Origin of the sequence: Vibrio owensii CAIM 1854 = LMG 25443, assembly GCF_000817815.1 — a bacterium.
Classification (GTDB): domain Bacteria; phylum Pseudomonadota; class Gammaproteobacteria; order Enterobacterales; family Vibrionaceae; genus Vibrio; species Vibrio owensii.
The window spans coordinates 1-115,343 of record NZ_JPRD01000014.1 but is presented as its reverse complement, the minus strand read 5'-3'; the positions used below and the strand labels follow the sequence as shown (position 1 = coordinate 115,343).

Annotated in this window: 91 protein-coding genes, 2 tRNA genes and 1 pseudogene (1 of these 94 running past the window's edge); 63 read left to right on the top strand and 31 right to left on the bottom strand. The window is 45.2% G+C overall.

Annotated elements, in window-relative coordinates:
• The 3 genes in view from H735_RS08260 to H735_RS08250 are tightly spaced (each overlapping or abutting the next) and all read left to right on the top strand, a layout consistent with a single transcriptional unit that may run on beyond the window.
• Positions 1–214, top strand: partial view of a FeoA family protein gene (locus H735_RS08260; protein ID WP_027726681.1) — the 3' portion only. It extends 14 nt beyond the left edge of the window; 214 of the gene's 228 nt are visible here — the last part of the coding sequence; the start codon falls outside the window, past its left edge; the stop codon is at positions 212–214.
• Complete coding sequence (gene feoB, locus H735_RS08255; protein WP_020196056.1) at positions 214–2,490, top strand: Fe(2+) transporter permease subunit FeoB; 2,277 nt, start codon at positions 214–216, stop codon at positions 2,488–2,490. The genes H735_RS08260 and feoB overlap by 1 nt, the downstream gene beginning before the upstream one ends.
• Positions 2,487–2,717 carry a FeoC-like transcriptional regulator gene (locus H735_RS08250; RefSeq protein ID WP_005382192.1) on the top strand — a complete coding sequence of 77 codons (231 nt, stop codon included), beginning with the start codon at positions 2,487–2,489 and terminating at the stop codon, positions 2,715–2,717. The genes feoB and H735_RS08250 overlap by 4 nt, the downstream gene beginning before the upstream one ends.
• Positions 2,718–2,826: 109 nt before the next feature.
• Here the strand turns inward: H735_RS08250 and H735_RS08245 are convergent, their stop codons facing one another.
• The 3 genes from H735_RS08245 to argS all read right to left on the bottom strand — a co-directional run bounded on the left by H735_RS08245 (position 2,827) and on the right by argS (position 5,765).
• Positions 2,827–3,348 (bottom strand): YqhA family protein, encoded by a 522-nt coding sequence (locus tag H735_RS08245; RefSeq protein ID WP_005426711.1) that lies wholly within the window; start codon positions 3,346–3,348, stop codon positions 2,827–2,829.
• Positions 3,349–3,498: 150 nt separating this feature from the next.
• Positions 3,499–3,927 carry an HIT family protein gene (locus tag H735_RS08240; protein ID WP_005446436.1) on the bottom strand — a complete coding sequence of 143 codons (429 nt, stop codon included), beginning with the start codon at positions 3,925–3,927 and terminating at the stop codon, positions 3,499–3,501.
• 104 nt (positions 3,928–4,031) lie between these two features.
• Complete coding sequence (argS, locus tag H735_RS08235) at positions 4,032–5,765, bottom strand: arginine--tRNA ligase (RefSeq protein ID WP_020196055.1); 1,734 nt, start codon at positions 5,763–5,765, stop codon at positions 4,032–4,034.
• A 220-nt stretch (positions 5,766–5,985) separates the two neighbouring features.
• Here argS and H735_RS08230 point away from each other — a divergent pair, with 220 nt between their 5' ends.
• Positions 5,986–6,585, top strand: coding sequence for a VOC family protein (locus H735_RS08230; RefSeq protein WP_020196054.1), 600 nt, complete (start codon positions 5,986–5,988; stop codon positions 6,583–6,585).
• Positions 6,586–6,656: 71 nt separating this feature from the next.
• Here the strand turns inward: H735_RS08230 and purU are convergent, their stop codons facing one another.
• Positions 6,657–7,490: a formyltetrahydrofolate deformylase gene (gene purU, locus H735_RS08225; RefSeq protein WP_005428723.1), complete on the bottom strand. Its 834-nt coding sequence runs from the start codon at positions 7,488–7,490 to the stop codon at positions 6,657–6,659.
• A gap of 217 nt (positions 7,491–7,707) precedes the next feature.
• Between purU and H735_RS08220 the strand changes: the two genes are divergently transcribed.
• The 7 genes from H735_RS08220 (at position 7,708) to rnd (ending at position 15,194) form a co-directional block, all read left to right on the top strand.
• Positions 7,708–9,633: a DNA repair helicase YoaA gene (locus H735_RS08220; protein WP_020196053.1), complete on the top strand. Its 1,926-nt coding sequence runs from the start codon at positions 7,708–7,710 to the stop codon at positions 9,631–9,633.
• 45 nt (positions 9,634–9,678) lie between these two features.
• A complete protein-coding gene (gene tsaB, locus H735_RS08215; RefSeq protein WP_020196052.1) occupies positions 9,679–10,380 on the top strand; it encodes a tRNA (adenosine(37)-N6)-threonylcarbamoyltransferase complex dimerization subunit type 1 TsaB in 702 nt (233 codons plus the stop codon).
• Between the two features lie 60 nt (positions 10,381–10,440).
• Positions 10,441–10,746 (top strand): hypothetical protein, encoded by a 306-nt coding sequence (locus H735_RS08210; RefSeq protein ID WP_005437006.1) that lies wholly within the window; start codon positions 10,441–10,443, stop codon positions 10,744–10,746.
• A gap of 25 nt (positions 10,747–10,771) precedes the next feature.
• Entirely contained in the window at positions 10,772–11,329 is a 558-nt protein-coding gene (locus tag H735_RS08205) for a Slp family lipoprotein (RefSeq protein WP_020196051.1), read from the top strand.
• Between the two features lie 6 nt (positions 11,330–11,335).
• The gene (locus tag H735_RS08200; RefSeq protein ID WP_020196050.1) at positions 11,336–12,190 is read left to right on the top strand and encodes an alpha/beta fold hydrolase; all 855 of its coding nucleotides are present in this window, start codon (positions 11,336–11,338) and stop codon (positions 12,188–12,190) included.
• 106 nt (positions 12,191–12,296) lie between these two features.
• Positions 12,297–13,988 (top strand): long-chain-fatty-acid--CoA ligase FadD, encoded by a 1,692-nt coding sequence (gene fadD, locus H735_RS08195; protein ID WP_005437015.1) that lies wholly within the window; start codon positions 12,297–12,299, stop codon positions 13,986–13,988.
• An 87-nt stretch (positions 13,989–14,075) separates the two neighbouring features.
• The gene (rnd, locus tag H735_RS08190) at positions 14,076–15,194 is read left to right on the top strand and encodes a ribonuclease D (RefSeq protein ID WP_020196049.1); all 1,119 of its coding nucleotides are present in this window, start codon (positions 14,076–14,078) and stop codon (positions 15,192–15,194) included.
• A 110-nt stretch (positions 15,195–15,304) separates the two neighbouring features.
• On the opposite strand, the gene minE is transcribed toward rnd, so the two are convergent.
• Genes minE through minC form a run of 3 tightly spaced genes read right to left on the bottom strand, consistent with a single transcriptional unit; the run spans position 15,305 to position 17,063 of the window.
• Entirely contained in the window at positions 15,305–15,568 is a 264-nt protein-coding gene (minE, locus tag H735_RS08185) for a cell division topological specificity factor MinE (protein ID WP_005437690.1), read from the bottom strand.
• A gap of 2 nt (positions 15,569–15,570) precedes the next feature.
• Entirely contained in the window at positions 15,571–16,383 is an 813-nt protein-coding gene (minD, locus tag H735_RS08180) for a septum site-determining protein MinD (RefSeq protein ID WP_005437688.1), read from the bottom strand.
• 17 nt (positions 16,384–16,400) lie between these two features.
• A complete protein-coding gene (gene minC, locus H735_RS08175) occupies positions 16,401–17,063 on the bottom strand; it encodes a septum site-determining protein MinC (RefSeq protein WP_005437686.1) in 663 nt (220 codons plus the stop codon).
• 197 nt (positions 17,064–17,260) lie between these two features.
• Here minC and H735_RS08170 point away from each other — a divergent pair, with 197 nt between their 5' ends.
• The 4 genes from H735_RS08170 to H735_RS08155 all read left to right on the top strand — a co-directional run bounded on the left by H735_RS08170 (position 17,261) and on the right by H735_RS08155 (position 21,014).
• A complete protein-coding gene (locus H735_RS08170; protein ID WP_012127285.1) occupies positions 17,261–17,542 on the top strand; it encodes a YcgL domain-containing protein in 282 nt (93 codons plus the stop codon).
• Positions 17,543–17,590: 48 nt separating this feature from the next.
• Positions 17,591–18,562, top strand: a complete 972-nt coding sequence (locus H735_RS08165; protein ID WP_005430863.1) for a lytic murein transglycosylase — start codon at positions 17,591–17,593, stop codon at positions 18,560–18,562.
• A 71-nt stretch (positions 18,563–18,633) separates the two neighbouring features.
• Positions 18,634–19,578: a LysR family transcriptional regulator gene (locus tag H735_RS08160; protein WP_005430870.1), complete on the top strand. Its 945-nt coding sequence runs from the start codon at positions 18,634–18,636 to the stop codon at positions 19,576–19,578.
• A gap of 236 nt (positions 19,579–19,814) precedes the next feature.
• The gene (locus tag H735_RS08155) at positions 19,815–21,014 is read left to right on the top strand and encodes a NupC/NupG family nucleoside CNT transporter (RefSeq protein ID WP_005446458.1); all 1,200 of its coding nucleotides are present in this window, start codon (positions 19,815–19,817) and stop codon (positions 21,012–21,014) included.
• A gap of 166 nt (positions 21,015–21,180) precedes the next feature.
• On the opposite strand, the gene folD is transcribed toward H735_RS08155, so the two are convergent.
• Entirely contained in the window at positions 21,181–22,041 is an 861-nt protein-coding gene (gene folD / locus H735_RS08150) for a bifunctional methylenetetrahydrofolate dehydrogenase/methenyltetrahydrofolate cyclohydrolase FolD (protein WP_020196048.1), read from the bottom strand.
• A gap of 312 nt (positions 22,042–22,353) precedes the next feature.
• On the opposite strand from folD, the gene H735_RS08145 reads away from it, so the two are divergent.
• From H735_RS08145 to H735_RS08120, 6 genes are all read left to right on the top strand, one after another.
• Positions 22,354–22,430 (top strand) — tRNA-Arg (locus H735_RS08145).
• Between the two features lie 147 nt (positions 22,431–22,577).
• Positions 22,578–24,002 carry a tyrosine-type recombinase/integrase gene (locus tag H735_RS08140; protein ID WP_020196047.1) on the top strand — a complete coding sequence of 475 codons (1,425 nt, stop codon included), beginning with the start codon at positions 22,578–22,580 and terminating at the stop codon, positions 24,000–24,002.
• A 224-nt stretch (positions 24,003–24,226) separates the two neighbouring features.
• Positions 24,227–27,394, top strand: coding sequence for a hypothetical protein (locus tag H735_RS08135; RefSeq protein WP_227741541.1), 3,168 nt, complete (start codon positions 24,227–24,229; stop codon positions 27,392–27,394).
• Positions 27,387–28,016, top strand: a complete 630-nt coding sequence (locus H735_RS08130; protein WP_020196045.1) for a hypothetical protein — start codon at positions 27,387–27,389, stop codon at positions 28,014–28,016. Before H735_RS08135 ends, H735_RS08130 begins: the two co-directional genes overlap by 8 nt.
• 346 nt (positions 28,017–28,362) lie before the next feature.
• On the top strand, positions 28,363–32,577 hold the full coding sequence (tssI, locus tag H735_RS32070) for a type VI secretion system tip protein TssI/VgrG (RefSeq protein ID WP_020196044.1): 4,215 nt from the start codon (positions 28,363–28,365) through the stop codon (positions 32,575–32,577).
• On the top strand, positions 32,570–33,283 hold the full coding sequence (locus H735_RS08120) for a hypothetical protein (protein ID WP_020196043.1): 714 nt from the start codon (positions 32,570–32,572) through the stop codon (positions 33,281–33,283). Before tssI ends, H735_RS08120 begins: the two co-directional genes overlap by 8 nt.
• Before the next feature lie 120 nt (positions 33,284–33,403).
• On the opposite strand, the gene H735_RS08115 is transcribed toward H735_RS08120, so the two are convergent.
• From H735_RS08115 to H735_RS08090, 6 genes are all read right to left on the bottom strand, one after another.
• Complete coding sequence (locus H735_RS08115; RefSeq protein ID WP_020196042.1) at positions 33,404–33,850, bottom strand: hypothetical protein; 447 nt, start codon at positions 33,848–33,850, stop codon at positions 33,404–33,406.
• A gap of 71 nt (positions 33,851–33,921) precedes the next feature.
• Positions 33,922–34,524, bottom strand: coding sequence for a hypothetical protein (locus H735_RS08110; protein ID WP_020196041.1), 603 nt, complete (start codon positions 34,522–34,524; stop codon positions 33,922–33,924).
• 308 nt (positions 34,525–34,832) lie between these two features.
• A complete protein-coding gene (locus H735_RS08105; protein WP_020196040.1) occupies positions 34,833–36,020 on the bottom strand; it encodes a restriction endonuclease in 1,188 nt (395 codons plus the stop codon).
• A gap of 63 nt (positions 36,021–36,083) precedes the next feature.
• Positions 36,084–39,053 carry a type I restriction endonuclease subunit R gene (locus H735_RS08100; protein WP_020196039.1) on the bottom strand — a complete coding sequence of 990 codons (2,970 nt, stop codon included), beginning with the start codon at positions 39,051–39,053 and terminating at the stop codon, positions 36,084–36,086.
• A gap of 38 nt (positions 39,054–39,091) precedes the next feature.
• The gene (locus H735_RS08095) at positions 39,092–40,345 is read right to left on the bottom strand and encodes a restriction endonuclease subunit S (RefSeq protein ID WP_020196038.1); all 1,254 of its coding nucleotides are present in this window, start codon (positions 40,343–40,345) and stop codon (positions 39,092–39,094) included.
• Positions 40,346–40,357: 12 nt separating this feature from the next.
• A complete protein-coding gene (locus tag H735_RS08090; RefSeq protein ID WP_020196037.1) occupies positions 40,358–41,926 on the bottom strand; it encodes a type I restriction-modification system subunit M in 1,569 nt (522 codons plus the stop codon).
• 352 nt (positions 41,927–42,278) lie between these two features.
• Between H735_RS08090 and H735_RS08085 the strand changes: the two genes are divergently transcribed.
• The 6 genes from H735_RS08085 to H735_RS08060 all read left to right on the top strand — a co-directional run bounded on the left by H735_RS08085 (position 42,279) and on the right by H735_RS08060 (position 48,555).
• Positions 42,279–43,184: a hypothetical protein gene (locus H735_RS08085; RefSeq protein ID WP_020196036.1), complete on the top strand. Its 906-nt coding sequence runs from the start codon at positions 42,279–42,281 to the stop codon at positions 43,182–43,184.
• A 90-nt stretch (positions 43,185–43,274) separates the two neighbouring features.
• Positions 43,275–43,643 carry a hypothetical protein gene (locus H735_RS08080; RefSeq protein ID WP_020196035.1) on the top strand — a complete coding sequence of 123 codons (369 nt, stop codon included), beginning with the start codon at positions 43,275–43,277 and terminating at the stop codon, positions 43,641–43,643.
• A 764-nt stretch (positions 43,644–44,407) separates the two neighbouring features.
• A complete protein-coding gene (locus tag H735_RS08075) occupies positions 44,408–45,775 on the top strand; it encodes a P-loop NTPase family protein (protein ID WP_020196033.1) in 1,368 nt (455 codons plus the stop codon).
• 138 nt (positions 45,776–45,913) lie between these two features.
• On the top strand, positions 45,914–46,678 hold the full coding sequence (locus H735_RS30760) for a hypothetical protein (RefSeq protein WP_146068427.1): 765 nt from the start codon (positions 45,914–45,916) through the stop codon (positions 46,676–46,678).
• Between the two features lie 106 nt (positions 46,679–46,784).
• Positions 46,785–47,384 (top strand): DUF6988 family protein, encoded by a 600-nt coding sequence (locus H735_RS08065; protein WP_020196031.1) that lies wholly within the window; start codon positions 46,785–46,787, stop codon positions 47,382–47,384.
• A gap of 202 nt (positions 47,385–47,586) precedes the next feature.
• A complete protein-coding gene (locus H735_RS08060; protein ID WP_020196030.1) occupies positions 47,587–48,555 on the top strand; it encodes a coiled-coil domain-containing protein in 969 nt (322 codons plus the stop codon).
• A 95-nt stretch (positions 48,556–48,650) separates the two neighbouring features.
• Here H735_RS08060 and H735_RS08055 read toward each other — a convergent pair whose 3' ends face one another.
• On the bottom strand, positions 48,651–49,238 hold the full coding sequence (locus H735_RS08055; RefSeq protein ID WP_020196029.1) for a hypothetical protein: 588 nt from the start codon (positions 49,236–49,238) through the stop codon (positions 48,651–48,653).
• Positions 49,239–49,788: 550 nt separating this feature from the next.
• Between H735_RS08055 and H735_RS08050 the strand changes: the two are divergent.
• The 3 genes and pseudogenes from H735_RS08050 to H735_RS08040 all read left to right on the top strand — a co-directional run.
• A pseudogene (locus tag H735_RS08050) lies at positions 49,789–50,373 on the top strand (class I SAM-dependent methyltransferase); the annotation flags it as partial.
• A gap of 20 nt (positions 50,374–50,393) precedes the next feature.
• Positions 50,394–51,521 carry an HNH endonuclease gene (locus tag H735_RS08045; RefSeq protein WP_009707192.1) on the top strand — a complete coding sequence of 376 codons (1,128 nt, stop codon included), beginning with the start codon at positions 50,394–50,396 and terminating at the stop codon, positions 51,519–51,521.
• 210 nt (positions 51,522–51,731) lie between these two features.
• Positions 51,732–52,454: a transglycosylase SLT domain-containing protein gene (locus H735_RS08040; protein ID WP_020196027.1), complete on the top strand. Its 723-nt coding sequence runs from the start codon at positions 51,732–51,734 to the stop codon at positions 52,452–52,454.
• 23 nt (positions 52,455–52,477) lie between these two features.
• Here the strand turns inward: H735_RS08040 and H735_RS08035 are convergent, their stop codons facing one another.
• Positions 52,478–53,269, bottom strand: a complete 792-nt coding sequence (locus H735_RS08035) for a 2,3-dihydro-2,3-dihydroxybenzoate dehydrogenase (protein ID WP_020196026.1) — start codon at positions 53,267–53,269, stop codon at positions 52,478–52,480.
• A 92-nt stretch (positions 53,270–53,361) separates the two neighbouring features.
• On the opposite strand from H735_RS08035, the gene H735_RS08030 reads away from it, so the two are divergent.
• The 6 genes from H735_RS08030 (at position 53,362) to H735_RS08005 (ending at position 63,477) form a co-directional block, all read left to right on the top strand.
• Positions 53,362–54,468 carry a hypothetical protein gene (locus tag H735_RS08030; protein ID WP_020196025.1) on the top strand — a complete coding sequence of 369 codons (1,107 nt, stop codon included), beginning with the start codon at positions 53,362–53,364 and terminating at the stop codon, positions 54,466–54,468.
• A 289-nt stretch (positions 54,469–54,757) separates the two neighbouring features.
• A complete protein-coding gene (locus H735_RS08025; protein WP_020196024.1) occupies positions 54,758–55,978 on the top strand; it encodes an isochorismate synthase in 1,221 nt (406 codons plus the stop codon).
• Complete coding sequence (locus tag H735_RS08020) at positions 55,975–57,594, top strand: (2,3-dihydroxybenzoyl)adenylate synthase (protein ID WP_020196023.1); 1,620 nt, start codon at positions 55,975–55,977, stop codon at positions 57,592–57,594. Before H735_RS08025 ends, H735_RS08020 begins: the two co-directional genes overlap by 4 nt.
• Positions 57,595–57,662: 68 nt before the next feature.
• Complete coding sequence (locus H735_RS08015; RefSeq protein WP_020196022.1) at positions 57,663–58,553, top strand: isochorismatase; 891 nt, start codon at positions 57,663–57,665, stop codon at positions 58,551–58,553.
• Between the two features lie 33 nt (positions 58,554–58,586).
• The gene (locus H735_RS08010; RefSeq protein WP_020196021.1) at positions 58,587–62,534 is read left to right on the top strand and encodes an enterobactin synthase subunit F; all 3,948 of its coding nucleotides are present in this window, start codon (positions 58,587–58,589) and stop codon (positions 62,532–62,534) included.
• Positions 62,527–63,477, top strand: a complete 951-nt coding sequence (locus H735_RS08005; RefSeq protein ID WP_020196020.1) for a hypothetical protein — start codon at positions 62,527–62,529, stop codon at positions 63,475–63,477. The genes H735_RS08010 and H735_RS08005 overlap by 8 nt, the downstream gene beginning before the upstream one ends.
• A 9-nt stretch (positions 63,478–63,486) precedes the next feature.
• Here the strand turns inward: H735_RS08005 and H735_RS08000 are convergent, their stop codons facing one another.
• On the bottom strand, positions 63,487–64,119 hold the full coding sequence (locus tag H735_RS08000) for a 4'-phosphopantetheinyl transferase family protein (RefSeq protein ID WP_020196019.1): 633 nt from the start codon (positions 64,117–64,119) through the stop codon (positions 63,487–63,489).
• Between the two features lie 227 nt (positions 64,120–64,346).
• Between H735_RS08000 and H735_RS07995 the strand changes: the two genes are divergently transcribed.
• Positions 64,347–66,308 carry a TonB-dependent receptor domain-containing protein gene (locus H735_RS07995; RefSeq protein WP_020196018.1) on the top strand — a complete coding sequence of 654 codons (1,962 nt, stop codon included), beginning with the start codon at positions 64,347–64,349 and terminating at the stop codon, positions 66,306–66,308.
• A 74-nt stretch (positions 66,309–66,382) separates the two neighbouring features.
• On the opposite strand, the gene H735_RS07990 is transcribed toward H735_RS07995, so the two are convergent.
• The gene (locus H735_RS07990) at positions 66,383–67,708 is read right to left on the bottom strand and encodes a hemolysin family protein (RefSeq protein WP_027726678.1); all 1,326 of its coding nucleotides are present in this window, start codon (positions 67,706–67,708) and stop codon (positions 66,383–66,385) included.
• A 183-nt stretch (positions 67,709–67,891) separates the two neighbouring features.
• Between H735_RS07990 and H735_RS07985 the strand changes: the two genes are divergently transcribed.
• Complete coding sequence (locus tag H735_RS07985) at positions 67,892–69,127, top strand: DEAD/DEAH box helicase (RefSeq protein ID WP_020196016.1); 1,236 nt, start codon at positions 67,892–67,894, stop codon at positions 69,125–69,127.
• A 97-nt stretch (positions 69,128–69,224) separates the two neighbouring features.
• On the opposite strand, the gene H735_RS07980 is transcribed toward H735_RS07985, so the two are convergent.
• Positions 69,225–70,832 (bottom strand): BCCT family transporter, encoded by a 1,608-nt coding sequence (locus H735_RS07980; RefSeq protein ID WP_009707179.1) that lies wholly within the window; start codon positions 70,830–70,832, stop codon positions 69,225–69,227.
• Positions 70,833–71,244: 412 nt separating this feature from the next.
• On the opposite strand from H735_RS07980, the gene H735_RS07975 reads away from it, so the two are divergent.
• The 8 genes from H735_RS07975 (at position 71,245) to H735_RS07940 (ending at position 82,508) form a co-directional block, all read left to right on the top strand.
• Positions 71,245–71,907 carry a potassium channel family protein gene (locus H735_RS07975; RefSeq protein ID WP_005437626.1) on the top strand — a complete coding sequence of 221 codons (663 nt, stop codon included), beginning with the start codon at positions 71,245–71,247 and terminating at the stop codon, positions 71,905–71,907.
• A complete protein-coding gene (locus H735_RS07970; protein ID WP_020196015.1) occupies positions 71,904–73,271 on the top strand; it encodes a TrkH family potassium uptake protein in 1,368 nt (455 codons plus the stop codon). The genes H735_RS07975 and H735_RS07970 overlap by 4 nt, the downstream gene beginning before the upstream one ends.
• A 228-nt stretch (positions 73,272–73,499) precedes the next feature.
• Complete coding sequence (locus tag H735_RS07965) at positions 73,500–76,490, top strand: M6 family metalloprotease domain-containing protein (RefSeq protein WP_027726677.1); 2,991 nt, start codon at positions 73,500–73,502, stop codon at positions 76,488–76,490.
• A gap of 184 nt (positions 76,491–76,674) precedes the next feature.
• On the top strand, positions 76,675–77,490 hold the full coding sequence (locus H735_RS07960) for a hypothetical protein (protein WP_020196012.1): 816 nt from the start codon (positions 76,675–76,677) through the stop codon (positions 77,488–77,490).
• Positions 77,491–77,673: 183 nt separating this feature from the next.
• Positions 77,674–79,143, top strand: coding sequence for a protein adenylyltransferase SelO (locus H735_RS07955; RefSeq protein WP_020196011.1), 1,470 nt, complete (start codon positions 77,674–77,676; stop codon positions 79,141–79,143).
• Positions 79,144–79,357: 214 nt separating this feature from the next.
• Positions 79,358–80,353: a TRAP transporter substrate-binding protein gene (locus tag H735_RS07950; protein ID WP_020196010.1), complete on the top strand. Its 996-nt coding sequence runs from the start codon at positions 79,358–79,360 to the stop codon at positions 80,351–80,353.
• Positions 80,354–80,471: 118 nt separating this feature from the next.
• Positions 80,472–81,143: a TRAP transporter small permease gene (locus H735_RS07945; RefSeq protein ID WP_020196009.1), complete on the top strand. Its 672-nt coding sequence runs from the start codon at positions 80,472–80,474 to the stop codon at positions 81,141–81,143.
• Between the two features lie 3 nt (positions 81,144–81,146).
• A complete protein-coding gene (locus tag H735_RS07940; RefSeq protein WP_005437607.1) occupies positions 81,147–82,508 on the top strand; it encodes a TRAP transporter large permease in 1,362 nt (453 codons plus the stop codon).
• Positions 82,509–82,565: 57 nt separating this feature from the next.
• Here the strand turns inward: H735_RS07940 and H735_RS31615 are convergent, their stop codons facing one another.
• From H735_RS31615 to H735_RS07925, 3 genes are all read right to left on the bottom strand, one after another.
• Complete coding sequence (locus H735_RS31615; RefSeq protein ID WP_020196008.1) at positions 82,566–82,748, bottom strand: hypothetical protein; 183 nt, start codon at positions 82,746–82,748, stop codon at positions 82,566–82,568.
• A gap of 77 nt (positions 82,749–82,825) precedes the next feature.
• Positions 82,826–84,163: a sigma-54-dependent transcriptional regulator gene (locus H735_RS07930; protein ID WP_020196007.1), complete on the bottom strand. Its 1,338-nt coding sequence runs from the start codon at positions 84,161–84,163 to the stop codon at positions 82,826–82,828.
• 4 nt (positions 84,164–84,167) lie between these two features.
• On the bottom strand, positions 84,168–85,973 hold the full coding sequence (locus tag H735_RS07925; RefSeq protein ID WP_020196006.1) for a sensor histidine kinase: 1,806 nt from the start codon (positions 85,971–85,973) through the stop codon (positions 84,168–84,170).
• Between the two features lie 528 nt (positions 85,974–86,501).
• On the opposite strand from H735_RS07925, the gene tig reads away from it, so the two are divergent.
• The 7 genes from tig to H735_RS07890 all read left to right on the top strand — a co-directional run bounded on the left by tig (position 86,502) and on the right by H735_RS07890 (position 95,356).
• The gene (gene tig / locus H735_RS07920; RefSeq protein ID WP_005437602.1) at positions 86,502–87,806 is read left to right on the top strand and encodes a trigger factor; all 1,305 of its coding nucleotides are present in this window, start codon (positions 86,502–86,504) and stop codon (positions 87,804–87,806) included.
• Positions 87,807–87,911: 105 nt separating this feature from the next.
• Complete coding sequence (gene clpP / locus H735_RS07915) at positions 87,912–88,538, top strand: ATP-dependent Clp endopeptidase proteolytic subunit ClpP (protein ID WP_005430931.1); 627 nt, start codon at positions 87,912–87,914, stop codon at positions 88,536–88,538.
• A 71-nt stretch (positions 88,539–88,609) separates the two neighbouring features.
• Positions 88,610–89,890 carry an ATP-dependent protease ATP-binding subunit ClpX gene (gene clpX, locus H735_RS07910; protein WP_005430932.1) on the top strand — a complete coding sequence of 427 codons (1,281 nt, stop codon included), beginning with the start codon at positions 88,610–88,612 and terminating at the stop codon, positions 89,888–89,890.
• 130 nt (positions 89,891–90,020) lie between these two features.
• Positions 90,021–92,372, top strand: coding sequence for an endopeptidase La (lon, locus tag H735_RS07905; protein WP_005437599.1), 2,352 nt, complete (start codon positions 90,021–90,023; stop codon positions 92,370–92,372).
• Positions 92,373–92,563: 191 nt separating this feature from the next.
• Positions 92,564–92,836 (top strand): HU family DNA-binding protein, encoded by a 273-nt coding sequence (locus tag H735_RS07900; RefSeq protein ID WP_005430934.1) that lies wholly within the window; start codon positions 92,564–92,566, stop codon positions 92,834–92,836.
• Between the two features lie 214 nt (positions 92,837–93,050).
• Positions 93,051–94,910 carry a peptidylprolyl isomerase gene (gene ppiD, locus H735_RS07895; RefSeq protein WP_020196005.1) on the top strand — a complete coding sequence of 620 codons (1,860 nt, stop codon included), beginning with the start codon at positions 93,051–93,053 and terminating at the stop codon, positions 94,908–94,910.
• Positions 94,911–95,056: 146 nt separating this feature from the next.
• The gene (locus H735_RS07890) at positions 95,057–95,356 is read left to right on the top strand and encodes a ComEA family DNA-binding protein (protein WP_020196004.1); all 300 of its coding nucleotides are present in this window, start codon (positions 95,057–95,059) and stop codon (positions 95,354–95,356) included.
• A 122-nt stretch (positions 95,357–95,478) separates the two neighbouring features.
• On the opposite strand, the gene rrtA is transcribed toward H735_RS07890, so the two are convergent.
• Positions 95,479–96,030: a rhombosortase gene (gene rrtA / locus H735_RS07885; RefSeq protein WP_020196003.1), complete on the bottom strand. Its 552-nt coding sequence runs from the start codon at positions 96,028–96,030 to the stop codon at positions 95,479–95,481.
• 3 nt (positions 96,031–96,033) lie between these two features.
• Between rrtA and H735_RS07880 the strand changes: the two genes are divergently transcribed.
• Positions 96,034–96,651 (top strand): tRNA-uridine aminocarboxypropyltransferase, encoded by a 618-nt coding sequence (locus tag H735_RS07880; protein WP_020196002.1) that lies wholly within the window; start codon positions 96,034–96,036, stop codon positions 96,649–96,651.
• Positions 96,652–96,671: 20 nt separating this feature from the next.
• On the opposite strand, the gene H735_RS07875 is transcribed toward H735_RS07880, so the two are convergent.
• The 3 genes from H735_RS07875 to H735_RS07865 all read right to left on the bottom strand — a co-directional run bounded on the left by H735_RS07875 (position 96,672) and on the right by H735_RS07865 (position 99,892).
• The gene (locus H735_RS07875) at positions 96,672–98,006 is read right to left on the bottom strand and encodes an anti-phage deoxyguanosine triphosphatase (RefSeq protein ID WP_171371688.1); all 1,335 of its coding nucleotides are present in this window, start codon (positions 98,004–98,006) and stop codon (positions 96,672–96,674) included.
• Positions 98,007–98,009: 3 nt separating this feature from the next.
• The gene (gene yfbR / locus H735_RS07870) at positions 98,010–98,594 is read right to left on the bottom strand and encodes a 5'-deoxynucleotidase (RefSeq protein ID WP_009707166.1); all 585 of its coding nucleotides are present in this window, start codon (positions 98,592–98,594) and stop codon (positions 98,010–98,012) included.
• 83 nt (positions 98,595–98,677) lie between these two features.
• Entirely contained in the window at positions 98,678–99,892 is a 1,215-nt protein-coding gene (locus H735_RS07865) for a pyridoxal phosphate-dependent aminotransferase (RefSeq protein WP_005437583.1), read from the bottom strand.
• A 217-nt stretch (positions 99,893–100,109) separates the two neighbouring features.
• Here H735_RS07865 and H735_RS07860 point away from each other — a divergent pair, with 217 nt between their 5' ends.
• The 6 genes from H735_RS07860 to menE all read left to right on the top strand — a co-directional run bounded on the left by H735_RS07860 (position 100,110) and on the right by menE (position 107,343).
• A complete protein-coding gene (locus H735_RS07860; RefSeq protein ID WP_020196000.1) occupies positions 100,110–101,417 on the top strand; it encodes an isochorismate synthase in 1,308 nt (435 codons plus the stop codon).
• The gene (gene menD / locus H735_RS07855; protein WP_020195999.1) at positions 101,414–103,132 is read left to right on the top strand and encodes a 2-succinyl-5-enolpyruvyl-6-hydroxy-3-cyclohexene-1-carboxylic-acid synthase; all 1,719 of its coding nucleotides are present in this window, start codon (positions 101,414–101,416) and stop codon (positions 103,130–103,132) included. The genes H735_RS07860 and menD overlap by 4 nt, the downstream gene beginning before the upstream one ends.
• Positions 103,119–103,913: a 2-succinyl-6-hydroxy-2,4-cyclohexadiene-1-carboxylate synthase gene (gene menH / locus H735_RS07850; protein ID WP_020195998.1), complete on the top strand. Its 795-nt coding sequence runs from the start codon at positions 103,119–103,121 to the stop codon at positions 103,911–103,913. The genes menD and menH overlap by 14 nt, the downstream gene beginning before the upstream one ends.
• A 26-nt stretch (positions 103,914–103,939) precedes the next feature.
• Positions 103,940–104,806 (top strand): 1,4-dihydroxy-2-naphthoyl-CoA synthase, encoded by an 867-nt coding sequence (menB, locus tag H735_RS07845; RefSeq protein ID WP_009707163.1) that lies wholly within the window; start codon positions 103,940–103,942, stop codon positions 104,804–104,806.
• 129 nt (positions 104,807–104,935) lie between these two features.
• Positions 104,936–105,925: an o-succinylbenzoate synthase gene (gene menC / locus H735_RS07840; protein ID WP_020195997.1), complete on the top strand. Its 990-nt coding sequence runs from the start codon at positions 104,936–104,938 to the stop codon at positions 105,923–105,925.
• On the top strand, positions 105,910–107,343 hold the full coding sequence (menE, locus tag H735_RS07835) for an o-succinylbenzoate--CoA ligase (RefSeq protein ID WP_020195996.1): 1,434 nt from the start codon (positions 105,910–105,912) through the stop codon (positions 107,341–107,343). The genes menC and menE overlap by 16 nt, the downstream gene beginning before the upstream one ends.
• A gap of 50 nt (positions 107,344–107,393) precedes the next feature.
• On the opposite strand, the gene nagE is transcribed toward menE, so the two are convergent.
• A complete protein-coding gene (gene nagE / locus H735_RS07830) occupies positions 107,394–108,848 on the bottom strand; it encodes an N-acetylglucosamine-specific PTS transporter subunit IIBC (protein WP_020195995.1) in 1,455 nt (484 codons plus the stop codon).
• 156 nt (positions 108,849–109,004) lie between these two features.
• Between nagE and H735_RS07825 the strand changes: the two genes are divergently transcribed.
• Both H735_RS07825 and H735_RS07820 read left to right on the top strand, forming a co-directional pair.
• A complete protein-coding gene (locus tag H735_RS07825) occupies positions 109,005–109,886 on the top strand; it encodes a LysR substrate-binding domain-containing protein (protein WP_020195994.1) in 882 nt (293 codons plus the stop codon).
• 96 nt (positions 109,887–109,982) lie between these two features.
• Positions 109,983–110,183, top strand: coding sequence for a hypothetical protein (locus H735_RS07820; RefSeq protein WP_020195993.1), 201 nt, complete (start codon positions 109,983–109,985; stop codon positions 110,181–110,183).
• Here the strand turns inward: H735_RS07820 and H735_RS07815 are convergent.
• From H735_RS07815 to H735_RS07805, 3 genes are all read right to left on the bottom strand, one after another.
• Positions 110,169–111,074, bottom strand: coding sequence for a YeiH family protein (locus tag H735_RS07815; RefSeq protein ID WP_020195992.1), 906 nt, complete (start codon positions 111,072–111,074; stop codon positions 110,169–110,171). The genes H735_RS07820 and H735_RS07815 overlap by 15 nt on opposite strands.
• Positions 111,075–111,235: 161 nt before the next feature.
• Entirely contained in the window at positions 111,236–113,110 is a 1,875-nt protein-coding gene (locus H735_RS07810) for an MFS transporter (protein ID WP_020195991.1), read from the bottom strand.
• Positions 113,111–113,123: 13 nt separating this feature from the next.
• Positions 113,124–113,714 (bottom strand): TetR/AcrR family transcriptional regulator, encoded by a 591-nt coding sequence (locus H735_RS07805; RefSeq protein ID WP_005437561.1) that lies wholly within the window; start codon positions 113,712–113,714, stop codon positions 113,124–113,126.
• Positions 113,715–113,970: 256 nt separating this feature from the next.
• Here H735_RS07805 and H735_RS07800 point away from each other — a divergent pair, with 256 nt between their 5' ends.
• Positions 113,971–114,846 carry a Tim44 domain-containing protein gene (locus H735_RS07800; RefSeq protein WP_020195990.1) on the top strand — a complete coding sequence of 292 codons (876 nt, stop codon included), beginning with the start codon at positions 113,971–113,973 and terminating at the stop codon, positions 114,844–114,846.
• Positions 114,847–115,253: 407 nt separating this feature from the next.
• Here H735_RS07800 and H735_RS07795 read toward each other — a convergent pair.
• Positions 115,254–115,338: transfer RNA gene (locus H735_RS07795), tRNA-Tyr, on the bottom strand.
• Positions 115,339–115,343 lie beyond the last annotated feature (5 nt).

Genomic DNA, 115,343 nt, shown 5'->3' with positions numbered 1-115,343 from the left:
AATTAAACCTGGCGAAACAGTGACAATTCGGTTGTTAGAAGGACTTACGTCGGACGTCAGAAAAAAGCTAATGGTAATGGGATTACTTCCAAATACTGAGGTTAAAGTTATTCGACGTGCTCCAATGGGCGACCCACTGCAAGTTGAAGTTCGTGGTGTTTCTGTTGCGTTGCGAGAGGCCGTTGCGCAGAACATTGAAGTGGAGCGAGCATAATGCAATACCAAATTCTTACGGTCGGTAACCCAAACAGCGGTAAAACGACACTTTTTAATGGCCTTACTGGTGCAAAACAACAAGTCGGCAACTGGGCTGGTGTAACGGTTGAAAAGAAAACTGGCCAGTTCAAACACGCTGGCGATGAATTTCTACTGACAGACCTTCCGGGTATCTACTCTCTAGATAGTGGTAATGACAGTAATAGTATCGATGAGTCTATCGCGTCTCGTGCGGTTCTGACGCACCCTGCTGATCTGATCATCAACGTAGTCGATGCAACAAGTCTTGAACGTAGCTTATATATGACACTACAGCTGCGCGAGCTTGGTCGTCCTATGATTGTTGTATTAAACAAAATGGACGCACTTAAGCGTGAACGCCAAATCATCAATGTTGCAGAACTCGAAAAAACGTTGGGTTGCCCGGTAGTTAGCCTGTCAGCGACAAACAAAGCGCAAGTAGCAGAATTTAAAGAAAAGCTGCACAAGTCTGTGGTTCAAGGTGTCGCGTTAAAAGAAGTCGCTTTGAATTACGGCGAACAAATGGAAGCGGCGATCGGCAAAGTTTCGGCTCTTTTCAATGATCAAACCGTTTCTCACCGAGCATTGGCGATTCGCGCACTAGAAAAAGATGCGCTGGTTCTTAACAGCATGTCGGATGCACACCGCAATAGTGTTGAAAATACGATTGCCGAGCTAGATCTTGATGTTGACCTGCATGTGGCTGACACCAAATACACACATCTTCATGAAGAGTGTAAGAAAGTACGCCGTAGCGAAGGTAAGCTAAGCCGCAGCGTGACTGAAAAGCTAGACCAATTCATTTTGAACAAATGGGTGGGCATCCCATTCTTCTTCGTTGTGATGTACCTAATGTTCATGTTCTCTATCAACATTGGTAGTGCGTTCATCGACTTCTTCGATATCGGTGTTGGTGCTCTGTTGGTTGATGGTGGTCACCACTTGTTAGACGGTCATTTACCTGTTTGGTTAGTGACGGTGCTTGCTGATGGTATTGGTGGTGGTATCCAAACGGTTGCAACCTTTATTCCAGTTATCGCGTGTTTGTACTTGTTCTTAGCGGTACTAGAAAGCTCAGGCTACATGGCTCGTGCCGCATTCGTACTAGATAAAGTGATGCAGAAGATTGGTTTACCAGGCAAAGCATTCGTACCGCTTGTTCTTGGTTTTGGCTGTAACGTACCGTCAATCATGGCAACCCGTACTCTAGATCAAGAGCGTGAGCGTAAACTAGCTGCATCTATGGCGCCATTTATGTCATGTGGTGCTCGTCTACCAGTATACGCACTATTCGCTGCGGCATTCTTCCCAGGTTCTGGTCAGAACATTGTATTCGCACTTTACCTACTTGGTATTGTGGCAGCGATCTTCACGGGGCTTTTCCTTAAGCACACGCTTTACCCAGGTAGCAGTGACAGCCTAGTAATGGAAATGCCTGACTATGAGCTTCCAACGTTACAAAACGTGGTGATCAAAACTTGGCAAAAGCTAAAGCGCTTCGTTCTTGGTGCAGGTAAAACCATCGTTATCGTTGTTGCTATTCTGAGTTTCTTCAACTCATTGGGTACTGATGGCAGCTTTGGTAACGAAGACAGCGAAAACTCTGTGCTTTCTAAAGCAGCGCAAGTTGTGACTCCAGTATTCGCGCCAATCGGTGTTCAAGAAGACAACTGGCCGGCGACGGTAGGTATCATTACCGGTATCTTCGCAAAAGAGGCGGTAGTTGGTACGCTTAACAGCCTATACACTACACCAAGCGATGGTGAAGACGCAGAATTTGACCTAATGGGCAGCCTAGAAGAGGCAGTAATGAGTATCCCTGAAAACCTAGCCGGTTTGAGCTACTCAGATCCACTAGGCATTGAAGTGGGTGACTTAACTGACTCAAATGCAGTTGCAGAAGAACAAGAAGTCGATGCTTCTATCTTCGGTAACATCAAATCGCAGTTTGCTTCTGGCAATGCCGCATTTGCTTACCTAATCTTTATCCTACTGTACACACCTTGTGTGGCGGCGATGGGTGCTTACGTACGTGAGTTTGGTCATAAGTTCGCACGCTTTATCGCGGTTTGGACAATGGGCTTAGCTTACCTATGTGCGACGTTCTACAACCAATTGACGCATTTCGCAGATAGCCCAGTAACAAGTGGTATTTGGATGGCTGTGATCGTTGCTATCTTCTTTGGTACCTACCGCGTGTTCAAACAAGTTGGTAAGAAACAAAACGGTGCATTAGAGGCGCAAGTGGCATGATTTTAAAAGAGCTTTATCAATACATTGCAGACAAAGGAACCGTCTCCCAGTCAGATCTGGCTAAACAGTTTGGGATGAGTGAAGATGGCGCCGACGCGATGTTAAACGTGTGGATTAAGAAGGGCAAAATTAGCCGCCTAGTCGACACTAATAAAGCTCATGACGTGACTCGTGTTCGCTACTCAGTGACTAAACAAGATGGTTTGTCTTTGACAGTCACCATGTAGCGATTGTCAAAATTAGTCACCTAAAAAGTTATCATGTAAAAACGACAAGGCCGCATCAGCAATGATGCGGCTTTTCTTTTGCTGGTTATTGTTTGTGAATACAGAGAAATTAATGTTCTTCAGAGTGTTTAGTCGCGCCTAACCCTAGGAACTTCAAACCAAGACTTAAAACTAAAATCGAAATAGGTAATGTTAAGATCGTCCAATCTAAGCTGTCGAAGTTAATCAGCACGAGCTCTAAGAACTTCACAAACAAGATCACGATGATGACTTCAGCCAAAATGTTTTTTAGGTGACCGATGTTTGGGGTTCTGATCCAATGCAAAACCGACTGTTCTTGTGTTTTCGCTTTAGCTTTGTTGGAAATAAACAGTGTGTAGATGCCGTGAGCAAAGATGAACAAAACTAGTGCGACAAGAAACGTATCCAGTGATTTGATCAAATACGCGATCGCGATGTCTGCTTTATCTAAATGTGCGAGTGCTTCTGGAGGTGTTTGATTGAGAATGAAGACCGCAAATGCCGAATAGGTTTTTGCTGCGCCCATAACAAAAAGCAAGAATGAAGCAGCCATAGAACAGATGATGGCGATCCAGCTGACGTATCGGAATGTGTTGAAGACTTGTTTCATGATGACCCTCTCTAACTGAGTTGGCAGTCTAAACAAGTTTTATTTTAGTGATAATCCTAGAAAAATGAGAAAGATTGTTACAAATGCGTATTAATCTTTCTCTGTCTGTTTCAGCCGTATTCAAAGGCGAATTATTTTCGCTGACAGCGGCTATGCTTTTTGGAAAATAGAGCTCAGTGATAGCACGTTTTTAATACGGCCAAGCAATTCGTTTTGCTCTTCTTCTGTACGGAATTCACCTTTGGTGTTGCCCCAAACTGGTCCCGGCCATGCTACGTCATCTTTGAAGCGAGCAATATGGTGAATGTGTAGCTGAGGTACCATGTTACCTAGTGCGCCTAGGTTTAACTTGTCTGGACGGAATGTTGCTTCTAGTGCTTGGCTTACTGCCTGAGACTCTAGCAAAAACTGTTGCTGTTCTTTCATTGGCAAGTGGTGAAGCTCTTTTAGGTTTGCACGTTTTGGTACCAAGATAACCCATGGCACGGCATTGTCTTTATGCAGAAGTGCCACACACAGTGGGAAGTGACCGATAACGGTAGTGTCTTTTGCCAATTGAGGGTGCAGTTCAAAACTCATTATATTATCCGATTTGAATTGAATGACATCAGTATACGCCAGATAAAACAAAAGGTTGACGCTTTCACGCCAACCTTTCTAAATCGTCTCGATTCTAGAATCGCTTACATACGCTCTAGAGTATCAATACCTAGTAGAGATAGACCTTGCTTGATGGTCTTCGCTGTTAGGGCTGCTAGTTTCAGACGGCTTTGTTTCACTGCTTCGTCTTCAGCAACTAGGATAGGGCATGCTTCGTAGAAGCTAGAGAACTGACCTGCTAGTTCGAATAGGTAGCTACACATGATGTGTGGTTGACCTTCGCGAGCAACAGATTGAACCGCTTCTTCGAACTGCATAAGTTTTGCGATAAGCGCTTTTTCTTTCTCGTCAGTGATCTTAATTTCACCTTGTAGATCATCCATAGAAACGCCAGCTTTAGCGAATACAGATGCTACGCGAGTGTATGCGTATTGCATGTACGGTGCAGTGTTACCTTCGAACGCTAGCATGTTGTCCCAATCGAACACGTAGTCCGTAGTACGGTGCTTAGAAAGGTCTGCGTATTTAACCGCTGCCATTGCAACTGTGTTCGCGATCGCTTTCTTCTCGTCTTCTGCTAGTTCTGAGTTCTTAGATTCGATCAGCTGTGCTGCACGAACTTCTGCTTCATCAAGAAGATCAGCAAGACGAACCGTACCGCCTGCACGAGTCTTGAATGGCTTACCATCTTTACCTAGCATCATACCGAACGCGTGGTGCTCAAGAGATACTGAATCTGGTACGTAGCCCGCTTTACGAACGATAGTCCAAGCTTGCATTAGGTGTTGGTGCTGACGAGAGTCGATGAAGTAAAGTACGCGGTCTGCGCCTAGTTCTTCGTAACGGTATTTCGCACATGCGATGTCCGTTGTTGTGTATAGGAAGCCGCCGTCGCGTTTCTGAACGATAACGCCCATCGCTTCGCCGTCTTTGTTCTTGAATTCTTCAAGGAACACAACTTGCGCGCCGTCATCTTCAACCGCAAGACCTTGTGCTTTAAGGTCCGCTACGATCTTAGGTAGCATGTCGTTGTACATGCTCTCGCCCATTACGTCATCACGAGATAGAGATACGTTTAGACGGTCGTAGTTACGCTGGTTTTGGATCATAGTTACGTCAACCAGCTTCTTCCACATTTCTGCGCAGAACTCGTCGCCGCTTTGCAGTTTCACAACGTAGTTACGTGCTTTCACTGCGAATTCTTCGTCTTCGTCGTATAGTTTCTTAGACTCACGGTAGAAGCCTTCAAGGTCAGCCAGTTCCATAGAAACTTCGCCAGACTCTTGTTGTACACGCTCAAGGTTTGCGATAAGCATACCGAACTGAGTACCCCAGTCGCCGATGTGGTTCGCACGGATCACTTTGTGACCTAGGAACTCAAGAGTACGTACTACCGCATCACCGATGATGGTTGAACGTAGGTGACCAACGTGCATTTCTTTCGCAACGTTTGGTGCAGAGTAGTCAGCAACGATAGTTTGAGCTTCGTCTGCTGCAACGCCAAGACGTGAGTCAGCCAATGCTGCTTCCGCTTGCTTCGCTAGGAACTCTTCGCTTAGGAAAATGTTGATGAAACCAGGACCTGCGATTTCTGTCTTGCTCGCAATACCGTCTAGGTCTAGAACATCCAGTACTTTCTGTGCAAATTCTCGTGGGTTAGTACCCAGTTTTTTAGCAACGCCCATTACGCCGTTTGCTTGGTAGTCACCAAATTGTGGCTTTGCTGATTGGCGTACCGCCGCAGGACTGCCTGCAGGTGCGCCAGCGGCTTCTAGAGCCTGAGATACTTTGTCATTAATAAGTGCTTGGATATTCACACGCGTTTCCTTCAATTCAAGGACGAAGAACTCGGCGAAGTAAGTGCCAAGTTCTGCTGGAGTTCACAAAAATGGGGCTAATGATAACAACTTTATTGCTTTTCATACAGAGAGGAATTGGGGAAATTTATACTTTTTCGATTGAATGGAAATGAGGCTTGGTTTGCGTTTACTATTGCGCTCAGAGTAATGAGATAAATAGCCCCAAAAGAGAGCCACAATGACGACTCAACTAGTTGAAAAACGCCTAGCGCCTGAATTGATGATCCAAGATCTGGATGCATTTATGGCGAAGATTGAAGAGTTTGCATCCCTGTTAAAACTGGATGTGAGCTTTGCTCAAGCTGACCATATTGCGTTGCGTATTAACGATACTGATACCGCAAAAGCTGCGCATGAGGCTTGGAGTCAATACGGAAAGGTGATTTCACAAGCGAAAATCAACGGTCGCCCAATTATTGTTATTGAGTTCGATAAAGCGTTGGAAAGCCGTGGCTGGAAGATTGAGTGTCTGGAGCTGCCATACCCTGCGGAAGGCAAAATCTACCCAACTGAAAGCTGGGAACATGTGGAGTTCGTGATTCCATCTCACGCCGATACCGCAGATGAGTTTCTTGCTGATTTGAAACACACTTACCCAGCGTTTGGTGCGCGTTTTGACGAGTTGGAAGAGCTGGGTGTGAAGATCAAACTGTCGAGTCCTAAAGGGGAAGGCGAACGCTTGAACAACCCAACGGTGGCGTTTAAGTATCAAGGCATTTGCATCAAGCTGCACCCACATTCACTCAAGCGTATTGTGGAGTCTGAGCAGGCTGAATAAGTTGGCCCTGAACAACTATAAAAAAGAAAGGGTTGCCAAATGAGCAACCCTTTTTTTTAAATGCGGTGAACTTAAAGAATAACCGTCTTATTGCCGTAGACAAAAACGTGGTCATTGATCACTTTATTCAGAGCCTTGCTCAATACGTTCTTCTCTACATCGCGACCTGCTTGCGCCATATCTTGTGCGCTGAACGTGTGATCCACTGGAATAACGTCCTGCTTGATGATTGGACCTTCATCCAAGTCATTTGTTACGAAGTGCGCTGTTGCACCGATGATCTTCACACCGCGGTCGTAAGCTTGTTGGTACGGTTTTGCACCGATGAAAGCGGGTAAGAAACTGTGGTGGATGTTGATGATTTTGTGACGGTATTTCTCTACGAAAGTCGGAGTGAGAACACGCATGTACTTCGCCAGTACAAGGTAATCGGCATCGTATTGATCGATCACTTCAAGCATCTTCTGCTCGTGTTCTTCACGGCTAAGATCTTCGTGAGTAACGTGATGGTAAGGGATATCAAAACGCTCAGTGAGTGTTTGAAGTTTGTCGTAGTTACCAACAACTGCAGCAATTTCAACATCTAAGCTGCCATCGTAAGTCTTCATCAGAATATCACCCAGACAGTGCGCTTCTTTGGTCACTAGGATAACGATGCGTTTGCGGCGAGAGCTGATAAGTTTGCGTTTTGCACCTTGTGGCAGTGCTTGGTCTAAATCGGCGAGTAGCGTTTGATCGTTGAAGTAACCCTCCAACTCGGTTCTCATGAAAAAGTGCCCACTGGTGTTATCAACAAACTCGTTATTATGAACGATATTCAGCTGATGTTTATAACAGATATTGGTGATTTTTGAGATCAAACCCGGTGCGTCAGAACAATGGGTTAACAGTGTTTTCTTTTCCATAAATCAGATACTTCCATGCATTATTTTTCTAGCGTACGAATAAAAGGGTCACGTCAGAAGCGTGAATCGTACTGCAATCTGACTTCATAAATAATCTATTCTCGGCGCGGTTTCAACAAATTATCCGCGCGATGCTAAAACCTGGTGCTTTTGTTGGCTGATGTTTACGCTCAACTCCTGATATACTCTCGACAATTTTTCCAACCAGATGTCAGGCATGATCGCAAAAACATTCTCCTCTGAGGGCGCGTTAGGCAAAGCCATTCCGGGCTTTCAAGCTCGCCAGCCACAAATCGATATGGCAGAAGCTGTCAGCAGTGCGATCAAAGACCAAACTCAGCTGGTGGTTGAAGCAGGGACGGGAACGGGGAAGACCTTCGCTTACCTTGTGCCTGCGCTCTTGAGCGGCAAAAAAGTCATCATCAGTACGGGGTCGAAGAACTTGCAAGAGCAGTTGTATCACCGCGACCTGCCGTTGATGGTCAGAGCTTTAGGCTTTTATGGACAAGTCGCGCTACTAAAAGGTCGCTCCAACTACCTATGTTTGGATCGTCTAAGCCGACAAATGGTCGAGAGCCATACTAATGAAGCCGATCCAACACTGTTGACTCAATTGGTTAAAGTCCGCACTTGGTCGTCTGAAACCAAAACGGGCGATTTAGGTGATTGTGAGGATCTGCCAGAAGACAGCATGATCATCCCGACCATAACCTCCACTAACGATAACTGTTTGGGTAAAGAGTGTCCGAGCTACACCGATTGTTTCGTCTTAAAAGCACGCAAACGCGCAATGGATTCAGACATTGTTGTCGTTAACCACCACTTGTTCCTTGCAGACCTTGCGATCAAAGAAACCGGTTTCGGTGAATTGATCCCAGAAGCTGACGTATTCATTTTCGATGAAGCCCACCAGCTTCCAGACATTGCCAGCGAATACTTCGGACAATCGATTTCTAGCCGTCAGATCCAAGAGCTCGCCAAAGACATTGAGATTGCCTACCGCACAGAAGCAAAAGACATGCGCCAACTGCAAAAAGTCGGCGATAAGCTGATGCAAAGTGCGATGGATATGCGCATTGTGCTGGGTGAACCGGGCTTTCGTGGTAACTGGCGGGAAGCGTTGCAATCGGAATCGATCAAACGTGAATTGGTGCGCTTAACCGATAGCTTAGACTTGGCGATTGACGTATTGAAACTGGCATTAGGTCGAAGCCAATTGCTAGATACTGCCTTTGAGCGTGCCAACCTGATCAAAGGACGAATTGATCGCGTTTGTGATGTTGATATTACCGGTTACTCATACTGGTACGACACATCTCCACGTCACTTTGCTTTGCACATTACGCCGCTATCGGTGGCGGATAAATTCCATGAGCAAATCGAAATCAAACAAGGTGCGTGGATTTTTACTTCTGCAACCCTAGCGGTTTCGGGTGACTTTAAACACTTTACCGACCGTCTTGGATTGAAGCCGAAGCAGCAGTTTTCGTTGCCATCTCCGTTCGATTACGAGAAGCAAGCTCGCTTGTGTGTCCCTCGTTATTTACCAGAGCCAAACAACCCTGGCTTAGCCGACAAACTGGTGCGAATGCTTGCGCCTGTGATTGAAGAGAACGACGGGCGTTGTTTCTTTCTGTGTACTTCGCACAGCATGATGCGTGAGCTTGGTGAACGCTTCCGTGAAGTGCTGGATCTGCCTGTGCTAATGCAAGGTGAGATGAGCAAACAAAAGACCCTTGCCGAGTTTATGGAGCTAGGTAATGCATTGCTGGTGGCGACGGGTGCATTCTGGGAAGGGATCGATGTTAGAGGTGATGCGCTGAGCTGTGTTATCATCGACAAATTACCGTTTACTGCCCCTGATGATCCGCTACTCAAAGCCCGAATCGAAGATTGTCGATTACGTGGTGGTGAGCCGTTTGCAGAAGTGCAAATCCCAGATGCGGTTATCACGTTAAAGCAGGGCGTAGGACGTTTGATTCGAGACCAAAAAGACCATGGTGCCTTAATCATTTGCGACAACCGTTTGGTAACGCGTGATTATGGTGGCATCTTCCTCGGCAGTTTACCGCCAATCCCAAGAACACGGGATTTAGAACGAATCAAAACATTCCTAAAAACAGAACAACCTGCCGCAGACTAATGCGCTGTGGCATCAATAAATTAAAGAAGAATTGTAGAGAGTTACATGAGCGCAAAAATTCTTGCTATCGATACGGCAACTGAGAACTGTTCAGTTGCGCTACTGGTTAATGACCGAGTGATTTCACGCAGTGAAGTGGCTCCTCGTGACCACACTAAGAAAGTACTGCCTATGGTAGACGAAGTACTGAAAGAAGCAGGTCTGACTCTACAAGATCTAGACGCATTGGCGTTTGGTCGTGGTCCGGGCAGCTTTACTGGCGTTCGTATCGGTATTGGTATCGCGCAAGGTTTGGCGTTCGGTGCTGACTTACCAATGATCGGCGTTTCAACGCTGGCTGCGATGGCACAAGCAAGCTACCGCCTGCACGGCGCAACGGATGCCGCTGTTGCGATTGATGCGCGCATGGGTGAAGTTTACTGGGCACGTTATACTCGCCAAGAAAACGGTGAATGGGCAGGTATGGATGCAGAATGTGTTATCCCACCAGCGCGTCTAGCGGAAGAAGCACAAGCAGACGACAAAACGTGGACTAAAGCGGGTACTGGTTGGGATGCTTACCAAGAAGAGCTTGGCAAACTGCCATTCAACGTCACCAGTGGCGATGTTCTTTACCCTGATTCACAAGACATTGTGATTCTTGCTGAGCAGGAACTTAAGAAAGGCAACACAGTCCCAGTAGAAGAATCGAGCCCGGTTTATCTGCGCGATAATGTGACGTGGAAGAAACTTCCGGGTCGCGAATAATCGGACTTTCAATGATATGACAAAGTGCAGGGCGTTTGCCCTGTATTTTTATGGAGCGTTATGGCGTCTATCAATGGTTTACCTCCTGCGTTAATACCGGGTGCAAATCGCACCAATAAAGTCGGTAAAAAAGGGCAGGTAAAGAAAGCTCAAGATAAGCAGCCCGTTGGTCAACCTTCTAAGGTGGCGAACGCTGTCGCGCATTCCATTAAGCAAGTGGATGAGTCTCAGATTCATCGCGCTCAAGTGCAATATGATTTGCCCGAGGGTCATGCTCGCAAAGCAATGGAACAGTATATGGACGTCATGAATCGAGCGAAGAAAGAGGAACTTGCTCAGTTACTTGGTGTCGATATCTATGTGTAAAACAACGAATTTATAGTGGGGGTTTATGAAACTTTCTGGACATATTTTTCTGGTTATTATCGCAGCATTCGGGCTTTCTGCCTGTAGCTCTCTTCCTGAAGAGCTGAATGCAAGCACCGAGCAGGTTTTGACGGATTACAAAGCTTTTGCTGAAGACCAAGGACAGGCTGCTAACGATGTCCGTCTTGGTGGTGTTATCGCGAAAGTGGATAACTTGAAAGACCAAACGCGTCTGGAGATCGTAAACCTACCAATCAGCAAATCAGGCAAACCGGACATCGACCAAGAACCAACGGGTCGCTTCGCGGTTTATTTTGATGGTTACCTAGAGCCAGTAGCTTTCAGTAAAGGTCGAATCATTACTGTGGTGGGTAAAGGTGCGGGCGAAGAAGAAGGCAAAATTGGCGAGCACCAATACATCTTCCCTGTCATCAAAGGCGATGGCTACCGTTTATGGAAGATTGAAGAGCGTGTACGTATGTATGACACGCCAACCTATTACTACCCTTGTTACTCCATCAACTGCCGCATGTGGCGAAATGATTTCCCGCAAGACGGCAAGGTGATCAAGAAGGTTAAATAATCTGTGATGAATGAGCGCCGTTTCGAACTCCCAAATGGGAGCATGGCAGCCTTAGAAATCGGAAACGAAAAAACGACTGCTTGTTCAGTCGTTTTTCTTCATGGGTGGATGGATAACGCGGGCAGCTTCAAAACCTTGATGAAAGCTATCCATCACTGCAACCCTGAGCTTCATTTACTAGCAATTGACCTATTTGGTCATGGCTTATCCAGTCATAAATCCTCAGACAATTACTACCCCTTCCACGACTACATTGCTGATTTACACCAATTATTGGATGAATTATCGCCAAACAGACAGGTGTTAGTAGGGCATTCACTAGGCGCTTTAATCGCAAGTTGCTATAGTGCTGCCTTTCCTGAACAGGTCGAAGCGTTAGTGCAAATTGAAGGAGCGGGTCCACTCGCAGAACAGCCTTCCAATTGCGTAAAACGACTGCGTGATGGCGTCCTTAACCGACAACGTCAACGCAGCAAACCGGAGCGAGCTATCGCTTCTTTCGATCTGGCGTTAAAGCTACGCATGCAAGCGAATCACCTGACCGCCGAGCAGTTGATGCCAATCGTAGAGCGCGGAACTGAATGTCGTGAGAACCATTGGTTTTGGCGACATGATGCCAAATTAAAGTGCGATTCTCTTTATCGCATGGCACAGGATCACGCGAACTCGATCACCAGCCAAATACGCTGTCCGCACCTAATCATATTGGGTGATAAAGGATTTCAGCATTTACAGTCTAACCAAGTCGATTGGGGCGAAAATCCACCGAAAGTGGTTTCTGTCGCGGGTGGGCATCATTGCCATTTAGAGCAAACACTCGAGGTCGCAAAGCGAATTCTTGGTGTAGTTAACAAAATTTAAACAAGTGTTTGAGAGTTACGTGCTCAAGCACGTTTGCTGTGCTGTAATAGTGCTCAAAATAAAAAGGACGCTATTTTTTAGCCAGTTATAAACGAGGAGTAACATCGTGGATAAACCATGGCTTTCACGTTATCCAAGTGACGTACCTGAAACCATTAATCCAGAGCAATATGAGTCTTTGGTAGAAATGTTCGAGCAGTCTGTTCAAAAGTACGCAGACCAACCGGCATTCATGAACATGGGCTCGGTCATGACCTTCCGCAAATTGGAAGAGCGTAGCCGCGCATTCGCCGCATACCTACAAAACGAACTTAAGCTGAAGAAGGGCGACCGCGTTGCTCTTATGATGCCAAACCTGCTTCAATACCCTGTCGCGCTATTTGGTATTTTGCGTGCAGGCTGTATCGCTGTGAACGTGAACCCACTTTACACTCCTCGTGAGCTTGAGCACCAGTTAAACGATGCTGGCGCAACGGCGATCGTTATCGTTTCTAATTTCGCGAACACACTAGAGCAAATCGTAGAAAACACGCCAGTGAAACACGTGGTTCTGACCAGCCTAGGTCAAATGCTGCCACGTGCGAAAGGTACACTTGTCGACTTCGTGGTTAAGTACGTGAAAGGCATGGTGCCTAAGTACGATCTACCGGGTGCAATCTCAATGCGTAAAGCGCTGCACAAAGGTCGTCGTCTTCAGTACGTGAAACCATTTATGTCTGGCGATGATATTGCATTCCTACAGTACACTGGTGGTACAACGGGCGTAGCGAAAGGCGCAATCCTGACGCACCGCAACATGATCGCTAACGTAATGCAGGCGAAAGGCGCTTATGGTCCTGTATTGTCTCCGGGTCGCGAGCTTGTTGTTACGGCACTGCCTCTTTACCACGTATTTGCACTGACGGTGAACTGTCTACTGTTCGTCGAAATGGGTGGCAACAACCTGCTTATCACTAACCCGCGTGATATTCCGGGCTTTGTGAAAGAGCTGCAAAAATACCAGTTCACTGCTATTACTGGCGTTAACACCCTGTTTAACGCGCTAGTGAACAACGAAGATTTCCATGAGCTAGATTTCAGCAACCTTCGCCTAGCAGTAGGTGGTGGTATGGCAGTACAACGTGCCGTCGCTGAAAAATGGCAAAAGACCACGGGCTGTTACCTACTAGAAGGTTACGGTCTAACAGAATGTTCTCCATTGGTGGCGGCTTACCCGCATGACCTAGTGGAATACAACGGTTCTATCGGTCTGCCTGTGCCATCAACTGAAGTACGTATTGTTGATGAAGAAGGTAACCCACTAGCAAATACTGAGACAGGTGAGCTTCAAGTGCGCGGTCCTCAAGTGATGCAAGGTTACTGGCAGCGCCCTGAAGCGACTAAAGAAGTGATCAACGAAGACGGTTGGCTATCGACGGGTGACATCGTTAAATTTGACGATGAAGGCTTCCTACACATCGTTGACCGTAAGAAAGACATGATTCTTGTGTCTGGCTTCAACGTTTACCCGAACGAAATCGAAGACGTGGTTGCTCTGCACGGTAAAGTGCTAGAAGTCGCGGCAATCGGTCAGCCTCACGAAGTGTCTGGCGAGCTGGTGAAAATCTACGTTGTAAAACGCGATCCGAGCCTAACCAAAGACGAAGTGATTGCACACTGTCGCCAACACCTAACTGGCTACAAAGTGCCGAAGTTGGTTGAGTTCCGTGAAGATCTACCTAAGACCAACGTAGGTAAGATTCTTCGTCGCGTACTGCGTGAAGAGAACGACGCAGAGCTAGCGAAGAAGAGCGCATAAGCGGATTTCTTTGTGCAACAATCATTTATTGCCAAATAGTGTTAGAATGCCAGCGTTTTGCTGGCATTTTTTTATAGCGAGAAGCATGTGAACTATCAGATCATTACGAAAAACAAAGACCTAGAAGAAGTCTGCGCTCTAGCAAGAGAAGCCGACGTAGTTATGCTGGATACCGAATTCGTGCGAATCAGGACTTATTATCCGCAACTAGGTTTGATTCAGCTTTTCGATGGCAAACAACTTTCCCTTATCGACCCGACCGAACTGACTGACATGACGTCGTTCGTCGAGTTGTTAAAAGACACCTCAGTACTCAAAGTGCTGCATGCGTGTGGTGAAGATTTAGAAGTCTTCCAAAATGCCTTTGGCTGCACACCATTCCCGATGGTGGATACGCAGTTGATGGCGGCATTTCTAGGTCACGGTCTATCGACGGGCTTTGCTACGCTGGTGGAAGAATACCTAGGCGTAGAGCTAGACAAGAGCGAGTCTCGCACTGACTGGATGGCGCGTCCACTGACTCAAAAGCAGCTTGATTACGCCGCGGCTGACGTACACTACCTAATGCCTCTTTACGAGAAGCTACTAGATAAAGTGAACGAAGCAGGCTGGTGGGAAGCGGTTCAGCAAGAGAGCGACCTACTGGTATCAAAGCGTATTCGTAACTTAAATGAAGAAACCGTCTACCTAGACATCAAAGGTGCATGGCAACTAAGACCGGCTGAACTTGCGATTCTTAAGCCTTTAGCGACTTGGCGTTACCGCGAAGCGATCAAGCGCGATCTTGCGTTGAACTTCATTTTTAAAGAAGGCGACTTGCTGACGGTGGCTCGCCTTGGGCTGATAAACTTTAAGAAGATGGAAGCAGAAGGCATCGACATTCGTGCGATTAACCGCCACGGCGCACGAATTGCGGCCATTGTGAAAAGTGCAAAGCAAACTCCTGTCGATGATTACCCAGCGAAAATCGAACGTTTGATGGACTACCCAGGCTACAAGCAAATCTTCAAGAACATGAAGGATGTAGTGAAGGTAGCATCTCAAAAATCAGGCTTGGCGACCGAGTTCTTGGCGTCTAAAAAGCAGATCAACCAAATCATCAGTTGGGTATGGAAGAAAGACCGCGATCCAGCGCGTCTACCGGATGTGATGCAAGGCTGGCGTCTTGAATTACTCGGCGAGAAGATGAATAAAGTGCTCAAGTAAGTACCAAATAAAAAAGGTTGGCATTATCGCCAACCTTTTTTGTAACACGCATTTGTCTTTTGTTTTGAGTGCTCAATTGCTTAGAGCGCTCAAGCAAAGTCGAAAAGTAATTACTTCTCGTCTTCTGGCAACTTCACGTTGAGCTCAAGAACCGAAATATCATCGTCCTTATGTTCAAACGTCAAATCCACCATGTTTGGATCAATCGCAACGTACTTGCTGATCACCTTCAAGATGTCCTCTTTCAATTGAGGCAAGTAAGAAGGCGCAGGATCGTTCTGGCTACGACGCTCAGCAACGATGATCTGCAAACGCTCTTTGGCTAGATTCGCAGAAGTTTTCTTTTGTGGGCGGAAAAATTCTAATAGTGACATGTCTAGCCTCCGAATAGTCGTTTAAAGAGTCCTTTCTTCTCCTCAGTAAGGAAACGAAATTCAACCTGGTTGCCCAGTAGACGGTCTACCGTATCAGAGTAAGCCATGCCTGCGTCTGTGTTCTCGTCAAAGATCACTGGCACGCCTTTGTTTGATGCATTCAATACCGCTTGGCTTTCTGGAATCACGCCCAGTAGAGAAATGTGTAGGATCTCTTCGACGTCTTCAACGCTTAGCATCTCACCTTGTGTAACGCGAGAAGGGTTGTAACGGGTCAGTAGTAGGTGCTGCTTAACTGGCTCAAGACCTTGCTCAGCACGTAGCGACTTAGAATCCAAAATACCTAGGATACGGTCAGAGTCACGTACCGAAGAGACTTCTGGGTTCGTCGTTACAATCGCTTCATCTGCGTAGTACAGCGCCATCAGAGCACCTTGCTCGATACCTGCTGGAGAATCACAGATGATGAAGTCGAAGCCCATTTCATCCAACTCTGTGAACACACGTTGCACGCCATCTTTGGTTAGCGCGTCTTTATCACGTGTTTGAGAAGCTGGAAGAATGAATAGGTTATCTGTGCGCTTGTCTTTGATCATCGCTTGGTTAAGCGTTGCCTCACCGTTGATGACGTTAACAAAGTCATACACCACGCGGCGCTCACAGCCCATGATAAGATCGAGGTTACGCAAGCCGATATCAAAATCGATCACCGCAGTCTTTTTACCCTTAAGAGCCAGACCAGAGGCGATGGCTGCGCTTGAAGTGGTTTTACCAACGCCACCTTTACCAGACGTTACTACAATAATGCGTGCCATTTTATTTCCTTTTTAGACTAAATCGTGAGTGTTTCTAGATGTAATGATTCTTCGGCTTTACTGATCATTACTTTCTTTTGCCAATACTCACTCTCAATTTGATCGCTCAACCAGTAATCTCCTGCAATGGAAACCAGTTCAGCTTGTAAATCGTGACAAATAATTCGTGCTTCTTGTTGACCACTCGCCCCAGCAATGGCGCGTCCGCGTAGGGTGCCATGAATGTGGATAGAGCCATCAGCAATCACTTCTGCACCAGCGCTTACGTGCGCTAGTACAACCAAGTCACCGTCTTTGGCGTAAATCTGCTGACCAGAACGCACAGGCGTACGAACGATTTTGGTCGGCGCCATTTTCGCTGGTGCTTGAGTTGGAGATTTGCTCGCAGACATGATGGCGAAGCCCGCTTCTGAGGCAAGGTTTTGAACGCGCTTATCTTTACAGCCAGTCACACCAACCGGAATAAACCCTGCATCGGCGATGCCTTGTTTAAGTGCGGTGAAATCAATATCGCCTTCTACTTTTGCTATATTGATAACCAGAGGTGCGGATGCGAAGAAAGAGGGTGCTTGAGAAACCTTTTCTTGCAAAAATTCGACAGTCTTAGCGATCTCGTTGTCAGAAAGGTGTAAAACTGACAATGTAAAACTGCTACCTTTAAGGTCAGGTGAATGGGTCATCGTGGACTTCTTGCCTTTATTGAAAGAGCGTTGCCTTAAACTAGGTCTGTCATGTTATATTTCATCCTTTAGCGCAGCAAGTTCTCAAGCGGGCAAATAAGTGAATTAATCTAAAATTTGCTATCAAGTTTGCGAGAATTTTACGTTTTCAACAAAATCCGCATTCAAAGCGGGTAAATCAGCACAAAAGGCTCGTCATGCTTTGTTCTATTTATAAAAGTTCCAGAAAAGAAGGCACTTATCTCTATATTCCGAAAAAGGATGATTTCTCACAGGTTCCTGACACGCTAATGCAGATGTTCGGTAAGCCTATGCCGGTAATGACAATCAAACTTGATGGTCGTACTTTGGCACAAGTTGATGTCGAGAAAGTGAAAGCGTCATTAATTAATGATGGTTTCTTCCTACAGGTTCCGCCTCCGCCGGAAAACCTACTCGAAAAATACAAAGAACAAAAAGCCCAGCAGAAAGGCGAATAACGTCACCGCTTTTCATCTGGGAATTCTGCCTCGCTCAAGGAGGGCGATATGAAAAAGATACTGGCAGCAATGCTCAGCGTTGGTATGTGCACTTCAGCCTTTGCAAGTAGCGATGGCTTTGATGAATACCTAAACAAATTGCGTGCAGAAGCGCGTGATAAAGGCATTTCCGAACAGGTGATTAGTGCCGCTTTTGCTGATGTGGAATACAAACCACGCGCCGTAAAAGCTGACCGTAACCAACCTGAGAAGAAACTGACGTTAGATGAATACATTCCGCGCGCGGTACCTGAGTGGAAGGTTAAGCAAGCGAAGCAACTGTATAAAGAGCACTACGCTGAGCTAAAACGCATTGGCGATGAGTTTGGCGTGCAGCCGCGCTTTATCGTTGCACTTTGGGGCGTAGAAAGTAACTTCGGTAAGTTCACTGGTAATTTCCGTGTGATCGACGCGTTATCGACCATGGCGTTTGAAGGTCGTCGTGAAGAGTTCTTTCGTAAAGAAACCATGGCGGCACTACAAATCCTAGATGAAGGTCATATCGAGCTAGAGAACTTCAAAGGTTCTTGGGCTGGTGCGATGGGCCAATGTCAGTTTATGCCAAGTTCATTCTTACGTTTTGCCGCGGATGGTAACGGCGACGGCAAGAAAGACATCTGGCAATCAGAAGCGGACGTGTTTGCTTCTACTGCGAACTACCTAAGCAAATCTGGCTGGGATGATAAGTTCACTTGGGGTCGTCAGGTTAAAGTGCCACACGGCATTGACCACAACCTGCAAGGTCGCGAAGCGGAAAAAGGTAAGTACCTGCAAGAGTGGAGCAAGCTTGGCATCACCAAATACGATGGCAGCCCACTTCCTAAGCTGGACGAAGACATCAAAGCTTGGCTGATCATGCCAGACGATGAGAACGGCCGTACTTACTTGGTGTACAACAACTACAATGTGTTGATGAAGTGGAACCGCTCTTACTACTTCGCACTGGCGGTAAGTCACTTAGCTGACCGCATCACATTCTAGATTGAATGTATAAACGAATAAAAAGGGGCTCTTCGGAGCCCTTTGTTTTCTCTATTTGAAACGAGGTTTGCGTGTTATCTGAACGTGCTGCACAAATGGTGATCTTCTCAGCGTTGATCAAACATAAGAACTTTACCGCCGCGGCAAAGAGCCTAGGTGTGTCTGTTTCTCACGTCAGTAAACAACTCAGCCAGTTGGAAGCTTCACTTGGTATCAAGCTTGTGCAACGCACCACGCGCAGCTTCACGCCAACCGAAGCCGGACAAACCTTCTATCACCATTGTGAGCAAGTGGTGCAAGCCGTTAGCAGTGCCACGTTAGAGATGGAAAGCCAGCGCGATGAAGTCGCCGGTTTAGTTCGCCTTGGTTTGTCGCAGTCTTTTGGTACGCTGCACATCATTCCTGCCATTCAAGAACTTCGTGAGAAATACCCGCAACTGCAAGTCGAAGTGCATTTGTTCGATTACAAAGTCGATATGCTCGAAGAAGGTTTGGATTTGTGGATCACCAACAATGAACACCTACCAGAGGGCTACATTGCTCAACGCTTAGCAGATTGCCAATTTGTGGTTGCTGCATCGCCGGATTACTTACTTAAGCACGATACGCCAACCGAACCGAATGACTTGTCACAGCATAATTGCCTTATCTACCGCAGTTGGGAGCGTGACTACACCAGTTGGGCGTTTACCAATCGCGAGCAAGAGCTCAACGTGAAAGTCTCTGGCAACTACTCGGTCGATTTGGCAGAAGCGGTGCGTGATGCTGCAATCGCAGGGTGGGGGATTGCTTACTTAGCCACTTATTTACTGGGGGATGAGTTCCGCTCAGGGAAACTGATTCAGCTTCTACCAGATTGGAAAGCCAGCCAATCCATGCCGTTTTATGCGGTGTACCCAAGTCGTCAACATATGCCGAAAAAGATCTCAGCAGTGATCGAGTTCATCAAACAAAAGATCGGATCGCCTTGCCATTGGGATCAGCGATTAGCACCGTATATTTCGATTCCTAAGTAGGGAATACATAAGGTGATTTGAATCACAAAATTTTTCCAAATTCAGAAACATCTTTTCCATTTGGAAATAATAACTTTAGGCAAACGTTTATCTTTATTTAATTCAACGAGTTATTTTGCTGCTCAAATAGTGAGCAAGCGAGATTCTCAGCCTGTTAACATCCCCAACTTGCAGCATTTCTTTCACTCTATACAATCCGACGCCTTTCCTGTTCCCCCTTTTGTCGGATTCATTTTATGAACTCAATTCTTGGTATCGTAGCCATCCTATTCGTAGCATGGCTGCTTTCGACTAACCGTAAGAACATTCGTCTACGAACGGTGTCCTTGGCTTTTGCTCTGCAAGTAATCTTCGCGCTATTGGTACTTTACGTACCTGCGGGTAAAGAAGCGCTTAACGCAGTAACTGGCGCGGTTTCTAACCTAATCAACTACGGTCAAGAGGGCATCGCGTTCCTATTCGGCGGTCTTGCGACCAACGGCTTTACCTTCGCGATTAACGTACTTGGTATCATCATCTTCTTCTCGGCACTGATTTCTGGTTTGTACCACATCGGTCTAATGCCAAAAGTGATCAACCTAATCGGTGGTGGTCTTCAACGTTTGCTTGGTACAGGTCGTGCAGAATCGCTATCTGCAACAGCGAACATCTTCGTTGGTATGATTGAAGCGCCGTTAGTAGTAAAGCCATACCTGAAGCACATGAGTGATTCGCAGTTCTTCGCAGTAATGACTGGTGGTTTGGCATCGGTTGCTGGTGGCACGCTGGTAGGTTACGCATCACTGGGTGTGGATCTTAACTTCCTAATCGCAGCGGCATTCATGTCTGCGCCTGCGGGTCTTCTGATGGCAAAAATCATGATGCCAGAGACAGACACCACAACACCAGATATCGACCTAGACCAAGTAGAAATGCCACGTGCAACCAATGTGGTTGAAGCAATGGCAGACGGCGCAATGTCTGGTCTACGCATCGCAGTGGCGGTAGGTGCAACCCTATTGGCATTCGTGAGTGTTATCGCCATGCTAAACGGCATTCTAGGCTGGTTCGGTGGTCTGTTCGGCATGGAACTGAGCTTCGAGCTAGTACTTGGCTACCTATTCGCACCAATCGCATGGTTGCTAGGTATTCCTTGGAATGAAGCTATCGTGGCTGGCTCACTGATCGGTAACAAGATTGTGGTAAACGAGTTCGTAGCCTTCATCCAACTGATGGAAGTGAAGTCTCAGCTAAGCGCACACTCACAAGCTATCGTAACCTTCGCACTGTGTGGTTTCGCGAACATCTCAACCATGGCAATGCTAATTGGCGGCCTAGGCTCACTCGTACCAGAGAAGCGTTCATTCATTTCGAAATACGGTTTCCGTGCAATCGCAGCAGGCGTAATGGCGAACCTGATGAGCGCATCAATCGCTGGCGTGATTTTGAGTTTGTAACCTATTAGAGCGCTGCGCTTCTGGAATCGGGAACGCGTCGCTTCGAGAGATTAGAGGAGAGGGCTTTGGCTCAAGCACTTCTTCTTACTCCCTCAAAAAGCAAAAGGGTTGACGTTTATCGTCAACCCTTTTCATTTCTTCGAATCTCGAATCTCGAATCTCGAATCTACTTCTTCGTATGGAACTGCTCGCAAGCCAGCATTGTGTTCTCAATCAAGCTTGCTACCGTCATTGGGCCAACGCCGCCCGGTACTGGCGTAATGAAGCTCGCATTTTCACGTGCTTTATCGTATTCAACGTCACCCACTAGTTTACCAGATTCAAGACGGTTGATACCCACATCGACCACTACAGCGCCTTTCTTAATCCACTCACCAGGAATGAAGTTTGGTTTACCAACCGCAACCACAACAAGGTCTGCTTGGCGAACGTGACCTTCTAGCTCTTTAGTAAAGCGGTGACAAGTTGTTGTCGTACAACCAGCAAGAAGCAGCTCAAGTGTCATTGGGCGACCAACAATGTTTGATGCGCCAACCACTACCGCATGCTTACCGCGTAGTTCGATGTTGTAACGGTCAAGAAGCGTAATGATGCCTTTTGGCGTACAAGAACGAAGCTTAGGAATGCGCTGCGCTAGACGACCAACGTTGTAAGGGTGGAAGCCATCCACGTCTTTCTCTGGGTGAATACGCTCAAGAACGTGCGTTGCATCGATGCCAGCAGGAAGTGGCAACTGAACAAGAATGCCGTCGATTTCTTCGTCGTTGTTCAACTCATCGATAAGTGCCAACAACTCTTCTTCCGACGTTGTCGCAGGAAGGTCAAAAGACTTAGAGACAAAGCCAACTTCTTCACACGCACGGCGTTTGCTGCCAACGTAAACTTGAGAAGCTGGATCTTCACCAACTAAAACAACTGCAAGACCAGGAGCACGAAGGCCAGCCTCAACGCGAGCTTTCACACGTGCTGCAACTTCGGATCGAACAGTTTGGGAAATGAGAGTTCCATCTATATTTTGAGCAGTCATGACTTTCCTTTTTAAATTGAGAAGGCAAATTATTTGCGGCGCATTGTCGCAGAAAATCTATTTAACATCCATACGCAAACGTTTGCTTTGTGGTGTTTTTGAACATTTATCGTTTTGGTGCCCTTTTTTTAGGCATTCAGATCAGAATGTTATGAAAACCCGTTGATTTAAGCGCTTGAACTCGTATAATCCTGTCCCTGTAGCGCGCCCTTAGCTCAGCTGGATAGAGCACGTCCCTTCTAAGGATGTGGTCATAGGTTCTTATAAAGTATAAGAGTTGAGTGCATGCGTAAGCTACAATAGTACACCTACCGGGGTGTAGCTCAGTTGGATAGAGCACGGACCTTCTAAGTCTGTGGTCGGGGGTTCGAGCCCCTCCACCCTGGCCATATTTTTCCTTGAGTTCAGTTACTTAAGGTAAAGAAACCATCGATGTGAAGTCGATGGTTTTTTTTTATCTATCAATATCTACGCACTAGACTTGCACTTGGATATATACTAAAAAGTATAAAAAGGCAGTGCGTACGTAGGAAGTAATGGAAACTATCACTTTTAAATTAACAACAGGTCAAAAGTCATACGCTTTATATATTGATGGAGCTCCCGTTGAAGCGTTCAATTCCTACATGAATAATATAGCTAGAATTGAACCCGCCAACACAGTGAAAAGTAAGGCATCAGATCTTCGAGTGTTCTTCGCTTACCTTAATGTTCTGGACGATCCAGATGAAATCGGGAAGTTGAATGTGGGGATGAAAACAGGAACTCCTTTATTAACGGAAATTATCTTACAGTTTCCAAATTACCTGTCTCTGGGAAGTAACACTTCGAGTGAAACTCTTTCCTATTTGGCTGCTAAAAAAACTAAGCGAAAGCCTTCATCCCATGCGACTAATCAAAGAATTATTTCTTCTGTTAGAGGTTTTTTAAGGGAATCTGCGCAATTTCAAGCTGAGATGTTATCTGCCTCTGAGCTTGGCTTAATAGATTTGTCTATTTCCCCTGAAATTATGTTTGAGGGGAGCCTCTTCCGCAAAGAGATTCCAGTTCAAGAACGAAAGAGCCTACTCAAGCGCTCAGTCATTGCTGGAATAATTAGTAATGGCCCCAAATTGGGTAAAAGTTCAATTCTTAAAGCGAGAAAGTCATTTTATAGTCCTCCCCCAGAAGGCTCATCTATAGCAAAAGCATTACCCCATGAAGATGCATTGCCAGTATTGAATGAAACCAAGACATTACGTGATCGTTTGTTTCTATCACTGATCATGGGGACGGGGCTACGGGAGAATGAAGCAGCCAATATTTTACTGCAAGATATTGATATAAAAGCCAAGAAAGTTAAGTGTATTCATCCTAAAACAAGACCGCATGCTTATGGAAATGAGTTTGAGGCTATTAGCGGTGAAACAGCGCTAGGAATGTCCTACAAAGGTCGAACAACACCAGAAACATTTTTTATAGAGCCTTTTAGAACGATCTTTTTTGATACGTTGCAAGATTATCTCGTTAAAGAAAGGCACCCGTTGCAAGTGGGGCACAGTTTTCTTTTTGTTGTGTTGAGGCGGGGGGAGTATCAAGGTCGTCCATTAGCTCTTTCATCTGATGCAACAAGACAATATGCATTCAAACAGGCTCTCAAGCGTGTATACAAGCAGAGAGGAGTACCAATGCCCCGAGGGTGGGCTCTACACTCCCTTCGCCATATGTACGGAGTACATTGTTTGAACTATTTAGTCATTGGTTACAAAAAAGATGGAACGCCCATTCAAGGACTTGATAAGCATATTGTCCAGCGCTTAATGGCACATTCAGATTTGCCCTCTACTGAGGTGTACGCTATACCCGCAATGGAACTAATTCAAAATAAGATTGACAGAGCTTTGCAAGGCATGCAGAGCGAATTGATACTTAGTGATCAAAAACTACAACTCAACAGTTACTTCGGAGCAAAATTGAAATAATGACTCAAGCGGTACCCAGTTATACACCTGAAAATCTAGCTGCGATAGCTGAATCTTTGAAGGCTGACATAGAATATTTTAGCCCTTCAAATGTCCCTCAACGAAATAAGCAACAAAGGCTATGGTGCGTTTGGTGGTTACATACTAATGTCTTTGAGTGGACTAACGAAAAGGTTGAAATATTGTTGAACAATGTCTGTGAAGCAACAACATGGACAGAGGTAATGGATAAGCTGTTACCCGATAACAATATCGATGAAACCCAGAAGCGCTTCTTTCGTTCAACATTGTGCGCACTGTTGGCGAATGCTGCTCGAAAAAAGGTTGCAGTCTTACCAGCACACTTCAGGTTTAGTGGAGGTGTCAAGGATGAAATATTTGCGACTAACTCAATAAGTTCATGCTACCCGAGACTTGCTTTGGAAATAATGGTGGATGTTCCTAATACCCATAGAAAAAAATATGAAGGAATGTTTACATCTAGGCTTGATGACCTGCATATCAGCTACAAATCTTTGACCTCTCAAGTTTCTACAATATCTCGTTACATGATTTGTCGAGGAGTTGAATCATTTGATGAGATGACAGTTGAATCATTTACTGATTTTCGTATTGAACATTACCTTTTTACTCCGAATGTAGATCTAAGTTGGAAACAAGTGTGTCAGCACCTTGAGAGGAAAGGCGTACTAAGCGATGGTTGGGTTGAGCAGGCTGTAAAGCGTTACTCTACTCTCAAACCGAAAAGTGTAGCCTCTAAAGCGACACAGACTGGAGAGCTTGTTACCAGTCGAACAGGGTACTTATCAAATGTCTTTGGTGATTTTCAATCATTAAAGCAAGGCACTCAGAATATGGAGCTTGGTGAGGTATACAAGAAAGGTGTCAAATTACTGTACGGACAGAATATAAAGTCTGATGTTGTATCGTTTGGTGAATTCAATATTTCGCGAAAGCTAGTCGATTACTCACCAAGTAATATCAGTGTCTCTAGTGATTCGCTTTGGAAAACAACACAGTTAGCTTGGACTGACCTTAGCGATATTGAGCGAAATACTGCTAAAGCCCGTACAAATCACCTTCAATACTTGAACGCATATCTTTTTGGCTACCTGCCATGGTTTTACAAAAGAAATCCTAACTGTTTTTTTGAGTACCCAGATACCCCAAGCAAATTTCTAAGATCTGTTTTCGTAAAAACAGATCCTGTTTTGGATAGACTCTATCTGAAGGAAGCAAAGGTACGAGGGAAAGATGTTATTTACCCTATGTCCCTCCTATCTTTTATTGAAGGAATGACTTCAGGCTCTCTTTCAAAGGATAAATCGAGTGCAAACCAACTAAGAGATACATGCGCGGCCTTGCGCAGATACTTTGAGGAAACGATTGATAGATACGGAGATCTTGAAGGGATAGATTTGAAACAGAATCCTATCCCACAATTGAGAGCTGTGGGTTACAAGCCTTTGGGTAAAACTAAGAAAGCGACTTTTAACGTAGGCTATTGGATTGTATTCCGCATGTGGCTGAAAGAGCTCGCTAAAGCGGCAGTGTTTACTTCTTCAGTCAAAATTGCTGAATCAGTATCAAGCGAGAGGAAAAAAGCGTTATTCGAAGCGATGGAGTCTTTGTCAAAGCTTAAAGGCTTTGAGCACATTAATAATATCACACATTCTAAGGATTTTACTTGCTACAACATACCGAGCTCAATTGACATTGGTGGTAAAGAGCTTCCTATTGGGGACATCAAATTACCTAGTTGGATGACTCCACGCTCTAGAAAAATGGTCGTAGGTAAATACTCGAAAAGGGTTGATATCGGAAACTACCACAGCCTTTTAAGCCTGTGTGTATCAGCCTATGCGGGTCAGCGTTCGTCTAACTCTGCTTATTTGTGTGCGGATACATTTGATGCCGATTATGCTCCGACGCAAACTTCTGATCCTTCAAGTACTCATGTTCCGTTAAGGGTTAGAACCGATAAGGTTAAGCCTCAGGGTTTAGAAAGTTGTATTCAAGAAGACGTGATGTTGCTTTTACTTCATGCGAAAGAGATGCGGAGCAACTTTACAGAGGATAGTTTTGCTGAGCCCATGCACTATCAAAGTAATGAGCATTCTGCGAAAGGATCATTTCGTCCGCTTCTTCAAGGTACCGCTAAGCATACAGGTATCCACCCAAACATGGATGGTTATATCTTTATGTTTGAAGAGTGGCTCGGCAAGCACGGAATTAATTTTGATAGCAAGATTACATTGACTCCTAGTAACCTTACCGTAGAGCAATTTGAGCGTCTAAAAGAGCATAATTTAACTGAACTGACTAAAGTAATGTTATGCCAATATGTGGATATACCTGAGCCAGTAGCCTACTCTCCTTTGATACCCAAAACATCGATTACTCCTCATAGTTTAAGGGTGCAGCTAGCTACGGTAATTAATATTACTACGGGTGATACAGATGCAGTGAAGGCGTATACAGGGCAATCAAAAGGAACCATCGGCTTTTATACTAAGGCGACGCCAGAGGATACGATTGCTCTGACCACGATAAAAGATAAAGTTCAGAGCAGTAGCAGTGTTGTTACTGCGGAAGAATCACTAGTTACTGAAGAAATGTTACGTCAAGTATTTGATGATTCTACTGGTATAGACTCAGAAATAGGTTTACCGTTTTTTGCTGGTTCAGGGGATGCACTTAAAGTGCTTAACGAGTCAGGTGGGCGAGGTATAGCTATCAACTATACTCACATTTGTCCTTACGACAATAAATGCCCTGAAGAGGTCATTATTGAGCACGGTCGTATGAATTGCCATGAGTGTTCTCATGCCTGCATTACTAGTCATAACAAAGTTGCGATTGGTGCAGCGGCTCGAAAGGCTCTTGAAGAAGCAAAAGAGTATACAGTAATGCTCATGTCATCTACCAATGGTGCCGAAAGGTCTCAACTAGAGATGAAATGCAATGAACAGATTCGGATTGCTTCTCACTGGTTAACAAAGCACAGTTTTATTCGTCAAAACCCAGATAAGTACGTGATCTCGGGAGTCGATGCCCTCTCAAATTACAAATATGTATCAGATGAAGAGCTTTCTTGCGACCTAATGGCGCAGTTGAATGAGGTAAAAGGAATTCCTTCGCTTCAAAGCTCTCATCTAAGAAGAGTTGCAACAATGGTGGGAACAAAACTAAGAACTAAACTTCAAATGCAAAAAATTCCGGAGCTTTCCACGAATAGCCAAGCAACATTGAATTTTGATCCTGTAATGTTTGTCGTTCAAAATTTAAATATGCTTGCGCAATTTAAAGGAACAGATCCTGAGACTCTTCTTGTCGAAACAATGAAAAGAGAAACAGACGTTCCATTGTTAGAGGAGCTTGAGCTTGCCTGATTCCAAGAAATGTTATGATGAAATGCGGAAACGCCAAAATAATGGAGTTGTAAGCCGTAAGGCTATAATCGAGGAAGTTCTGTCTAATTTAGACTGCGGCTCGTTTGATAGTTTTACAGCGCTGACGGATACTATTGCCGAGAAAATTACCGAGCTCGAAGGTAGACCTATGAGTGGATCAACTATTCGGCGTAAGGGAAGTAAATATAGAAGTCTTGTTGAAAGCTATTATCTTACCGAAGAGCGTGAGCGAAGAAAGATTCAAAGTAATGAGTCTCGATTACAGGAAGAGTTGATGCTAGCACAACTGGAGTTGAGTAAGCTCCAGTCTAATTTGAAATCAGCTCGTCTAGCTCTTCAACACGCCAACTCTGAGATGGATAGGTTAAGGTTACAAGGTATTGAATCTCGGACAGATTTAAGCTCAGAGAAAGAGTATTCAGATAAAGAAGTCGCAGCGTATCGAACCATAACGGAGTTGGTTAAAGCGTGTGAGGACTCAGGACTTGTTAATGATGGATATCAAATAACAAGCTTAGGTTTTCAGGGGGCTAAAGTTTTGATTGGTAAAGATAAATGTCCTGCATTTTTTAAATGGTATAGAGAACAATTGATAGGTTAGTTGGCATCAACTAAATAGCATTTGTTAATTTTTCATAAGGGGGCTTGACCCCCTTATTACTATTCAAGACTTCATCAGTGCAACAATATATGCAAAGTGCTTCACGAATTTACACTTTTGATATTTTCTGCGTAATTTCTATATAACTAATCAAACCGATATTATTTTATTTTAAATAATCTATTTCCACATTGCTTTTGATTAAATGACTGGTTTTTTAGTGATTGGGTTTATTTGATCCTAACAATGACTACCTAAAGGGAGCTTGATACAGTCGCGATCATTTTAGGTGTGCATGGTTTGAACATTTGTTGTTCGCCATCTATCTCTCATGAGGTTGAGCTGTATGGTAGGTGATGTAGATTTTGTTTTTAAGGTCATCGGTGTATCTAAGACTTTTAAAGTCGAGAGCTTTCGGATCACGGAAGGAATATCTTCTCCTTTTGAAATGAACCTGACGGTGTTGTCCGATGACGGTTCCATCACGTTTGATGCCTTTAGCCGAAAAATGGGTGTTCTGAACCTGTTTGGTCAAGGCGTGGGAACGGCTCGTCAGTTTAACGGCAGCATTTCTGAGCTCCGCTATTTAGGCTCTGGCCGTCGCTTCTCGCGCTATCACATTACCTTGGTTCCACACCTTTGGTTTCTCACTCAGCGCCAAGATTGTCGTATCTTCCAGATGCAAACCGCTCCTAACATCCTTCGTCAGGTATTTGATGATGCAGGTATGAGCGATTACCGCTTTGAGTTGTCAGCGCAATACGAAGCGCAAGAGTACGTTCTCCAATATCGTGAGAATGACCAGCACTTTGTGCAGCGATTAATGGCAGAGCATGGACTTTGGTACTATTTCGAACACAGCGACGCTGGGCATACCATGGTCATTGTCGATAGCAACGATGCGATACCAGAGCTTATCAGCTCGCCTATCAACGCTTCGTATTTAGGACCTGTGATTTATCATTCTCAAGGTGGGGGCACGCCAGACCGAGAGCATATTTTCGACCTTGAGCAAATCCATCGAACTCGTACTGGGTTAGTGAACTACGGCGATTACAACTATCTCACGCCAAAAATTCCGCAAGGTACAAGTGCGGATGAAGGACCAAACTTTGATTTGAAGCGCTACGACTATCTTGGTCGCTATACAACGCCAGAATTAGGGCAGCAACGTGTAACGGAGTGGATGTCCGAGTACACGGTGGATAGCCATCAGATTGAAGCTGCGAGCGATATCATGCGTCTCGCCGCTGGCTACAGCTTTGATATCAGCCAGCACCCTCGTTCAAACATCAACCGAGATTACCTCATGTTGACGGTGATGCATACGGGCTTTAACCCTCGTGTGCACGAAGAAGAATCGAGCGATGAGCCTACGACTTATCATAATCAGTTTGTCTGCTTACCACGAGACGTAATATTTCGTGCGCCTAAAATGGCTTCTCCTGTGATTGATGGTCCTCAAACTGCGGTTGTGGTGGGACCTGCGGGCGAAGAAATCTACACCGATGAATATGGTCGCATCAAAGTTCAGTTTCATTGGGACCGTTATGCACAAAGCGATGAGCATAGCTCATGTTGGCTACGAGTTAGTCAATCAATGGCAGCGCCAAACTGGGGGGCGGTCTATTTGCCGCGAATTGGTCATGAAGTGATTGTGACCTTCCTAGAAGGCGACCCAGACCGTCCGTTAGTAACTGGCGCGGTGTACAACGGTTTACACACGCCGCCATACCCACTGCCAGAGAACAAAACACGCACCGTGTTCAGAACCCAAAGCCACAAGGCTGATGGTTACAACGAAATGTACTTTGAGGATGAGAATGACCAAGAAGAGGTTCATTTCCGCGCTCAAAAAGACATGAAGACTAAAGTGCTCAATAACCGTTATCGAGATATAGGCAACGACGAAGATCTTAAAGTTGCTCGAAATCAAGAAAACGAAATAAAAGGCGATCGTAAAGAAGAGATTGATGGGCACAAAACCTCATTGACGAAGCAGACTTTCATTGAACAAGTCGAGCAAGATGTTTCTTCAACCTACAACCAGAACGAGTCAAAGAAGGTGGCGGGAGCACAATCACTCACCATTTATGACAATCGTAAAACTCTTATCGGTGGAAGTGAGACGCGAGAAGTATTTAATAACTCATCGGAAATCGTTAAAGCCTCGCGCTCTATTGATGTAGGCTCTGATGATAGTCAACGGATAGGGAATCACTTAAGTGTAGAAGTCAGTGGTAACACTTCTATTCGTTCTGACGGACAGACAGCGGTAGTGTCTGCTGATGAAATTGCAGTCAAAGTTGGGTTTTCTGGGTTGGTTCTAAAAAGTAGTGGCAATATTTTGCTTTATGGTTCAGACATCACGATAGATGGTGCTAGTACGACCAAAGTGTTGGGTTCAAAAGTGAAAATGAACCCTAATAAAGGGGCTGTGAGATTTACTGATGTAACAACCCGCGCTCCAAAATCTGTATCTGCTTTGTCTACTCCATCGACAAGCAGCTCCGTGTTTTCTACTTCTCCGGTTGCTTATGTTCAAGAGCCAACACAATCGAAACATTGGTTGGCCCTTGAGCTACGCAGTGAGCTAGATGTTTCTCTAGATGGGTTAGAAGTCACTGTAACGCATAGTGTCACAGGTCAAAAATTAACTCAGGTTATTCAAAATGGAGGGGCATTTTTTGATGATGTCGTTGAGGGTAGCTGGCGTGTTACCGCAATCAGAGATGATCTACTTAGTGAGGTTGAGCAACATGCGAGTCGCGAAGGGGCTGTTCTCTCGCCAGTAAGCCAACGAGCACAAAGTGAACTAGATGCTTCGGGAGAGAAAGCTAAACAGTACAAGTATGTTACTGTCGGCGATTTGTGGGATGAAGAACCTGAAGATGAATTCTTACGCAAGTACCACAGCGCACTTGATAGTCAGAAAGATAAAACAAGTGCAGGCTTAAGCGTCACTTCAAATGAGACAACGGTTATCGAGGTCAAAGCGCTTCGAAGTTATCTACCTTTGATCATCGATACTGACCAATACAGCCTTGTGAACAGCTATACGTTTGCACTGCTGGCAACACAAGCCTATGCGAGTGACGAGTATGGTATTCCTGATAGTAAATCACCTGCTCTCCCAGAAGGTGGGTTAGCAGCCCTTATTGAGCTACTACAACAAAAGATAAAACCTAAATACTGCGCTTCGTTTGAAGAGAATTGGCTTTTAGAAGAGGTCCCATATTCAAAACACTTGAATTATAAATTTTATAGAGATGAAGCTATTGGTTGTGAAGGCTATTTATTGAGTAATGATGAGATCGTCATTATTGGTGTTCGAGGTACTCAAACCTACTTCGGTAATACTGATATCTATAGAGTCGGTGACACGAGCTGGGCTCAAGCAACAAAACAAATTAATGGCGTAGCTTTCAAAGCTATTGAAGTCCAAGATGGTGTGAGAGCTTTTTTCCAGTCTGACGGCTATCAAGATGTAATGACTGATTTGGATGCATCTCAAATCTCTGTTGCTGAACTAAATGATAGCTACGTGCATCAAGGATTTTACCAATATGCTTCCGCATTTTGGAAGCTAATAGAAAGAGATGTTCAACAGAACAAAAATAAGAGCTTTTATGTGTGTGGGCATAGTTTAGGTGGTGCTGGAGCATTACTTATTTCCGCTTTAATTGAAGAAATGGTTGAGCCTAAATCATTGCGCTTATTTACTTTCGGTATGCCTCGAACTGGGACTCATTCGTTTGTAGATACTTACAATGACATTATTCATTATCGCCACGTGAACAATCATGACTTAGTCCCACAAGTTCCTTTTAAGTGGGCTAATACAAACCCGGAAGATGTTCCAGTAATTGAGAACCCAGATCTTTGGGATGCTGAAACAATGAAACAACTAACTTCGTTGCGCTCATTGATAGTAAATCGTTTTGTAGACAATGATGCTGACAATTATCACCACCATGGCAACCTAGTTCAGTTGTTGACTTATAGCCCTGAAAAGCACCAACCAGATGAAGTTAAACAGGTTCTTCTAACACCACAACAGACTCACATTACCAGCCTTACGTTTGCACGTAGCAAACAAGATGATACGTTTGTGCTAGCAAATACATTGAGTAAAGAACATATTGATTTAAACGGATATGCCGCAACTGTGCTGGATTCAGGGTTGGACCATATGATGTCAGAGTATATTCCTAATTTAAAATCGCAACTAGAGATGCTGCTTGAAGGAACATTGTTCCAGAGCTATGAGAATGCCAATCGAGAGTTAAATACGACGATAGAAAGTTTGAATAAAGGTCACCAAGCTCTGCAAAAAGAGTATGAGCAGAGCCTAAGTATTCCTTACCATGTTGGTGAGGCTAAACGTATTAGTTTGACGATGGAACAGGAAACCATTGAAGAGCTAGTTGCTAACCTCAAGCGTATTCAACGAGAGTTAGGGGTGCTCGTTAACTCACCTACATTGCTGCCACCTGCCACGTTACTCTACGGTGATAAGAGACCTCAAGATATTGATTTGAAAGGACAAGTAGATGGTTAAATTTTGGAAAGTCTTAATGGTATTACTTGTAATAGGCTTAGCGTTTTATTATGTAGTTGCTCCTGCTTTCGAAGCATATGAAGGAAAAGCTCCATTTGGCTCGTCATCTAGTGATCATTATATTTCGGTTAAAGGAGAAAAACCGCAAGATGCAAAGGTTAAAGCATATGCTACTTTTTACGGTGGTGGGGATGGATGTAAGGCATTTTCTCTGAGCGCAGTGGATGGCAAAAAGCGACTTGGTGGTAAATCAACCTTTTTGGTAGAACATAACTTTGCAGAGAAAAAAGGCCGTTATGAGCTTCGGATTCCCTATAAGAGTTATGATTCAAATGAATGCGATATGAAGCTACACCGTATTGTTATTGATGCAGAAAATGACTTTGACCCTGTAGGTTTTGCGGAGTTACGTATATCTCAACCGTTATTCGATAAAGATGAAGTTGTTGCATTCGATTTGGTTATTGATGCTAAAAACTGTAATGCAGAGGTGTGGCAATGGGCTAACAAAAAAGGTTGGTCAGGAGCAACAGTGTGCTCGTTTTTTGTCGATGGGGAGCTGAAAACAAAAGAACCTGAGTCTAATGCCTACAGCATACATCAAGAATTTAAATCATTTTCTGATGATACTGTAATCCAATATAACATTTTTGCGGGTGAGAACTATCGTACGGAACCTCTAAAACCAAAAGCAATAAATGATTAGATCCATCACCCAAGTTTGGTTTACCGCAAGTGATCATGATGAGAATCACATAGAGCCCGATTGATTATCCATTTTAATCGGGCTCTATGTTTTATTATTTATAATAAAAAGTGTTTCTGGCTAAAAACCATAATCTTCCAGATGTAAATCGAAGAATGGAATGAGGATTTCTTCTTCAAACATTGAGAGTTCGCTTTCAGGAACCTTGATAAAAGTCGAACGATGGTTAGGAGACCACCATTTTTGAGGGCCGTTATAATAGTCTTGAGTTTTTGAACGAGAGATTATACGAAAAGGACGGTCTGACCAACCCTCTCCCCAGCTAGAGAAGTAGTTTATTGGTCCAATGAACTGCCCGAGTAGATATATACCGTTGTTCCCATGTGTTAGGTAAAAGTAATCACCGATATTCGCTTCAATAAAGGTTTGCCCTTGAGTTTTTGAGGATTGCCCTTGTGCTGGCGTGTTCTTATGAACATAAACTAAGCGATCTTCGACGGATTGAAGCATATCCTCATAGGTGAAGAATTCTGTCCCTTGGGATAATTTCCAAAATGTTGGTTTCATTGCAACTCCGATTCTATGTGTATGAAGTAACAGGTAATGAGGAGATAATGGCTCCTCTTGATAAGCATGAGTTAGCTGTTCTTTAAATGATTTTTTAGGAGTCTTTCTAGCTCTTTAACTGTACGGTTTATATCTTGTGAAAATGCATCTTTGTTATTTGGATGAGCAACAACAGTATCTCGTAACTGTTGAAGTACTTCTGGATTTTTGGCGTAAAACTCAATCAGGTCCGCTGTGGGGTTGGTATGGTACTCTATTGTTGAGAGCATCCCTTGTTTTAGATGCAAACCGATAAGCTTTATCTGTTCAAGCAGATCCTTCACTTCGGAACCAAATAGTACTTCAGCCTCTATGGACTGCGCAGAAAACTCCTGTAGCGCAGTTGCAACAGGTTGCCACCTTCTATCAAATAAGGCTATCCACTCTTTTTCTGTATCGCTAGGTTGCATATCTTTTAAGTTGGAGTAATCAATGATTATTCTTCTGGCATCAGCAACAGAGTCTCGGAAGCGATAGGTTGAGATCATGAGTGTTTTAGCGGCTTCGAAGTTGGTTTTTCCTTTCATTTCACGTAACCAGTTATTCACCCCATAAATAGCCAGCCCTAGACTCCCTAAAGCACAAATAGAGACAATAATATCTTTTGTTATAGCCACAATATCGAGAGTATTCATGGAGTATCTCCTGACAACAATCAATGCTCGATTAGGTAAAGTTCTAATATAACGACACTTAGTCGATGTGAGTAAATCTAATGCCAAAAATGCCACTTGTGTTGAATCATTTACTTCCAAGTTTTTCAATATTATGTTTTTTGATTAGCCCATCCTAACGTACTGCATTTGCAATTTACTGATACTCGATCCCAAGAGGTCTGCTCTGCTCCCCCTATGTTTAGAACCAAGTGGAAGCTATACATAAATTCAAGGCTATAAGTTTTTGATGTATAAATTATAATTGCTTATTCAATGTATCTGGCATTTCAACTGGAGCTGAGGATAGTTGTGTCTAGATCGAAGTCTTCTTCAAAAATCGACAGGTCTACTTCAAGCGCTTCGACTTTTCGTTTCTTCACTCCGACCTCAAAGTCGATCAAAAGATCTAGCAACTTATCGCCATCGATTAAGGTAATAGGTGCAGCGTTTGGAAACAGAGCTCCTTCTTTTGCCCCGTCAGAAAACTTACCAAGAGTGATCAATGTACCTCTTATTGCCTCGTGGTACGGCAGTGCTCCACGTAGTTGATCAATTAGTTGCCGGGTAATTGTCGTATTTGGAGTTCGCTTTACTTGAACAACTTCCCTAACACTAGAAATACCAATTTGGACATTACCAACGACGTCAACACCTTTATCACCGCTCTGTTTTGTTACCTGAACATCTTCATATCCCATTGCTTGTAAGAGGAGTGCAACGAGTTTTTCAAATTGATAAGGGTTCATGGAAGATAAATGTTCAAACAACATATTGCGTTGTGCTTTGTTGTGCTGTCCGATGTCTGCTAACAGATCAAATTTGTCTACTTCTGATAATGAAGCATCTGGTGCATTTGTTAGCCACGCCAACCCTTCAGGACTAACTGAATATTTGAGCCCTTCTTTTTCCAATAAACCACGATATAGAAGGTTTCTTACTCGGCGTTGCAGTGTATCTCGGATTGTTGAATCAGTACCAAAGTTCGAGTAGTCAGATAGATACTCAGCCCATTGTGGCTTTATGTCCGATGTTTTTGCTTGTCCCGCAGCTTTGAAGAGCTTCAGCAATTGAAGTAATCCTTCATTTTCATCAATCCCCTGAAGTACTTTTGCGTCGTTTTTAAGAAAGAGTTGGCCTTTAGCTGTGAGTTGGTAAATCCCCTGTTTGGTGTCAACCAAGTCATGGTTATTCATAAAAAGGTAAGAGCCGTAAATATGCCTTGGGTTAAGTTGATGTTTACTTGTATTCCATATGTCTAACGCAATCCCTTGCAGCTCGGTAGGTAATCTTTCTGGAATCCAGATATCAGGAGCTTGCCAGTTCACAGTATTCTGTGGAGTGCCTCTCAACTCCGTGAAGGCACGGTTTAACTGTGTTATCAAATATTGTGGTTTCTTTTCAATAACAGATATAAATGCCTGAACCCACTCATAGTGTGGGTAGAGGGGCGTTCTTACTTTCGTTTGATAGGACATTAGTCTCTCGTGCTTTTGCCATCAGGTTTTGGATACAGCGGGAATAAATTGCCTCCAACTGGTTTAATGAAAACCATCAATGAAGGTTTCGGCGAAACGTTTCAGCTTGTCAGCAATTCGCGGAAGAATGGTTCTACGACTTCTAAAAGTCATTTTTTCGGTCGTCAGTTTCGCGATATCATCCGACTTCAATTCATCAACCTTTAAAGCCCCATGTTGAAGATTAACGATGATGTCTTGCACTTTATCAACATTCAGTTTCTCTTCATGCGTCAGTTGAGTGAGTGCTTGGCGTTTTTGTTGAGTAACAAACTCATCAAAGTCAGAGCCTTGCTCTAAACCCTGCATGTTCTTTTCAATGAAGTCTTGAACCAACTTACGTTTACTATGAAGAGTTGGTTCGGTGGCGATTAGGTTGGCAATAACTTGGCGTTTTTTGTCTTTTGCTTCGTCACAAGACTCATCAAGCATCGTCATCAGCAAATGACGAATGTAACCCACATTGACTTCATCTCGTTGGAGCAGTTCAAGCTCAAAGTCGATGTCCGCGAGAATAGATTCTTTCTCCGTAGGGGCTTTCTTGAGTTCACGGGCTAAATCACTGTATTTAGAGGCGTAATCAACGAATTCTTGTTCAGAAATACCCAGCGCTTCAATGTCGAAGTCGCTAAAAGTCTCTAACTGGTTCTTTAAACGCATTAAGATACGGAACTGCTTAATGAACCCTGCTTGCATGTCTTCGTCAGGCAAGTTATCGACACTTTGCACATCAGGCGCAATCGCCTTCAACGCTTCAAGTGCTTTAGCAAAGTCTTCCGTTAGCCCTTTAAGATCTGGTACTTCAATAAACTCGATTGGCTGCTTGTTTGAGAACAGCGTAAATGCCTCATCCGCTTGCGGTTTGAGGTTGCGGTAACACATCACATTACCATGCGACTTCACTGTGCCATTCAAGCGGTTAGTACGGGAGAATGCTTGTACCAAACCGTGGTACTTAAGATTCTTATCAACGTAGATAGTGTTCAAGCCAGGGGCATCGAACCCTGTTAGGAACATATTCACCACTAGCAAGATATCCACTTCACCGTTTTTAGTACGGTTGGAGAGATCCTTGTAATAGTTATAGAAGCTGTCGGTATCTTGGGTCGAATAGCTTGTACCAAACTGTTGGTTGTAGTCTTCAATGTAAGCATCTAGCTTGTCTCGGCTGTGCACTTTGGCGTTCGCTTCTGCCAATCCTTTAACATTAACCTCGCCTTCGAATTCTTCTTCCTCATTCACGCCGTAGCTGAAGATGGTGCCGATGTTGAGCTTGTGCTTACCCTCTTGCTTGAGCGCTTTGAAAGTATCGTAGTAGGTGATGAGATCAGGCACGCTTGCCACACACAGCATGGCGTTAAACTTGCGCTTGGTCTTATGACCGTGAATGCCAATAATGTGCTCACACACGTGTTTAATACGCTCGGGAGAGCTAAAAAACTCGGCGACATCGATGCTGCTGACATCAACATCCATGCCATTATTTTTATGTTTCAGCTTGCCATAATACTCAATAGCAAATGGCAGCACGTTGTCGTCTTTAATCGCATCTACAATCACATAGCTGTGGAGGCGTTCACCAAACAGGTCTTTTGTCGTTCTCTTCTGCGTCCCTTTACCTTCCACTTTCTTAGCGGTGGCATTTTCGGCAAAGATCGGCGTTCCGGTAAAACCAAACAGTTGCGCTTTCTCAAAGAAATCCACGATGTTTTGGTGCGTTTCACCAAACTGGCTGCGATGGCATTCATCAAAGATAAAAACCACACGTTCTTGGCGTAAGTGTTCCACCTGTCCTTTAAAGCGAGGCTTAGTAATAAGGTTATTCAGCTTCTGAATTGTGGTGATCGTCAGTTTGTTAATGCGATTAACTTTATTGCTGTAGATAGGCGCATACTCAGCCACTTGTGGCAATGCTTCACCACCATTGCCGCTATTACCTGTTGTTGTAGCATTCGCCGTAGTCGCCACTTTCTTCGGCACTGGTCGAGAGCCGAGGAACTGGTTAAGCAGGCTTTTGGTGTCACCTGTGCTGTCGACACTGCCTCTTAAAAATGCATCAAACTCTTTGGCGGTCTGATAGTCGAGGTCTTTGCGGTCAACCACGAATACCACTCTGTCGACCTCTTCCAATGTAGAGAGGATCTGAGCCGTTTTAAAACTCGTCAGCGTCTTGCCACTGCCCGTGGTGTGCCAAATGTAACCGTGCTTATCGTTGGTCTTAACCTGATTGACAATCGCCTCTACCGCATAGAACTGATAAGGGCGCAGCACCATCAAAAACTTACCCGACTCGTTCTGCACGATGTAACGGCTCATCATTGTCGTCAAGTGTGATGGCGTTAAGAACGCATCCGCAAACACTGGCAGCAGGTTAATCTTGTTATTGTCTACGTCCGTCCAGTGGAATGTCTGCTTAAATGACAACTCGCGGTTGTTGGAAAAGTATTTGGTGTTAACCCCATTAGAAATCACGAATAGCTGAACGTAGTTAAACAAACCACCTTCAGCACCGAAGGTGTGCTTGTCATAGCGTCGTATCTGATTAAACGCCTCAGCCATCTCGATGCCACGGCGTTTTAACTCGATTTGCACCAATGGCAAACCGTTGAACAACAGAGTGACGTCATAGCGGTTCTCGTACTTGCCATGAATCGTCACTTGGCTCGTCACTTGAATGATGTTCTTGCTTGGATCATCAAAGAGCAGTGTTAGATAACTGACGCTGCCGTCCTCATGAGTAACATCAACTTTGCCTGTCAGTCGCTTAGATTTATCAAAGATGCTGCCTTTTTCTAGGCTAATCAGCACACTCTCAAACTCGCGTTCCGTCAGCGTGATACCATTGGCTCGCTCCAACTGTGTTTTGAGGTTGCGTTTAAGGGCGTCAGCATCGCCAATCGTGACCGATGCAAAACCAAGTCCATTTAGTTGCGTGATGAGATCACGCTCAAGTTGCGCTTCTGATTGCGTTTTTTGTTGCTTTTCTTGCTGCATAGTCACGTTGGCTCTCTGTTCTCTTTTTTTCGTCGGACTTACACAAACATCTGCTGTAACAAGCCTTTCTTCCACTCTTTGGCTTTTTCTAGTTCTGAGTTCGCTAGCTCGATTTTCCTGTCGATTGCTGACAAAAACTCAACTATCTTTTTTTGTTCTTTAAGTGATGGGTTATCAAACGCCGCACTCAGAATAATGTTGTTATAAAGCCTTTGGATTGTTCCGCCTTCAGACTGATATTTAACTATCTGATATACGTAAAAAAGGAATTCGTTAGTAGTATAGCTACCATCATTCTCTATCCAGACAATATTAGAGTCCTGAAAGTATGCTGGGCTACCATCATAAACAACCGTTCTACCGAGAGTGCCAGATGCCGACATCAAAATATCGCCAACGTTCGGATATGAGAATTTATGACGATATTCGTTATACAGCTCATGCGATATGAATGCATCGGGCTCTTTGCCAAACGTGCCTATTTTAAAAAATGGAATATCCCCACTCTCTGATGTTTGGTTTGCCATAATGCGTTTACACATTTTAACTTTACCGATGTCTCCCAATGTACTTTTCTTCCAATCAGGAAACTTGCTACCATCATCGGCTTTAAAGCGCAGTGTTGGTGGCACAAACACAAGTTGGCCATCTTGCTCTTGCCACTTGCCATCAAACAATTGCTGCATCACACCTTTTTTGTACTCGGTGAGCTTGGTTTTCTTCTCGGTAAGGAGTGTGATCTTCTCATCGACCTTTGATAAGAACGAAGCGATTTTTTGTTGTTCTGGGAGGGGTGGGAAACAAAACATAAAGTTACGTAGTTTTGTTAGTGTAATTCTTGTTATTGCTTGACCGGAGATAGCACCTCGAATTAGCTTTTGTCCTGTTTGAGAAGCTATTGACTGATATATAAAGTTATTATGATTATTTTCATCCGCTCGAATAAGTGCAACGCTGGACAGCAAACTAAATTCACTATCCAATGTGTTAATACAACAATTACCTGTACTTGCACCATCTTTCGTCAGTAAGACGTCACCTTTTTTAACGTCACAACGCTTATAGATTTTTTTATGCTCCAATTCTGATATATACGCGATATCTTCCAATAGCATAAAGCCATTTCTAATATTCTTTGACGTAAGATATAAGCGAGTACCAGCCTCATCCAATGGCGGAGAGAAATGAGTTCCGTCTTGAATTTTCTCTGTCACCTCTTTAAGAGTTTTTCTTACTAGAGCTTCGTTAAACTCACCAAACCTCAGCTTCGGTACATTCACTTGTTCAGTCATAACATGCCTACCTTACGCTTTAACTGAAAGAAAGGGCACTTTGATATTGAGCTGAGCACAAAAATCAGCAATATCAGCATCAACCGAACTCATCTTGGTTTCAATTTCGCTGATCTCGGTGGCGATGGTATCCAAGTTCACCAATTCTTCTTCTTCAAAGGTATCCACATAACGAGGAATGTTGAGGTTATAGTCGTTTTCTGCGATCTCAGACAGCGGTGCTACATGCGCAAACTTATCAACCGATTCACGTTTGTTGTAAGCATCAACAATTGCAGTGACATCGGTGTCACGCAAATGGTTTTGCGCTTTGCCTTTTTCGAAATGGTTCGAGGCATCAATAAACAGCACATTATCCGAATGTTTACGGTTCTTCTTAAACACCAAAATACAGGTTGGAATGCTTGTGCCAAAGAAAATCCCCGCAGGTAAGCCGATCACGGCATCAAGGTAGTTTTTCTTCTCAATAAGGTGCTTACGAATATGACCTTCTGCTGCGCCACGGAACAGGATACCATGAGGCACCACTACGGCGAGCGTGCCTGTCTCATTGAGTTGGTGGATCATGTGTAGCACAAACGCAAAATCCGCTTTGGTTTTTGGTGCTAGCTTGCCGTAATCCGCAAAGCGGTCATCATTGAGGTGAAGCTCGTTGGCACTCCAGTTTGCAGAAAACGGAGGGTTCGCTACTACCGCATCAAAACGTTGCTCTAGATGCATTGGGTGCTCTAGCGTGTCATCGTTTTTGATATCAAACTTGTCGTAGCGCACACCATGCATCAGCATGTTCATACGAGCAAGGTTGTAGGTGCTTGGGTTTTGTTCCTGACCACAAAACTCTAGGTTATGGCTACCCACTTCACGAGCAACACGTAATAGCAGTGAGCCTGAGCCACAGGTCGGGTCATATACTGATTTAACCGCTCTTGTATTACCGTTGTCATCAAGGCTAACAAGCTTAGCAAGGATCTTACTGACCTGTTGCGGCGTATAAAATTCCCCTGCTTTCTTACCTGCACCAGAGGCAAACTGACCGATAAGGTACTCATAGGCGTCACCTAGAATGTCGATCTCAGTATTTTCTAAGTGAAAATCGATGTTGCCAAGGTGGGTCAACACTTGGGCAATTTTGGCGTTGCGAGCGTCTGGGTTTTTACCCAACTTGCTTGAGTTCAGATCAAGCTCTTCGAACAAGCCATTGAAATCATCAGCAGATTCCGCAGAGGTCGCCGAGTGTTCAATATCAACCAGTACGCGCTCTAGATCGTGAATGATAAATTCTTTCTTTTCACCGCGCTTAGCCAGAGTTGCGAACAACTGAGTTGGCGCAATGAAATAACCAAGGTTTTCAACACACTCTTCACGCAGTTCGCCAATCAACTCGTCATCCACATCAACAAACTGAATACCGTCTTCGATAAGCAGTTCATCACAGTAGCGATTGAGCTTGTCTGAAAGATATTTGTAGAAGATAAGCCCCAGAATGTAGTCACGAAAATCGTCTGCCGACATATTGCCGCGAAGGGTGTTGGCAATGTTCCAGAGCTGGGTTTTTAATGCGCGTTGGTGTTGTTCAACCATTGTTTTGCTAAGCCTTGATAAAAAGTGTGGCGATTCTAGCAAAAGACATAAAAAAAATAGAGACTAATCGTCTGGATAGTTGTCAATACGTCACGATTTACAGACCATTTTTTTGAATGACGTAGTGAACTTGAAAGCGTGGGTTATTGACAGCTTATGCGATTCAAGGTACACAGACGATAGGAAGTTTACATTTGTGAATCGAAGGCTAGCAGCCTTGGCATTACGACTAGCCAGTACGTCACTTTTACAAACTAATCAACTCTTAAATTGCTAATATCAATTGATGTATCAAACCTTTACTTGCAGCCCTTAATAGTCGTGAATTGGGTAAAGGTTTCTGGAGTTATACATGAGAGATATGACAGCACTATCCCAAATTTCAGCTAGAAAGTTTCACGCTGAATTGTCAAACGTCGTAGAAATCAAACCATCTTTTTCAGATTGTCTTAATATATTTTCGCAGCTAGTTAGTGCGAGAAACTATAGCGATATGATCTTCAACCTTGGAAGAGAAAAGTTGACTTTTTTGGAGGTTCCTGTGTTGACTGAAGTTGTTGATGCATTGAATCGAAAAGGAGCGCAAACGACGCAATATAGATTGGCTCAAGCACTTGTCGAATCAGTCGGTAAAACTGGAGCCAGTGTATTCTTTCCATTCATCGCTTCAGCTACTAAGCACGTAGAAAATTGTGATAAGCAAACACTACTCACTAACTTTAACGATATAGGTTTATTCTCGACATTTAAGCATGGGTATAAGCCGATAGCTCGCCATAGCTTTCGTGATGTTCAACTTGAAGATGCTAATTTTTTTATTCATGCGTTCCTGAGCCAAGATGCAGAGAAAGTTCAGGGAATTCTGGATGAGAACAGCCGGGTCACGACAAGATTTCAAAACCGAATTACCTTAGATCAAATCAGATTGCTTCACTTCTCTGAGTTTTTAGCGGAATTGTTAGTGTTGAATGCTATGTCGGACTTAGGAGATCAGTTTTCTATTAATAATGTTATTCATCAGTTTGATGAAAGAGTAGAAGTTGAAGGTTTTGTTACTGGTGCGCTAGAACTAGGATTTAGACATCAACGTCATGTTTCATGGGATGAGGGGGCTGGGCGTATGTTTGTAATCGCGCTGTCGGAATCGATACATAGCGAGTTAATGTACCACTTGAGTGAGTTTCGTTGGGATAGGGAGAATTTAGAAACCATCATTGAGTACACGAAGCATTTCTTTATGGAGTCATTGTGTGTGTAGTGATTGGAAAATAATCACGTGTTAGTGGCATCTCGGCGATGCTCTTTGGTTTATTTAACGCTCTGTAATGAAAAAATAAAGGAATTAATCATGGCAATTCATAGGCCTGATGGCTGGGTTTGTATCAAACTTTCTCTAGCGAATAAGTCAAATGTTTATCGAATTTTCGGGAGTTGGGCGGGCGGTTTTGAATCACCTGATCTTTGGCGTCTTTCATCTGGGTTTATCGACGGAAATGAACTGGAGTTGGACAACGGAATCTTAACGATCCCTCAATTGAGTGGCTCTTCTTATCAAGTAAATATAGCAATGCAAAACGTCTTGACTGCTTACAATCGTTCAATTTTAAGTCAGATTTTACAAAATGCAGAAAAAGCTTGTGACGAAGGGCAAGAGGTTAGTGTTGATGTGATAGAGCTAAAATGTGACTCATTGAGTCAACTTCGAAAGCAGTTGTGATTCTAATAATGGGATTAATGTGTACTCATATCACACGTAATTGATCTAGTGACCATTTTTCAAGAGCTCCCAAAGCATGTCCTTGCTCTCCTGAAATAGTCAGAGGCTTGTTTGGCATCTTTATTAAGGTGTTGATAAATAATAGGTAGTGGTTTAGATTTCATTAGCTACAATAACCTTGTCGTAATCTAAAAGAGAGCCACACTTCTCTTTTTCTGAGCTGGGAGTTTGCCGACTCCCAGCTTCACCTCGAATCAGTTTATGCTTCTCAATATTGCATCTGTTCATCTCGCCTCTTTTTTCGTGTTGAGAGACCACGCTAAATTGTGGTTTTTGTCGGATCGAATTGATTTAAAGCCGATACGGAACTTGAAACTTATGGATTAAAGTTAAGTTTCGAATCGAAAGATAAAAACTTAGGGAAATCACTCGTTTTGGTTCATTTTAATGTCTACTTTTGAGCTGGTTGTGGTTGAGATGTAGTGAACATGCGCTTAAAAACGACTAAACACCTCTATTTAACATATAGTGCATAATATGCCCCAAAAACTGTAAGCCCTTAAAAAAACGTCCTCCTATATCTATCTTTGACCTTCATATTCCTAAAAGTACATCAAGTAGTATGTCGTAGCGGTGTTATAGATAAACAATAAAGTTCGCAATTGTACTTATAAAACTATATCGCTTTGTTGCATATCTGTTTGTTGTTTTTTATGTTTTAGCATTGATCGTGAGTATACTCACAGAGTTGAGTGTGCAACAGAGTGAATCTTTTTTGGTATGATATTTTGTTTGCTCTTATTGATGGAAGGGCTAGAAAAATAGTGAACGTTGAAGATGTATTCGGAGTTAGCGGCAAGCAAGTCGCTAGCTATGTTGAGAGACCTCAAGTAGATGATAAGTTCATTGACGCATTGAGAACTGATAAGCAAATTATTGTTTATGGAGCGTCTAAGCAAGGCAAAACAGCTCTTGTGAAAAAGTATATTCCTTATGAGGACAATATCCTTATTAGTCTATCTCCCAAAACGACGTTGAAAGATGTATATCAGTCGATATTAAGAAAATCTGGGGTCGTTCTTAAAACATCATATACGGAAGGTACAGGTAATACATCCAAAGTGCATTCAAAAGCCTCGATTCAGAGTGCTGTCGCTATGGTGGTCAAAGGCAAAGTTGAAGTCGGTGTTGAGGGCAATAAAAGTGTCAAAGCTGAAGAGCAGTATGATGAGATAGAGTTTAATCTAGAATTGCCAGATGATGTTGCTGACCTAATTCAACGAGTTGGGCATAAAAAAGTTATTATTCTAGAAAATTTTCATTATCTACCTGAGAGCTTACAAAGAACGTTTGCTTATGATTTACGTACGTTTCAAGATTTAAAGATTCGATTTATCATTCTTGGTGTTTGGAAGGAAGCTAACCGCCTTGCTCAGTTTAATGGTGAGCTTCAAGACCGAGTTTACGAAATTCCCGTAGAACCTTGGTCAGACGATGATTTCCGTACTATCGCAAGAAAAGGCGAGCCTTTATTAAATATTAAATTTTCGACCGTATTACTCGAAAATTGTATCTCGAATGCTTTTTCGAGTGTAGGTGTGTTCCAAGAGCTTTTGAAAAACACTTGTATTGAAAGTGGAATAAACAATAAACAACAAACTTCAATTTATTTAGATGATATTGATGCTTTGGAGCGCGCAATCGAATCTAAAACGATTGAATATTCTGGAAGGCATTTACGCAACTTAGAAGCAATAGCCTGTGGTAATGGCGTTTCAATCTCCAAAGATAAGCCGCTACCTTATTTTTTACCTTACTATATTGTCATGCATATGCTTGAGCTTGGATATCATGGTTTTAATGGTGGGGTTAGCAAAGAAGCTCTTCTACATGGAATCAAGCAAGTCCATCACCGAAAAGAAAGTTTAAAGGGTTCTCAGTTAACTTCGGTACTCAAAGGTCTTCCGGAGCTTCAAGCGAATAAGGGCATAAGCCCACCAGTAATAGCTTACGACTCGAACTCTCGTCAATTGAAAGTTGTAGATTCTACGTTTTACTTCTTTCTAAAAAACGCAGATCTTGAGCAAGTTAAAGATGAAATTATTTGTCCTCTCGACGGTCTGGAAGTTTAGTTAGCTCTTATAGAGCTTTTTTACACGGTACGCAACGGGGAGCAGGCTATATTCAGCGTTGTATTTGTGCTCGTGGTTATGTTGTTAGGGGGGCCTCCCTAACAACATAACCACTAATTTCAATTGTGAGAGTCTAGTTTGGAAGTTGTTTCCACATATAAGAAAAAAATTTCAACCTTAAACAACGAACAAGCAGCATATGTGCTCGGGTTTGTATGTTTAGTTCTATTGGGTATTTTTAACTCATTAATCCCATTCCCATTTTACTGGATTGGTTTAGGCTTTTTTGTTTACGGATTAGCTGTTTGGGTTCACCAAACGGCGTATATACTCAGTTCAGTAATATACGTTAGAGCTCTTGGAGCTTTACTTCTCTTAGCGGTTACAACCTTCAACTTAGCATTTGCATCATCAACAGTGCATAGTATCTTGGAAGTTCCCAGCAGTGCATTTAGGTATACGATAACGCTTGTTTCTGTGATGTTAATGCCCTTATCTATATGCATTTTACTAGCTTTTGTTACCTTCCCTCTGATGCCAATCGCAATGCTAAATTCTGTTTTTTCACTTAAAAACCTCTCTGCGAAGAGTGTCATAACACTAAAAGTATTTAGTGGGGTCGTGAAAGAGTTATCTGTGACATTAGTTATGGGGAGAATGATGGCGTGCATAACACTTTTCTATATTTCCAGTTCTTTTTTAAGCGAGAATGGTGAGTATAGTGAGAAGATTGCAAGTATCACGAAGAGCTTTGCGTATACTTTTGAAATGGAACAACATAGCTATTGTAAGCTCCTTAAAGATGAAAAGGTTGCCTATCTTGGTGGGGATTTGATTGTCACCGGAACATATAGTAATGGTTCCTACACATTTTCAGTTACTCGCTGTGAAAACGATTTGTAGTAGGTGTTAATGAACTAATCTTGAGGCTTAATATTTTGACAGGAGTCATACTGTTGCCGTTCTATAGAGTTACAGTATCTTCACACTTATATACAGTGATATTACGATGAATAATAAGCGTTTAAGAGAGTGGTGTTTAAGTTGTCAGGTAGTTTTAAATACAGTGAGGTTCGATCAGAGTGATGAAGTGAAAGTGGTGGCAGTATCTCTTTTACATTTAGCATTTGAGCATCATGTAAGTATCTGTAATTTGGTCAATGCTGGGCATCATGGCTCAGCTTTTGCTCTCTTTCGTCCACAAAAAGAGGCTTTTCTTAGAGGAGTCTGGCTTCTGTATTGTGCCGACGCAAAACAAATTAATGAGTTTAAAAGGTTGAGTAAATTACCTCCGATGAAACGTATTATCTGTGACTTAAAAACAACCGAGCACTTTAATAAAGGTCACTTGTTCGAACTATTATCTTCTCTAAAAAAAGATATGGATGATTTCACTCATGGCGGAGGTGCGCAAGCCGCAATGAGGGTTCAGGGACAGGTTATTTCCAGTAAATACCCAGAAGAAACTGTCCAAAATTTATTGAGTGATTCTATGTTGCTGTCTTGCTTCACTGTGATCCACATCAGCAAAGTAGGTAGTGATGCGAATATGGAAATGCAAACGTTAGAGGCGTACAGGCGTCTGGTAGTAAAAAGAAAGCATACATAGGTTTATACATATAATTCTTCGAAATTAGTTCATTAGGAATTTGTTTTTCAGTTTTTTACGTAATGTACCCTTGCAACTCGTCCCGATATAAGGTTATGTTTTATAAGGTTTTTTCTCGCTTGTCGCTTTACGGTTTACATTTTACACCTTACACTGACCAATCTTGTAAACTGTAAAACTCACGAGAGAGAGATAGTTAAGCATGCCAGAAAAGGCGATGACAGATAAGCAAACCATCATTTGGGCAATGTGTAGCGAAATGGTGAGCGAAGGGATTAAAGTGTCCGCGGTTACTGGGCGTAAAGTAGCTGCCCGTTTGGGGCGGTGGTCACATACGACTGTTACCCCGTATGTAACTTCGTGGCACACAAAACGCATAGAAAAAGAGCAAGAAATGATCGCTCAAACTCAGATGTCTGAGAGCTTTGTTAAAGCACTTCTGCATGAAGTCGATAGCAAAGTTTCTAAGATTAGAGCAAGCGATGAAGAGAAAATGTCGCTGCTAAGTAGAGAACTTGACGAAGCTGTTGCCACTGCCAGTGGAATGGAGAAGCAAATAGAGCACCTTTGTGGGCAACTTGAGAATTCAAGATGCTTATTAACCAAAGCTAACAATGAGTTAGATGCTGCCAATCTCTCTATTGAAAATAAGCAAGAGCAGCAGGCGCAGCAATTAACGATGCACAATGAAACTGTACATAAACTCACTGTCGAACATTCAAAAGCAATTTTAGAATTGAAAGGCGAGCATGAAAGCAAAATTCATGAGCTTAATGTACAACAGGAAAAATACAGAGAAGAGAATGAAGAGAACCTAAAACAAAGGTCTATTGAACATACTTATGCTGTAGAAAAAATGAATACGCGCCTTGAAGAAAAAAACATCGACCTCACGGAGATGACTAGCCGTTGTATCAAGGCTGAACTGAAAGCGGAAGAGTTTGACAAGGTATCTGAACAGCTTTCAGCTTATGTGTTGAAGAATCACGATCTCATGAGTTTAAACTTGAGGTTGACTGCGGAGCTAGATGCAATGCGGGAAACTGTAAGCGAACTCAAATCATCTTTGGAAGATGCAAGAAACCAACGAGATCGAGCTCAACAATTTGTATTTTCAAAAGCTGAATTATCATCAGATAAGGAAGCTCTTACTTTACCTGTTTCTGCATAGACATTTTAGAGTTTGGTGGAGGAGGCTAGTTTTGACCTCATATCACCAAACTCTGATTGCCTCGGGTCGGAATTGTTAGATCTTTAAACTATAAATTATGGAATTAGTCCTTTAATAAAGGTATAGAGTTTGAGGCAATTTTTGATTTTATTTATTCTTACTCGATGGTCGTTTTGTAAAGAAAACGAGGCATAAAGACCTTCAGGGTTGTTTAAGTTCTCAGGTAAGATGCCTGCGATCACTTTTGAGCAAAACTCTAAACTGTCTTTGATTGAGTTGTAAGCAGAGTCTACGCTTTGTTCAGTTATGCTTATTTCTATTTTTAGGACGTCATCTTTAACGCGAGTGAAGATAAGTAGCAGTGGCAACTGTGATGTATCTTTATCCTGTAACTCAAAAGCATCAACTAACTTGTAGTTATCTCTTGGCTCTTTCCAAATGGGAACCATATGCCCCAAACTGCCCGGGGGGAAAGATGGTGTGTTTAACCTTCCGGCTTTCGGTTTAACAGACAGGACCGTGAATTTTTCACCAGTTATTTCGTTAAAGGCATTCCAGTAGTCCTCATCCCTCATAACTTTCTTTATATATGGATGTGAGTCTGTATACAAAATGACACCAAAGATGCTCGCGATAGATTTATCATGTTCTAAAGCAGTTACTATTCTTTCAAAATCTTCCATTTTCTTCCTTTTTCAATAGGCTTGCTTGGAACAACTTTCCAGCATTGCTTTTAATCATTACAGTAAGAGGTCGATGAAAGGAAGTATATGATACCTAATGAGCATTGAATTGAGATGGACGTTAGCACTCTTGAGAACTAACTTGAAGATGGGACGTCAGATGTCCGGTTCGAAATGACTTTTTAATGTACTACTTCATACAGCTATGAATGCACTATCGGTGCGCGCGTGGTTTTTCTTAAGGTAATTTAAGGTGATGCTTCTACTTTCTATATAAATAGTTGTTATTGTTGAATTATTTTTTGTGTTTTAGAATGTGTTTTGCCAAATAAATAAAGGGTGATAAGTTCGTTATGCTATATAAAGGTTCGAATCCTATAGGGCGTGCCATTTATTTAAAAACCCCGATAGCTCCCCGAGTTATCGGGGTTTTGTCGTTTTAGGCGACAGCATTTCTAACGTAACGTTTCCTACAACTTTTGCACTACCTTCTAGTCTTTGCAATCAATAGCACTTACTATGTGTTCAGTTCAATTGCAGCCTTACCTTTATGTCCTCAACCACCAATTTCTATAACCAAAATGCGAGCTCATTAGCGGAGCAATATAACTCGACGACGTTTGAGAACGTTCACGCGAGCTGGCAGGCTTTTTGGCCTCATGCTGGCGATCGGGTATTGGATGTGGGAGCGGGGTCTGGGAGAGATGCAAAATGGATGTCAGAACAAGGCTGTGAGGTGATTGCTCTTGAGCCTGCTGCATCTCTACTAGAGCTTGGGAAAGTTAAGACAGGTGATTCGGTTACTTGGCTTGACGATTCCTTGCCTGTGCTTGAGAAAACCACCAACCTAGGGCTTCGCTTTGATCTTATTTTAGTGAGTGCGGTATGGATGCACCTTGCGACGTCTCATCGTGAGCGTGCCTTCCGCAAGCTCTCTAATCTGCTGGCACCAAATGGTCGATTGGTTATAAGCCTTCGCCATGGTGAGTTCACCGATGGACGCAAAGCTTATCCTGTCTCTGTTCAAGAGTTAGAACAGCTGGCAAAGAACAGTGCGCTTATGGTTAGGCATGTTTCTGACAGTGACGATCAACTCAAGCGTGATGACGTTCATTGGCAGACTGTGGTTGTGTCAAAGTAAGAGAAGGATTAGTTGTGTCTCTTCAACATTATGTAGATAAATTCAGTAATTTGAACGTGAATAGTTCAAACGGAAAGAAGAGTCCTCACAAAGTATGTATGCTTCTTACCGTTATGGATTTGATGCAGGCTGGACATATCGTTTCAAACAAGATTGAACTTAATTCTGTTCTTAAAGAGCGATTCACACATCACTTCGAAAACTTAGCAATAGGAAATGATCGAAACACACCTGAGAACCCTTTTTTCTTTTTGAGAAGTGAGGGGTTCTGGCATCACTCTTATAATGAAGGCTATTCCATAGAAAATACAAAAAGATACTCATCAAAGGCCATTTCATACGCTTACGTTGATGATGAGCTATTCGAATATATGAATAGCTACATAGTCTCGAATGAATTGAAAGAAGCGCTTGTTTCCAACTTATCAGACTTATCTTCATTGTTTTATCGATGGTTACTTGATTTGGGCAAATCAGAGAAAACGGCAAAGAACTATTTAGGAGCAGTCCGTGGTTCAATTTCTAACTGGTTGATGGATGCCGGAAAAATAGAAGCATCTATCACAGAAATAAAGTCTTATTCAGACTTTAAGAGTTATAAGAAACAAGCGGTGCAGTTACCAGAGTTTCAAGTGCGCGATATAAAAGGCAAGGGTATGTATAGTGCAGCATTGTCTCACTACGACACCTTTCTCGCTGACTTAGCCCAAATTGATATGAATGCAGATATCCGGCATGTAATGAATGACAAGCAACTAAGCACAACTGAAAAGACAATTTTGGTAAACACCAGAATGGGACAAGGTCATTTTAGAAACAAGCTCATTGATATGTGGGGAGGTTGCGCTGTTACCGGGTTTAAGAATACCCAATTACTGTTAGCGTCGCATATTAAACCGTGGCGAGATTCCAACAACGAAGAACGATTAGATAAGTTCAACGGACTATTGCTACTTCCTAATCTAGATAAAGCATTCGATCTCGGTTTCATATCATTTGATGATAAAGGAAAAGTTTTAATATCACGCTACCTAGAAAAACCAGAAGTTCTTGGTCTACGCGAAGACATGTCTTTTCACGTCCATAATAGCCATAAATATTACCTTGGCCATCATAGAGGGGTGCTGTTTAAGGGGCGCTAGACTCGGAATGAACACTACTCATTTTAGCTTGAACTCATAAACAAATCTCTCATTGTTTTCAACGTACAGAAAAACGCTGAGTATACTTTTCCAACAACTCCATTTATTGATGTGATGTTTTCTATAAAGCTCATAGATCTACCTCACACTTTTATGCTTCACAATTGATACTGATATTAAAAAAGTAAGAAATGGATTACAGTTTGGGAAATGTTTTCCAAATGTGGTTGTATCGTGAAAACGGTTTCTAAGCGCTTGTATAAGCTACTAAAAATAACAAAGCTTAAGCACAAAAAAGATAAGGTTTTTTCCTTTCCTAACAGCCTGATACGTAAGAATCAGAAATTCCTGAAAATTTTCTCACCTTCGTCTTTATCCCTTAAGAAAAGTGATGTTTCTCATGCATCTTTTTCGCCCTCTTCTGTCGATGCTCTCGCTTGGGGAAATCGCGTTTCGTCTGAGTTCAAAAGCAAAGTGAACGACATTTCTCAAGAACTCAATATTGATCCAAACCACTTGATGGCTTGCATGGCGTTTGAAACGGCAGAGACATTTAGTCCGAGCATCAAAAATGGTTCTGGGAGTGGGGCAACAGGGCTTATTCAGTTTATGCCATCGACGGCAGAAGCTCTGGGAACCAGCACTAAGAAACTGGCCAAAATGAGTGCTATTGAACAGCTCGATTATGTCAAAGCGTACTTTATGCCTTACCGAAATCGTATGGCTTGTTTAGAAGATGTTTATATGGCGATCCTCTATCCGGCGGCAATTGGAAAGCCATCTTCGCATGTATTGTTCAAACAAGGGTCGATCGCCTATCGCCAGAACGCCGGGATCGACCGTAAGAAGACAGGCAAGATTACCTTGGGTGATGTTTCTTACAAGGTGCGACGCAAACTAGAGAAAGGCATGCACCCTAACTTCCACGGTTAATCCTTTCATTTTATGGCGGAGGATCAGAACGTTGCTCCGCCATCCACTCTCAAATCATGCATGGTGATATGGCCTGATTTGTCACTGAGCAAAAATTCAATCGCGTTAGTGATGTCTTTGGTTTCGGCAATCTTGTTTAACGGAATACCCATGCGATGGGATGCTAAGTTGCCTTGAATCGTTTCTCGCTCGCCATAAGATTCATTCCACATCTGCTCTTGCATTGGCGTTCTGGTCGAGCCGGGGCTAACGATGTTGCAGCGAACGCCATGCTCTGCCAGTTCTAACCCTAAACATTGCATCCACATATGCAAGCCTGCTTTGGATGTGCAGTAGGCAGACATCTTCACGCGAGGTGTATCGGCCGCATTGGAACCGACGGCCACTATTGCGCCTTGCTTGCCGTGTTTTACCAGCATTTTTGCTAGTTGCTGGGTGAGCAGCATCGTGCCTTTTAAATTGACGTCCAAGGTTTTGTTTAGAGCCTCTAAAGGCAGATCTAAAACGGATTCAAGGTGCAAAGTTCCGGCACAAGTGACGATGTAATCGGGGAGCAGTTGGTCTTGTTCTAGCTTTCGGCAGGCATTTTGAATAGCAGTGGAATCCGCCAAATCGAAAGGGAGCAATGTGGTTCGCTGTTGTTGATCGCTTGGCAAAGATTGTTGCAGGGCATCGAGTGCCTTTTGGGTCACATCGCAAGCGATAACACGTGCGTTTTGAGCTAATAAGCTTTTGGCACATGCTAGGCCAATCCCTTGTCCAGCACCCGTGACGAGACACAATTTGCTGTCGAATTCTGAGCGGTTTTCACTCATCTCCATCTCCTTTCGCGATACAAATATCAAATCAAAGTTGGCTAGATGATAATGATTTTTGTTATCGTTGTCATGATGTTAACAAGGAGGTCATGAAATTGATGAATAAATTAGGCTGGAAAATCAAGCCATTGCTTCTCGCTGTGGGGCTCGTTGGAATGGCAGGGTGTGAATATTTACCACACTTTGCCGAGGTGGATTTGCCAGAGCAAAAAATCGAACAAGTGGTTGCGCAAGCTAAGCCTGCTGATACGGCCATTCTTGACGCATTTAAGCAACACAATTTTGTTGGGATAGGTGATTATCACTGGAATGATGCTTTTCTGCGTTACGCCACGGAATTGGTTTCTAGCGAGGCGTTCTCTGACCAAGTGACACACATCGTAGTGGAATTTGGCAACGCAAAATATCAGTCTGTCTTAGATGAATATCTCGCGGGAGGCGATGTCAGTGAGGCGCAGTTGAATCAAGTGTTGCGCGGTTCGATCTATTTTATGGCTTGGATGCCAGACGCGTACATTAATTTCTTCAAAACGATCAGAGTGCGTAACGAAGCGTTACCAGAAGGGAAGAAGATTCAGGTGCATTTAGCGGAAGCAGCATTTGATTGGCAAGGTGTCCAAGACGAGAAAGTGTGGAAGCAGGCAGCAAAAAATAAGACGGATCATTTCTATCAAATTGCGGCAGAGCGGATGGCGAAAAAAGAAAAAGCGTTGTTGATTTTTGGCGCTTTTCATCTGGTGAATGCACCGAAGGACTATGTTGCTAAAACGCAGGACAGTGCTTGGCCACTGGCGACGCGTTTGGAGCAAGCGTATCCAGATAGCACGTATTTAATTTGGCCAATGACAGAACCGGAAGTCGTGGAAACTTTTCACAGTGTGCAGGCTCCAGCTTTGCTTGAAGTCGCGCAGAGTCCGCTCGCTGAGTTAAGGTTTATCGATCTTTTACCAAAAGCGCGCTACAAGCTTGCGGCGATGGACAAGATGGACGCTCAGGTAGGGGAGTTATTTGATGCGTTTCTTTACCTTGGAGATAACCAACGCACAACGGTATTTCCTCGTGACGTGATGGCAGACCGAGATTGGGTGAATGAGATGCAAAGACGCGTCGATTTGATTGGTGGCAAGATGCAAGATCGTTTTAACGAAATCCGATCTCAGAGTGACGAAAAGTACGGCTTCAGCGACAACAGCTAAACTCTGCTTTGTTGTGCTGTTAGATGGATGAAAAGAATGAATGACGGCTGATCCTACAAGGGTTGGCCGTTTTTTGTTCACCAGTTTTTACAATGAATTTAACGCTAACTATAAGTAATTATTTGCTTTTTACCGTATTAATACTAAGGAGTTAATTTATAAAATTATAAATAATACGAATGATAATTATTATCAAAAGTGTTTGATAAATTAAATCTGTATGTGTAGTCTCACTCCTCAAATGAGAAGGAATCTCATTTGGAACGCTATGTTTAATACAGTTTGAGAGATGATTATGCTTCGTAACTCAATGGGAAGCGGCGCTATGCTCACAGAGTTTCTTAACGCTCATACGGATGATGCTTCGTTCTTCTTTAGCTCACCCACTGTGACGTTGCTTACTCAAGGCATTGCTGCAGAATTTACCCAACAAGTCAGATTCTCAGAGTTAGATACTCACATCAGCCAATTACTTGAATCGGCGAAGGAAGAGGGGAATGAGAACCCGATTGCCGTTGGTGTGATTCCATTTTCTGAACACAATCCGGTGCACTTTATTGTCCCAGAACGTCTTATCACGACGTCACCGATCAGGCCGGATAAAATCTCTGATGTCGATGGCTTTGCCGATTGTCCTCCATCATCCATTCAACCGATTCCAGACCCAAGCGAGTACAAACGTAGTGTCGAACTGGCAGCAAAGCAATGCCAACGAGAAGATGTTGAACTCGACAAAGTGGTGTTGTCACGCACCATGCAAGTGGATACGGAAGAAGAGATTGACCGCGCGCGCTTTTTGAAAACTTTACTGAAGCAGAATCCCGGTGGTTACACATTTTCAACCCGCGTTGGTGGCAGTCAGTCTGACGCTTACCTGATGGGATCGAGCCCTGAGCTTCTTGTCTCTCGTAAGGGGCCACATGTTTGTTCTAATCCTTTGGCAGGGTCTCGTCGACGCAGCGAAAATGCTTCAATGAATCAACAGCAAGGCGAGTTGATGATGGAGAGTGCAAAAGATCTTCATGAGCACGCAGTGGTGGTGGATGCCGTCGAAAAAGCGCTACAACCTTGGTGTCATAACTTGTACGTGCCAATGGTGCCGTCAGTGATTGAAACCAAAGCCATGTTGCACTTATCAACCCGAATCGAAGGCACAGTGTCTGATGCCAACACGAGTGTGCTGAAGTTGGCAAGTGCACTGCATCCAACCCCCGCCGTGTGTGGCTATCCTACTGCTCAAGCTTACGATTTCATCAGCAATGTTGAGCCCTTTGACCGAGGTTACTTCACCGGACTTGTCGGTTGGGTTGATGCTCGTGGCAATGGCGAATGGGTGGTGGTTATCCGCTGCGCCGAGGTAGAGAAAAAACGTCTCAGAGTTTATGCCGGAGCAGGCATTGTTGCCGGGTCTGAGCCGCAAAGTGAGCTTGAAGAAACGGGTAACAAGATGCGCACTGTACTCAATGCGTTAGGTATTGAGATCCGCGAAAATATGGAGGTGGTGCAATGAGCCGGCAAGCCATGAAAGCGTCAGGGTTTACGCCTTGGCCAGAAGCGCGAGCAGAGCAATATCGTCAAGCCGGCTTTTGGACAGATCAAACTATCCCGCAAATGTTGCAAGCGAGTGCAAACCAATTTCCAGATCAGACAGCGTTAGTCGAAGGCGAACGTCAGTGGACGTATCAATCCCTAGTGGAACAAGTTGATCAGCTTGCTGCAGGATTCCAAGCCAATCTAAACCTTAAGTCGGGTGATAAAGCGGTATTGCATTTACCCAATATCGGCGAATTCTATCTGAGTTTCTTCGCGTTACTCAAAATTGGTGTTCAGCCGATTCTGGCACTGCCCGCGCACCGTTACTCGGAGATTCGATACTTTTGTCATTTTACTGAGGCAAAAGCGCTGATTACCGCTCCTCAAATGGGAGTCAATACCGCAGAGATTGCCCTGCAAGTTGCGGCTGAGCTACCGAGCTTAAAGCATATCGTTTGGGCGGGTGATACGAGCTTAATGCCTATCGGTGGTCAAGAGCTAAAAAGCTTGTTTTTAACGGATGCAGAGCTTAGTGAGAAGCAGGTAGAAGACTTCGCGTTTTTCCAACTATCAGGTGGAACGACGGGAACGCCAAAACTGATCCCTCGCACTCACACCGATTACCTCTACAGCGTTCGCGCCAGTAACGAGGTTTGTCAGTTCTCTGATCAAACTCGGTATCTTTGTATCTTGCCAGCCGCGCACAACTTCCCGCTTAGTTCGCCAGGTGCGTTAGGTTGCTTAATGGCTGGTGGCACAGTAGTTCTCGCACCGGATGCCACACCTCAAACCGCGTTTGCCTTGATTAAGAAACATCAAATCACTGTTGCGGCTTTAGTCCCACCATTAGCTTTATTGTGGCTTGATGAAGCGGGTCGCACTCAGCATGACATTCGTTCGCTGGAAGTTTTGCAAGTGGGCGGGGCGCGCTTTAGTGAAGAGGCCGCAAAACGCGTCAAACCGGAACTTGGTTGTACGTTGCAGCAAGTGTTTGGCATGGCAGAAGGGCTAGTGAACTACACCCGTTTAGATGATCCAGAGTCTGAAATCATTTCTACTCAAGGCCGTCCGATGTCTTCTGCGGACGAGTTGTTAATCCTTGATGAAATGGGTAATGCGGTTCCACAAGGAACAGAAGGCATTTTGTTTGTTCGAGGGCCTTACACCATTCAAGGTTATTACCAAGCACCAGAACACAATCAGCGTTCTTTCAACGAGCAAGGTTACTACCGCACTGGCGATATTGTTGTGCTGACAGAACTGGGCAACTTACAGGTGGTTGGGCGCGACAAAGACCAGATCAATCGTGGTGGAGAAAAGATTGCTGCTGAAGAGGTAGAGAACCACTTACTCGCACACGATTCGGTGCACGATGCCGCGGTGATTGCGATTCCCGATGATTACCTTGGTGAGCGAAGCTGTGCAGCCTTGGTTTGCCCAGAACAAAACCCAAAGCCGATTGAAATCAAACGCTTTCTAAGAGGCCGCGGACTTGCCGATTTCAAGATTCCCGATCGGGTGATTTTTGTTGATGTGTTGCCTAAAACGCCGGTTGGCAAAATCAATAAAAACAAACTTCTAGAACTCGTTTAACTGACTCTGCGTCGCCAACAACGTTTTGGCGTGCTGAGCTAATTTTGAATATTTTGGAGAGAAGCCCAATGGCCATTCCATCTATCTCTGGTTATCCGTTATCCAAAGCGATTCCAGAAAACCGCGTTAACTGGTCCGTAGACCCACAACGCGCTGTGTTGTTGATTCATGACATGCAGCAATACTTCCTTAACTTCTACGATGTGGAAAGCGAGCTGATCCAAACGCTGACTCGCAACATTCAAACCATCAAACAGACGTGTATTGATGCCGGTATCCCCGTGGTTTACACCGCGCAGCCCGGTGACCAAAAACAAGAAGATCGCGCGTTGTTGACCGACTTCTGGGGACCTGGTTTAAAAGCGGATGACAGCATTACACGCATCTTTCCTGCACTTGCACCAACCGAGCAAGACATTGTTTACACCAAGTGGCGCTACAGTGCATTCCAGCGCACACCACTCAAAGCCATGATGGATGAAACAGGCCGTGATCAACTGATCATCGTTGGTATTTACGCGCACATTGGCTGCTTGCAAACCGCTGCAGAAGCTTTCATGACCGATATCCAAGCCTTCATGGTGTCTGATGCCGTGGCGGATTTCTCTGAAAGTGACCACGAAATGGCACTCAACTACGTTGCAGGCCGATGTGGTTATGTTCTGGATAAGCAGCAATTGCTTTCTCAAGTCGAGAGCGCCGACGAGTTAGCCGCTGGTGATTACAGCATTCCTCAATCTCAACAGCACCTTACCCAGCAATTGGCCGCGCTACTGGAAGTTCCGGTTGATGAAATGACACCTGATGACAGCTTGCTCGATTTTGGTTTGGATTCGGTGCGCATGATGTCGCTGGTGGGCGATTGGCAACAAGCGGGATTGGATGTGAGTTTTATGGAACTTGCCGCCAAACCCAGTTTGCAAGATTGGTGGCAACTGATCGAGAAGAAGCTGACTTGACAGCCCAAGAGGAAGAGTGACAAAGGAATGAACATGTACGATTTACCTTATACAGCGGAACAATTGCTGCCGTTGACGGATGCCCAAGCAGGGATTTGGTTTGCCCAACTGCGTGACCCAGAAAACCCAATTTACAAGACAGGCGAATACCTAGTGATTGATGGCAAGGTAGACGAACCTTGCTTTGTTGAAGCCGTAAAAACCGCCATTGATGAAGTTGACTCATTACACGCTAAGTTTGTTACCACCACCGAAGGTCCTCGCATGGTGATTGATAGACAAAACTGGCAAGTAGAACGAGTCGATTTTTCGAATCACGATGCACCGCTAGATGCAGCTGTAGAATGGATGAAAGCAGAGCTAAAACAACCGGTTGATTTAGAGCAAGGCCCGTTGTTCATCATGGCCTTACTTAAGCTTTCAGAAGACCAGTTTGTCTGGTTCTTATCACTCCATCACATCGCTATTGATGGCTACAGCATGTCGCTAGTCGCGGGACGTGTGGCACATATCTACGGCCAACTGGCTAAGGGCGAGCACTTCGACAAGATCGAATTTGTCGACCAACAAGCCTTACTGAAAGAAGACGACGACTACAAAGCGTCGGAAAAATACCAAAAAGACCGTGCGTTCTATCTACAACGTTACGCCGATCACTCAGATACGGTGAATTTGGCAGGCAAACCAACCGTCACGTCTGATCATTTCTTGCGCTTAAAAGGTGCGATGGAAGTGAGTGATTTCCAACGCATGGAATCACTGGCAAAACAGTGTCGCACCCACTGGTACAGCGTGCTTATCGCATCCATTGCCGCTTATGTTCACCGTATGACTCGTTATAATGAAGTGGTACTTGGTGTGCCGTTGATGGGGCGTTTAGGTTCTGTAGCGATTCAAACCCCAGCAATGCGCGTAAACATTTTGCCTGTACGCGTGAGCTTTGAACGAGGGTTGGATATCAAGACGCTGGTGAAACAGGTTAACCAAGAGTTTTCCTCAGTACGTCGTCATCAGAGCTACCGTTATGAAGAGCTGCACCGAGAGCTCAACTTGGTAAAAGACAACCGTAACCTTTTCGGTCCGCTGGTCAACATTATGCCGTTTGAGTATGAGCATAAATTTGGTGAGCTAACGTCAAAGGCGCACAACTTGTCAGCAGGTCCGGTAGATGACATTTCGTTCTACTGTTATGAACTCGGCGGCCAGCTTCATATCGATATGGATGCTAACCCGGAGCTGTATTCCGAGAAAGACATTCACGAGCACCAACAGCGCTTGTTCCACTTTATGAGCGACTTCTTTGCAAGCGCGCAAGCTCAAGATCCATCGTTATGTCAAATCAGTGACGTGAGTATTCTTCTCTCTGGGGAGGAAAAAAAGGTCATCGAGACTTGGAATGATACAGCGCACGACGTCCCTGAAACGACGCTAGCGGCACTGATGGCGAGACAGCGAATTCTTACCCCTCATTCACCTGCGTTGATTTTTGAAGGTCAAACGCTGAGCTATGAGCAGTTAGCAAAGAAAGTCTACTCGTTGACCAACTGGCTGACAGCACAGGGCGTTGAATTGGGTGATCGCATTGCGGTCTGTGTACCAAGAAGTGAAGAGCTGATCGTCGTGCAACAGGCCATTTTGGCTGCAGGTGCGGTTTATGTGCCAGTCGATCCAGATTATCCAGAAGGCCGTATCCACTACATGTTGGCGTCTTCTTCACCTAAGTTCGTCTTTTCTACCACGGCACTGCAAGACAAGTTGCCAGAAGACGTTGAGGTGAAGATCGTTGATGACGAAACGCTGCCTACCATCTACAAAGTAGTGGAGCCGTTACCACCCCAAGTTCAGCCAGAGCCTCACTCTCCGGCTTATATGATTTACACCTCTGGCTCCACAGGCAAACCAAAAGGGGTTGTGGTTACCCATGACGCTATCATAAACCGACTGCTGTGGATGCATGACCAATACCCAATTGATGGAAAAGACCGCGTCTTGCAGAAAACGCCAGCAGGCTTTGATGTGTCTGTGTGGGAGTTCTTCTGGCCGATGATCGTTGGTTCTTGCTTGGTGGTCGCCAAACCTGATGGGCATAAAGATCCGATTTATCTACAAGATCTTATCCAACGCGAGAAGATCACTACGCTGCACTTTGTTCCGTCTATGCTGCAAATCTTTGTTCAGCAAGCAGACGCCAATTTGTGCCAAAGTTTGCGCCAAGTATTCTGTAGTGGTGAAGCATTGCCTATTGAGTTAGTGAACCACTATTACCAAGAATTCAACGCTCCGCTACATAACCTGTATGGCCCAACAGAAGCTGCCGTGGATGTGACTTACTGGCCGAGTGAAGCCAATACCGAAGGTAACTCGATACCTATCGGTCGTCCGGTGTGGAACACACAAATCTATCTTCTTGATGATGCGCTTAACCCAGTACCACCGGGTGTGGTAGGGCACCTATACATTGCGGGTCGACAGTTAGCGCAAGGCTACCACGGGCAAGAAGCGCTAACGGCAGAGCGCTTTATCGACAATCCATTTGGTCCGCAAGGCAGTCGTATGTATCTATCGGGTGATTTGGCTCGTTGGCGCGAAGATGGGGCGATTGAATACTGCGGTCGAAGTGATTTTCAGGTCAAGATCCGAGGCTTCCGTATTGAGTTGGAAGAGATCGAGAACGCCTTAGCCAACCATCCAAGTGTTGCTCAAGTGGCCGTACTGGCTCAGGAATACAGTGAGGGCGACAAGCGTCTGGTCGCTTACGTTACCGCAGAGGATGCAGAGCAGGGTATTGATAGTAACGCTCTACAAAAATACCTTGCGGAACCGCTGCCAGAGTACATGGTGCCGAGTTACTTTGTTGAGCTTGAAACCTTCCCGCTAACGCCGAACGGCAAGTTGGATCGTAATGCGCTGCCTAAGCCTGATTTATCTGGCCAAGTCGGTACGAAAGGGCCAAGCAACTTGGTGGAAGAGCGCTTATGTAAGCTGTTCTGCCAGTTGCTGGAACTGCCTGCCGTTGGTGTAGAAGACAACTTCTTTGAACTCGGTGGCCACTCATTGTTAGCCGCTCAGTTGATTGCGCATGTGAAAGAGATCATGGGTGTTGAACTGTCACTGGCCGCAGTGTTTGAGTCGCCAACCGTTTCTGGCATTGCTGCCAAGTTAAACGGCAGTGAAAGTGATGATGCGCTGAGCATTCTGTTACCGCTGCGCAAGCGTGAAGGTAAAGCGGCGATCTTCTGTGTTCACCCTGCTGGTGGTCTAAGTTGGTGTTATGCGGCGCTGACGCCAATCATCCCATCCAATGTTCCGCTCTATGGCGTGCAGGCTCGTAATCTTGGTGACCCTTCTGCACCACTGCCGAAGAGCATGAAAGAAATGGCAGAAGACTACGTGGCTGCCATTCGTGAAGAGCAACCTTTCGGTCCTTACCATCTTCTGGGTTGGTCGATTGGCGGCATGATTGTTCACTTGATGGCGGGTATCTTACAAGAACAAGGCCAAGAAGTAGGGCTAGTAACGCTGCTGGATTCTTACCCAGCTGAGCAGTGGCAAACCATCCATCCACCAGGAGAAGAGCAAGCGCTCGGCGCACTGATCCGTATGGCCGGTGTTGAGTTTGATGAAGCGGCGCATTCAAGCATCACCAAGCCAGAGGTGATCGATATCTTGCAAGATGCAGGTTCGTCCATGGCGCACCTGAGTACCGAAACCATCACGGCCATGATTGAGGTGGTGATCAACAACAACCAGCGTGTACGCGATGCGGTGGATTACCAATATCAAGGTGACGTGCTGTTCTTCAATGCAGAGAAGCCGCCGGAAGAGGCCTTCCTTGACCGCAATGGTTGGTTCAAATACATGGATGGCGATCTCAAAGTAGTGGATGTGGCCTGTATTCACCGCGACATGATGCGCCCGGATATGCTCCGACTGATTGGTACTCACATGGTTGAAGAGTTAAGAGAGAGATTCGATGTTTGATTCATCCACTCAAGCTAAATCGAACGCTCAGTTGGAGGGGATGATTTCCCCTCTGACTTTCCTTAAAACCAAACTGGCCTCTGGTTGTGTAGTGGCGATTGGTGAGGCGCATTGGTATGCCGAACTGTTCGAACAAATGACCAGCACTCTGCTCAATCCAAAGTTGGACGGAGTCTTCTCCCACTTATTCATCGAGTTTGGCAATGCGAAGCATCAGGCATTACTCAACAATTATTTGATGGGGGAAGCAGTGACCGACGCTGAGTTGGCCGCTGTCTGGCTGGATTCTGTTGCGTTCCCAGCTTGGATGCATCCTTGTTACGGTGATTTCTTCAAACGGTTAAGAGCGGCGAACGCACAACGTAAAGTCCCGATCAAAGTTGTGTTGACGGAGCCTTCTTTCCACTGGCAAGACATTACCCATGTCGGAGAGTTGGTCAAGCTCAATGCTCAGCGCGATCAAGCGCTAGTCGAAGGGGTCGAAAAGCAGTTTGCTAAGAACGAGCAGGGAGTCGTCGTTTTAGTTGGTGCGAGACACATCCTAAAGCGTTCTCCTACGTTAGGTTTTATGTCCAAACACAAGACATTTGGCGATCTGGCGAAACAGAAGTTCGCTGATCGCTACGTGTCCGTGTGGCCACACATTTTACCGACTGACCTCAATGAGACGCAGCATGGTATCTATGCCACCACTCAACCGCAACTGAATAAAAAATCGTTCCTTGATTTGATTCCTAAGAAGCCACCAGTCAATCCTTACGCGTTTATCTCACTGGATAAACTGGTGGATGCTTATTGGTATCTAGGACCACAAAGCCGTCAGCTCGATGCACAAGGTGTGAGTGTGCCGCAAATGTGGAAATCACGTTTGGAGCAACGACTGCCGCTGGTCAACGAGCGGCAGCAGATGGTGATCAAAAAGGTCATCGAACAAAAAACATAAACAGATTCATCAGGAAAAGTAGCACAGCGAGAAAACGTACTGCTGGTCAAAGCTGTAGTAACCATGAAACCCGAGATTCGGTAATTTTTCGCGTAATGCGGCTTGGTTGCTGCCAATCAGCTCAAAACGAAATTGCCCCGAATATTCGGTCTCTGGCGCTAACGTAATTTGTGCATCAAGAAAGTCGAAGTACATCTGAACAAAAGGAAAGCAGCACTTAAAAAGGCTTTCTTTGATGCTGAAGATAAGCGTATCGGGAATGTTGTTCGTGCATGCAAGCAATTGCTGCTCATCACGGGTATAGACCGTTGCAAAGAGGTGAGAGGCAAGCGGCTTGTTGGTTTCAATATCGATGCCCAAGCTCGCGATGTGGTTTTTTAGCGCGCAAGCCGCAAGGCAAATGTTATCCGTGTGGCTGATGCTACCACTGATGGTCGCGGGAAATAGAGGCTCTCTGGTATTGCCAGACAAAATCGGCACATTCGCATCATTGCTGGTTGATGGTATGAGTTTCTTGATCGCGGAGCGGGCAGCATGTCGACCTGCTCTGAATTCTTGTTGGCGTTTCGTTACCGCCTTTTGGATGAGTTTTTCTTCCTCGGGAAAGCCGTTTTGGCAATACATGTCCGCAGTGGCTTTCACGATGTAAACCTTTGGACTTAGACTTTCTAAGTGAAGACAGACAGGGGAAAGGGAATTACCTAGCTCTTTGTTTTTCAATGGCGTCACTTTGCAATGAGTTGCAGTTCAAAAATATAACTTAGCTCAAAATTGAATGTTAATACGAATAATAATAATTGTTATTTATACATTCGTTCTTTACAGTTTGCGAGCTCAAATTATTTATAAAATAGATATAAGGAAATGCAGTGAAAAGTTTAGTTAACAAGCCCACGTTTATGCCCTCTGTGCTGACAGGTGCACTTTTGACAGCGCTTAGCGGTCAGGTAATTGCAGACGACAAAGAAGAAGTCGTAGCAATGGAGCGCATGGTAGTAACCGCGTCTCTTACTCAACACTCTGAGTTGACTGCACCCGCATCGGTGTCGGTTATTACCGCAGAAGATATTGCGAAGATGCCGGTAAAAGACATCTCAGAAGCGGTACGTAGTGCGACGGGTGTCAGTGTATTGAGCAGCACCGCTTATGGCCGTAACACCATTCGTATTCGTGGTCTGGATTCTAAGCACACCTTGGTTCTCATTAATGGTCGCCGTATCAACTCTCAAGATGCGCTGATCCGAGGTAACGATTTCGATCTATCGAGTATTCCTCTTACCGCGATTCAACGTATTGAAGTCGTGCGTGGCCCGGTATCGTCTCTGTATGGTTCAGAAGCGATGGGTGGCGTGGTGAACGTGATCCTGAAGTCACCAACCGAAGAGCTATCTGGCTCTGTTGGTCTTGAATACGAAAGCATTCTTGAAGGTGATGGCGGTGATGGTTTGAAAGGTCATGCCTACGCAAGTGGTACGCTGACGGAAAATGTCGAAGGCAGCATCATTGTTGAAAGCTCTGCGCGTGACCCTTGGCGTACTGACACTAACCCAGATTTCGATGCATTAGAGCAGAAAGACACCACCAATGTTTTTGGTGAGCTTGCTTGGCAACTGACAGAAGAACAACGCCTGATCGCGGATGTGATTTACACCAACGATGAGCGTGAAGCGGATTGGGTTCATCCTCGTTCAGGTCCACAAACGAACACTCAAGATTCAACCCGTTGGAATTACGGCCTGACCCATGAAGGTGCTTGGGATACGGTTGATTCACAAGTGCGTTTGTACGGCGAAAACATGCAGCTGGATGACGCAAGTACGGCATATACCAATGGCGCAGCAGACGTTGAGCTACAAAACAACACACTTGATTTTAAACTTTCTGGTTTGTGGCGTGACTCGCACGAGTGGGTATTCGGTGGTGAATACCGTACTTCCGAGCTGAAAAACAGTCGTGATGTGCCTTCTGGCGACATCGATAACTACCAAGGTGCGGTGTTCGTTCAAGGGGAGTTTGACCTAGATAAGTTGGCGTTGACACTGGGTGGTCGTCAAGACTTCCATGAAGTGTATGGTAGCCACTTCAGCCCACGTGCTTACGCGGTTTACAGCTTTACCGATGAGTTTGTCTTGAAAGGCGGTGCTGGTGGCGGTTTCCGTGCTCCGGGCATGATGGAAAGTAGTGATCAAGTTCGCGTGATCAGCTGTGGTAACCGTTGTTGGCTCACTGGTAACGAAGATTTGAAACCGGAAGAGTCAGAAAGCTACGAAGCTGGCCTAGCGTACGAATCGACGTCTATGGGTTTGGGTTTGATGTACTACTACACAGACCTGAAAAACAAGATCGAACGTGACCTAACTCAGGTTGTTGGTATGGATGGCCCAATGCCTATCTTCACTTACCAAAACATCGGTAAAGCAGAAATCAAAGGTATTGAGCTAGAAGGTTGGTACGACATTACCGATAGCATCAATCTTAAAGGTAACTACACCTACACGGATGCAACAGACAAGAGCACGGGCGATACGCTAACGCAAACTCCAGAGCATTTGGCGAATCTTGATGTTAACTGGGAAGTGCTTGATTCATTCACCACCTTCGCTCGCGTCAACTACATTGGCGAACAGGTGATCACGAACCAAAGCCGTGAAAACGTAACAGTCGATGGCTACACGCTGGTCGGTCTGGGTGTGGCTTATGACTTCCAACAGCTAAACCTGAAAGCGGGTTTGAACAATATCTTTGATGTTGAGTTGGATGACGAAGACGATTACTACGGATATTCAGAGAAAGGTCGCAGCGCTTACGTAAGTGCAACGTACCTGTTCTAACAGAGCTCTAAAATGTAATGAGTTAAAAATAGCCTCCGTATAGAGGCTATTTTTTCATTTCTAGCAAATGTTCTTTAGTATTCAGCTTCGAGTGCCGTGGCCATTTCGGTTACTTTGACCTGAACGATACGATTGCTCTTCACATGCAATATTTCAAATCGCCAATGCTGATATTCAACGGTTTCGCCTTGAGTTGGCACCCGTCCAATTAACCATGTCAAAAAGCCGTTTAAGGTTTGAAAACCTTCGCTCTCTTCACCTTCAATGGTGTTGAGTTCAAGTTTGTATTTCAGCTCGTTAAGCGGGATAAGCGCATCCATCAACCAACTGTCATCTTTTTGCTTTTTCGCCCAGACATGCTGAGGAGCCATACCTAATTCACCAGCGATGGATTTGAGTAAATCGTGGTGTGTCACCAAGCCTTGTACATCACCATATTCATCGACAATGAAGACCATCTCAGTGCTGGTTTGCTGCATGTAATTGAGCAGCGGTAAGCCTTTCATCGACTCTGGGACAAAGCGTGAACGTTTGAGCAACTTGGCCAAGCGAGAAATCGACAGCTCGTCATATTCATCCAACAAGACCTTGGAAGAAATCGTACCGATGATGTTATCCAGCCCGCCTTTACACACTGGCCAAACGGAATGCTGCGTTTGGCGCAAGTTTCTGAGCGTTTCTTCAAGGGGTAAATCGAGGTCGAGGTAATGCATATCGCAGCGAGGCGTCATCAGCGAAAGCGCAAGGCGATCATTAAGGTGCAGTAAATTACGAATCATCAGCTGTTCTTGCGGTTCGATAGCACCGCATTCAGACCCTTCGCTCATCACGGCAAAAATGTCTTCCTCTGTGACGACTTCCCCTGTGTTGTTCTGACGCAATAGCTTGAGTAAAGCATCGGTCGATAAGGTCAGCAGTAGAACAAACGGCGTGGTCAGTTTGGCTAACCAATGAATAGGGTAGGCAACGATAACGGCAATGCGCTCGGCATTATTTTGAGCAAAGCGTTTTGGAACCAATTCGCCTATCACAATGGCGAAGTAGGTGATGACGACAACGACAATCGCGGTGGCGAGTACGGTGGCAACTTCGCGCTCAATACCTTGAGTCACGAGCCAGTGTTCAAACGGAACCGAAAGCGTAGCTTCACCAAAGATACCGCTAAGGATACCGATCACTGTGATGCCGATTTGAATAGTTGAGAGGAATTGCGTGGGATTGTTTTTCAGTTGTAGAGCGAGGCGGGCAGAAGCGCTGTGTTCGGCAAACTTTTTCAGTCGGCCGCTTTTGGCGGTGACTAACGCAATCTCAGACATGGCAAACACGCCATTGAGAGCGATTAATCCAACCAGTAATAAAATGTCCATGAAGTTTTCCAGTGATGCACACGTTAGCAGCATAACGAGCTTTGCAGGAGAGAAACGTGAAGTGGCGAATAATTCATCACGCTGTAACAATGAAATGCGTAATGAAAAGGATAGAATTTGATTATCGAACCTGCTTTTGCCTACGCGATGATTGATTCTGTTACTTAGGGCGGATTCTGATACACTACGCGCCCATTTCTTCGTTGAGACGTTTCTATGCCATTTTCTAAGCTTGGTTTAAGCGCTCCTATCACAGATGCTGTGAAGGCGCTGGGTTATGAAAAACCGACTTCTATCCAACAAAAAGCCATTCCAATTGTTCTGCGTGGTAGCAACCTGATTGCCGCAGCACAAACCGGTACGGGTAAAACTGCCAGCTTTGTATTGCCAATCTTAGAAAAACTGAGCCAAGGTGAAACGCAACGTAAAAAGCGTGCACGTGCGATCATCCTAACGCCAACGCGTGAGCTTGCACTTCAAGTACACCAAAGCATTGAAGCTTACGGTAAGAACTTGCCTTTGCGTTCAATGGCGATGTTTGGTGGTGTGGATTACGCACCGCAAAAACAAGCGCTAATCGAAGGTGTCGATATCGTTGTGAGCACACCAGGACGTTTGATGGACCTATACGGTCAACGCGCGATCCATTTTGATGAAGTAGAAATGCTGGTTCTGGATGAAGCCGACAAGATGTTGGATATGGGCTTCATCGATTCAATCGATAAGATCGTCGATTGCATGCCAGAAGACATTCAAAGCTTGTTGTTCTCTGCAACGCTATCTAACCCAGTGCGTGATTTGGCGAAGAACGCGATTGTCGATCCTGAAGAAATTTCGATCGCGAAACACAGTGCATCGAAATCAAACATCAAGCAGTGGATCACTACAGTCGATAAAGACATGAAGTCTTCACTATTAAGCCACATGCTGAACGAGAACGACTGGTCACAAGTGTTGGTATTCATCGAAACCAAGCACGGCGCAGCGAAGCTGGTTACTCAGTTAGAGAAGCGCGGCATTGTGGCAGAAGCGTTCCACAGTGGTCGTAACCAACGCGTTCGCCAAGAGCTGATTGAACAGTTTAAAGCGGGTGAAATTCAATACTTGGTTGCAACGGGTGTTGCGGCACGCGGTATCGATATCGACAACTTGCCAGTAGTTATCAACTACGATTTGCCGTTCCCAGCAGATGAATATGTACACCGCATTGGCCGTACTGGCCGTGCTGGCGCGCAGGGTGAAGCGATCTCATTGGTATCGAAAGATGACTTCAAAAACCTGTGCATGATTGAAAGCCGTCTTGGGCATTTGCTAGAGCGTGTAGAAATTGAAGGTTTTGCACCAAGAAAACCAGTGCCGATTTCTATTTTGAACTACGTACCGAAGAACAAGCGTAAACCGCAAGATCAGCGTCCTCGTCGTGACAACGGTGATAAGCGCAACGCGAAGTAATTACGCTTGAACCCTAGCGTATAAACTTGAATAAAAAAGAAGCCGCATTTGAATGCGGCTTCTTTGTTTTTCGCTTTAGTATTTAGTGCAGTTCAGTTTAGCTCGCCTTAGCTTTGGCTAAACGTTGCTGAACATATTGAGGCTCAGTGCGCATGCCCATCACCAAGCTCACGCACATCACTAATAGAATGATGGTAAAAGGTAAGCCAGTTGAAATCGTACCTGCTTGCAGGGCTTGAATCGCTTCTGTCCCGCCAATCCAGAGTAGAACCGCTGCAATTGCGCCTTCTACACTCGCCCAGAAAATACGTTGTGGAACGGGCGCATCTACTTTACCGCCAGCGGTAATGCTATCAACAACCAGTGATGCAGAGTCTGAAGACGTGATAAAGAACACCATGATCAAAACGATAGAGATAACCGATAGCACAGTGCTCATTGGCATCGCTTCGTATGCGTAGAACAGAGACAGCGTAATGTCCGTTAGGCCGTTTGTGCCAAGCTCACCGACTTTATTCATGACTTGCTCAATCGCGATGCCGCCAAATGCTGACATCCAAATCAAAGTAATAGTGGTTGGAATCAAGATAACCGCGGTAATGAACTCGCGAACGGTACGACCTTTAGAGACGCGCGCAATAAACATACCGACACATGGTGACCATGAAATCCACCACGCCCAGTAGAATACCGTCCAGCCGTGCATCCAAGCTTCATCTTCACGACCGTAAGGGTTGCTCAGTGGAAGAATGTTTTCTACGTATCCCATCAGTGTGGTTGGGATCGTGCTCAACGCTGCGGCAAGCCCAGCCAGAATTACGAACACTAGTAGAGCAAATGCGACGGTTAGGTTGATGTTACTCAACACTTTCACGCCGCCATCAATACCGCGTACAACAGAGAAAATTGCCAGAGTCGTTACGAAGGCGATGACCGCCAACTGCATACCCAAGCCACTTTCGATACCAAATACATGGCCCAAACCACTTGCCGCTTGCTGTGCACCCAGACCAAGAGAAGTCGCGAGACCAAACAAGGTTGCCAGTACGGCCAACACATCGATCACGTGACCAAACCAACCCCAAGTGCGGTCGCCTAAAATAGGGTAGAACACGGAGCGAATAGACAGCGGCAAACCTTTGTTAAAGGCGAAGAAGGCCATAGAAAGTGCAACTACTGCGTAAATTGCCCAAGGGTGTAGACCCCAATGGAACATGGTTGCGCCTAACGCGACTTGTTTGGCTTCTTCGGTAAATGGCGTTACGCCAAGTGGTGTTTCATACCAACCAGTGAAGTAGGCTACTGGCTCTGCGACGCCCCAGAACATCAAACCGATACCCATGCCCGCGGCAAACAACATCGCAATCCACGAGATGTTCGAGTGCTCAGGTTTGGCATCTTCACCGCCAATACGGATCTTACCAAAAGGAGAAAAAACAAGGCCGATACAGAAGATCAGAAAGATATTGCCAGCCCACATGAAGAGATCATCAAAAGAACCGATGATCTGCCATTTGACGCCATCAAGAGCGGCTTTTGCCGTGGCAGGATCGACTAAAAGAAGTGCGATTAAAAAAACGATGATCAGACCCGCGCTAGTACCAAAAACAGGGTTGTGAACGTCAAATCCCCATTTTTGTACGTTGTCTTGGCCGACCGTATAGTCAGTATTCTCGATACTGTACTTATCCTTAGTTGTAGACATCATCCCTCTCAAACTACTTAGAGTACAAACTAATTTGTCGGCGCGCACTATAACAAAACTCAGATTAAATGGCTAATTTGCTGATTAATAGATCAGTAATGTCAGTTTTTATGCATATAAAAAGCAAAGAACACGAAATAATTTTTGGTGTGGATAAGCAAGTGATGCAAATCATTTGTCAAAAAAATGCATCGATAAATTTGTCGATAAGTGAAGTGTGAAGTCCGTGGCTATTCTTTTGATTTAATTGCCAATAATCAGGAAAACTTGAGAGATGTGTCTTACGCTTTACACAGATCGTACGCGAAGGTTTGAGTTAGGGTTTTGTCAATTTTTTGTCGTCTTGTTTGCAGATGATGAGGAATAGGCGCAGACTTTCGCGCCTGCTATTCAACGCATAAATGAGGCACGAATGAAAACTGGTGATAAGCAATTTGCTGTAATTGGCTTGGGTCGTTTTGGCTTAGCCGTTTGTAAAGAACTGCAGGATTCCGGTTCACAAGTTTTAGCGGTAGACGTTAATGAAGACCGTGTGAAAGAAGCGGCAGGATTTGTTAGCCAAGCCATCGTGGCGAACTGTACTCAAGAAGATACGGTAGCTGAATTAAAACTCGACGATTATGACATGGTCATGATCGCCATTGGTGCCGATGTGAATGCCAGCATCCTCGCAACGCTGATCGCAAAAGAGGCGGGTGTGAAATCGGTTTGGGTAAAAGCGAACGATCGCTTCCAAGCCCGAGTGCTGCAAAAAATCGGTGCAGACCACATCATCATGCCTGAGCGTGATATGGGTATTCGTGTTGCACGTAAGATGCTCGATAAACGTGTTCTTGAGTTTCACCCACTAGGCAGCGGCTTAGCGATGACAGAGTTTGTTATCGGCTCTCGTTGGATGGGAAAAACCTTGGGCGATTTGGCTTTGTGCAAAGTCGAAGGCGTACAGGTGCTTGGCTTTAAGCGCGGCCCAGAAATCACTAAAGCACCTGATCTCAATTCAACGCTAGAAATCGGCGACCTCATCATTGTCGTTGGTCCTCAAGACAAACTTGCGAGCAAGTTGAAATCACTATGAAGCAATTTCATCAGAGAGGCGTTTTTTACGTCCCAGATGGCAAACGAGATAAAGCGAAAGGCGGTGAGCCGCGCATTATATTGCTGAGCTTTCTCGGTGTGTTATTGCCTTCTGCTGTACTGCTTACTTTGCCTGTATTTTCTGTTACTGGCTTATCACTGACGGATGCGTTGTTTACTGCAACGTCTGCCATCAGTGTGACGGGGCTTGGCGTGGTAGACACGGGCCAACACTTCACATTGGCGGGTAAAATCCTGTTGATGTTTTTGATGCAAGTCGGTGGGTTAGGGCAAATGACCCTTTCAGCCGTTTTGCTGTACATGTTTGGTGTGCGGTTAAGTCTGCGTCAACAAGCACTCGCGAAGGATGCATTAGGCCAAGATCGCCAAGTGAACTTGCGTAAGTTAGTGAAGAAAATAGTCATCTTCGCCCTGATTGCAGAGGCCATTGGCTTTATCTTCCTATCGTTCCGTTGGGTTCCTGAAATGGGTTGGCAAACAGGCATGTTCTATGCGCTGTTCCACTCTATCTCGGCCTTCAACAACGCGGGCTTTGCGCTCTTCTCCGATAGCATGATGAGCTTTGTTAATGACCCAGTGGTTATCTTTACACTAGCGGGCTTGTTCATCTTCGGCGGTTTGGGTTTTACGGTCATCGGTGATTTGTGGCTGCATTGGCGCAGAGGTTTCCACTTCTTGCATCTGCACACCAAAATCATGTTGATTGCCACACCGGCATTGCTCGCTGTGGGCACAATCATGTTCTGGCTATTGGAAAGACACAATCCGAATACGATGGAGTCTCTACCAGTTGCAGGGCAGTGGCTCGCCGCCTTCTTCCAATCAGCCAGTGCGCGTACTGCGGGTTTCAACAGTGTCGATTTGGCGCAGTTCACTCAACCAGCGTTACTGGTAATGATTGTATTGATGCTTATCGGTGCGGGTTCTACTTCAACCGGTGGTGGTATTAAGGTATCGACCTTTGCTGTGGCATTCATGGCAACATGGGCATTCTTGCGTCAGAAGAAACATGTGGTGATCTTCAAACGCACTGTGAACTGGCAGACGGTGACTAAATCATTGGCGATCATTGTGGTCAGTGGCGCTATCTTAACGACCGCGATGTTCCTACTGATGCTCACTGAGAAAGCGGCCTTTGATAAGGTGATGTTTGAAACCATCTCAGCTTTTGCAACCGTAGGTTTGACTGCGGGCCTAACGGCAGAACTGTCTGAGCCGGGTAAATACATCATGATTGTGGTGATGATCATCGGACGTATTGGACCTTTGACGTTGGCGTATATGCTAGCGCGTCCTGAACCAACGTTGATCAAGTACCCAGAAGACAATGTCTTAACTGGCTAATAATAGATCTATTACCAGCAAACGATTACGCGAGTATGACGGTTAAACCGCTGCTCGCGTTTTTTATAAATACATCAGCAAAATGAGAATAATTTCGATTTATTTGCGATCGCAGTATTTCAATCTTTAACGATTTCTGTACTATCCCATAGTTCTTTCATATACAACTTGTTGTTTTTATTTGCGTATGGAATGCGTAATCGCGCATCGAACTCATGGAGCCGTAGTTTGAAGTTCAAGACTCTAGCACTCACCATGCTGGCCACTGTCATCTCTGGTCAAAGCATGGCAACCACCCCCCCTTCTCCTGTTTGGCAACCCGTTACCCTCAGCGATGGAACATCCAGTGATATTATTTTACGCGGAACCGCTGCGTTTCACTGGCATGAAGACAAGCAAGGCAATGCCCTGATCAAAAAAGATGGACATTGGTTCTTTGCCGAGATTAAACGTGAATCCGATTCTCCAATTTTGGTTTCAACGGGTGTAGAGAAAACACAATCAACGTCAGCACCAGAAGCTTCACAGCTTCGTCCGAGTGTGTTGGTTAAGCCTGCTTTGTCTTCGTTAAGAACGATTGAGCCAAGAGCGCGTGCAAACCTGATGCGTCAGCAAGCCCAAGGTTACCGAGAAATGAGCTCGTCAGGTGTGACAGAGCAACCTTTGCTGGTGGTGGAAGTGTCTTTCAATGACCAGAAAATGGTGCATGATTTCCAACAGCTAGTGTTTGGTGAAAACCGTCAAAGTGTCGTGGATTTCTACGATAAAAACTCAAAAGGTCAGTACCGAGTTGTACCAGCAAACGAGAACTATGGTACGACAAATGATGGTGTGATTAGCGTTACTGTGAATCAAAACCATCCGGACTGTAACAGTAATAGTCGTGGTGACGAGTGTGACGTAAAAACCAACGCAGTTTTTGCCGAGGCATATCAAAAGCTCGATCAATACATCAACTTGGCGCAATACGACACGAACAACAGCGGCAGTGTTGATCCGACTGAGCTGTCAGTGATGTTTATTTTTGCAGGCGGTGATTTAGCCGCTAACCAAGTCGATCGTCCTTCTATCTGGCCGCATAAGTTTTCTCATGATGATGTGACGATTGATGGCACTGTCATCAGAGACTACTGCGTATTTGCTGATTTTCAGCTAACGCACCAATCGACCCTCGGTGTGATAGTGCACGAGCTTGGGCACCTAATGCTGGGACTACCTGACTTGTACTCATACAGTGGCTCAGGCTCTATTGGCGAATGGGGTGTCATGGGCGGCGGTTCATGGGCAATGAAGCCTGGTGATAGCTACGCGGGTGATACACCTGTAAACATGAGTGCTTGGAGCAAACATGCGGCTGGCTTTGTTGTCCCTCAGGTGGCTCACGGTAATGAACCTTTTTCATCGATCAAAAATGGCGAAGTGAAGCTGGTTTATCTCGACCCATATTTAAAAGAGCACGGTCCTCGAGTTTATCTGGAGAACCGAACTTATTCTGGTTACGACCGAGCGCTTGCTGGCGAAGGTATGTTGGTTACATCTGTCAACATCATGAACCGCTTCAATGACACGGGCGAGATGCAGGTTCAAATCATGCAGGCAGATGGCTATGGTGAGCTAGAAAGCCGTTGGGGAACCAGTGAGAGTGGTGACTTGTATCCGAACGGAGGCATGTTCATTACAGACAGTACTAATCCGGGTTTTTATGACATTGCTGGTTTCAATACTGATGTAGCCATTTTGAACTTTGTCAGTAATGCCACCGATGCGGCTTTCTCTTTAGAGATGCCAAGCGAGCCAAATAAATCGGCATGGAAGAACTCATTTTACCGTGGTTTTATCTACCCGGGCTCTGATGATGCATTAGCGATTACCGTTGACCTTGGCGTTGACTCAGAACTGGATGGTTTACAACTGTTTGCTTCAACTAATATTTGGAGCAACACGATGAGCTACAAAGTATGGCGTTTCCCCGCTCCTGCATTTGAAAATTACAGTTTGTCGTTACAAGAAAGCGACGCTCAATTGCTGCAAGAGGGGACGTTCGATTCGTCTTCACGTATTATCTTTGATCAGCCAAGTCAGTTAAGTGCGGGTAAACACCTTCTTCTCGTTGAAATTGAAGGCGGTATCTTCGAGACCAACTTCAACTTTGACAGTGAGTTAGCGACAGAGATTTCACCTTTGCCAACCATGTGGGCTGGCAGCAGCAGTGATATTTACTCTTCAGGCTTATCACGACAAGGGTTCTCTTTTGTTCCTTTCGCGGCACTGTTTGATGTCGATGCCAGTAGCATTGTTGAAGCAAAATCGGATGCGATTGAAACCGACAAGAACGTGACTGCCGATCTTAACCTGATGTCCAACGATTTTATCGCACCAGGCTATCAGTTTAGCGTTGAGTACACGCAACAACCGACACATGGCACCATCAATGATGATCAATATGTGCCTAAAACTAACTTCGTAGGCAGTGATAGCTTCCAGTATCGTTTGGTGTCTTCGGATGGCTCTCTCTCGTCTCAACCTGTTACAGTTCAAGTTACGGTGAATGGACAAAACGACGCACCAACGGCAAGTGTGGAAGCTGATACGAGCAGCATGAATACCAATGGCCAAGGAAGCCTGTCTGCGGCATCCAGCACTGACCCTGATGGTGATGCGCTTGAATACGCTTGGCAGCAAACCGCTGGTACGGATGCGACGCTTTCTGACGCAAACACCGCAGAGGCGAGCTTTACGGTTGCACAGGGCACCAAAGCTGGTGAGGTTCTGACATTCCAAGTCACGGTCAAAGACCCAAGCGGTTTGTCTTCAACCGCCAATGTGGATGTCGAAGTGGTCAACACTGCTCCAATCACCACTCAAGATGTGACAAGTGTGGAGGAAGGTAAGAGCATCACCATTGATGTGTTATCGAATGATTATGACTTCAACAACGACTCTCTAACACTTCAGTCGGTGAACAATCCATCTGGTGTGGGTACTGCCAGTGTGGTTAACGGCAAGGTTCTTTACCAAGCACCTGACGAGGGTGTGGCAAATGTACAACTGCAGTACACCGTGTCTGACGGTAATGGTGGCACTGCGACAGGGTCAGTGAATGTTTCTGTTGTTGCTTCAGTTAACAGTGTGAGCTTCGAAAGCTCTGATAGCGGCGGTAGTGTCTCTTACTGGTCGCTCGTGTTGTTGGCATTGTTAGGTTGGCGTCGTCGCGCTTAAGCTTTAATTTCCAATACTGTTAAGCCACTCATTTGAGTGGCTTTTTCTTTGGTTTATTCAAGCCTCAATAATTCACCCATTAATCTTTTTGTTATGAGATGAGTTTCACTTTTATTTTTGTACGCTTTGCGCGTTTGAGGCGTAGTCTATGGCTAAATCATTTATAAAAAGTAAGGATATTTTTATGTCTGATAATTCGTTTTCTGTTGCTGCTATTTGCCAAGAGGCTGTGGGCATGGTCAGGGTTAACTTACTCGCGATTGTAATAGCGTGTATTCCTTTGATCGTGGTTCACACGATATTTATTACTCAATATCAAGGAGCCTTGGTTCAAGGATCGCAAGAACCTGACTTTTCCAACGTTGGTGCCGGCTTCTTTGTGACGACGTTCCTGCTGTATCCACTGGTCGCGGCAATGGCGGTAGTACGTATCCATCGTATCTACCTTGCACATGAGTACATGCATTCTGCTCTAGATGTGATGCGATTATCGATGCGCGAGCTGCGCTTTATTGGTTGGTGGATTTTGTTTGGTTTGTCGATGATGTTTACATTGGCGCTTCCTATATTCATCGTCACCTTTTTGTATGCGGCAGAAGGTGGAGAAGCGAGTGAGTTAACTTTCACTATCATTACCTTACTTGCCAGTATCCCGGGTCATTGGATCCTTTCGCGTTGGTCGTTAGTTTTGCCAGCGACGGCGCTAGATCGTAAACCTAGAAGCCTTGGCGACGCATGGAGACAGAGTAAGCCTTATAACAAACAGATATTTGTCTTGATGGGGCTCATTCCTCTGCTCGTTGGCGCTGTTAACCAGTTCATTTTTGCCGAGTTTAATCACATATTGGCATTTGTTGTGTCTGGTGTGATCTTCGGTATTTTTGGTGCTTATCAAATCGCACTTTTGTCTTTAAGCTACCGAACGATTCTGAACATTGAGCGCGCCAAATTCAAAGGTGTGCCTGACTCTCAAAGCGATGCTTATGAGTTTCGTGGTTAATTGAAACTCATACTTGCCCCATGATTACTGATGGTTCGTGGGGCATGCTTCCAACTTCTTTTTCTCTCCTAATAACCCAAACCTCTTCGTGAATCGTAAATACCCATGAATAATTCGTGGCTGAAGGTGACCTTACACACAGCTTATACTGTTGGTTAGGAAGTCGTTTATTAAGGAACCGCTATGTCCGTTTGGGAAGGTGTGAATTTTACCCATCGATTCAGTGAACTGCCGTCGGCATTTTTTACCTATGTTACGCCGCAGCTTTTAGATAACACTCGCTGGGTGGTGTGGAATGGTGAGTTTGCGCAGCAATTTGGTTTACCAGCAACCGAAAACGAAGAGTTGCTGAATGTGTTTGCGGGACAAAAAGAATTTGCGCCATTTGCTCCTCTGGCAATGAAGTACGCGGGCCATCAATTTGGTGTGTACAACCCGGATTTGGGTGATGGTCGTGGCTTGCTGCTCGCTGAAATGCAGCACCAAGATGGCACTTGGTTCGACATTCACCTCAAAGGGGCCGGTCTTACACCTTATTCTCGAATGGGCGATGGTCGAGCGGTATTGCGTTCTACGATACGCGAATATCTGTGCAGTGAAGCCATGGCAGGGCTTGGCATTCCTACGACCAGAGCGTTGGGTATGATGGACAGCGATACACCCGTTTATCGCGAGAAGATGGAATACGGCGCACTACTGATTCGTGTTGCAGAAACTCACATCCGTTTTGGTCACTTCGAGCACTTCTTCTACACCAATCAACTTGCTGAGCAAAAGCTGCTCGCTGACAAAGTGATTGAGTGGCATTTCCCTGAGTGCTCCCAAGCGGAAAAGCCATATGCAGTCATGTTTGAGTCTGTTGTGGAGAAAACCGCAGAGATGATCGCGTACTGGCAAGCTTATGGTTTTGCCCATGGCGTAATGAATACTGACAACATGTCGATTCTGGGGCAAACCTTTGATTACGGGCCGTTTGGCTTCCTCGATGACTATGATCCTAATTACATCTGCAACCACTCGGATTACCAAGGTCGTTACGCCTTTGAACAGCAACCGCGTATTGCACTGTGGAATCTCTCTGCTTTGGCGCACTCCTTGTCGCCTCTTGTACAGAGAGACGATCTTGAGGCCGCTTTAGGGAAGTTTGAAGTGCGTCTGAGTCAAAAATTCAGTGAACTAATGCGCGCCAAACTCGGTCTTCATACCAAAGTGGACGAAGATGGCCGCCTGTTCGAAACCATGTTTGAACTGTTGAACCAAAACAAAGCTGACTACACTCGCTTCTTCCGTGAGTTATCTAACCTCGACATGAAGTCGCCTCAAGCTGTGATTGATTTGTTTATTGATCGAGAAGCGGCAAGTGCATGGGTAGACTTATATCTCGCTCGCTGTGAGCTAGAAGTGGACGAGAATGGTGAGCAGGTATCAGCACAAACTCGCTGTGAAAAGATGCGTCGAACGAATCCGAAATACATCCTACGTAACTACCTAGCTCAACTTGCCATCGATAAGGCAGAGGAAGGAGACTTCAGTGAAGTAAAGCGACTGGCTGAGCTATTACAGCGCCCTTATGATGAACAACCCGAGTTTGATGATTATGCCAAGTTGCCTCCTGAGTGGGGCAAGAAGATGGAAATCAGCTGCTCGTCTTAATGTGTCATTTTCCACCCATCTCGTTGGTTCGTGTGGGTGGATTTGACCCCTTATCTTCACCCATGATTTCTCATTGTTATTTAAGTGTCTGACTAATAAAGAATAATTAACTTGGTCTGCAACTTGCTCTTTGTTGAACATCCGTACCCATTACCCTCCACCGATTTAGGTACTCATGGAAAGGATGGGATGTGATTCAACAAGGAGAATAATAATGTTTAAGCCTCTAACCCTATTGTCTGTTTCTGCTCTGGCGATCACTAGCTTTAACGCTGCCGCAAACTGTGACCCTGGTGAAACCGTGATCAAGTTCAGTCACGTAACCAATACAGATAAGCATCCAAAAGGCATTGCTGCTTCGTTACTGGAAAAGCGCGTGAACGAAGAGATGAATGGCAAAGTCTGCATGCAGGTTTTCCCTAACTCGACACTGTACGATGATAACAAGGTGCTTGAAGCGCTACTTAATGGTGATGTTCAACTCGCTGCCCCCTCTCTTTCAAAGTTTGAGAAATTCACCAAGAAGTACCGAATCTTTGACCTTCCTTTCCTATTCGAGGATGTGGCGGCTGTTGACCGTTTCCAAAACTCGGAATCAGGTGAAAAGCTGAAGAATGCAATGAAACGACGTGGTCTACAGGGCTTAGCTTTCTGGCATAACGGTATGAAGCAAATGTCTGCCAACAAGCCATTGATGGTGCCGAGCGATGCAGAAGGCTTGAAGTTCCGTGTACAAGCTTCAGACGTATTGGTGGCTCAGTTCGAACAGCTTGGTGCAAACCCACAAAAGATGTCTTTCAAAGAAGTGTACGGTGGCCTTCAAACTAAGGTTATCGATGGCCAAGAAAATACGTGGTCGAACATTTACGGTAAGAAGTTCTTCGAAGTACAAGATGGCATTACCGAAACCAACCACGGCATTTTGGACTATCTAGTGGTGACATCGAACGACTTCTGGAAAAACCTGCCAGACGATCAGCGTGAACAGCTTAATACCATCATTCAAGAAGTAACGGCTCAACGTAACGCTGAGTCAACCAAAGTGAACCTAGCAAACAAGAACAACATCATCGAAGCAGGTGGTGTGGTACGTACCCTAACGCCAGAACAGCGCCAAGAGTGGGTAACTGCACTGCAACCTGTGTGGAAGAAGTTCGAGAAAGACATAGGTTCAGACCTTATCGATGCAGCACTCGCATCCAACCAATAATCCGCTCGCCCAAGCTCTTTGGGTGAACAAATAAAAATACAAAGCACTACGATTGGCCCTCATGTACTCATTCATGGGGAAGAGGGCTCTTTTCTCCCAATAATGACGTGATGTAATTATGGAACAGACTTTTTTTGCCAAGGCAGGGCGAATCACCGACGCCATTGAAGAAACGTTGATTGCGTTCTTTCTTGGCGCGATGACATTGCTGACATTTGCCAATGTGATTTTTCGCTATGTCTTCAACGACAATATTCTTTGGGCGCTGGAACTGACGGTGTTCATGTTTGCATGGATGGTATTGGTCGGCGCATCTTATGGTGTGAAGAAGCATTTTCACATCGGTGTCGATGTCATCATCAATATGGTGTCTGAGCCGAAACGAAAAATCCTCGCACTGCTCGCAGCCGCTGGTTGTTTAGCGTTTTCAATTCTGCTTCTGGTCGGCTCTTGGAACTACTGGTATCCGTTTGTTACCGAGCGAGCGTGGTATGAGACAGACGATATTCCGATGCCAGAGATGTTTCAGTTTCTCGCCGATTGGCTCAATGAAGGTGAGCGCTATGAGAAGCTGCCTCGCTTTATTCCTTACTTTGCTTTGCCCCTTGGTATGGCGCTACTCACTTTCCGTTTTGTGCAAATCACTTGGCAGATCGCAACAGGCAAACTGGATCGCTTGATTGCAGGTCATGAAGCAGAGGAAGAGTTAGAAGCGCTAAAAGAAGAACTCAGTGATGCCGCAGATGCGATTCCAAATGGTTCTTCATCATCAGATCGCAAGGAGCAATAAATCATGGATATTCTGTTTTTATTCTTGATGGTGATTGGCTTCATGCTGATCGGTGTGCCAATTGCTGTCTCGCTGGGTCTTTCCAGTATTCTTTTCTTACTAATGCACTCGGATGCGTCTTTGGCTTCCGTTGCCCAAACTTTGTTTAACGCGTTTGCTGGCCACTACACTTTATTAGCAATTCCTTTCTTTATTTTGGCCTCAAGCTTTATGTCTACCGGTGGCGTGGCGAAACGAATTATCCGCTTTGCGATTGCTATTGTTGGCTGGTTTCGCGGCGGTTTAGCGATGGCATCTGTCGTGGCATGTATGATGTTTGCTGCGCTATCGGGTTCGTCTCCTGCAACGGTAGTAGCGATTGGTAGTATCGTTATCGCTGGTATGATCAAGAACGGCTACTCGAAAGAGTTTGCTGCGGGTGTTATCTGTAATGCAGGTACGCTGGGCATTTTGATCCCACCTTCGATCGTGATGGTGGTGTATGCCGCCGCAACGGACGTGTCGGTTGGGCGCATGTTCCTTGGTGGCGTCATTCCGGGCCTGCTTGCGGGTGTGATGTTGATGATCGCGATTTACATTGCCGCGAGAATCAAGAACCTGCCAAAACAGCCTTTTGTCGGCTGGAAAGAAACCTTCGATGCCGCCAAAGACGCAAGCTGGGGTTTATTGCTGGTGGTTATCATCCTTGGTGGTATCTACGGTGGTATCTTTACACCGACAGAAGCTGCTGCGGTCGCTGCAGTGTATTCATTCTTCATTGCTAACTTTGTCTACAAAGACATGGGGCCATTTGCTGACAAGCAGAACACCAAACCTGCATTGGTCAAAATCTTCCAAACCTTTGTTCATAAAGATACCAAGCATACGCTGTATGAAGCAGGCAAACTGACCATCATGCTGTTGTTCATCATTGCTAATGCCTTGATTCTTAAGCACGTGCTTACCGAAGAACGCATCCCGCAAATGATCACCGAATCTATGCTGTCAGCGGGTCTTGGGCCGATTACCTTCTTAATAGTGGTTAACGTGTTGCTGCTGATTGGCGGTCAGTTCATGGAACCGTCTGGCTTGCTCATTATCGTCGCGCCGTTGGTGTTCCCAATCGCGATTGCACTGGGTATTGACCCGATCCACCTTGGCATCATGATGGTGGTGAACATGGAGATAGGCATGATAACGCCACCTGTAGGGCTCAACTTGTTTGTGACCGCTGGGGTAGCGAAGATGTCGATGATGAATGTGGTGAAAGCGGCACTGCCATGGGTGGCGGTGATGTTCCTCTTCCTCATTATCGTAACGTACGTGCCTTGGGTATCCACTTGGCTACCAACGACGCTGATGGGACCAGAAATCATCACCAAGTAGCGACATAGCAAGTAAACCTAATTCGCTGTTGATGAAAACCAAAAGAGGTGTGACTATTCACACCTCTTCGTCTATTGATTTGTAGGTAGGTCTGCGCGGGTCAGGCTTCACTCTACGCTCGTAACCATGCCACTTCTTTTTGTTTTTACGCCGGTCTTCTCCCGAACGCCTCTCTTCTTGATAATGCCCATCGATCATCACGGTATCGGTGATAACGGGGATTCTAATTTTCTCTGTCATATCCGTATGAACCATCAATCTGTTGTTACAAAAAGTATGATTCAAGTTGGATATAACGACAAACCGTAAACGGCGTTTTATTTATATAGATCCTTATCTATCTGATAGCGTTGCATTTTGTCGTACAGGGTTTTTCGAGGCACGTTCAATTGTTCCATGGTTTGTTTGATACTGCCGCTGTTCTCCAGTAATGCACTTTCTATCGCGGCCTTTTCAAATTCTGCCACTTGTTCAGCAAGGCTAGATGAAGATGGAGAGGTCGAGGCGGTATCTCCCAATTGGATTAATTTACCCAGTAGGACAAACCGTTCAGCCGCATTTCGTAGTTCGCGTACATTACCCGGCCAATCATGCGCCATTAATTGAGCCAAATCTTGTGAGGAGAGGCTAGGAGAGGTTTTGCCGTAACGAGATGCGGCAACCAATAAAAAGTGATGGAACAGCGCAGGAATGTCCTCTTTGCGCTGGCGCATTGGTGGTAGATCGAGCGTAACCACATTAAGGCGATAATAGAGATCCTGACGAAATGCACCTTCCTCTGCGGCTTGTTTTAAGTCGACCTTGGTTGCGGCAATGACGCGAATATCCAACGGCAGCAATTCGTTAGAGCCGACACGCTCAATCACTCTTTCTTGAAGCACCCGCAGCAAACGGATTTGTGCCTGAATCGGCATCGATTCGATTTCATCCAAAAACAGTGTGCCGCCCTGAGCAAATTCAAACTTACCAATTCGACGACTTTCCGCTCCAGTAAACGCGCCTTTCTCGTGCCCGTACAATTCGCTCTCAATCAGGTTTTCCGGCACGGCGCCGCAGTTTACAGCGACAAAGTTATGGTTGCGACGAGCGCTTTGCTCATGCAATGAACGGGCAATGAGCTCTTTACCTGTGCCAGTTTCTCCAAACAGTAATATATCCGCATCGGTATCGGCAATATGAGTGATAGTTTCACGCAGAATTTGGATACTCGCGGTTTCGCCAATGATACGCGGACCAAGGGTTTTACTGGCTTTGAGCGACTGGCGCAGTTTTTCATTTTCATTGGTGAGTTTACGTTTCTCGATTGCCCGTTTGACGGTTTCTACCAAATGTTCTGGCGCAAAAGGTTTCTCAATAAAGTCGTAAGCGCCTTGATGGAGGGCTTGCACTGCCATAGAAATATCACCATGTCCGGTGATCATGATGACGGGTAGGTTGGAGTCGCGCTGAGTGAGTGTGGTCAGCAAATCCATACCAGAAATGCCCGGCAAACAGATATCGGTGACCACGACGCCAACTTCTTCGCCTTGCTGCATGGCAATTAAAGCTGATTCTGCATCTGGGAAAAACTTGGCATCGATGTCCGCCAGTTCAAAGGTTTGCTCGATGGCGAGTCTGAGATCGGCTTCGTCGTCAATAAAAAACACCTGACACATGGTCTCATCCTTCTGGTTGTGCGGCGATTGGTGAAACAATAGGTAAGCAGAGTGAGAATCGAGCACCGCTTTGTTCTCGATTTTGAGCGCTTAATTTGCCGTTCATTCCGGCTAAGATTTGTTGTGAGATAGAAAGCCCCAACCCCAAGCCATTTTGTTTGTTGGTGAGGAAAGGTTCACACAGCTCTGAAAGGGTAAAATCGCCAAGCCCTGTGCCGTTGTCATCCACATGAATCCATACGAGTTTGGCTTCGCTGTCTAGCTCTACAGAGAGCACAACTTGTTTGTCGTCATGCTCCTTAAGCGCCTCTATCGCATTGGTAAGCAAGTTTACTAACACTTGTTCTAACTGGATCGTATTGATCTGCACATCTACATCCTGCTCTAGCAAATTCGTTTCCAAGGTCACACGAGCTGATTTCAGTGCTGGCTTCATCAACTCTTTTACTGAAGCGATAACCGGTAAAAGGTGAGTGTGTACTAATTCATTGCCACTGGTTTTCTTCGCGAATGAACGTAACTGCTGACTGATGTTTGCCATCCGGTCGGTAAGGGCAGAGATGCGAGTGAGGTTGTCTTCGACACGTTCGAACTTTTCTTTTTCTAGGAACAATTTGCCGTTCTCAGCAAAACTGCGAATAGCTGCTAACGGGTTGTTGAGCTCATGGCTGATGCTGGCTGACATTTGCCCCAACACCGCCAGCTTCGCTGCTTGCACCAATTCATCTTGAGTTAGGCGAAGGGTTTGTTCGGTTTCAATCCGTTGAGCAATCTCTGCCTGTAACTCGGCCGTTCGTGCCATCACTTGATATTCCAGCTTTTGATTGGCTTCTTGTTGAATCCGTTCAAGTTGAAGGTGACGCTGCTGGCGGTGATAGACAAGTTGACCAACCAAAAACAACACAGTGAAGACAAGCGTCAAGACGAGCAAATAGCCCATCGTTATCCAAACCACGGACTGCTTTGGAGACAATACTCGAATCGTGAGTTTGAGATCTTTCAAAGGTAGAGAAGAGATCACCAACGTACCTTTGTTGTATGGGTAGCCTTGCTTCGCCTCTGTGTGGGTTAATTCCATGTCGCCGACAAAACCTAGAGACTCAATCGTGGTATCTAAATATTGGCGACTTGCCCAAACTTCAGCAGCTTTTGGTTCGTCGAGTGGCTGTAAGCTTTTGAAAAGCCAATCACTACGACTGCTCATAAAAATAATGCCGTTTGGGTCACTCGCAACAAAGATGCTTTTCGGCTGCTGCCAATTGTCTTCTATCTTGCTTAAATCCATTTTGACTACAACGACGCCTAAAACGCCTCCTGCATACACAAGAGGGTAGGAGTAGTAATAACCACGCTTTCCTGAGGTAGAACCCAGTGCATAGTATTCCGCTCGCTGACCAATAATCGCCTGTTTGAAGTAAGGACGGAAAGCGAAGTTGCGGCCAATAAAAGAATGCTCTTTACGCCAGTTACTGGCTGCGATCGTTGTGCCCCATTTGTCGATCAAATAAGTGTCCGCCGCAGCAATAACATCATTGACGGACTCTAAGTACCGATTAGTGATTTCTAGCTGTGCACTGTTGTTCGGATTGAGCAGCGCTTCAACCAAAGGTTCGTCTTTTGAAAGCAGGTGAGGGATGTGGGCGTACTTGTCTAACTTGTTTTGAATGTGGCTAGAAAAGCGTTCCAATTGGGATTGGTGTTTATCGAGCAAGGACTGGTAGCTGGCATTCCAAACCCAATGTCCGCCGGCGAACGCGCAAAGGAAATAGAAGGCGAAAAAAATCAGTAGAATACGGTTTCTTTGCGACATCCTTACGCTCCTTGCTACCTTCCCTTTTACCACTTAAGAAAATGTTAATGGTTTGTAGGAATGAATAGGGATTTAGTTTCCAACTCTGTGGAGTAAAACAAGAGCAAGATCTCTTTTTAGGCTTTTCAATAAAAAAAGCTGTCGATTCTCTTGAAAAAGTCGCTATTGTCCCCATTCTAGATATGCTGGCAGCGTTGAAGCGGTATTCAAATCGCATTTTTCGCTATTTTTTGAGTCGGTATTCGAGAATTTAGCGCAGACAATGTCCACATAGTGGCTATTGGCTCGACAGGGTTGCGACAGATCGCTAGAATGTCGCGTCTAAAAATTCTGTCCTGAGGCTAATAGGAGATACCTTTGGTGGTGACGCCGAAGATATCACTGATTAGTCCGGTGTTGAGATTCAGCATCGATACTCGATTTTAAATTAGGTGTTCGGACAGGACACTACACAAGGATGAAGCGTGAACTCACAGAGTCTCGCTCATACGCTCGGGAAGACCGGGCCACTTTAGAGGTTTATATATAATGCAAGTTACTGTTGAAACGCTAGAAGGCCTAGAGCGCCGTCTAAACATTACTGTTCCAGCTGCAAACATCGAAGACGCTGTAACAGCTGAACTACGCAACATCGCTAAAAACCGTCGTTTCGATGGTTTCCGTAAGGGTAAAGTGCCTCTAAAAATGGTTGCTAAGATGTACGGCAAAGCAGTACGTCAAGACGTTCTTGGTGAAGTTATGCAACGTCACTTCATCGAAGCGATCGTAAAAGAGAAAATCAACCCAGCTGGCGCACCAACTTTCGCTCCAGTTGAAAACAACGAAGGCGCAGATCTAGTATTCACTGCAACTTTCGAAGTTTACCCAGAAGTTGAACTAAAAGGCCTAGAAAGCATCACTGTTGAAAAGCCAACAACAGAAGTTAACGATGCAGACGTAGAAGAGATGATCGAAACTCTACGTAAGCAACAAGCTACTTGGGCAGAAGTTGAAGAAGCTGCAGAAGCTGGTAAGCGCGTAAGCATCGACTTCGTTGGTTCTATCGACGGTGAAGAGTTCGAAGGCGGTAAAGCTGAGAACTTCCCACTAGAAATGGGCGCTGGTCGCATGATCCCTGGTTTCGAAGACGGTATCGAAGGTAAAACCAAAGGTATGGAATTCGAAATCGACGTAAACTTCCCAGAAGATTACCACGCTGAGAACCTAAAAGGTAAAGCAGCTAAGTTCGCAATCAAAGTGAACAAAGTTGAAGCTCGTGAACTACCAGAACTAAACGACGAGTTCGTTTCTAAGTTTGGTGTTGCTGAAGGTGGCGTTGAAGCACTTAAAGCTGAAGTTCGTAAGAACATGGAGCGCGAACTTAAGCAAGCTGTTAAGAACCGCATCAAAGAGCAAGCTATCGACGGTCTAGTTGAGCAAAACGAAATCGACGTACCAGCTGCACTTATCGACCAAGAAATCCAAGTTCTTCGTCAACAAGCTTCTCAACGCTTCGGTGGCAACCCAGAAGCAGCTGCACAGCTTCCACGTGAACTGTTCGAAGAGCAAGCTAAACGTCGCGTTGTAGTTGGTCTTCTTCTAGGTGAAGTAATCAAGTCTGAAGAACTAAAAGCTGACGACGAGAAAGTAAAAGCGCTAATCGAAGAGATGGCAACAGCTTACGAAGATCCATCAGAAGTTATTGCTTACTACGAGCAAAACGAGCAAATGATGAACAACATGCGTAACGTTGCTCTAGAAGAGCAAGCAATCGACGCGATCATCGCTAAAGCACAGGTTACTGAGAAAGAAGTAAGCTTCAACGAGCTACTTAACCAACAACCTGCTGCTTAATAAGCAATATCTTGCGTAGAAGGTTGACTTAACGTCGACTATTCTGCTAACAATGGTCCGTATGATACACATCATCCGGGCCATTTATTTTAGGGACATAAGAATATGAGCTACCAAGAAAAAAATGCAATGTCGCCAATTATTGACGCGCTAGTGCCAATGGTGGTTGAACAAACTTCCCGCGGCGAACGCTCTTACGACATTTACTCACGCTTGCTTAAAGAGCGCGTGATCTTTTTAACCGGTCAAGTGGAAGACCACATGGCAAACCTTGTCGTGGCTCAGCTACTTTTCCTAGAATCTGAAAATCCAGATAAAGATATTTTCCTATACATCAACTCGCCAGGCGGCAGCGTAACAGCAGGTATGTCTATTTACGACACCATGCAGTTCATCAAGCCAAATGTGAGCACAGTATGTATGGGGCAAGCTTGCTCAATGGGTGCGTTCCTGCTTGCAGGTGGTGCGCCGGGTAAGCGTTACGTTCTGCCTAACTCACGTGTGATGATCCACCAACCACTAGGTGGCTTCCAAGGTCAGGCTTCTGATATCCAAATCCATGCTCAGGAAATCCTGACCATCAAGCAGAAGCTAAACAACCTATTGGCAGAGCATACAGGCCAGCCTCTTGAAGTGATTGAACGCGATACTGATCGTGATAACTTCATGTCGGCAGATCAGGCTGTAGAATACGGTATTGTGGATGCAGTGTTGAGCCACCGCGGCGAGTAATTTAGCCAGCGCATTTTGGCTAAATTTGATATACACTCATTCATAAAGAGTAAAGGCTAAGAGGTTAGCGAATGACAGATAAAAGCAAAGAAAGCGGCAGCGGCAAATTGCTGTACTGCTCTTTCTGTGGCAAAAGTCAGCACGAAGTTCGCAAGCTAATCGCAGGTCCGTCAGTTTACATTTGCGACGAGTGTGTCGACTTATGTAACGATATCATTCGCGAAGAAATCAAGGATGTTCTCCCTAAGAAAGAATCTGAAGCGTTACCAACGCCAAAACAGATCCGTGAACACCTTGATGACTATGTGATCGGACAAGATTACGCGAAAAAAGTGCTCGCAGTTGCGGTATATAACCACTACAAGCGTTTACGCAATGGTGATACAACGAGCGAAGGTGTGGAGCTTGGTAAGAGTAACATCCTTCTAATTGGTCCAACGGGTAGTGGTAAAACTCTGCTTGCTGAGACGCTAGCTCGATTCTTGGATGTGCCATTTACAATGGCAGACGCTACCACACTAACCGAAGCTGGTTACGTAGGTGAAGACGTTGAAAACATCATCCAGAAGCTTCTGCAAAAATGTGATTACGATGTAGCGAAGGCTGAACGCGGCATTGTATACATTGACGAAATTGACAAGATTTCTCGTAAAGCTGAAAACCCATCAATTACGCGTGACGTATCTGGTGAAGGTGTTCAGCAGGCGCTACTAAAACTTATCGAAGGTACGGTTGCATCGGTTCCACCACAAGGTGGTCGTAAGCATCCACAGCAAGAATTCCTACAAGTGGACACGTCTAAGATCTTGTTCATCTGTGGTGGTGCATTTGCTGGCCTAGATAAAGTGATTGAACAGCGTGTAGCGACAGGCACAGGTATTGGTTTTGGCGCAGAAGTGCGCTCTAAGAACGAAACCAAAACAGTCGGTGAACTATTTACTCAGGTAGAACCTGAAGATCTAGTGAAATACGGCCTGATTCCTGAGTTTATCGGTCGTCTACCAGTAACAACAACACTGACAGAGCTTGACGAAGAAGCGCTAATTCAGATCCTATGTGAACCGAAGAACGCACTGACCAAGCAATACGCAGCATTGTTCGAACTAGAAGACGCTGAACTTGAGTTCCGTGAAGACGCGCTACGTGCTATCGCTAAGAAAGCAATGGAGCGTAAAACGGGTGCTCGTGGTCTACGCTCAATCTTAGAAAGCGTTCTGCTAGAAACCATGTATGAACTGCCATCAGCGACAGACGTAAGTAAAGTCGTGATTGATGAATCAGTGATTAACGGTGAATCAGAACCATTGCTCATTTACAGCAACGCCGACAATCAGGCCGCTGGAGCAGAATAAATTCAGCCATGAATAGAAAGGAGGTAAGTAATTACCTCCTTTTTTTATTTCTCTTATTGAATCCAAATAATTAGACCCCATATACTGCCTTAAGTAATACGTTAAACGTGAAAGCGGAAGAGAGAATTATATGAACTTGGAACGTTCCGAGCGTATCGAGATCCCGGTATTACCTCTACGTGACGTAGTGGTCTACCCACACATGGTTATTCCATTGTTTGTTGGTCGTGAAAAATCGATTAGCTGTCTAGAAACAGCGATGGAAACAAACAAACAAGTTCTGCTTGTGGCACAAAAGCAAGCGGACACTGATGAGCCGACGGTTGACGACCTATTTGAAGTAGGTACGGTTGCAACCATCCTCCAACTTCTTAAGCTACCTGACGGCACGGTTAAAGTGCTGGTTGAAGGTCAGCAACGCGCGAAGATCAACCACTTTAAAGAAAGCGAATTCTTCCTTGCTGAGGCAGAGTTTGTGGTAACGCCTGAACTTGAAGAGCGTGAGCAAGAAGTGATTGTTCGCAGCGCTATCAACCAATTTGAAGGCTTCATCAAGCTAAACAAAAAGATCCCGCCAGAAGTGCTAACTTCGCTAAGCGGTATTGACGAAGCGGCGCGCCTAGCAGATACCATTGCAGCGCACATGCCTCTTAAGCTTGTAGACAAACAACAAGTGCTTGAAATCATCGATGTAACTGAGCGTCTAGAGTTCCTGATGGGCCAGATGGAATCAGAGATCGATCTTCTTCAGGTTGAGAAACGCATCCGCGGTCGTGTTAAGAAGCAGATGGAAAAATCTCAGCGCGAGTACTACCTGAATGAGCAAATGAAAGCGATTCAGAAAGAACTTGGCGAGATGGAAGACGCTCCTGACGAATTCGAGACACTGAAGCAAAAGATTGAAGAATCTAAAATGCCTCAGGACGCGCGTGAAAAGACAGAACAAGAGCTGCAAAAGCTTAAGATGATGTCTCCAATGTCTGCAGAAGCGACAGTGGTACGCAGCTACATCGATTGGATGGTAAGCGTGCCTTGGAACAAGCGTTCTAAAGTTAAGAAGAATCTTGCGAAAGCAGAAGAGATTCTGAACGAAGATCACTACGGCCTAGAGCGCGTTAAAGAACGTATTCTTGAGTACTTAGCGGTACAAAACCGTATCAACAAACTGAAAGGTCCGATCCTTTGTCTTGTTGGTCCTCCTGGTGTTGGTAAAACATCGCTAGGACGCTCTATTGCAGCGGCAACGGGTCGTAAGTACACGCGTATGGCACTAGGTGGTGTACGTGATGAAGCTGAAATCCGTGGTCACCGTCGTACATACATTGGTTCGCTACCAGGCAAACTTATTCAGAAGATGTCAAAAGTAGGCGTGAAAAACCCACTGTTCCTTCTGGATGAAATCGACAAGATGTCTTCAGACATGCGTGGCGATCCATCTTCAGCACTGTTGGAAGTTCTAGACCCAGAACAAAACAACGCGTTTAACGACCATTACCTAGAGGTAGATTACGATCTATCTGACGTTATGTTCGTTGCGACGTCTAACTCGATGGATATTCCTGGTCCTCTACTAGACCGTATGGAAGTGATTCGTCTGTCTGGTTACACAGAAGATGAGAAACTAAACATTGCAAAACGTCACCTTGTTGATAAACAAGTTAAGCGTAATGGTCTGAAACCAAACGAAATTACCATCGAAGATTCTGCAATCATCGGCATTATTCGTTACTACACGCGTGAAGCGGGTGTACGTAGCCTAGAGCGCGAGATTTCTAAGATCTGTCGTAAAGCAGTGAAAAACATCCTGCTGGATACGAGCTTGAAGTCAGTGACAGTTACGATGGAAAACCTAAAAGAATACTTAGGTGTTCAACGTCATGATTTCGGTAAAGCGGATGACAGCAACCGTATCGGTCAAGTAACTGGTCTAGCTTGGACACAAGTGGGCGGTGACCTTCTTACGATCGAAACGGAAGCTATGCCGGGTAAAGGTAAGCTAACGCAAACCGGTTCTCTTGGCGATGTTATGAAAGAGTCTATCCAAGCAGCAATGACGGTTGTTCGTTCACGTGCCGAGAAACTGGGTATCAACTCAGACTTCTACGAGAAACGTGATATCCACGTACACGTACCGGAAGGTGCTACACCAAAAGACGGCCCAAGTGCGGGTATCGCAATGTGTACAGCACTGGTTTCTAGCTTGACAGGTAACCCTGTAAAAGCAGAAGTGGGTATGACAGGTGAGATTACGCTACGTGGTGAAGTTCTACCTATCGGTGGTCTAAAAGAGAAGTTACTTGCGGCACACCGTGGTGGCATCAAAACTGTACTGATTCCGAAGGACAATGAGCGCGATTTGGAAGAGATTCCAGAAAATGTTATCGCGGATCTGCAGGTTATCCCAGTACAGTGGATCGACGAAGTTCTTAAAGTTGCACTAGAGCGAGACCCGACAGGCGTTGAGTTTGAGTCTCAAAAATAGTGATGTGCAGCAAAAATAAGTAAAACTTTACGCTGATAGGCCTAAAAAGGCTTGTCAGCGTTTTTTTTGGACGCTAAGTTAAGTTCGATAGCTTCCAGCCCTTGAAGAATAAGGGGTGGAGCATATTTTCTTAATTATGGAACGAACGTCATCACAAAAATAATCACAGATGACACAAAGGGGAAATCACAGTGAATAAAACTCAACTAGTAGAACAAATCGCAGAAAACGCAGACATCTCTAAAGCATCAGCTGGTCGCGCTCTAGACGCATTCATCGAAGCAGTAAGTGGTACGCTTCAGTCTGGTGACCAAGTTGCTCTTGTTGGCTTCGGTACGTTCAGCGTACGTACTCGTGCTGCACGCACAGGTCGTAACCCAAAAACTGGTGAAGAAATCCAAATCGCAGAAGCTAAAGTACCTTCTTTCAAAGCTGGTAAAGCTCTAAAAGACGCTTGTAACTAATTCTTTGTGTCACTGACACAAAGCTAGTTCTGCTGACGGCCATTGCATAACTTTTGCTCAAATAGTCAAATTTGAACAAAAATTTACAAACTAAGAGCCGAACTTTTTTAAATTATGCGCATCCTACTGATGCGCATTTCTTTTTCTGATATTATCGCGACATTACATTTTCTATTAGAAGCAGTCGGCTTCAATTGTGGAGAGCAGTTAAATTATGATGGATCGACTACGCGAAGGCGTGAACAGCATCGCGGTCAAAATTATCCTTGGACTTATCATCCTATCTTTCGTATTTGCAGGTGTAGGTAGCTACATCGTTGGTGGCAACAACAACTCAGCAGCGAAAGTAGGTAACACCGAGATTGCTCGTGGTGAGTTCGAGATGGCATACCAAAATGAGCGCAACCGCATGCAAGCTCAATTGGGTGATTACTTCTCTCAAATGCTGGCTGACCCTGCATACGTTGAATCTTTCCGCAAATCTGTTCTAGATCGCATGATCAACGACGTGCTGCTTGACCAACAAGCAGAAGCGCTTGGTCTACGCATTAGCGATGCACAAGTACGTAGCATGATTCTAGACATGCCTCAGTTCCAATCTAACGGTCAATTTGATCAAGACATTTACCAAGCGTCTCTGCGTCGTGCTGGTTTCTCTCCAGACTCATTTGCAGAGTACATGCGCCGTGAATTGGTTCGTGAGCAACTACTGAACGCACTTCAAACAAGTGAATTCACACTACCTGGCGAAGTTCAGGCAGAAGGTAAACTGTTCACTCAAACTCGTGACGTTCGCACAATCACTATCGATTTGAATGAGTTTGCTAAGAAAGTAGATTTGACTGATGAAGAAATTCAAGACTACTACAAAGCAAACCCAGACATGTTCACTCGTCCTGAGCAAGTTAAAGTTGCTTACATTGAGCTTTCAGCTGAAGAGCTTAAGAAGCAAGTTCAAGTTTCTGACGAAGACGTTAAGAAATACTACGACGAGCACCTAGACAAGTACTCTACAGAAGAGCAACGTCGCGTAGCGCACATCCTAGTTGAGGGTGATGACGAAGCGAAAGCACAAGCGATTCTTGACGAGCTAAACGCAGGCGCTGACTTCGCAACAGTAGCGAAAGAAAAATCAGACGACTTTGGTAGCGCAGAAAACGGCGGCGACCTAGGTTGGATTGAGCGCGATGTAATGGACCCAGCATTTGAAGAAGCGGCATTTGCTCTTAAGAATCCAGGCGATATGACTGGTCTAGTGAAGTCTGACTTCGGTTACCACATCATCAAGCTTGAAGAGCTAAAAGGTGCGGTTGCTAAGCCTTACTCAGAAGTTGCGGCTGAAATCAAACAAGAGATGATTGACCAGAAAGCGGTTGATCAATTCTACGAACTACAAAACGAACTTGAAAAAGTGGCGTTTGAATTCCCTGATTCTCTAGATGACGCATCTAAAGCTGTTGGCCAAAAAGTGAAGACAACAGACTTCATCTCTCAAGCTGATGCTCCAGAAGTGCTTAAGAACCAAGCGGTAATGCAAGCGATTCTAAGCCCTGAAGTGAAAGAAGATGGCCTAAACTCTGAAGCAATCGAAGTTGCACCAGAGCACATCATCGTTGTTCGCGTTGAAGATGCTCGTGATGAGACTGTACTTCCTCTAGACGAAGTGAAAGACCAAGTGGTTGCTGAGCTATCTCGCGTTAAAGGTGAGCAAGGCGCAATCGAACTAGGTACTAAAGTCGTTGCGGCTCTGAAAGAAGGTAACAAAGACATTCTTGCTGAAAACAACCTAGCGTTTGGTGAGCAAGAGTCTGTAGACCGTCGTTCTCCGCTAGCATCAACAGTATTTGCGATGGCGAAACCAGTCGATGGTAAGCCTGTTTACGGTCAATCTAAAGACCTAGAAGGTAACATCGTGGTTGTTGAGCTAGACGCGGTTCACGCAGAGCTAGACAGCGCTCTAGAAGAGCAAGTGGCGACACAAATGCAACGTGCGTCTTCTCAGCTAGACCTTTCTTCAGTAATCGCGGTACTGCGCGCAAACACTGACATTGAATACTTTGTTGTGAGCAACTAAGCATTACTGATGTAATTTGCATGTTAACTAAAACGGGTCGCATTAGCGGCCCGTTTTATTTTTGTCTGAACCAACTTCTATGACAGCAACACTTTTCCTAGAGTGATCCTCGTTTTTGATAATTCGATTTAGGGGAGGACACTCAAATGAAATGGATGTTAACACTGTGCTTGCTGCTATTGGCGCCAATGAGTTGGGCGGAAGAAGGCAAGTCGGTAACGACAAAAGCGGCCAAGTATGAAGGCATTGAAATCACCGTTAATGTGAATACGGCTTCCGCGGAAGAAATTGCGACACTACTGAATGGTATTGGGACGAAAAAAGCGCAAGACATTGTTGAGTACCGAAATGAACATGGCCCATTTAAAACCGCAGCGGACTTAAGCAAAGTGAAAGGCATTGGTGAAGCGACGGTGAAAAAGAACCAAGATCGTATCTTACTTTGATTCACGCTTTGATTTGAAAAGCGAAGTTCTGTTTCCTATTACTGCTTTCCCGAACCAAAGCGTTTTTCTGGTTCGGGATTTTTTGTTTTATCGAGGTTTGTGCTCACTCAGATTGAAGCGTATTAACCGAATATACGACGATGCGTTAGTTTTTCTAGCCAAGCCATGCCCATACCCCCGATAGCACCAAATAGGTGAGCATCAACAGCGACGCGAGCACCAATCATTGCCGCCGTGCTTGTTGAAGGGCCGTAGAACTGCTCCCAAGCGACTTTTGCAATTAAACCGCCTACCAGTACTAAACTGCTTCTTCTACCGTCGAAAACCTCTGCCAGAGCCCAGAAACCAAACAATCCGTGTAGTACTCCAGACAGTCCAACGTAAACCGACATATTGGTGAATAAGTTCATTGCACCAACGAAGGTACATAGAACAAGAAAGACGATAGAGAAGTTACGCACCGAAGGGCGAAAGATGAATCCTATTACCCATAAGCCCGCTAAATTCATCCCTAGGTGAGCAAAGTTGGTATGCGTCAGATTTCCTGTTACGATTCGCCACCATTCGCCATGGCGTATATTGTAAGCGTGCCATTCGGTTAGGCTTGCCATTGGTTCGAATTGCAGTATTAAACAGATAACGCTGATGATGCTCAGCAATGTATAAAGGTTCACTCTATGTCTCGTTATTGTTCTCAGTGTGGAAAGTCGCGCAAAGCTTGTATTTGCCAATGGATTGTACCGCTAGCAAACGAGGTTGAACTTATCATCCTTCAGCATACGAGTGAAGAACATCGTCCTCTTGGTACGGCACGGATTCTCAATTTGAGCCTAAATCATTGTACTTGTCTGATTGGAGAAGACTTTTCTAACAATGAAGCGTTGAATACGTTGCTCGAGGACAGCGCTTACCAGCATTTCATTCTTTACCCTTCAGAACAATCGTTGTGCCTTTCAGAGTTGGCGACGGTAGGTGGGACGGCAAATAAGAAAATACGTTTGATTTTACTAGATGGTACTTGGAAGAAAGCCTACAAAATGTGGCAACTTTCGACCAACTTGCATGCTATCCCAACGGTTAAACTGCCAGAGGATCTGCAAGGGCATTACACCATTCGTAAGGCACCATCGAACAACAGCTTATCAACAGTGGAAGCCGGCTTTCATGCACTGAGCCTTATGGAGACTGGGAAAGATTTCACGCCTTTGCTAACGGCGTTTGAGAAGATGATCGAATTTCAAATCGCCCAGATGCCTCCGGGCGTATTTGAAAAGAACTATCTGAAAGACGAGTAACGAACCGGTAGAGTACTTCTCTAAAGGACAATTGAAGAGAACAACTGTCGATGCAGCTTTTGTGCGTGGCCATCGGTCATTGCTGAGATGTAATCTGCAATCACGCGCATCTTTGCACTTTCGCAGCTTGCTTCTTGCCATAGTGAGCGAGTGTGCGGTGGCAGCAGACGCTCAGGGTCCGCACTTAGAGCTTCAAACAAATCCATGATGATCTGCTGGCCTTTGTACTCTACGATCTGTACTTGATGCACTTGAATCACATATTGGCTCACGAAGTGTTTGAGCACTTCTAATGCTTTAGCCATGTGTGGCTCTAAACAGGCATTCCAAGCTAAGAGCGGGTTATTAAACGGTTCATCCACCACTTTGATTGAAATACTGGTCAACAGCGCATTCACCATGCCACCAATCGCATCTTTGCGTTGATGGTGTTTACCGCTAAAGAGCATTTGGCCGATAGAACCAATATGCTCCTCAAACCACGGGTCACCACAATCCGCTAATTGACTGGCTGCGCCTTCTTGCCATTGCTGACGTGTGACCATGCCAAGCACTATCGCATCTTCCAAATCATGCACGCCGTAAGCGATATCGTCCGCAAGTTCCATGATCGAGCAGTCGAGCGATTTAAAGCGGGTTTTACAGTGTTCTAGGTCTGACTCTGGACGACAGCGCATTTGACTCAACAGGGCTTTGTCATTGTCCGTCAGTGGGGCAATGACCCAATCAAACAAGTCTTTATCACAGTCATAAAGGCCTTTTGCCGGGCTCCAGTCTTTGGCTTTGAGTTTGCGTTGATGCTCGACAGGTTCGGGCATGCAAAGCGCTCTTGTTTGACTCAGCAGAGCAGGGTATTTAATCAAACCGAGTAAGGCGCGGCGTGACAAGTTCATGCCAAAGTGTTCGGTGTAAGGTTCTAGCTTGGTGACAATACGAAACGTCTGGGCATTGCCTTCAAAGCCGCCATGTTCACGCATCATGTAGTTCAGCGCGACTTCGCCACCATGACCATAGGGTGGGTGACCGATATCGTGTGCCAAACAGAGCGAATCAATCAAACTGTCTGAAGGCAGTAAGTCTCGAAACTCCGGTTGCTTCTTTTTCAGTTGAGCCACAATGCCCGTGCCCAATTGCGCCGCTTCAAGAGAGTGGGTCAAACGGGTACGGTGGAAATCTTCTAAGCTGTTGCCGTGGACTTGAGTCTTCGCTTGTAGGCGACGAAATGCCGCAGAATGCAGTATACGAGCGCGATCTCGCTGATAAGGACTACGATGATCGTCACGGCGGATTTTATGTTCATCATCATGGCGTTCTTGCCACAAGGCATCTAATTCAAACGACACTTTTCTCTCCATCAACTAACTGATTTCATCCAGCGATAATTCAAAACTTGGGGCAAAGGTATGAAGGAAGTATTCCATTTCTGGAGTTTTGCGTTCTTGCAGTGTGATGTCTAGGCGCTTTTTAGCCAAGGCAAACTCGTGGTTACCTGCGCTCAGTTCTTCGAGACATTTTAAGTACGCGCAGATGGAGTCGGCTTGCTTAACGATCAAGGCATCTTCTTCATGTGCAGAGTGCGAAAGCAGATACGGTGCAAAATCGTCTTGGAATTCTTCTGGCAGCATGGATAGTAGCTTTTGCTCGGCTGCGGCTTCTATCTTTTTATATTCTTTAGAAATTTCTGGGTTGTAATACTTAACTGGGGTTGGAAGGTCACCCGTTAATACTTCACTGGAGTCATGGTACATCGCAAGAATAGCAATGCGTTCGGGATTCAGTGTACCGCCAAACTTTTTGTTTTTGATTAGGGCAAGGGCATGAGCAACAAACGCGACTTGCAAGCTGTGTTCAGAAACGTTTTCTGGTGATACTGAGCGCATTAAGGGCCAGCGTTGGATTAGCTTCATTCGTGCCAAGTGGGCGAAAAAATGGCTTTCTTTCATTGCTGTCTCCAATTTTGATTCTGATACAAAAAAAGGAGCTCACTAGGAGCTCCTCTAAGCATATGAGAGATCAGCAGTAATTACTACTGGCTATACGTTGATAGGAACCGCTCAAAGCGGCCAATCGCGGTTTCAAGATCTTCTACGTGCGGCAGGGTAACGATACGGAAGTGATCCGGTTTCGGCCAGTTAAAGCCTGAGCCCTGTACGAGCAGCACTTTTTCTTGCTTCAAGAAATCCAGCACCATCTGCTGGTCATTCTTGATGTTGTACATCTTGGTGTCGATTTTCGGGAACAAGTACATCGCGCCTTTCGGCTTCACACAAGAAACCCCAGGGATCTGGTTGATCAGCTCGTAAGCACGGTTACGTTGTTCAAGCAAACGACCACCCGGCAAGATCAGCTCATTAATACTTTGGTAGCCACCCAATGCGGTTTGAATCGCGTGTTGCATCGGTACGTTGGCACATAAACGCATTGACGAAAGCAGCTCAAGACCGTTGATGTAACCTTGCGCCAGATGTTTAGGGCCAGTTAGGAACATCCAGCCGCCACGGAAGCCACAAACACGGTATGCTTTTGACAGACCGTTAAAGGTCATCACTAGCACGTCTTCTGTTAGTGTCGCGACTGAGGTGTGTGTCGCTCCGTCGTAAAGCACTTTGTCGTAGATCTCGTCAGCGAAGATGATCAGGTTGTGTTGGCGGGCAATCTCGATAACTTCTAGTAGAAAATCACGACTGTATACCGCACCCGTTGGGTTGTTCGGGTTGATCAGAACAATACCACGCGTTTTCGGGGTGATTTTCTTTTTGATGTCTTCTAGATCAGGATACCAGTCTGCGCCTTCATCACAGATGTAATGCACAGGTTTACCACCAGACAGAGCAACAGATGCGGTCCACAATGGGTAGTCTGGTGCAGGGATCAGCATTTCATCGCCGTTGTTCAGTAGCGCTTGCATTGCCATCACGATTAGCTCTGAAACGCCGTTACCTACGTATACATCTTCAACATCTAGTGAGCGGATGCCTTTACGTTGGTAGTGTTGTACAACGGCTTTACGCGCAGAGTAGATGCCTTTGGAATCACAGTAGCCTTGAGAAGTTGGTAGATTGCGGATTACATCTACTAAAATCTCATCAGGGGCGTCAAAACCAAATGGGGCGGGGTTACCAATGTTTAGCTTTAGGATTTTATGCCCTTCTTCCTCCATGCGCTTAGCATGTTTGAGTACAGGACCCCTAATGTCGTAGCAGACATTGTCGAGTTTTGACGACATCCCGATATTTTGCATTGTATAATTCCTAAAAAATCGTTAATTTCTTTATTAAAGTACAATAATTTGTTTTTTATTAGAATAAAAATCTGTAAATTATCCGTTTAGTGGCTAACTTTTGTCCTGTTGGTATCACAGGATTTTGCAAAAGATCGCATACGACCTTGATTTGCTTTGGGTCTAAACTTAGAGTAGCCGTCAGTTATCCCTTATCCTCATAGACTTCGAGGTTGATTTGTCACAGTTCCATCAAGCCGTAAAGAGAATTATCGAGCGAGTTCAGCAAACGGAAGGCAATCAAACACGTTTAGTCGAGCCACTCAGCGAGAAACCCAATTTCGCGTTTATTGACTGGCTTGAAGCACAACCACTTTTTCCCAAGTTTTACTGGCAGTCCCGTGATACTCGTGAAGAAGTTGTTGCCCTAGGTCAGCTCCATTCATTTGTTGAGCCAGGACCTGCCTATACGATCCTTGGCGAAGGCCAACGAGTATGGGGTGGGCGTTCATTCGATGGTCAGCACGAGAAAAACCGCCGCTGCATGCCGTCTTTCTTCTTTCTGCCGCAAATCGAGTTGATTCGCTTTGATCAGCAATGGTCGCTTGCAGTGAATATCTCAGAAGATAAGACCCGTACATTAGCAGGCTTGAAAAAGCTGGTTTGTGATGTGCCTATGCTTGCGCCAATTTCGTCTCATATTCGTTCTATTGATCATGCGCCAACAGAGCCTCAATGGAATGATTTGGTAGAGAAAGTACTGACAGGTATTGAGAACGACGATTTTAAAAAAGTCGTTTTAGCTCGCAAATCAACAGTTCGTTTAGATTCGACACTTTCTGCTGCGCAACTCCTGAAGGCGAGTTACCTAAATAACCACCATAGTTTCCATTTCCTACTGAGCTTAGACAGCAAGCACAGCTTCATGGGCTCTACCCCTGAGCGTCTGTATTCGCGTGTTGGAAATGAACTCCACACTGAGGCATTAGCAGGCACGATTGGTCGTGGTGACAATGCAACGCAAGATATGGAGCTAGCAAACTGGTTATCTCAAGATTCAAAGAACCTGAACGAAAACCAGTATGTGGTGGATGACATTGTTGATCGCTTGTCGCCACATTCAGAGAGCGTTGAAGTAGAAAAAGAGCCTCGACTTGTTCGTCTAAGAAAAGTCCAACACCTTAAGCGTAATATTCATGCGGATCTGAAAGCAGGCATCAACGGTGTTCAATTGCTTTCAGCTTTACAGCCAACCGCCGCGGTAGCCGGTTTACCGCGTAAAGAGTCGATGCAATTTATTTTGGATAATGAGCCGTTTGCACGCGGCTGGTATGCAGGCTCTATGGGTTACATTAGCCATGAGCGTGCAGAGTTTTGTGTCGCAATCAGAAGTGCTTTGATCTTAGGCGATCAAGTCCAATTGTTTGCTGGCGCGGGTATTGTTCCGGGCTCCATTGCAGAACATGAATGGGCCGAGTTAGATAAAAAAATGTCGACGTTACTATCTCTTATTTCAGACCACCCACCGCTTGGGGTTGCATCATGAAGGCAGATCAAGCTGTATTGAATCGCATCTGGTCTGAAACCATCCTGACAGAATTGAACCGCTTTGGTGTGAACCACGTTTGTATCGCACCCGGTTCCCGCTCTACACCTTTAACGGTCGAGGCGGCAGATAACCCAAATTTTACTATTCACACGCACTTTGATGAGCGTGGCTTAGGCTTTATGGCTCTTGGGCTTGCAAAGGCAAGTAAACAGCCGGTTGCGTTGATCGTGACCTCTGGTACCGCTGTCGCTAACCTTTTACCTGCTATTGCTGAAGCAAAACTGACGGGTGAAAAGCTGGTGGTGCTAACTGCAGACCGTCCGGTTGAACTGGTAGGTTGCGGTGCAAACCAAGCTATTAATCAATTGGGTATTTTTTCAGGACATGTCTCTGACAGTCTTAACCTGCCGAGTCCTACGCTATCAACTCCGTTGAACTGGTTGCTTACTTCTGTTGATGAAGTGATGTTTACTCAGCGCCTAAGAGGCAGCGCGGTTCACGTTAACTGTGCGTTCCCAGAGCCTTTGTACTCCAATACAGAAAAGAGCGCCTATCAGGACTATCTTGATACCGTTGCCGGTTGGCGAGATAGCAAGGTGACGTATTGCCAGCGCTTTAACCCGAAAACCAGCAGTGCAATTCCAAGCTGTGGGGACAACAAAGGTGTGGTGGTCATTGGTAGTTTGCCACTGGTTCAGGCGCAAGCTGCACAAGCGTTTGCAGAGCAAATGGGCTGGCCAGTGCTTGCTGATCCGCAAAGTGGTGTGAGCTCGGATTGGGCGCATTTTGATTTATGGTTGCAGAATCCGAAATTGGCAAGCCAACTGGATGGTTGTGACTTAATCGTGCAGTTCGGTAGTCGAATCATTTCTAAACGTTTTAATCACTGGTTAGAAAAACACGTAGCGCGCAATCAGCAAGGTGGTGACATTCAATATTGGTACGTATCGCCTCGATTAGAGCGAGATAACCAAAGTCACTTACCACAATGGCACTGGGCAGAGCAGCCAAGCTCATGGGTTGAACGTACGACGGAGTTTTCATCAGAACACGCTGGTTGGGCAAATGAACTTGCCGCGGACATCAAACAGGTCACGCAACACGCGAAAGGCTTGTTTGCTTCTGACCCTAAGAGTGAGCTGAGTGAGATTGCGTTAGCGATTGATGTAGCTGAGCGCGCACAAGGTGTGGATCTGTTTGTTGGCAACAGTCTGTTTGTCCGATTGATCGACATGTTCGGCAAGCTTGATAACACAGAGGTTTTCACTAACCGTGGTGCGTCTGGCATTGATGGCTTGTTTGCAACGGCAAGTGGGGTACAACGCGCGCGCCACAACCCGATGTTAATGTTCATTGGCGATACTTCTGCCTTATATGGGCTGAACTCGTTGGCACTGTTTACGCACAACAAGTTGCCTTCGGTGTTGGTGATTACTAACAACGATGGTGGTGCGATTTTTGACTTACTGCCTGTACCGCAAGAGCATCGTGAGTCGTTCTATCAAATGCCTCATGGCTATGAATTTGAACATGCAGCGAAACAGTTTGGTTTACAGTATCGCAAACCGAACACGCTTGCTGAGTATCAATCTATAGTCTCTGAGCATTTTGCTAGCGGCGAAGGGGCGCTAGTGGTTGAAGTTCAAACGCCATCGAACCAAGCGGTAGAACAGCTAAAATCCTTCAACAAGAATTTGCATGCTCTATTCTAAACGCTTCCCAGCAACGGAAAAGCACCAAAGTAGTACTTTGCCTACTCTGGTGTTTTTGCATGGTTTGCTTGGTAGTGGTGAAGATTGGCAAGCGTGTATCAACGCGTTACCCAAGTATGAACGTGTTACGGTCGACCTCCCTGGTCATGGGCATAGCCAATTTATTTCTTGCAGTGATCTGAATGATTGCTGCAAATTACTCAATTCCGCACTATCTTTACTATTTCCTTCGCAACAACCGCTTATCCTGATTGGTTACTCAATGGGTGGACGCATTGCTATGCATGGCCTTGCTCACCAATGTTTTCCAGATCTCAATATTTGTGGAAGCATTGTGGAAGGAGGAAACTTCGGGCTTCAAAGTGAGTCAGACAGACAGGCTCGATTCGAAAACGATTCGCGCTGGGCAAAGCGTTTCAAAACTGAGCCTCTTGCCTGTGTTTTGAACGATTGGTACCAACAGTTGGTCTTTTCTTCACTAAACCATGAGCAAAGACAAACATTGATTGCGAAACGAAGTGCTAATCTTGGTTCCGCGGTAGCGGATATGCTGATTGCAACGTCATTAGCGAAGCAATCTTATTTGCTCCCAGCTCTGCAACAGCAAGCGGTTCCACTGCATTATATCTGCGGCGAAAAAGACAAAAAATTTAGCCAACTGGCTGAGACAAGCGGGTTGGCGTATCGACAAATCGAAGGTGCTGGACATAACGTCCACCAAGAGCAACCACAGCGATTTGCGAGGCAAGTTAATCAAATAATTCATTCTCACTTTGAGTGAGAGCAACGAGAACAATGGGAATCACCATGGCTAAAACAGTAGGCATTTCTGAAGAAGAACTTTACGCTCCGGTTCAATGGAAAGATTGCAGCGAGAAATACGAGGACATTCATTACCACAAGTCTGTAGATGGTATCGCGAAAATCACTATTGCACGTCCTCAAGTGCGTAACGCGTTTCGTCCTCAAACGGTAAAAGAGATGATTGATGCGTTGGCAGATGCACGCTACGACTCTGGTGTTGGCGTGATCATTCTGACAGGTCTAGGTGAAGACGCATTCTGTTCTGGCGGTGACCAGAAGATCCGTGGTGACTACGGCGGCTACAAAGACGACCAAGGTACGCACCACCTAAACGTATTGGACTTCCAACGCGATATTCGTACTTGTCCAAAACCAGTGATCGCATCGGTAGCCGGTTGGGCTGTGGGTGGTGGTCATGTACTGCACATGATGTGTGACCTAACGATTGCGGCTGACAACGCTCAATTTGGTCAAACAGGCCCTAAAGTGGGTTCATTTGACGGCGGTTGGGGCGCATCTTACATGGCTCGTATCGTAGGCCAAAAGAAAGCTCGCGAAATCTGGTTCCTATGTCGTTTCTACAACGCTCAAGAAGCGGTAGACATGGGCCTAGTAAACACAGTAGTGCCACTAGCGGATCTAGAGAAAGAAACCGTTCGTTGGTGTCGTGAAGTTCTGCAACACAGCCCAATGGCACTGCGTTGCTTGAAAGCCGCATTGAACGCGGACTGTGATGGCCAAGCGGGTCTGCAAGAACTGGCGGGTAACGCGACTATGATGTTCTACATGACAGATGAAGGCCAAGAAGGTCGTAACGCATTCAACGAGAAACGTCGCCCAGACTTCGACAAGTTCCCTCGTAACCCATAATCCGTATAGAAGAGGAGCCTTTGTGCTCCTCTGTTTCGTTTTTCGTCCTGAGCGTCTCGCCCTCTGGGAGACTAGCGAGTTCTCTCGTTAAAAAGCTCAGAATATACGGCATTACATAGGATTCGAATTATGCGTAAAGCGAAGATTTACCGTTACTGTCTACCAATGGACAGTGGCGTAATACTACGTGATAACAAGCTGACGGAACGTAAAGGTTATATCCTTGAATTAACGGACGGTGACAAGGTTGGTCGCGGTGAAGTTGCCCCTTTGGTTGGCTTCAGCCTAGAAAGCACTGAAGAAGCGGGCATTCAGCTGCAAGCACAAGCAGAGCGCTGGGTGGCAAACTTGCCTTTAGATTACAACCACATGTACCCATCGGTTGCATTTGGTCTGTCTATGGCTCAGCTGGAACTTGAAGGCGGTTTACCTGCACAAGGTAAGTACCAAGTCGCCCCTCTGTGTAACGGTGATCCGGATGATCTGATCCCGAAACTGAACGAAATGGAAGGCGAAAAAGTCGCGAAAGTAAAAGTGGGTTTGTACGAACCTATTCGTGACGGCATGCTAGTGAACTTGTTCCTTGAATCGATTCCACAGCTGACGCTTCGTCTTGATGCAAACCGTGCTTGGACGCCAGAAAAAGCCCAGCAGTTTGCTAAGTACATTGCACCATCACTACGCCAGCGTATTACCTTCTTGGAAGAGCCATGCCGCTCTCCGGGTGATAGCCTGTCTTTTGCAATTAATACGGGTATTGCAATCGCGTGGGATGAAACACTGCAAGATGCGGTTCGCCGTGAAGATTTCAGCTTAGAAGATCTTACTGGCGTGAAAACCATCATCATCAAGCCAACGCTGATCGGCTCAGTTGATTTCTGTATTAAGCTGATTGAAAAGGCGAAGACATTAGGTATTAAAGCCGTAATCAGTTCAAGCATTGAATCAAGCCTTGGCCTGAACCAGCTTGCTCGCTTAGCACAATGGCAACTACCTAATGAGATCCCAGGTTTGGATACCGTTGGTTTGTTCAAAGTGCAGCTAGAGCAAGGTTGGCCTAAATGTGAACTTCCAGTTCTTCCGCTATCTGAGCAGGAGTTAGTGTGGCATTCAGCATAGATACTATTGCGATTGCACCATGGAAATATTGGGCTCAAGTGAGCCCTTTTTCTATTGCGCTTGAGACGACCAAAGAGCAAGTTAACTGGCAGCAATTGACTGCTCGTGTCGACTTGTATGTTCGCTACCTTCAGCAACAGAGTGTGGCGAGTGGAGACGTGGTGACGTTAGTCGGTAAGAACCAAGTTGAAACCCTGTGGTTTTATCTTGCTGCGCAGCAGATAGGCGCAATTGCTGCGTTGACCATGCCGCAGCCTTTTGAAGCGCTTTCAGGTAAGCTAACGACGCTATATAAGCCAACCCAACAACGTTTTGTGTGGTTTGCTGATGGTGTTGCCAGTGGTTACTCCGAACAGCAGTTAGCGCAACTATGTATCATCCAACTTTCGACTCTGGATAGCGAATCGCAATGTGGCACTGGCAGTTCAAGCGAAGGCTACGCACATGATGCTTTAGCGTCTATTGTGTTTACCTCTGGCTCAACAGGCACCCCTAAAGCCGTGGTACATACTCATCGTCAGCACCTTTCTTCAGCTCAAGGTTTGTTGGCTGAGTTCCGATTCAACCATGAAGATAGCTGGCTGCTTTCTTTGCCGCTTTACCACGTGTCAGGCTTGGCAATTGTCTACCGTTGGTTGTTTGCAGGCGCAACGCTTAAGGTAGGAAACGGAAATCTTGCTGATGATATTCTTGGTGTCTCTCATGCCTCTCTCGTTGCGACCCAGCTTAAGCGTTTACTGGATGAACAAGTCGAATTGTCTCTCACGCATGTCTTACTCGGCGGCAGTCATGTTGCCCATGAACTCGCACTGCGAGCAACACAGCAGGGTATTGAAACTTGGCTGGGTTATGGCATGACAGAAGCGGCCTCTACCGTAACTGCAAAGCAAATCGATAGCATCAGTAACGCAGGTCACCTATTGCAAAATCGCGATATCAAGCTGGTGGACGAGCGTATTTATATCGGTGGACAAACGCTAGCAGCAGGCTATTTCAAGCAAGGGGCTGTGACTTCACTCTTGAATGAAGATGGTTGGTTTGACAGTAAGGATCTCGGAGAGTGGCAAGGCGATGAACTCAAGATCATTGGTCGAGCAGATAACCAATTTATCTCTGGCGGTGAGAATGTTCACTGTGAAGAAATTGAAGCGGTACTGAACCAAATCGAGAGTATTTCGCAAAGTATCGTTGTTCCAATAGAAGATGTTGAATTTGGACATCGGCCAGTGGCGGTGATTCAAACAGAGTCGTTACTGGACAAAGCTCAATACGAGCAACATCTGCAAACTAAGCTAGAAAAATTCAAATGGCCAGTAGCGTATTACGCAATGCCTCAAACCCTGTTGGGTGGGGGAATCAAAATCTCGCGCAAAGCGGTGAAAGACTGGTTAAAAAATGAAGTGCAAAACGGTGACTAAGCGTTATTGCACTTCAGGGGGATGTGGTGATGGTGAGTCACCACAATTCTTTAATTAGCGAGCGCGAGTTTCATCTGTTCAGCTACTTTATCTACTTTTCCTAGACCGATAATCACTTGTAAGCCGCCTTTACCAATCATCACTACGCCAGCAGCACCCAACTGTTTGAGCTTAGCTTCGTCAGCTAGGGATGAATCTTTGACGGTCAAACGAAGTCGAGTAATACAGTTGTCCACTTCTAGGATGTTGTCTGCACCGCCAATTGCTGCGATGTAGTCTTTTGCTAGCTCGCCAATATTCTCGGTGACTTCTTTTTCCATGTCCTCACCACGACCCGGCGTACGCAAGTTGAACTTGATGATCGCGAAGCGGAATACGCTGTAGTAAATTGCAAAGAAGACTAAACCTTGTGGGATCAGCATGTACCATTTGGTTGCCAGTGGGTTTTGGCTTGACAGTACGAAGTCAACAAAACCAGCTGAGAAACCAAAGCCCGCCATCCACTGCATGCTTGCTGCAATGTACATTGAGATACCAGTCAGCACAGCGTGAATCAGGTACAGCACTGGTGCTAGGAACATAAAGCTGAACTCTAGAGGCTCTGTAATACCAGTGAAGAAGGACGCCATCGCAGCAGCCAACATGATTGAGAACACTTTGGTTTTGTTTTGCTTATCAGCACAGTGATAAATCGCAAGAGCAGCGCCCGGTAGACCAAACATCATGATTGGGAAGAAACCAGCTTGATACATACCCGTCTGGCCGACTACAGCTGTGCCGTTAGCAATAGACTGCGCGCCGCCCAAGAAGTTTGGAATGTCGTTGATGCCAACCACATCAAACCAGAAGACAGGGTAAAGCGCATGGTGCATGCCGATAGTTAGCATTAGACGGTTAAAGAAGCCAAATAAACCCGCGCCAACCGCACCCATGGATTCAAGTTTGGTTCCGAAAACAATTAATGCATCGTAAATCACAGGCCATACGTAAAGCAGAACAAACGCCAGCGCCATACCTGCGATAGAGGTGAGAATAGGAACCAAGCGTTTGCCGCTAAAGAACGCCAGTGCTTTTGGTAGTTCGACACCTGAGTAACGGTTGTAGATTTCAGCGGAGATAATACCCACCAAGATACCGATGAACTGGTTGTTGATCTTATTGAATGCATCCGGCACTTCATCTGCTGCGACATCCATTAATTGTGTGACGGCTCCCGGCGCCAGTAGTGTCGTTAGTACCATAAAGCAGATGAAGCCAGACAGTGCTGCTGAGCCGTTTTTGTCTTTGCTCAGCCCAAATGCGACACCAACGGCGAACAGTACTGCCATGTTGTCGATGATTGCGCCGCCTGATTTAATGAGAAATGCCGCTAAGACACTTTCAGAACCCCAGCCGACCGGATCTATCCAGTAGCCGATCCCCATCAAGATTGCCGCAGCAGGTAGGGTTGCTACGGGTACCATTAATGCCTTACCGACTTTTTGCATGTAGCCGAGAATATTCATATTTGCCCCTATAATTTTAATACCACCTAAAACATGATCTATGTTTGAAAGTGGCGTTTTTATTAAGTTTCTAAGGGCTATTTGAAACTTAATTCTCGACGCAAACAAACGAATTCACTACTATCATGAATTAATATTTTTAATGCATGGTCGATCATGGCAAATCAACAGTTACTGCTTCGAAACCTTCATACCTTTAGCATCGCAGCTAAGCATCTCAGCTTTACGCAGGCGGCAAAAGAGCTGCACTTGACTCAAGGAGCCGTGAGCCATCGCATTAAAGTGCTAGAACAGGAATTGGGTTTCTCTCTGTTTGTTCGAGGCACTCGAAAGCTTGAACTGACATCAGAAGGGCACCGATTTCAAAAAACGTTATCTACGTCACTCAGTACGATTTTTAATGAGATTGAAGAGATCAAGTCGACGGACTTGGTGGGTGAGCTCAACATTGCTGCGTCACCTGGTTTCTTGAATGGGTGGTTGATGCCTCGTATTGCGGATTTCCAGCGCCATTTTCCGGGTTTTAACCTCAACCTTTTCGCTCAAGAAAACCAACTCGATTTGGTGACCAATCAGATTGATGTAGCGATCTTTTACGATACTGATCATATGGTTGATGTGTATCGTCAGCGGTTATTTGGCGAAAAATACATTCCGGTCTGTACACCTCAGTACATGAAGGAACTGAATATCTTGGAAGATGGCACGGAGTCTCTCAATCGCATCAACTTTGTTCACGCACTTGGTTCTGATGTTTGGCAGCGTTGGGTCGCTTATATGGGACTGGACGTGGATGTTTTTCAGCATTTTTACTGTGTGAGCCACCGTGATATGGCAGTGCTAGCAGCAAGAAATAACGTTGGCGTTGCGATGGGGCGATATCGATTCGTCAAAGATCTCTTAGACAAAGGCGAGCTGGTTAGTCCCTATCCGGTGATGGATACGCAGTTGGGGTACGATTTGATTTGTCCGTCAGGCTACGAACACCGACCTAAAGTGAAGACTTTTATCTCGTGGGTAGAAAGCCAACTTAGTTGATTTCGCAATGTATTAGTCGAAAAGGGAATTTCGCATCCTTATAACTCTGAATCATAATCATGCTCAAAGATTAAGGAATAAAGCATAAGGTTCAGGATGATCAAGTTAGTGTTAGCGGCAGCGGTGTTGCTACAAATTGGCGTGGCGATTAGTACGCAGGGGTTAACGCGCTCATTGGCTGAGTTAACTGCTTTTCTGGTCGCGATAGCTTTAGTATTGGTACACAAAAGCCAAAGCACACGAAAAGTCGAGCCAACCCAGCCTCAGAAAATCAATCAAGGTTTAGTTGAGAAGTAACCAACCTAAAGACGTAGTAGAAATCAGCACCCACAATGTGACGCCAAACAACAATGGCTTAGCGCCTGCCGACTTCAGCTTCGATACTGAGATACTGCAACCAATCAAGAACAAACACACCACAAGCGCTTGCTTAGCAATAGCAAAGATGCCTTGATACACCACTTCAAATTGCGGGAAGAAGTCGCTGAATGCAATCGCAGCGCAGTACCAGAAAATGAAGTAAGGAATCACTAACTTACTCTTGCCTTCCTCTCCGTTACCGCGAGAAAAAATCACAGCACTCACTAGCGCGACAGGAATGATCCACAATGCGCGAGCAAGCTTCAATGTTGTTGCGGTAGTCAATGCTTCTTCACCGTATGCAGATGCTGCACCCACAACGGAAGAGGTATCGTGAATTGCAATCGCAGCCCAGGTTCCAAACGTATGCTGATCCAAGCCAATAGCGTGACCAATCACAGGGAAGATAAACAGCGCCAGTGAGTTCAGAACAAAAACCGTCGCTAGAGCCAGTCCAATTTGTTCGTCCTTTGCTTTGATTGCGGGCGCTACCGCAGCAATTGCGCTACCACCACAAATGGCAGTACCAGAAGCAATCAAATACGCCGTTGTGCGTTCAAGTTTTATTGCTTTGGCGATCATCATGCCGATCACAAGCGTGCCAAGGATGGTTGCGATGATCAGACCAATGCCGTCAGAAGTGACCGCGAGTGCTTGGTCAAAGTGAATCCCAAAGCCCAAACCAATAATGGAATAAGAAAGCAGCTTCTTGGTAAATGAAGCAATAGGAAGCTCTGTCGGTACTAGGCTAAAACTCGCCAAAAGAAAACCGATCACAAGCGCGATAGGAGAGGACACAAAAGGGGTTAAACAAAACAGCAGTGCCAATCCAAAGGGGATATTCTTTGTATTCAAGGGTGTCGTTCGTTGTTATGAGTTAAAGCGTGGAGTATACAGTAACGCTTTTGGTCAGAAAGTCTTAATGAATTGAACATGCGTTCAGTAAAACTAAACGCATGTTCAACATTCTCAAATTAACTGGTTTGAGTTTAGCGCCAGTCGCCACGCAGTGCTTTTACTTTTTCAAACATCACTTGTGAGGTTGCTTGCTTTGGATCGACAGGCGTTCCAGCTTCAATTTCTAGTTTAGACCAGAAGCGAGTTGGTAACCCTTTACAAGCACGACCTTTTGCTCGACTGAAATAGCTGCCCCACAAGCCTTTTAGGGCGATTGGAATCACTGGAACAGGGCTGCGACGAAGTATGATGTCGATACCGCGCATAAACTCGTTCATTTCACCATCTGATGTTAAACGCCCTTCTGGGAAGATGCATACGATATGGCCTTCACTCAGCGCTTTTTCAACATCATTAAACGCACGACGAATAGACGTTCGATTACTTGCCGAAATAGGGATTACTCCAGCTCGACGAAGGAAACGTCGCAAAGGAGGAAGGTTTGCGTAGTCTTCTTCCATCACAAATCGAATCAGGCGAGGACAGACCGCACTTAACAGCAGTGAGTCCATATAGCTGACATGGTTGCAGACGATCAACGCACCACCGTGTTCTGGAAGGTGATGTAGGTTCTTATGTTTGACACGGTAAATGGTGTGAGTGACCACCCACATCGCAAAGCGCACCACAAAGATAGGGATCTGCAGGAAGATGTATGCGGCAACCAAGAAGTTCAGGATAGCCAAAAGAGCGAACAATTGAGGGATGCTCATCTCAAGCACACTCAAACAAACAATGCCTAATACAGCACTGCCTACCATGAACAAAGAGTTAAAGATGTTCAAGCCAGCAATCACTTGTGCACGTTCCGTTTCTTTCGCTCTGTGTTGCATTAAGGCGTAAAGAGGGACGATAAACAAACCACCCGAAATACCAATCATCAATAGATAGAAGAACAGTGGCCAGAAAGCGTCATAGCTGACGAATTCTGCGAATGTATGGAATCGAGGTAAGTCCGTTGGAATCGATGTCGCCATCAAGAAGCCAAAAATGGTTATCCCTAAAGCGCCAATCGGTACGATACCCACTTCAATGCGATGATTGGACAGCCAGTTACATGCCATTGAGCCAACCGCAATCCCCACAGAGAAGAGCGCTAACAGGAAGGAAACTGCGCTTTCGGTGCCATTCAAATACACCTTGGTGAAGTTAGGGAACTGAGTCAGGTAAGCTGCGCCCAAGAACCAGAACCAACTGATCGCCATGATGCATTGGAAAACGATGCGGTCAGACTTGGCAATAGAAAGTGTGTGTTTGGTTTGCTTGTAAGGCTGCCATTTGAATTGAATATCCGGTGCGCTTGCTGATGCAAATGGAATAAAACGACTCGACAAGTAACCAAGAACAGCAAAGATAACGACGCAGAAGGCAGCAAGATATTTCGCATTGTCGGCCGAAGCAATAAGCCCCGCGCCAAGCGTACCGACCAGAATTGCAATAAAAGTACCGGCTTCGACCAATGCGTTGCCAGGAACCAACTCTTTTTCATTGAGTTGTTGAGGCAGTAAAGCGTATTTGACGGGACCAAAGAATGCGGATTGCGTTCCCATCAAGAAAAGCAGCAAGAGCAACACGCCGTAGCTTTCGGTGATAAAGCCAATCGCCCCTAAAAGCATGATGCCGATTTCGAAAAGCTTTACCTTACGAATAAACCAAGACTTCTCGTATTTATCAGCTAATACCCCCGCAGACGCCGAGAATAAGAAGAATGGCAGAATAAATAAGCCAGCAGCCAAGTTAATAAACAGGTTGCTAGAGATCGGTAATGCACTGGACCCAGCAAAGGCCACAAACAGCAGCAGTACGTTTTTGAATATGTTGTCGTTGAAAGCTCCGAAAAACTGGGTGACAAAATAGGGGAGGAACTTTCGCTGCCTAAGCAAAGACGACTGGCTGTCTGATGACATGAATAATCCTTTATTACCAGCTGATCAGATAGTTTGAAATCAGGTTATCAATAAGCTCTTTACCATCAATAGGTTCACTAGAGAAAAACTTATCATCAACGCTAAGAAGCGTGATTCCATGTACACCTGACCACAATACGCGACTCGCTTGAAGTACTTCAGATTCAGTACGATGCGGTGCGATTTGAGCAAGTAAGGATTCTAGCATGCCAGTCATACCGTCGATGCGTTTTGCGTGCCACTCTGGTAGCTCGGCACCATTCATGTTGTGCTCGAACACAAGTTGCCAGCGGTATGGGTGCTTTTGCGCGAAGTCGTGGTAGCAGTATGCCAGTTCAAAAAGTGATTGATGAGCATCCTTACTGTTTTTCGTCGCGGCTACGGCTTCTTGTTGCAACTCATCCAATGTCTGTGCAACGGCATGTAAAAGCAGTAGGTTGTAGTTACCAAAGATATTAACTAGCGTGCTTGGCACGTAACCTATCATGTTAGCGATCTTGCGAAGGCTAAGGTCGTGGTAAGAGTTTTCGTCTAAAAAGTCTTTGACTGTGGAAAGAGTCAAGTTGACCAACTCTTCTCTGGTGTGATCGTTTCTGCGCGCCATAATTTAAAACTACTTATTGAACAACGTTCAATATGATAGTCAGCTACCGATTGACCGTCAATAACGCAAACAAGTCATAAACCTATTGCTTGGCAATATTCTGATACATGTCTTCTATTGTGGAATGTTTCATTGTTGAATCTGACGGAGTATGATGGTCACATCTCATATTTAGCGTGCTACTGATATTGGATGCTTGTTCATCTTGTTATCTGGCAGCATGATTAAGTACTTATCGTCAATTTTAAGGATAACGATGAAACGTTTATTTTCGATTGTCGCCCTACTGATTTTTACCGTTGCTGTAACGCCTATCGCGGAAGCGAAGAAGTTTGGTGGTGGTAAGTCGTTCGGTAAGAGCTATAAAACGGCTCCTGCTCCTAAACAGCAGCAACAAAACACAAACACCATTGGTAAAGAACAAGGTGCTAAATCTTCAAGCAAGAAAGGCTTGATGGGCGGCTTACTTGGTGGTCTTCTTGCTGGTGGTCTATTGGCAGCATTCTTTGGTGGTGCATTCGAAGGTATCCAGTTTATGGATATCCTGATCATTGGTTTGATTGCGTTTGTTATCTTCAAGCTGATGCGCGGCATGCTTGGTGCTAAGCAGGGCAGTATGAATCAGCATCGTCAGCAGCCAGCATTTGGTGGTAACGCTTCTAAGTTCGAGCAACCAAACATGCAGAACTTTGAACAGCAGCCTAACAACACAAATGCAGGTGGTTTTGGCGGTTTCGGTGCACAAACTGATATCCCGCATAACTACCCACCGGGTTTTGACCAAGCGGCATTCATCAACGGCTCTCGTGAGCACTATCGAATCCTGCAAGGCGCGTGGAACCACAACCAACTTCATACAATTGAAGAGTACGTTTCACCAAGCCTGTTCGAAGACTTGAAAGCAGAACGTGCGAAGCTAGATGGCGAGCAACATACTGATGTGATGTATGTAGATGCGGAAATTGTTCGTGCTGACTACGATGCAAACAAAGCGCAGCTTAGCCTGCAATTTAGCGGTCGTTACCGTGATGCAGAAGAAGGTATCGAAGAAGACATCGAAGATATCTGGCACTTAGAACGTGACCTAACGGTACCAAACGCACCTTGGTTGATTGTTGGTATTCAAGGTTAATCACCAACAGCGTTCAATTTAGTCTTATTAAAATCCCGCTCTCGAGCGGGATTTTTTATGTCTGAAGATCAGAGACTCTAAATCTATCGAGACAGTACGAGTGGTTGAAGTCGACCTTAATAGGGTTGTTATGAGGCAGCGATGAGTCGTACAGTAGGGAATGGTGAAGATTGAGCTAATAGGGTGATCAATGGCTTGATTCCATTAGCAGAGATAAAGGAACTTAGACTTGGATTCTCTTTCAAATAGAGGTAGATAAAAGAGCTTAGGAGTCTACTACTTAACGAAAGATCACTAAGAATCGCGCTGTGAGTGAGGCTAGATTTAGCCAGCTAGTTAAGTAAGTCATTGAAAAGCGATAGTTATAGAACGAAAAAAGCCAGCTCAATGAGCTGGCTTTTTCAATATGGTGGAGGGGGACGGATTCGAACCATCGAAGGCAGTGCCGGCAGATTTACAGTCTGCTCCCTTTGGCCACTCGGGAACCCCTCCAGGGT

Coding starts and splice junctions, on each gene's coding strand:
- feoB (WP_020196056.1), top strand. CDS start 214: ATGCAATACCAAATTCTTACGGTCGGTAACCCAAACAGCGGTAAAACG.
- H735_RS08250 (WP_005382192.1), top strand. CDS start 2,487: ATGATTTTAAAAGAGCTTTATCAATACATTGCAGACAAAGGAACCGTC.
- H735_RS08245 (WP_005426711.1), bottom strand. CDS start 3,348: ATGAAACAAGTCTTCAACACATTCCGATACGTCAGCTGGATCGCCATC.
- H735_RS08240 (WP_005446436.1), bottom strand. CDS start 3,927: ATGAGTTTTGAACTGCACCCTCAATTGGCAAAAGACACTACCGTTATC.
- H735_RS08230 (WP_020196054.1), top strand. CDS start 5,986: ATGACGACTCAACTAGTTGAAAAACGCCTAGCGCCTGAATTGATGATC.
- purU (WP_005428723.1), bottom strand. CDS start 7,490: ATGGAAAAGAAAACACTGTTAACCCATTGTTCTGACGCACCGGGTTTG.
- H735_RS08220 (WP_020196053.1), top strand. CDS start 7,708: ATGATCGCAAAAACATTCTCCTCTGAGGGCGCGTTAGGCAAAGCCATT.
- tsaB (WP_020196052.1), top strand. CDS start 9,679: ATGAGCGCAAAAATTCTTGCTATCGATACGGCAACTGAGAACTGTTCA.
- H735_RS08210 (WP_005437006.1), top strand. CDS start 10,441: ATGGCGTCTATCAATGGTTTACCTCCTGCGTTAATACCGGGTGCAAAT.
- H735_RS08205 (WP_020196051.1), top strand. CDS start 10,772: ATGAAACTTTCTGGACATATTTTTCTGGTTATTATCGCAGCATTCGGG.
- H735_RS08200 (WP_020196050.1), top strand. CDS start 11,336: ATGAATGAGCGCCGTTTCGAACTCCCAAATGGGAGCATGGCAGCCTTA.
- minE (WP_005437690.1), bottom strand. CDS start 15,568: ATGTCACTATTAGAATTTTTCCGCCCACAAAAGAAAACTTCTGCGAAT.
- minD (WP_005437688.1), bottom strand. CDS start 16,383: ATGGCACGCATTATTGTAGTAACGTCTGGTAAAGGTGGCGTTGGTAAA.
- minC (WP_005437686.1), bottom strand. CDS start 17,063: ATGACCCATTCACCTGACCTTAAAGGTAGCAGTTTTACATTGTCAGTT.
- H735_RS08170 (WP_012127285.1), top strand. CDS start 17,261: ATGCTTTGTTCTATTTATAAAAGTTCCAGAAAAGAAGGCACTTATCTC.
- H735_RS08165 (WP_005430863.1), top strand. CDS start 17,591: ATGAAAAAGATACTGGCAGCAATGCTCAGCGTTGGTATGTGCACTTCA.
- H735_RS08155 (WP_005446458.1), top strand. CDS start 19,815: ATGAACTCAATTCTTGGTATCGTAGCCATCCTATTCGTAGCATGGCTG.
- folD (WP_020196048.1), bottom strand. CDS start 22,041: ATGACTGCTCAAAATATAGATGGAACTCTCATTTCCCAAACTGTTCGA.
- H735_RS08140 (WP_020196047.1), top strand. CDS start 22,578: ATGGAAACTATCACTTTTAAATTAACAACAGGTCAAAAGTCATACGCT.
- H735_RS08135 (WP_227741541.1), top strand. CDS start 24,227: ATGGATAAGCTGTTACCCGATAACAATATCGATGAAACCCAGAAGCGC.
- tssI (WP_020196044.1), top strand. CDS start 28,363: ATGGTAGGTGATGTAGATTTTGTTTTTAAGGTCATCGGTGTATCTAAG.
- H735_RS08120 (WP_020196043.1), top strand. CDS start 32,570: ATGGTTAAATTTTGGAAAGTCTTAATGGTATTACTTGTAATAGGCTTA.
- H735_RS08115 (WP_020196042.1), bottom strand. CDS start 33,850: ATGAAACCAACATTTTGGAAATTATCCCAAGGGACAGAATTCTTCACC.
- H735_RS08110 (WP_020196041.1), bottom strand. CDS start 34,524: ATGAATACTCTCGATATTGTGGCTATAACAAAAGATATTATTGTCTCT.
- H735_RS08105 (WP_020196040.1), bottom strand. CDS start 36,020: ATGTCCTATCAAACGAAAGTAAGAACGCCCCTCTACCCACACTATGAG.
- H735_RS08100 (WP_020196039.1), bottom strand. CDS start 39,053: ATGCAGCAAGAAAAGCAACAAAAAACGCAATCAGAAGCGCAACTTGAG.
- H735_RS08095 (WP_020196038.1), bottom strand. CDS start 40,345: ATGACTGAACAAGTGAATGTACCGAAGCTGAGGTTTGGTGAGTTTAAC.
- H735_RS08090 (WP_020196037.1), bottom strand. CDS start 41,926: ATGGTTGAACAACACCAACGCGCATTAAAAACCCAGCTCTGGAACATT.
- H735_RS08085 (WP_020196036.1), top strand. CDS start 42,279: ATGAGAGATATGACAGCACTATCCCAAATTTCAGCTAGAAAGTTTCAC.
- H735_RS08080 (WP_020196035.1), top strand. CDS start 43,275: ATGGCAATTCATAGGCCTGATGGCTGGGTTTGTATCAAACTTTCTCTA.
- H735_RS08065 (WP_020196031.1), top strand. CDS start 46,785: ATGAATAATAAGCGTTTAAGAGAGTGGTGTTTAAGTTGTCAGGTAGTT.
- H735_RS08060 (WP_020196030.1), top strand. CDS start 47,587: ATGCCAGAAAAGGCGATGACAGATAAGCAAACCATCATTTGGGCAATG.
- H735_RS08055 (WP_020196029.1), bottom strand. CDS start 49,238: ATGGAAGATTTTGAAAGAATAGTAACTGCTTTAGAACATGATAAATCT.
- H735_RS08040 (WP_020196027.1), top strand. CDS start 51,732: ATGTTTTCCAAATGTGGTTGTATCGTGAAAACGGTTTCTAAGCGCTTG.
- H735_RS08035 (WP_020196026.1), bottom strand. CDS start 53,269: ATGAGTGAAAACCGCTCAGAATTCGACAGCAAATTGTGTCTCGTCACG.
- H735_RS08030 (WP_020196025.1), top strand. CDS start 53,362: ATGAAATTGATGAATAAATTAGGCTGGAAAATCAAGCCATTGCTTCTC.
- H735_RS08025 (WP_020196024.1), top strand. CDS start 54,758: ATGATTATGCTTCGTAACTCAATGGGAAGCGGCGCTATGCTCACAGAG.
- H735_RS08020 (WP_020196023.1), top strand. CDS start 55,975: ATGAGCCGGCAAGCCATGAAAGCGTCAGGGTTTACGCCTTGGCCAGAA.
- H735_RS08015 (WP_020196022.1), top strand. CDS start 57,663: ATGGCCATTCCATCTATCTCTGGTTATCCGTTATCCAAAGCGATTCCA.
- H735_RS08010 (WP_020196021.1), top strand. CDS start 58,587: ATGTACGATTTACCTTATACAGCGGAACAATTGCTGCCGTTGACGGAT.
- H735_RS08005 (WP_020196020.1), top strand. CDS start 62,527: ATGTTTGATTCATCCACTCAAGCTAAATCGAACGCTCAGTTGGAGGGG.
- H735_RS07990 (WP_027726678.1), bottom strand. CDS start 67,708: ATGCTGCTAACGTGTGCATCACTGGAAAACTTCATGGACATTTTATTA.
- H735_RS07985 (WP_020196016.1), top strand. CDS start 67,892: ATGCCATTTTCTAAGCTTGGTTTAAGCGCTCCTATCACAGATGCTGTG.
- H735_RS07980 (WP_009707179.1), bottom strand. CDS start 70,832: ATGTCTACAACTAAGGATAAGTACAGTATCGAGAATACTGACTATACG.
- H735_RS07975 (WP_005437626.1), top strand. CDS start 71,245: ATGAAAACTGGTGATAAGCAATTTGCTGTAATTGGCTTGGGTCGTTTT.
- H735_RS07970 (WP_020196015.1), top strand. CDS start 71,904: ATGAAGCAATTTCATCAGAGAGGCGTTTTTTACGTCCCAGATGGCAAA.
- H735_RS07960 (WP_020196012.1), top strand. CDS start 76,675: ATGTCTGATAATTCGTTTTCTGTTGCTGCTATTTGCCAAGAGGCTGTG.
- H735_RS07955 (WP_020196011.1), top strand. CDS start 77,674: ATGTCCGTTTGGGAAGGTGTGAATTTTACCCATCGATTCAGTGAACTG.
- H735_RS07950 (WP_020196010.1), top strand. CDS start 79,358: ATGTTTAAGCCTCTAACCCTATTGTCTGTTTCTGCTCTGGCGATCACT.
- H735_RS07945 (WP_020196009.1), top strand. CDS start 80,472: ATGGAACAGACTTTTTTTGCCAAGGCAGGGCGAATCACCGACGCCATT.
- H735_RS07940 (WP_005437607.1), top strand. CDS start 81,147: ATGGATATTCTGTTTTTATTCTTGATGGTGATTGGCTTCATGCTGATC.
- H735_RS31615 (WP_020196008.1), bottom strand. CDS start 82,748: ATGACAGAGAAAATTAGAATCCCCGTTATCACCGATACCGTGATGATC.
- H735_RS07930 (WP_020196007.1), bottom strand. CDS start 84,163: ATGTGTCAGGTGTTTTTTATTGACGACGAAGCCGATCTCAGACTCGCC.
- H735_RS07925 (WP_020196006.1), bottom strand. CDS start 85,973: ATGTCGCAAAGAAACCGTATTCTACTGATTTTTTTCGCCTTCTATTTC.
- tig (WP_005437602.1), top strand. CDS start 86,502: ATGCAAGTTACTGTTGAAACGCTAGAAGGCCTAGAGCGCCGTCTAAAC.
- clpP (WP_005430931.1), top strand. CDS start 87,912: ATGAGCTACCAAGAAAAAAATGCAATGTCGCCAATTATTGACGCGCTA.
- clpX (WP_005430932.1), top strand. CDS start 88,610: ATGACAGATAAAAGCAAAGAAAGCGGCAGCGGCAAATTGCTGTACTGC.
- lon (WP_005437599.1), top strand. CDS start 90,021: ATGAACTTGGAACGTTCCGAGCGTATCGAGATCCCGGTATTACCTCTA.
- ppiD (WP_020196005.1), top strand. CDS start 93,051: ATGATGGATCGACTACGCGAAGGCGTGAACAGCATCGCGGTCAAAATT.
- H735_RS07890 (WP_020196004.1), top strand. CDS start 95,057: ATGAAATGGATGTTAACACTGTGCTTGCTGCTATTGGCGCCAATGAGT.
- H735_RS07880 (WP_020196002.1), top strand. CDS start 96,034: ATGTCTCGTTATTGTTCTCAGTGTGGAAAGTCGCGCAAAGCTTGTATT.
- H735_RS07875 (WP_171371688.1), bottom strand. CDS start 98,006: ATGGAGAGAAAAGTGTCGTTTGAATTAGATGCCTTGTGGCAAGAACGC.
- yfbR (WP_009707166.1), bottom strand. CDS start 98,594: ATGAAAGAAAGCCATTTTTTCGCCCACTTGGCACGAATGAAGCTAATC.
- H735_RS07865 (WP_005437583.1), bottom strand. CDS start 99,892: ATGCAAAATATCGGGATGTCGTCAAAACTCGACAATGTCTGCTACGAC.
- menD (WP_020195999.1), top strand. CDS start 101,414: ATGAAGGCAGATCAAGCTGTATTGAATCGCATCTGGTCTGAAACCATC.
- menH (WP_020195998.1), top strand. CDS start 103,119: ATGCTCTATTCTAAACGCTTCCCAGCAACGGAAAAGCACCAAAGTAGT.
- menB (WP_009707163.1), top strand. CDS start 103,940: ATGGCTAAAACAGTAGGCATTTCTGAAGAAGAACTTTACGCTCCGGTT.
- menC (WP_020195997.1), top strand. CDS start 104,936: ATGCGTAAAGCGAAGATTTACCGTTACTGTCTACCAATGGACAGTGGC.
- nagE (WP_020195995.1), bottom strand. CDS start 108,848: ATGAATATTCTCGGCTACATGCAAAAAGTCGGTAAGGCATTAATGGTA.
- H735_RS07825 (WP_020195994.1), top strand. CDS start 109,005: ATGGCAAATCAACAGTTACTGCTTCGAAACCTTCATACCTTTAGCATC.
- H735_RS07820 (WP_020195993.1), top strand. CDS start 109,983: ATGATCAAGTTAGTGTTAGCGGCAGCGGTGTTGCTACAAATTGGCGTG.
- H735_RS07810 (WP_020195991.1), bottom strand. CDS start 113,110: ATGTCATCAGACAGCCAGTCGTCTTTGCTTAGGCAGCGAAAGTTCCTC.
- H735_RS07805 (WP_005437561.1), bottom strand. CDS start 113,714: ATGGCGCGCAGAAACGATCACACCAGAGAAGAGTTGGTCAACTTGACT.
- H735_RS07800 (WP_020195990.1), top strand. CDS start 113,971: ATGAAACGTTTATTTTCGATTGTCGCCCTACTGATTTTTACCGTTGCT.